Origin of the sequence: Castellaniella daejeonensis (genome assembly GCF_039523555.1) — a bacterium.
Lineage (GTDB): Bacteria > Pseudomonadota > Gammaproteobacteria > Burkholderiales > Burkholderiaceae_B > Castellaniella > Castellaniella daejeonensis.
On sequence record NZ_BAAAFN010000011.1, the window covers coordinates 154,573 to 269,915 of the forward strand.

Consider the following 115,343-nt stretch of genomic DNA (forward strand, 5'->3'; position numbering starts at 1 on the left):
TCAGATCGACGATGCTCATCTCGTCCCCCTTACAGGATGATGCGGCGGAAATCCGCCAGCAGGCCAGCCAGGTAGGCATTGAAGCGCGCCGCGGCGGCCCCGTCGATCACGCGGTGATCGTAGGACAGCGACAGCGGCAGCATCAGGCGGGGCTGGAAGGCCTTGCCGTCCCAGACCGGCTGCATGGCCGAACGCGACACGCCGAGGATGGCGACTTCGGGCGCATTGATGATGGGCGTGAAGTCCGTGCCGCCGATCCCGCCCAGGGACGAGATCGAGAAGCAGCCGCCCTGCATCTGGGAAGGCGAGAGCTTGCCTTCGCGGGCCAGGCCGGCGAGTTCGGCCGTTTCCGCCGCCAGTTCCAGCACGCCCTTCTTGTCGGCGTCCCGGATCACCGGAACCACCAGGCCGTTGGGCGTGTCGGCTGCGAAGCCGATGTGGAAGTAGTGCTTGAGCACCAGGTTGTCGCCGTCCAGCGAGGCGTTGAATTCAGGGTACTTCTTCAGGGCTGCGACCACGGCCTTGATCAGGAAGGCCAGCATGGTGACCTTGACGCCGGACTTCTTGTTTTCCGCGTTCAGCTGCTGGCGCAGGGCTTCCAGTTCGGTGATGTCGGCCACGTCATTGTTGGTGACGTGCGGAATCATGACCCAGTTGCGATGCAGGTTCGCGCCCGATATCTTCTTGATGCGCGACAGGGGCTTCGTCTGGATCTCGCCGAACTTGGCGAAGTCGACCTTGGGCCAGCCCAGCACGCTGAAGCCACCTTCCGCCGACACGGTCGAGCCCACGGGGCTCGCGCCGCCGGTAGCCAGGGCCTGCTTCACGTAGGCACGCACGTCGTCGACCGTGATGCGGTTCTTGGGGCCGCTGCCGCTGACCTGGGCCAGGTTCACGCCCAGTTCGCGGGCGAACTTGCGCACCGAGGGCGAGGCGTGCGGCAGATTGCGCAGGGGCACCTCGGCCTCGGCGAAGGATGCCGTCGGAGACGTGCGCTCAGGGGCGACGGACGCCATGGAAGACGGCGCCGAAGCCGGGGCCGGTGCGGCAGCGGCCTTGGGCGCCGCTTCGGCCGGGGCAGGCGCCGGGGTGGGGGCCGGTGCTGCAGCAGCAGGAGCCGCCGCCTGGGGTGCACCGCCGGTCGCTTCCACGACCAGGATTTCCGCGCCCTGGGAGACCTTGTCGCCCAGCTTGACCTTGATTTCCTTGACCACCCCGCCCACCGAGGCCGGGATTTCCATGGAGGCCTTGTCGGATTCCACGGTGATCAGGCTTTGCTCGGCCTGGATGGTATCGCCCACATTGACCAGGATCTCGATGACTTCGACCGCGTCGAAATCGCCGATGTCGGGCACGACCACGGGCTGCAGCCCGCCCGAGGTGGCCGGCGCCGCAGCTGCCGCGGACGCAGGCGCCGGAGCCGGCGCAGCGGTCGGAGCCGGGGCCGGCGTGGCAGCGGCCGCCGGGGCGGACGCAGCCTGCCCGGTCGCCGCACCCGAAGCCTCGACTTCCAGGATGACCGAGCCTTCCTTGACCTTGTCGCCCAGCTTGACCTTGACCGCCTTGACCACCCCGCCCTGCGAGGCCGGGATTTCCATGGAGGCTTTGTCGGACTCGACCGTGATCAGGCTCTGCTCGGCCTCGATCTTGTCGCCTGCGGCCACCAGGATCTCGATCACTTCAACCGCGTCGAAATCGCCGATGTCGGGGACCTTGATTTCCACGATATTGCTCATGTTGTGCGTCCTCCTCAGGCGTAGTGCGGGTTGGCCTTTTCGGGGTCGATGCCGTACTTGGCGATCGCCTCGGCGCATTTCTTGATGTCGATGGCGCCTTCATCGGCCAGGCTGCGCAGGGCGGCCAGGACCACGAAATGGCGGTCGATCTCGAAGTGCTTGCGCAGTTCGGAACGGAAGTCCGAACGGCCGAAGCCGTCGGTCCCCAGGACCTTGAGGGTGCGTCCTTGCGGCACGAAGGGGCGGATCATGTCGCCATAGGCCTTGATGTAGTCGGTGGAAACGACGATGGGCCCCTTGGTGTCCTTGAGCTGGCGGGTCACGTAGGATTCCTGGGCAGGCTCGGTCGGATGCAGCAGGTTGTGGCGTTCGGCATCCAGGCCGTCGCGGCGCAGTTCCGTGAAGCTGGTGACGCTCCAGACGTCCGAAGTCACGCCCCAGTCCTTTTCCAGCAATTCCTGGGCCGCCAGCACTTCGCGCAGGATCGTGCCCGAGCCCATCAGCTGGACATGCTGCTTGGCGGGCTTGGCGCTGGACTGGAGCTTGTACATCCCCTTCAGGATGCCTTCCTCGTCTCCGGCCTTCAGGCCCGGCTGGGCGTAGTTCTCGTTCATAACCGTGATGTAGAAGAACACATCTTCCTGGTCATGCATCATGCGCTGCAGGCCGCTGCGGATGATGACGGCGACTTCGTGCGCGAAGGCCGGGTCGTAGGCCACGCAGTTGGGGATCAGGGAAGCCTGGATGTGGCTGTGGCCGTCCTCGTGCTGCAGGCCCTCGCCGTTCAGCGTGGTGCGGCCTGCCGTGCCGCCCAGCACGAAACCGCGCGCCAGCATGTCGCCCGCGGCCCAGGCGTGGTCGCCGAACCGCTGGAACCCGAACATCGAGTAATAGATGAAGAACGGGATCATGATGCAGTTGCTGACGGAATACGACGTCGCCGCCGCGATCCACGAGCTGAAGCCGCCGGCCTCGTTGATGCCTTCCTGCAGCAGCTGGCCGTTCTCGGCTTCGCGGTAGTACATCACCTGGCCCTTGTCCACCGGCACGTACTTCTGGCCTTCGGGGGCGTAGATGCCGATCTGGCGGAACAGGCCTTCCATGCCGAAGGTGCGGGACTCGTCCACCAGGATGGGCACGACGCGCGGCGCCAGGTCCTTGTCGCGCAGGATCTGGTTCAGCACCCGCACGAATGCCTGGGTGGTGGAAATCTCGCGGCCCTCGGCGGTGGGCTCGAGCACGGCCTTGAAGGCATCCAGGGGCGGCACCGGCAGCGACTGGTCGGCCTTGCGGCGGCGGTGCGGCAGGTAGCCGCCGAGCGCCTTGCGATGCTCGTGCAGGTACTTCATTTCCGGAGAGTCTTCCGCCGGCTTGAAGAAGGGGATCTCTTCGAGCTTGTCGTCCGGGATGGGGATGTTGAAGCGGTCGCGGAATTCGCGCACCGAATCGATGTCCAGCTTCTTTTGCTGGTGGGTGGGGTTCTTGGCCTGACCGACGTGGCCCATGCCGTAGCCCTTGATGGTCTTGGCCAGGATGACCGAAGGCTGGCCCTTGTGCCCGGCGGCGGCGGCGAAGGCCGCGTAGACCTTGTGCGGGTCGTGCCCGCCCCGGTTCAGGCGCCAGATGTCCTCGTCGCTCATGCGGCTGACCATTTCCAGCAGCTTGGGATGCTTGCCGAAGAACTTTTCACGCACGAACTTGCCGTCATTGGCCTTGTAGGCCTGGTATTCGCCGTCCACGGTCTCTTCCATGATGCGGCGCAGGATGCCTTCCTTGTCGCGGGCGAACAGCGGATCCCAGTAGCCGCCCCAGATCAGCTTGAGCACATTCCAGCCGTTGCCGCGGAAGGCGCCTTCGAGTTCCTGGATGATCTTGCCGTTGCCACGCACCGGGCCGTCCAGGCGCTGCAGGTTGCAGTTGACGACGAAAATCAGGTTGTCGAGCTTTTCACGCGCGGCCAGGCCGATGGCAGCGAGGGTTTCGGGTTCGTCGATCTCGCCGTCGCCCACGAAGACCCAGACCTTGCGTTCGGCCGTGTTGGCCAGCCCGCGGGCATGCAGGTATTTCAGGAAACGGGCCTGATAGATGGCCATCATCGGCCCCAGGCCCATCGACACCGTGGAGAACTGCCAGAAATCGGGCATCAGCTTCGGGTGCGGATAGGAAGACAGCCCCTTGCCCTTGCCGCCGACTTCCTGGCGGAAATAATTCAGGTTCTCTTCCGTCAGGCGGCCTTCGAGGTAGGCGCGTGCGTACATGCCGGGCGACGAATGGCCCTGGAAGTAGATCAGGTCGCCGCCGTGGTCGGGCGACTCGGCGTGCCAGAAGTGGTTCTGGCCGCACTCGATCATGGTCGCCAGCGAGGCGAAGGACGCAATGTGGCCGCCCAGGCTGCCGCCATCAGGCGGTTCGACCTTGTTGGCCTTGACCACCATGGCCATGGCGTTCCAGCGGATATAGGAACGGATGCGCTCTTCGAGCACCATGTTGCCCGGATGCGGAGGCTCCAGCCCCGGGGGAATGGTGTTGACGTAGGCCGTGTTCAGCGAATAGGGGATGTGGGCGCCACTGCGGCGGGCCAGGTCGATCAGGCGCTCGATCAGGTAGTGGGCGCGTTCCGCGCCCTCACGATCGAGGACGGCTTCCAGCGCGTCGATCCATTCCTGGGTTTCCTGCTGATCGACGTCCACCGTCGCCACGTCGTGGACTTGTTCGAGAGAGGACATGGTGTGTGTCTCCTGTGGTGTGGTTCGATGACGCGACCACACATCGCGCCAGCCCGGTGAAGAGAGAGGGGAAACATGCGCCGGCGGCACCGCAACGGAGACCCGGGGCACGAACGTACCCCGGTTGCCGACACTTGCAGCCATTCTAGGAAAGAGCCCGCGTCAGCACAAGCAAAATTTCATCAGATGATATGTATTTTTATTATGTGAAAAATTGAATGCGGCTTTCATGTCTAAAATGATGCAATCGCGATATTCTCACGTCCATGGCTTCCTCGAATCGCAAGTCCCTGATTCCGACGACGTTTTACGAGCATGCTCGGCACAGTCGCCGCCTGTACTGGCTGACGCCGGCGATCGTGCTCGTGCTCTATCTCTGCGTCATGGGCGCCTTCATCTGGCTGCAGCGCCTGCAAAGCGACAGCGTGATGTTCGTCACCATCGATCAGGAAACCCGCCAGCAGCGCCTGATGATGGTGGTGTTCGCCCTGTCGCTGGTGATCGTATTCAGCCTGCTGGCGCTGTGGCGCTACACGCGCTTCCGCACCCAGGCCGAGGCCGCCCTGATCGCCGAGACCGGCTTCCGGCGCGCCATGGAAAATTCCATGTCCACCGGCATGCGCGTGTTCGACATGCAGGGCCGCATCGCCTATGTGAACCCGGCGTTCTGCCGCATGATCGGCTGGAACGAGGCCGACCTGATCGGGCGCACGGCCCCCTTCCCCTACTGGCTGCCGGGGCGCCACGACCATCACCGCGAGACCCTGGCCCAGCTGCTGTCGGGCCGCACTCCCAGCAGCGGCCTGGAAATCGAGGCCCAGCGGCGCGACGGCTCGCGCTTCACCGCGCGCATGTACGTCTCGCCCCTGCGCGACCCCAAGGGCGAGCAGATCGGCTGGATGACATCCATGACCGACATCACGGAGCCCAAGCGCATCCGCGAAGCCCTGACCGCCGCGCACGAGCGCTTCATGACCGTGCTCGAAGGCCTGGACGATGCGATCTCCGTCGTGGCCGATACGCCCGAGGGCCTGGAACTGCTGTTTGCCAACCGCACCTACCGGCGCCTGTTCGGCGCCCAGACCGGCGGCCACTCGGAACTGCTGGGCGGCCGCCTGGGCCGGTTCACCGACGAGACCATGGAGCTGTTCTCGCCCACGGCCCAGCGCTGGTTCGAGGTCCACCACCGGATGCTGGCCTGGACCGATTCCCGCCGCGTGCGCCTGCAGGTGGCGCGCGACATCACCGAACGCCGCAAGCACGAGGAAGAATCCCGCATCCAGCAGGAAAAGGCCCAGCTCACCAGCCGCCTGACCACGATGGGCGAAATGGCCTCGTCCCTGGCGCACGAACTGAACCAGCCGCTGACGGCCATCAGTAACTACAATATGGCGGCCGTGGCGATGCTCAAGTCGGGCAAGGCCTCCACCGAATCGCTGATCCAGGCCCTGGAAAAGGCCTCCCAGCAGGCCGAGCGTGCCGGCAAGATCATCAGCCGCATCCGCGAATTCGTGAAGCGCAGCGAGCCGCGGCGCCAGGCCGTGGGCCTGGGCCGGATCGTGGAGAACGCCGTCGGATTCGCCGATATCGACGCCCGCAAGCGCAGCATCGAGATCGTCCAGAACCTGCCCGATCCCATGCCCGAAGTCCTGGCTGACCCCATCCTCATCGAGCAGGTCCTGCTGAACCTGCTGAAGAACGGCGTCGAGGCCATGGAACACAGCGAATGCCGCAGCCTGCACTTGCGGATCACCGATCAGCCCCCCCTGGTCGAAATCGCCGTCATCGATCACGGCCATGGCCTGCGCAATCCGGAACGGCTTTTCGAGCCCTTCTACAGCACCAAGTCCGAAGGCCTGGGCATGGGTCTGAACATTTGCCGTACCATCATCGAATCGCATCACGGGCGCCTGTGGGCCAGTCCCAATCCGGAAGGCGGGACCATATTCCGCTTCACCCTGCCCAAGGCCCCGCCCCGCTCCCAGACCACGGACATCACGGAGGAACAGCACGCATGAGCGACACCCAACTCTCCAGCACCATCTACATCGTCGATGACGACGAAGCGGTTCGCGATTCCCTGCGCTGGCTGCTCGAAGCCAACGGCTACAACGTACGCAGCTTCGCGGGGGCCGAAGAATTCCTCGCCGCCTACGATCCCGAGCAGGTCGGCGTGCTGATCGCCGACATCCGCATGCCCGGCATGAGCGGGCTGGAACTGCAGGAAACCCTGATCGCCCGCAAGGCGCCGCTGCCCATCGTGTTCATCACGGGGCACGGCGACGTGCCGATGGCGGTCTCCACCATGAAAAAGGGCGCCGTGGACTTCCTGGAAAAGCCCTTCAACGAAGCCGACCTGCGCGCCCTGGTGGCCAGCATGCTGGAACAGGCCCGCGAACGCGTGCGCGAAGCCCACGCCCAGCGCGACCAGCAGGCCGTGCTCAGCCGGCTCACGGCCCGCGAACAGCAGGTGCTGGAACGCATCGTGGCCGGCCGCCTGAACAAGCAGATCGCCGGCGACCTGAACATCAGCATCAAGACCGTCGAAGCGCACCGCGCCAACATCATGGAAAAGCTCGAGGTCACCACCGTTGCAGATCTGATGAAGATCGCCCTGGCCCGCGCCGAGGAAGCCTGACATGAGCGCTCGCATCATCGACGGCAAGGCCCTGTCCGCCCGGGTGCGCGGCGAGGTGGCAGAACGCGTGCGCGCACTCAAGGCCCAGGGCATCACGCCGGGGCTGGCGGTCGTGCTGGTCGGCGAGGATCCCGCCTCCCAGGTCTACGTGCGCAACAAGGCCGCCGCCTGCACGGCGGCCGGCATGCATTCGCGCGTCATCCCGCTGGCCGCCGACACGCCCGAAGGCGAACTGCTGGACGTCATCGAGGCGCTCAACGCCGATCCGGCCATTCACGGCATCCTGGTCCAGCTGCCCCTGCCGGGGCACATCGACACCGGCCTGGTGATCGAGACCATCAGCGCGGCCAAGGACGTGGACGGATTCCATGTCAGCAATGCCGGCCTGCTGATGACCGGCCGTCCCCTGTTCCGCCCCTGCACGCCCTACGGCGTGATGAAGATGCTGGAATCGGAAAACGTCTCCCTGCGTGGCGCCGAGGCCGTGATCGTGGGGGCCAGCAACATCGTCGGCAAACCCATGGCCATGCTGCTGCTGGCGGCCGGCGCCACCGTGACGCTGTGCAATTCCAAGACCCGCGACCTGGGCGCGCAGACCCGCCGGGCCGACGTGCTGGTGGTCGCCACGGGCAAGCCGGGCATCGTCACGGGGGACATGATCAAGCCGGGCGCGGTCGTGATCGACGTGGGCATCAACCGGCTGGAGTCGGGCAAGCTGGTCGGCGACGTGGACTTCGATTCGGCAGCGGCGGTCGCCTCTGCCATCACGCCCGTGCCCGGAGGCGTGGGCCCCATGACCATCGCCATGCTGCTGGTCAACACCATCGAGGCTGCCGAACGCACTCAGCGGGGAAGCGCCGAATAAACCGGGCGGCAGGCGGGCTTCGCAGCCCGGGACGGCATGCCGTCAGCGCCGCCGCCCGTCCCGATTCCGGGGAGCGGGCCGGCGCCCCACCCGGCGGTTCCCGCTCTTGAAAAACAGGGGTGCAATCCCCATCTTGGCTCGCATGAACAGCACCCGCACTGCCGGCAACCCTCTCCTCGTCCCGGCCGAGGCATTCGTGGACTACGCCGCCGTCAGGCCCGAGCATATCGAACCCGCCGTACGCGAGCTGATCGAAGCCTCGCGCGCTGCGATCGAGACTGCCGCCGCCTGCACCGAACCGCCAGACTGGAACAATCTGGTCGAAGCCGTCGAAACGCCTTCCGAGCGCCTGCACCGCGCCTGGGCCATCGCCGGGCACCTGAACAGCGTGGTCAACACGCCCGAGCTGCGGGCCGCCTACAACGCCTGCCTGCCGCTGATGAGCGAATTCTCCACCTGGGTGGGGCTGCATCGCGGCCTGTACGAACGTTATCGCGCACTGAAGGCAAGCCCTGCGTTTGCCGGGCTGACTCCGGCCCGCCGCCGCATCGTCGAACTGGCGCTGCGCGATTTCCGCCTGAGCGGGGTCGAACTGGAAGGCGCCGCACGCGAGACCTACGCCCGCAATGCCGAACTGCAGGCGCAAGTGTCCCAGAAGTTTTCCGAAAACGTGCTCGACGCCACCGACGGCTGGTCCCTGCTGATCACCGACGAAACCTGCCTGGACGGCCTGCCCGCCGACGTCATCGCCGCCGCGGCCCAGGCCGCCAGGACGGCAGGCGAAACCGGCTGGAAACTGACGCTGCACATGCCCTGCTACCTGCCGGTCATGCTGCACGCCCGGGATCGCGAGCTGCGCCAGACGCTGTACCGCGCGCATGCCACCCGGGCCTCGGACCAGGGCGATCCGGCCTTCGACAACTCCGAATCCATCGAGTCGCTGCTGGCCCTGAGGGCCGAGGAAGCCGCCCTACTGGGCCACACGGATTTCGCCAGCCTGCGCCTGGAAACCCGCATGGCCGACAGCGCCGGCCAGGTGCTGGACTTCCTGCGCGAGCTTGCCACCCGCGCCCGGCCCAGCGCCCAGCGCGATCTGGACGAATTACGTGCCTTCGCTGCGCGCGAACTCGGAATCGAGCCCCTGGAACCCTGGGATATCGCCTACGCTTCGGAACGCCTGCGTGAAAGCCGCTACGCCTATTCCGACGAGGAACTGCGTCCCTACTTCACCGAGTCCCAGGTGCTGAACGGGCTGTTCCGGGTCATCCATACCCTGTTCGGCGCGCGCCTGGAAGTCTCAGACGTGCCGGCCTGGCACGCCGATGCCCGCATCTACCGCGTGCTGGATGCCGAAGGCCGGGAGCTCGGCCGCCTGGGCGTGGACCTGTACGCCCGTCCCGGCAAGCAGGGTGGCGCCTGGGTGGACAGCGAGCGCAGCCGCCGCGTGCACGGCGAGTGCCTGCACACGCCCCTGGCATGGCTGACCTGCAATTTCCCCTCGCCTCAGGACGGCCGCGAAGCCCTGCTGTCCCATGACGATGTGATCACCCTGTTCCACGAAAGCGGCCACGCCATGCATACGCTGCTGTCGCGCGTGGACGATCCCGGTGCAGCGGCCTTTGCCGCCGTCGAATGGGACGCCATCGAGCTGCCTTCGCAGTTCATGGAAAATTTCTGCTGGGAATGGGATGTGCTGCAGTCCCTTACCCGCCACGTGGATACCGGCGCCCCCCTGCCCCGAGACCTGTACGACAGGATGATCGCCGCCCGCAACTTCCAGAGCGGCCTGCAGACCCTGCGCCAGGTTGAATTCGCGCTGTTCGACATGCTGATCCACACCCGGACCAGCGGCCTGTCGATCAGCGAAGTGCTGGACACCCTGGACCAGGTCCGCCAGGAAGTGGCGCTGCTGATTCCTCCCGCCTGGCACCGTTTCCCGCACGCCTTCTCGCACCTGTTCGCGGGCGGCTACGGCGCCGGCTACTACAGTTACAAGTGGGCCGAAGTCCTCTCGGCGGACGCCTTCGCCGCCTTCGAGGAAGCCGCCAGGCCAGGGCCGGATGGCACGCGCGACGTGTTCGACCCGGCCACCAGCCGCCGTTATCTGGACGAGATCATCGCCGTCGGCGGTTCACGCCCGGCTGCCGAATCCTTCAGGGCCTTCCGCGGCCGTGATCCCAGCATCGACGCGCTGCTGCGACATAGCGGCCTGGTGGAGACGTGACATGCGCCAGCCATCCACCCACGCTGCAACCCGGTCCGGCGGCAACAAAAGCCGCCTCGCACGGCATTTTCTGGCAGGCCTGGCCTTGTGGGCGGGCAGCCTGGGGCTGTCCCTGGCCGCCGTCCATCCGGTGCGCGGCTTCCTGCCCGATCTGAAATTCTCGCTCCAGGGCGCGGGCGGCACGACCGTCACCCAGCAGGCATTTGCCGACAAGGTGGTGCTGATGTTCTTCGGCTACGCCAGTTGCCCCGACATCTGCCCGACGACCATGGCCCAGCTGGCCCAGGTGACCGAAGCCCTGGGCCCCCAGGCCGACCAGGTGCGCATCCTGTTCGTCAGCGTCGATCCTCACCGCGACACGCCCGACATCCTGCAGGCCTACGTGGATCAGTTCGATCCCCATGCGATCGGCCTGACGGGCGACGAAAAGGCCATTGCGGCGCTCGCCCGCCGCTACCGGGTCGCCTACCAGATCCAAAGCCCCGATCCCGAGCACCCGGACGCACCCTACGCAGTCGCCCACAGCCGGGGCATCTACGCCTTCGACCAGAAGGGCAAGGCCGTATGGCTGGCCGCCGACGGCGAGTCCCAGGAAGAGCTGCTCGCCGCCCTGAAGCCGCTGCTGCACTAGGCCGCAGACTGCCGCACGGCGTCGCGCAGCGCCGTGCGGATGCCCTCTTCGATGGTCGGATGATAGAACGGCAGGTTCAGCATGTCCGGTACCGTCAGCTTCATCTGCAGGGCCCAGGCCAGCAGGTGGGCGACGTGCTCGGCATCCGGCCCCACCATTTCCGCTCCCAGGAAGCCCTGGTCGGATTTCCGCATGTAGACGCGCAGCAGGCCCCGATTGCGCAGCATGACCCGTGAACGGCCCTGGCGCGTCCAGTCGACTTCGCCGATGGCAACCGCATCGGGATCGTCCAGCGCGGCATGGCCGCCACCCACCTGCATGATCTGCGGATCGCTGAACACCACCGCCATGGGGGCGCGGCGCGGCAACGCGCGCACGTCGGGCCAGGCTGCGGCATTGCGGCCTGCCACCCGGCCATCGTCGGATGCCTCGTGCTGGATGGCATGGCGGCCGGTGACGTCACCCGCCATGAACACCGGCTGTCCGTGGACCTGCAGCGTGGCCGGATCGAAGCGCGGCCGGCCGCGTTCGTCCAGCGGCATCGTGGTGCGTTCCAGGTGAAGCGCATCCAGGGCCGGGCTGCGGCCGGCCGTCAACAGCACGCGGTCGAAGCGCTCGACCGTCTCGGGGCCGCCGTCCGCCGACCAGCCCACCACGGCCTGGTCGCCTTCACGGCGCACAGTGACGACCCGGGCGCGCTGCACCAGCGACAGTTCGGGTGCCAGCAGATCGACCGCAACGGCCCGCACCCGGGGATCGGACAAATGGGCAAAGCTGTCGGAACGGTTCAGCACCCGCACCCGTACGCCCAGGCGCGCCAGCGCCAGGCCCAGCTCCACCCCGATCACTCCGGAGCCGACGACCAGCACGCTGCGCGGCAGGTCGTGCCAGTCGAACACGTCGTCGTTCACGATCGCCAGATCGCCCAACGGCTGGTACAGGTCCGGCACGTTCGGCCGCGTGCCGGTCGCCAGGATGATGCGCCGGGCATGCACCTCGCGGCCATCGCCGGCCCGCAGCACGCCATCGCGCAGGAACTCCACGGGGGAATCGAGCCGATGATCGGCCGGCATGGCCTGGACGTCATCCACCACGAACCCCACGAAACGGTCGCGCTCGCGCCGCACGCGATCCATCACGGCCGCGCCGTCCACACGCGGCGGAGCATCCATGCGGATGCCGAAACCGTCGGCATGACGCATGTCGGCCACCGCCTGGGCCGCTGCGATCAGCAGCTTCGACGGCATGCAGCCCACCCGGGCGCACATGGTGCCGTGCGGCCCGCCCTCGATCAGCAGAGGCCTGAGGCCGGCCCTGAGGACTTCGCGGTAGGCCGGCAAACCGGCCGAGCCGGCGCCGATGATCGCGACATCGCAGTCGATCACTGAGTCATTCACCTTTCATTCCTTGCTGGAAGAGATATTCATGCCGCCGGGCTCGGCCCGGGACGCGCCGGGGATGCGCAACACGGGTTTCAACCCGGCTGGACGTCGTAGCCTTCCTCCGCGATCGCGGCACGCAAGACCGCCGCGTCTGCGGACGATTCGATCGCGACGCGATGCGCCGCCAGATCGATCTGCACGGCCGCATCCGGGGCGACATCCCGCACGGCCCGGGTGATGGTCTGCACGCAATGATTGCAGGTCATGTCTGAAACGATGAATTCGGTCTTCATGAAAAGGGCTCCTGGAAAAGGGATGATCGGCATCTTGTGCCTTGACATGGAGGGAAGCTCAAGCGCTGCCGCGCCGCGGCTGGCGGCCCACCGGCTCGGGCCAGGCCCGCATCGCGGCTTCGGCCACGGCGGCGAGCACGCTGGAGGGTGCACCATCCTTCACCTGGATGGCGATCCCGTTCAGGACGGTGGCATAAAAGCAGGCCAGGGCACGCGTGTCTGTTTCGGCGGACAGTTCGCCATCGGCCTGGGCCTGGACGAGCCGCCGATGGATGGTCTCGACAGTCGCCAGCCGGTAGCTCTTGAGGAAATCGTCCATGCGCTGGTTTTCTTCGCCGCAATTCGCGGCACCCAGCACCACCAGGCATCCACGGCCCTCTCCGCACCCCGACCGTCTCGTGGCGGCCTGCAGCATGGCTCCGACCGCTTCCCTGGCACTGCCCGGGTGCTGGCGCAATGCACGCAGCGAGGCACCGCCATCGTGCGCGACATAGTGCTCGACCGCTTCCTTGAACAGGCTTTCCTTGTCGCCGAACGCATTGTAGAGACTGGGCGCGGAAATGCCGATCGCACGGGTGAGATCCGCGATCGAGGTGCCTTCGTACCCATGCCGCTGGAACAGGTCCATGGCGGTCAGCAACGCGGCATTCCGGTCGAAGGAAAGAGGTCGTCCACGAGGGGCCATGATAATTGTATCGATCAATAAAAAATTCATTGACACTGGCAAGGATGTCAATTTAGCATTTTATATCGATCACTATACATATAGTTGGACAAGATGACCACGACAGACAGAAACATATCGGTGACGGGCGGATCCGCAGGCATCGGAACCGCCATCGCCCAGAAGGCGGACAGCCTGGATGCGGAAGCGGCTGGGGGGCCCACCGGCCGGACTGTGGCGTACTGGGGCGCCGTCGTTTCCATGATGCTGGGCGTCTTCGGGCTGGTGACGGCGGAATTCCTGCCGATCAGCCTGCTCACGCCCATGGCGGCCGACCTGGGTATCACGGAAAGCCTGGCCGGCCAGGCCATTTCCACCACGGCCATCCTGGCCTTCGCAGCCAGCCTGCTGGTGTCATCCTTCACCCGCGCCTTGAACCGCCGCCACGTGATGATGGGGCTTTCCGCGCTGCTGGTCGTCTCCAACCTGCTGGTCGCCTATGCGCCCGGCTACCTTGCCCTCCTGCTGGGGCGGATGCTGCTGGGTGCGGCCCTGGGTGGCTTCTGGGCCATGTCCACGGCCATCGTCATGCGCCTGGTGCCCGAGCCCCTCGTTCCCAGGGGCCTGTCCATCATGGTCAGCGGCGTGGCCGCGGCAACGATCTTCGCCGCGCCAGTGGGCAGCTACCTGGGCGCGGTGATCGGCTGGCGCCCGGTGTTCCTGCTGGCGGCAGGACTCGGCGTGCTGGCTCTGGCCGTCCAGTTCTTCACCTTGCCGAGCCTGGAGCCGCGTGGCCACGGCAGCCTGTCGACCCTGCTGCGGGTGGCACGCAGACCGCGCGTCGCGGCGGGCCTGCTCGCCGTCCTGCTGGTATTCAGCGGCCACTTCGCCCTGTTCACCTATGTGCGGCCTTTTCTGGAAAACGTGACCGGGGTGGCAATCGCCTCCGTCTCGGCCATGCTGCTGGGATTCGGCGTGGCCAACTATGCCGGCACGTACTTCGGCGGCTTCATGCTGGAGCGCAATATGCGGCTGACCATGGCGTTGCCCCCCCTGGCGATCGGTGCGATCGGCATCGTGCTGAGCAGCACGACCGGAGCCCCCTGGTTGGTCGGCGCCCTGATCGCCGTCTGGGGTTTCGCATTCGGCACGGTGCCGGTCGCCTGGTCAAACTGGGTCGCCCAGACGATACCCGACGAGCCCGAAAGCGGCGGCGGATTGCTGGTCGCCGCCATCCAGGTCGCGATCGCCCTGGGCGCGGGAGGCGGCGGCATGGTCCTGAGTCTGGGAGGCGCGTCAGGGGTGTTCGGCCTGGGCGGCATGACGCTGATCACGGCGGCCCTGCTGATTTCCCTGCGCGTACGGCAGCAGCCCGAGCCGGCGGCCAGCTGCCAGGCCTAGGCCCTGGTCGGCCGGTGACGGCTGCCGACTCCGGACAACACTGTGGCGCACCCGGCAGCATGGATGGGGCTTGACCTTACCATAAGGTCAAGCCCCATCCTACAATCAGCCTGATGAACCGGAGCCCATCCATGTCCACCCTGCCCACTCCACCCACGCTCGACCTGGAAGTCGAGGGCATGACCTGCGCGTCCTGCGTGCGCAGGGTCGAAACGGCCCTGGGCAAGGTTCCCGGCGTGGCCCAGGCCAGCGTCAACCTGGCGACGCGCCGTGCCCACGTCACCCTGTCGGCCGAGGGCGCCGATCCCGGCGCACTGGTCGCCGCCGTCGAAAAGCGCGGCTACCAGGCGCGCCTGATCAGCCGCGAAAGCCCTGCGGCGGGCGGCGAAGCGGAAGAAGATGCCGTTGCCGGACGGCGCTTCCTGCTGGCCCTGGCCTTGACGCTGCCGGTGTTCCTGATCGAAATGGGTGGACACCTGATTCCCGCCCTGCATCACGCGATCCATTCCCGGATCGATCCGCAATGGCTGGCCTGGGCCGAGTTCGCGCTCGCCACCGCAGTGCTGGCCGGGCCGGGCCGCACTTTCTTCACACGCGGTTTCAGGGCATTGAGGCACCTGGGACCGGACATGAACACGCTGGTCGCACTGGGTGCGGGCAGCGCCTGGCTGTATTCCACGCTGGTCACGGTGGCACCCGCCCTTTTCCCGGACACGGCCCGCCATCTGTATTTCGAGGCTGCCGCCGTCGTCGCCACACTGATCCTGCTGGGCCGCTGGCTGGAAGCCCGTGCCCGGGGCCGCGCGGGCTCGGCCATCCGTCACCTGATCGGCCTGCAGCCGCGCACGGCCTGGGCACGGCGCGACGGCGACTGGATCGAACTGCAGATCGATGCACTGGCCGTCGGCGACGAAGTGCGGGTGCGGCCCGGCGAGAAGATCCCGGTCGACGGTGCGGTGCTCGAGGGCGAGTCCTGGGTGGATGAATCCATGATCACGGGCGAACCCATGCCCGTGGCACGCCGCGCGGGCGACCGCCTGATCGGCGGCACGCTGAACACCCAGGGCAGCCTGGTGATGCGCGCCACGCAGGTCGGGGCCGACACGGTGCTGGCCCACATCATCCGTCTGGTCGAACAGACGCAGGGTGCCAAGCTGCCCATCCAGCGTCTGGTGGACCGGGTCACCGGCTGGTTCGTGCCGGCCGTCATGGTGCTGGCCGTGCTGGCCTTCCTGGGCTGGCTGCTCTGGGGGCCCGAGCCCCGCCTGACGCACGCCCTGATCGCCGGCGTGGCGGTGCTGATCATCGCCTGCCCCTGCGCCATGGGGCTGGCCACGCCGATTTCGATCATGGTGGCCACGGGGCGCGCGGCGGGCCTGGGCATCGTGTTCCGCCAGGGCGATGCCCTGCAGCGCCTGCGCAATGTCCGCGTGGCGGCCTTCGACAAGACAGGCACACTGACCGTGGGCCGCCCGGCGCTCAGCGATGCGCAGCCCCTGGACGGCAGCCTGGACTGCCCCACCCTGCTCGCGGCGGTAGCCTCGGTGCAAAGCGCATCCGAACACCCCATCGCGCATGCGCTGCTGGATGCTGCCAGGACGGAGTCGCTGCCCCTGTCGCCCGTGGAAGGATTCGAGGCACTGACCGGCGCCGGCGTACGCGGCCGGGTCGATGGCCACGACTGGCTGCTGGGCAATGAACCCCTGATGCGCAACAGCGGCGTGCCGGTCGAGGCCGGCGTCACGGCACGGATCCAGGCACTGGCGGGCCAGGGAAAGACGGTCTTCCTGGCGGCAAGAGATGGCCGGCTGGCGGGGATACTGGGGGTGGCCGACAGCCTGCGGCCAGGGGCCCGCGAGGCCATCGACCGCCTGCATGCCCTGGGACTGAAGACCGCGCTGATCACCGGCGACCACACAGCCGCTGCCCAGGCCGTGGCCGGCGAGCTGGGCATCGACATCGTCCATGCCCAGACCCTGCCCGAACACAAGGCTGAAATCCTGCGCGGGCTGCAGCGCGACGCCGGTACCCTGGCCTTCGTGGGCGATGGCATCAATGACGCACCCGCCCTGGCGACCGCCGATGTCGGCATCGCAATCGGCCAGGGCACCGATGTGGCCATCGAATCGGCCGACGTGGTACTGATGAACGAGGATCTGAACTCGGTGGCCCGCGCCATCGCGCTGTCGCGGCTGACCTTGCGCAACATCGGCCAGAACCTGTTCTGGGCCTTTGCCTACAATGCCGCGCTGATTCCGGTGGCGGCCGGCGCCCTGTACCCCTTCACCGGGCTGCAGCTCTCTCCCATGCTGGGCGCCGCCGCCATGGCCCTGTCCAGCGTCTTCGTCGTCATCAATGCCCTGCGCCTGAAATGGCTGCCCCTGGAGAACCAGCATGGCTGAATCCCGCTCACGCCGCGCCAGCGCTCGCGCCCAAGGACCGCTCACGATCGGCGAGGCCTCTGCCCGCACCGGGCTGAGCCCCAAGATGATCCGCTACTATGAGCAGGAAGGGCTGTTCGTCCCACAGGCCCGCAGCGCGGCCGGGTATCGGCAATACGGCGAAGCCGACCTGCATGCGCTGCGTTTCATCCGCAGCGCCCGCGACCTGGGGTTTTCGCTGAAGCAGATCGCGGAACTGACAGGACTGTGGCGCGACCGAGGCCGCGCCAGCGCGGAAGTCAAGCACCTGGCCCTGGCACATATCGATGCACTGGAAGCCAAGGCCGCCCTGCTGCGCAGCATGGCGGCAACCCTGCGCGAACTGGCGCAGCGCTGCCACGGCGACGACCGGCCCGAATGCCCGATACTCGACGGCATTGAGGACGGCGCGCGGGCTCAGGCCGGTGCCGGAGCGTGCCACTCCGACACGTGATCCCGCCAGTCGGGCCGCTGGACCGGATCGGGCGTGTCGATGGGCGTTCCAATGGCCAGGTAGCCCATGAAGCGCTCGTCCAGGGCATCGAAACCCAGGGCTTCGCCGACGCCGTCCAGGTAGACGCCGATGCCGGTGCTCCAGAAAGCGCCCAGGCCAAGGGCATGGGCGGCATTGAGCATGTTCATCGCCGCCGCGCCGACGGCCAGCAGGCTTTCGTGTTCGGGAATGCGGCCGGAAGGATCCGGACGGCAGCCCAGGGCGATGACCAACGGCACCTTGGACAGCCACTTGCGGGCATTGTCCACCTTGGGTTGCGGCAGGGGCGTGCCCGCGGCAATACCGGCCCGCACCCCCACGTCGACCAGGGCAGGCACGTCGGCGCCACGCACCAGGACGAAGCGCCAGGGCCTGACGGCGCCATGATCGGGCGCGCGCAGGGCCGCCTGCAGGATCAGGTCCAGTTGCTCGTCGGTCGGACCGGGCGCCTGGACGAACTTGACCGACTGCCGGCCAAGAAGCACATCAAAGAAAGCAGACATGGAAAAGGCTCCTGGCTATCCACGATACATTAAGGACAGGACGCCCTGACCATCAGGGCCTTCATGCGCCGGATTGCGGGTTCCCAGCCATCGAACACGGCCTGGGCCACAATGGCGTGGCCGATGTTCAGCTCGGAAATCCCCGGCATGGCGGCGATGGGCTCGACATTGTCGTAATGCAGACCATGACCCGCATTGACCCGGAGGCCTTCGCCCACGCCAACGGCGATGGCGGCACGCAGGCGTTCCAGCTGCGCGGCGCGCAGCCCGGCGTCGGGAGCGTCGGCATAGGCGCCGGTATGCAGCTCGATCACCCGGGCTCCGGTGCGCGCAGCGGCAGCGATCTGCTCTGCCTCGGGATCGATGAACAGGGACACGCGGATGCCGGCATCATGCAGACGCGCTACGGCGGCCGCGACTTCATCATAGCGGCCGACCACGTCCAGGCCACCCTCGGTTGTCAATTCGCGACGGTTTTCCGGCACCAGGCAGACGTCCTGGGGACGGATGTCGCAGGCGATCGCCAGCATGTCCGGCGTGATGGCGCATTCCAGGTTCATGCGCGTGCGCAGGGCCGGCCGTATGGCACGCACGTCGGCATCCTGGATGTGGCGCCGGTCTTCCCGCAGGTGCAGGGTGATCAGGTCGGCGCCGGCATCCTCGGCGCGCAGCGCGGCCTGCAGAGGATCGGGATACGTCGTCAGGCGCTGCTGGCGCAAGGTGGCGACGTGATCGATGTTGACGCCCAGTTCCATCAGGATGCCTCCGGCAGGTCGTCGACCGACCAGCCCCCGCCCAGCGCCTTGTAGAGTTCCACGCGGTTGAACAGCGCGTCGGTGCCCAGCTGGATGAACTGCTGCTGCACCCCGTACAGGGCGATCTGGGCGGATTGCACCTGCAGGAAGCTGTCCACACCGGTCTCGTAGCGGATCTGGGCCAGATTGAGCGCCTTGAGCGCGGATTCTTCGGTGGCGCGCAGTGCATCCAGCTGACGGCTGTAGGTGGCCTCGCCCGCCAGCCCGTCGGCAACCTCGCGGAAGGCCGTCTGGATGGTTTTCTCGTAGGCCGACACGGCGATGTTGCTGCGCGCCTTGGCCAGATCCAGGTTGCCCTTGACCCCGCCCGAGAACAGCGGTATCTGGATCTGCGGTGAAAACTGCCAGTAGCGATGACTGCCGCCGAACAGGGCGTCGAGTTCGGGACTGGCGAAACCGAGCAGCCCGGTCAGGGTGATGCGCGGGAAGAAGGCGGCGCGGGCGGCCCCGATCTGGGCATTGGCCGCCATCAGGTCGTGCTCGGCCCCGACGATGTCGGGACGGCGTTCCAGCAATTGCGAAGGCAGCCCCGCCGGCAGCGATTGCAGCAGTTGCCCGCGCCCGAACGGCAGGGGCTCCGGCAGGCCGTCGGGAACCGGCGTGCCCAGGATCAGCTGCAGGGCGTTGCCCGCTTGCGCCATGGCGCGCTCGGTGGCAATGCGATCGGCGCGCACCGTGTCGTACTGGGCCTGGGCCTGGGCCAGATCCAGGTCGGAGGCCACTCCCACGTCGAAGCGGGACTGGACCAGTTCCAGAGTCCCCTTGCGGGCTTCCAGGGTCTTGTCCATCAGCTCGAGCAGGGCCTGGGCCGAGCGCAGACGGAAGTAGGCTTCCGCGGTCTGGGCGATCAGGCCCAACTGGACCGTGCGGCGTGCCTGGTCGGTGGACAGGTAGGACTGGTAGGCGGCCTCGCTGAGATTGCGCACACGGCCGAAGAAGTCCAGTTCGAAGGCCGTCATGCCCACGCCCGCGACATAGCTGCGGTTGACCGACTTGGAGTCGGCCCCGCCATTGCGCATGTCGGCCGGGGTGCGGGTGACCTGCCCTGTGCCCTGTGCGCCGATGGTCGGCAGCCGGTCGCTCTGGACGATGCCGAACTGGGCGCGGGCCTCTTCGACACGATCCACGGCAATGCGCAGATCGCGATTGTTCTTCAGGGCCAGATCGATCAGCGCCTGCAGCCTGGGATCCTGGAAGAAATCCCGCCAGGCCGGCAGCGCGGCCTGGCCGGCATCGCCCGCCGTCACTGGAAAGCTGTCGGGCACCGGCGCAGCCGGCCGGTGATAGGTGGGTGCCAGAGAGCAGGCGCCCAGGGCAAGGCCCAGCACGGAAACGGTCAGGACGCGCATGGGGAGTCGTCGAGTCATCATGCCTGGTCTCCCGAACCGGATTCGCCTGCGGCGGGGATGTGCGGCGCCTGGTGGCCCAGCAGTTTCGGCTTGGTCTTGAACAATTTCAGAATCACCACGAAGAAAGTCGGCACGAAGAGCACGGCCAGCGGCGTGGCCGCCAGCATGCCGCCCAGCACCCCCAGGCCAACCGCATTCTGGCTGGCGGCGCCCGCGCCGTTGGCCATCACCAGGGGCACCACACCCAGGATGAAGGCGAACGAGGTCATCAGGATCGGGCGGAAGCGCAGCCGCGCGGCCTCGATGGCCGATTCGGCCAGGCCGGCGCCGCTGGCGTACAGGTCCTTGGCGAACTCCACGATCAGGATGGCGTTCTTTGCCGCCAGGCCGATCACGGTCACCATCCCGACCATGAAGTACACATCGTTGTCCTTGCCCATCAAGCTGCTGAGCAGCACGGCGCCCAGCATGCCCAGCGGCACGGCCAGCATCACCGACAGCGGGATGGCCCAGCTTTCGTACAGGGCGGCCAGCACCATGAAGACCACCAGGATCGACAGGCCCATGAGAATCGCGGACTGGCTGCCCGCCTGGATTTCCTGGTAGGACAGGCCGGTCCATTCATATCCCAGGCCCGGCGGCAACTGGGCAATCAGGCGCTCCATTTCGGCCATGGCCTGACCGGTGGAATAGCCCGGCGCGGCCGAACCGCCGATGCGGATGGATTCATACCCGTTGTAGCGCACCACCTGGACGGGGCCGCGCGTCCACTCCAGGGACACGAACGAAGACAGCGGCACCATCTCGCCGTTGGCATTGCGGGCGTTGAGCCTCAGGATGTCATCCGGGTTCATGCGGGCGTTCTGATCCGCCTGGACCCAGACATTCTGCACCCAGCCCTGGTTGGTGAACTTGCCGACGTAGGACGAGCCGATCGCAGTGGAAATCAGGTTCGCGGCCTCGGAGAAATCCACCCCCAGGGCGGCGGCCTTGGTACGGTCGATTTCCACTTTCAGCTGCGGTCCCGGCCCCAGGCCGGTGATGCGCGTGCCGGTGAGGATGGGGCTTTGCGAGGCGAGCTGCAGCAGCTGCTGGGAAGCCGCCTGCAGGGCATCGCTGCCCACGCCGCTGCGGTCTTCCAGGCGCAGATCGAAGCCCGAGGCATTGCCCAGCGAGGAGATGGCCGGCGGCGTGATGGAGATCACCATGGAGTCCGGCAGGCCGAACAGCAGCCTGCCCATGGCGGTGCCGGAGATCGCCTGCGCGGAATCGCCCGGCCCCTTTCGTTCGGAGAAGTCCTTCAGCGGCACGAAGGCAATGGCGGCATTCAGGCCGTTGCCGTTGAAGCTGAAACCCTGGACGGCAATGATGTTGGCCACCTGCGGCAGGGCCATGAAGTATTTCTCGACCTGCTCGATGATTTCCACCGTGCGGTTGGACGAGGCGCCCGAGGGCAGTTCGATGTTGGCGATCACGTAGCCCTGGTCTTCTTCGGGCAGGAACGACGTGGGCAGGCGCAGGTACATCCAGCCCAGCACGCCCACCAGCAGGGCGAACACCACCATCATGCGCAGGGAACGCTTCAGGCTGCGCGCCACCCAATGGGTGTAGCCCCGCGTGGTGCGATCGAAACTGCGATTGAACCAGCCGAAAAAGCCTCGCTTGGACTCATGGTGGCCCTTCGGGATCGGCTTGAGCAGCGTGGCGCACAGCGCCGGGGTGAAACTGAGCGCCAGCAGGGCCGAGAACAGGATCGACACCGCCATGGCCACGGAGAACTGCCGGTAGATCACGCCCACCGAGCCGGTCATGAAGGCCAGCGGCAGGAACACCGTGGTCAGCACCAGCGTGATGCCGACGATGGCGCCGCTGATCTGCGGCATGGCCTTTTTCGTGGCTTCCTTAGGCGACAGGCCTTCCTCGGCCATGATGCGTTCGACGTTTTCCACCACCACGATGGCGTCGTCCACCAGAATCCCGATGGCCAGCACCATGGCGAACATGGTCAGCACATTGATGGAGAAACCCAGGGCCAGCATGACGGTGAAGGCCCCCATCATGGCCACCGGCACCACCAGCGCGGGAATCAGCGTGTAGCGCACGTTCTGCAGGAACACGAACATCACCACGAACACCAGCACCATGGCCTCGAACAGGGTATGGACCACCTGCTCGATGGAAAGGTCGATGTAGGGCGAAGTATCGTAGGGAATCTGGTAGGTGATGTTGTCGGGGAAGAACTGGGCCAGCTCGGCCATCTTGGCCTTTGCCAGCTTGGCCGTTTCCAGGGCATTGGCCGAAGGCGTCAGCGACAGGGCGAAGGCCGCCGTCGGCTTGCCGTTCAGCCGGGCGCCGAACTGATAGTTGTCCGAACCGAGTTCGACCCGTGCGACGTCGCGGACGCGCACCGCCGAACCGTCCGGATTGGCCCGCAGGATGATGTCACCGAATTCTTCCGGCGTGGTGAGCTGGCCGTTCACGGTCAGGGGGGCCACCGTGCGCTGGCTGTCGGGGTTCGGCGGCGAGCCCAGAAGGCCGCCGGAAATGACGATGTTCTGCGACGCCAGGGCGCTGTTGACCTGCGACATGCTCAGCCCGTAGCCGACCAGCTTCTGCGGATCGACCCAGATCCGCATGGCGCGGCTGGCGGCAAAGAGCTGGAACTTGCCCACGCCCTTGACCCGCGACATCGGGTTCTGGATGTTGCGCGTGATGTAGTCGGCCAGCGCGTACTGGTCGATGGAGCCGTCCTTGGACGAAAGCGTGACCACCATCAGGAAGCCGGAGTTCGACTGGCTGACCTTCAGGCCTTGCTGCGTCACGGCCGCGGGCAGCTTGGCCGTCGCGTTGGACAGACGGTTCTGCACGTCGACCTGGGCCAGGTCGGCGTCCGTGCCAGGCGCGAAGGTAACGGTGATCTCGGCCTGCCCGTTGGAATCGCTGACCGATTCATAGTAGAGCAGGCCCTTGGCCCCGTTCAGCTCGTTTTCGATGACGCTGGCGACGCTGGTGGCGACCTCGGTGGCGGAAGCACCCGGGTAGGTGGCATTGATGTTCACCGTGGGCGGCGCCACGTCGGGGTACTGCGACACGGCCATGTTGGGGATGGCCATGATGCCCGCCAGGGCGATGGCCAGCGCCACCACCCAGGCGAAGATCGGTCGTTCGATGAAAAACTGTGGCATGAGAGCTCGCGTGGAATCCGGGGGATTGTCGGGCGGCCGGAGCCGGATCAGTGTGCCTGGCCTTCGGCAGGCTTGCCGCTGTCGGGCGCTTCAGCGCCGGCGGGCTTTTCAGCGCCCGGCTGGCCACCCGCGGCGGGCGGCTGCCCTGCACCCTGCCCCGCCTGGCCGCCCTGGGCCTTCCAGGGCATGGGCTGGACCGGAGCGCCCGGACGAACCTTCTGGAATCCCTCGACCATCAGCTGGTCACCCGCCTGGATGCCCTGGTAGATGATGTAGCCCTTTTCGGTGCGCGGACCGACCTGGACCGGCGTGAAGACCGCCTTGCCGTCCTTGATCAGGACGACCGTGCTGTTGCCGTCGGCAGTGCGCTGGATGGCCTGCTCGGGAATCACCAGAGCCTGCTGGTCCACACCCTGGACCAGGCGCACGCGCACGTACAGGCCGGGCAGCAGGATCTGTTCGGGATTGGGGAACAATGCCCGCAGGTTCACCTGGCCCGTGCCGGGATCGACCGCCACGCCCGAGAACAGCAACTTGCCGGAATGGCGGTAGGTATCACCGTCTTCCAGCAGGACTTCGGCCTTGGCGTCGCCGTTGGCGTCCGGCTTGACGATGCCGTCGGCCATCTGCCGGCGCAAGGTGGCGATCTGCGCCACCGGCTGGGTGATGTCGACGTAGACCTGGTCCAGGCGGTGCACGGTCGCCAGCGATGTGGCGGACGTGGCGCTGACCAGCGCCCCCACGGTCACCAGGGCCTTGCCGATGCGCCCGTCGATGGGCGAGGTCACCCGGGTGTAGTCCAGGTTGATCTGGGCCGCTTCCAGGGCGGCCTGGGCTGCGGCAACCGCCGCTTCGGCCTGACGCGCCTGGGCGACGGCATTGTCGTAATCCTGCTGGCTGACTGCGTGCTGCTTGATCAACGCGGTGTAACGCTGCGCCAGCAGGCGCGCGGTATGCGCCGACGCCTGGGCGTTCTTCAGCTGCGCAGCGGCCTGGTCACGGGCTGCCTTGTACGGAGCGGGGTCGATGGTGAACAACAGCTGGCCGGCCTTGACCGTACTGCCCTGCTCGAAGTCGATGGACTGGACGATGCCGGTGACCCGGGCGCGAATCTCGGCGTCTTCGATCGCCTGCACGCGGCCGGGGAGCTCGGTGTTGACGACCGCAGCCTGGGGCTGGACCTGGATCACGCTGACCGGGACTTTCATGCCTTCCATCCCCTGCTGAGGCTCGCCCGAGCAAGCAGCCAGGGTCAGCAGCGACACCAGCGCCAGCGGTCGCAGGACCCTGCCGGCGGACAGTCGATTAAAGGCCATAGGAAAAGCTCCGGAAACGTTGATTTTTCGATTGGGTGAAGCAAGAGATGGCCGCCCGGTCATGCCGGAACCGGGATCGCCGGCCCCGCGGGCAAGCCAAAAGTATAAGGGGAAAACCCTGCAATCCGACGACCCGGCCGACTCCATGGCTCATGGCCCGTCCGCCGTGAAATGATCCACCAGAATGTGGACCCGGTGCTCCAGCACGTCCAGGCGGGGTTTGTCCTCGAGCAGGCCCTCCAGGGCCAGCAGGAAGACCAGTGCGACCTCGGGGTCGTCGAACACCTGGTTCAGGCATTCCAGCAGACATGCGCGGTGCCGGCCGGCGACCTCAGGGCTCAGACCCTGGCAGACCTCCAGGAACTCGCTGGACATGGGCGCGGCTTCCATTTCCGACCAGGGCTCCAGCAGTACGCACCGGCAGACGGCGAACAGGCGCTCGCGCGGCGTTCCGGCCGCCCGCACCGCATCCATGGCCAGCGGCAGGCGCGAAAGCATCCAGTCGTCGAAGACCTGGATGAACAGGTCTTCCTTATCTTTGAAGCTGCGATAGAGCAGCGTGCGGGAAATGCCCGCACGCTGGGCGATATCGCTCAGGGAACTGCGGGAAAAGCCGAAATTCAGAAAGCACCAGCGCGCTGCGTCCAGTATCTTGGCGCGCCGCGCGAGCATGGTTTCGGGATTCAGCTTGGGAGACATTCGCGCATTTTGACAATCAGTGCTTTTTTTGTCAAAAAGTTTTTTGCCTAGGCAGCGATCCGATTCGGCAGGCACACAAGGGTCCGCAGGGACCCTTTCTCAGATCGCTGCAGCTCCCCCACGTCGCCGCTTGCAAGCGGCTCCGATTCGGCAGGCACACAAGGGTCCGCAGGGACCCTTTCTCAGATCGCTGCAGCTCCCCCACGTCGCCGCTTGCAAGCGGCTCCGATTCGGCAGGCACACAAGGGTCCGCAGGGACCCTTTCTTGTCCTGCCTCATCCCAACAGCAGGGAGTCGTCGGCTAGTTCTTCGCCGCGCACCTTTTCGAACATGGCGAGCAGGTCGGGGACTTCCAGCCCGCGGCGGGTATCTCCCGCGACGTCGAGCACCACCCTGCCCTGGTGCAGCATGACGGTGCGGTCGCCCACGTCCAGCGCCTGACGCATGCTGTGGGTGACCATCATCGTGGTCAGGCCGTGCTCGGCCACGATGCGGACGGTCAGGTCCAGCACGAACTGGGCGGTACGGGGATCCAGCGCCGCCGTATGCTCGTCCAGCAGCAGGATGCGGGAAGGACGCAGCGCCGCCATCAGCAGGCTGACGGCCTGGCGCTGGCCGCCCGACAACAGGCCGATGCGGTCGGTCAGGCGGTTCTCCAGCCCCAGCCCCAGCATGGCCAGGCGCTCGCGGAAAAGCACGCGCATTTCTTCGCGCACCGCCTGGCGCAGGCTGCGGAATTGCCCCCGGCCCAGGGCCAGGGACATGTTTTCTTCGATGGTCAGATTCTCGCAGGTGCCGGCCATCGGATCCTGGAAGACGCGTGCCACTTTGCGCGCGCGATCCCAGACTGGCTGTTGCGTGACGTCCTCGCCGTCGATGAGAATGACACCGCTGTCCACCGTTTGCTCGCCGGAAATGGCGTTCAGGAAGGTGGATTTTCCGGCGCCGTTGGAGCCGATCACGGTGACGAACTGCCCGGCGGGGATGTCCAGCGACATCCCGCGCAGTGCCTGGGTTTCGATCGGCGTGCCGGGATTGAAAGTCAGATGCAGGTTCTGGGCGCTCAGCATATCGGGGCCTCTTCGTGTGTACAGGCCCTAGGCCTTCTTTTTGCGCAGGCGCTGCTTGGCAAGCGGGATCACCAGGGCAACCGTGACCAGCACCGCCGTGACCAGATTCAGATCCTGGGCCTTCAGGCCCACGAAGTCCGCATTCAGCGCCAGTGCGATGAAGAACCGGTAGAGCACGGCTCCGATCACCACGGCCAGCGTCGCCACCATCAGGCGGCGGCTGGGCAGGATCGATTCCCCGATGATGACGGCGGCCAGGCCGATGACGATGGTACCGATGCCCATGGAGATGTCGGCCCCGCCCTGCGACTGGGCGAACAGCGCGCCGGCCAGGCCACACAGGGCATTGGAAATCGCCATGCCCAGCAGGACCATGTTGCCGGTGCGGATGCCCTGCGCGCGCGCCATGCGCGGGTTCGATCCGGTCGAGCGCATCGCCAGGCCCACCTGGGTGGCGAAGAACCAGTCGAGCAGCAGCTTCACGATCACCACCAGTGCCAGCAGGATCAGCGGCCGTGCGACATAATCCTCGAGGCTTGCGGGCTGCAGCAGGGTGAAGACGGTGGGATCGGTGATCAGCGGTACGTTGGGCGCATCCATGACGCGCAGATTGATCGAATACAGGGCGATCATCATCAGGATGCTGGCGAGCAGGTCCATGATCTTCAGCCGGACGTTGAGCCAGCCCGTCACCATGCCGGCGAAGCCGGCTGCCAGGGTGGCCACGCCGGTCGCCAGGAAAGGATCCGTGCCGTGGTGAATCAGGATGGCCGCCGTGGCGCCGCCCAGCGGAAAGCTGCCGTCCACCGTCAGGTCGGGGAAGTTCAGCACGCGGAATGAAATGAGGACGCCCAGCGCGACCAGGCCGAAAATCAGCCCGATCTCGAAGGCTCCCCACATGGAATAGATGGACATGGGATGGAAATCTCTGGGTGCGGCTGCGGGGAAGCCGCCATGAAGGCCGGGCCGCCCTCAGGCGGCCCGGAGATGCAGGACAGGCGGAATAATTACTTGACGACCTGGGCTGCCGACTTGATCAGGGCGTCGGACAGGGTCACGCCCTGCTTGGCCGCAGCGCCGGGATTGACATAGAGCTCGAGCTTGGAGCTGGTCTCGGAGGCGATGGCGCCGGGCTTCTCGCCCTTCAGGATGCGCACCACGAGCTTGCCGGTCTGCACGCCCAGGTCGTGATAATTCACGCCCAGGGCGGCAATGGCGCCGCGCTTGACGCTATCGGTATCGGAAGCCACCAGGGGGATCTTGGCGGAATTGCCGACCTTGACCAGGGATTCGTAGGCCGAGACCACGTTGTTGTCGGTGTTCGTGTAGATCACGTCGACCTTGCCCACCAGGCTGCGCGCGGCGGCGCCCACGTCCACGGTGCGGGCGGCGGTGGCTTCGACCAGGCTCATGCCGGATTGCGGCAGCAGTTCGCGCAGGCGCTTGACCACGACCACGGAATTGGCCTCGCCGGGGTTGTAGACCATGCCGACCTTCTTGGCGTCGGGCACGACTTTCCTGATCAGTTCGACCTGCTTTTCCAGCGACAGGGCATCGGATACGCCGGTGACGTTGGTGCCCGAGGCTTCCCAGCCGGGCACGAGCTGGGCGGCCACCGGATCAGTGACGGCGGAATAGACCACCGGGATGGTCTTGGTGGCGGCAACCACGGCCTGCGCCGACGGCGTGGCGATGGCGACGATCACGTCAGGCTTGTCGCCCACGAACTTGCGGGCGATCTGGGCGGCAATGGCGGTATTGCCCTGGGCCGTCTGGAATTGCCATTTCAGGCCCTTGGCTTCGGTGTAGCCAGCGGAAGCCAGGGCTTCATGCACGCCGTCCTTCACGGCATCGAGGGCGGGGTGCTCGACGATGGAGGTGACCGCCACGGATTGCGCCTGGGCCTGCGCCGTGGCCAGCGCGCCGGCCACGGCGGCGACGCCGGCAAGCTTGCGAAGGACGGAATGCAGCTTCATGAACGAACTCCTTTGAATGGGGGACGATTCCGGGTCGTGTCCGGATCGGGCAATGCGGCGTCCAGTCTACCCGCCAGCATCAATATTTTCTGCAAGGGATATCCCTGCGGCGGCAATTATTGTAGCTTGGGCACGGAATGTCCGGGTTGCTGAAGCATTTCATATCAAACAACAACAGCAAAACAGCATTGCATGCCAATAAACAATCCCCCAGCCATTCGAGCGCAAAAAAAAACCCTTCCGGCCCGGCGATTGATGCCATGGAATCCGGCGCGCCTCAACGCACCTGGCGCTTTTCCAGCTTGCGCGCCAGGGTGCGGCGGTGCATGCCGAGCCTGCGGGCCGTCTCCGAGATATTGAAATTGGTTGCGGCCAGCACTTCGTGGATGCGCTCCCATTCGAGCGTCTTGATCGAAGCCTGGCGCGGCGCCAGGGCAGTCTCGACATCGCCTTCGGTCCGTGCGAAGGCACGCTCGATATCGTCGGTGTTCGAAGGCTTGGCCAGGTAATGGCAGGCGCCCAGCTTCACTGCCTCGACGGCAGTGGCAATGCTGGCAAACCCGGTGAGCACCACGATCAGCATTTCGGGGCTGTGCGCATGCAGCCGCCGCACGCAGGCCAGGCCCGAGGCTTCGCCGTGCAGCTTCAGGTCGACGACGGCATGGCCGGGCGCATGCCCCTGCGCCAGCAGCGCCTCGACGGATTCCAGGCTGTCGGCGCGCAGCACGCGGTAGCCGCGGCGCTCGAACGAGCGCGCCAGCGAATGCGACAGCGACTCGTCGTCCTCGACCACGAGCAGCAGGCGTTGCGTCTCGGCATGGGTTTCATTCGGCGGGTTCATCGGCATCCTCCGGCGTCAGTGCGGACAGGGGAAAGCGGATCGTGACGCAGGCGCCGCCTTCGGGCAGATTATTCGCGCTCAGCGTGCCACTCAGGGATCGGGCCACCTTGTGCGACAGGAACAGGCCCAACCCCCTGCCCGGCTGGCCCTTGGTGGTCCGATAGGGTTTGCCCAGCGACCGCAGGACGTCCTGCACGAAACCCGGCCCCTGGTCGCGGATTTCGAGCGTGAGCTGCCCGTTTTCCAGAACGGCCGTGAACTGCTGCAAGGTGGGCGAGGCCTCGAGCGCGTTGTTCAGGACGTTGAACACTATTTGCCGCAGGCCCTGGTCGGCGATCACCACTTCGTCCGAATCGATCGTGCGGCTGTAGCGCAGGCGGGCCCCCGGGTGCGCCTGCCGCCATTGTGCCACCAGGCTGTCCAGGAACGCGGTGACGGTGGTGCGGCTCAGCGCCTCGCCGCGCATCTCGCCGGCCGACATGAGGATGCCGCCCAGGATGGTCTTGCAGCGCTGCACCTGGGCCTGCATGTCGCGCACGTCCTGCAGCAATTCGGGATCGGCGGTCACGGCGGAGGCGTGCGTCCAGTCGCCCAGAATCACATCCAGCGTGGCCAGGGGTGTGCCCAGCTCGTGGGCTGCGCCCGAAGCAAGCAGGCCCATGTGGACAATGTGCTCTTCTTCCGAGGCGCGCTGGCGCAGGGCGGCCAGCCGGGCGTCCCGCGTACGCACGTTGTGCATGATCCGGGTGATGAAGATCGCCAGCAGCGCGGCATTCAGGGCATAGCAGACCAGCATGCCGAGCACGAAGGGGCTGTCGAGCCCGCCCCCCAGGTCCAGCGGCAGGGTATAGCCGTGGTGGCGCGTCAGCACCAGGCCGGCAAACGCAGCCGAAGTGACGCCCGCCATCATCCAGGTCGTGCGCCTGCGCAGCAGGACGGCAGCCAGGGCCACCTGCAGCAGATAGAGGAAGATGAAAGGATTGGTGACACCGCCGCTCAGGTAGAGCTGGGCCGTCAGGGCCATCACGTCGACCAGCAGCGCCAGGAACAGCTCGACCTGGCTGACAGGCAGGTGCCATTTCAGACGCAGCTGGCTGAAGAAGTTGTAGACGATCAGCAGCACGACCACCGTGGCCATGTCGGACAGCGGCAGCGCCAGGGAAAATCCGGACACGGCCACAACGATGGCCAGCACCTGGCCCAGCACCGCGATCCAGCGCAGCTGGACCAGCAGCCGCAGGTTCTGCCGGCCTGCGACGTGCGAACCGTCGCCCGAAGCCTCCCGGCCCAGGAAAACCTCCGCCCCGCTCATCGCGCATCCTCCCGGTCGCCGGTGTTTCCGGCGCCGCGGCGCCGTCGCCATTCCTGGCGCGTCCCATAGGCCAGCGCCGCCGCCGTCATGGCCGCCAGCGCGTACCAGGTCAGTGCGTAGGCGAGATGCTCATCGCGGAAATGCACGACTGTCAGCCCGGGCACGGGCCAGCGCAACGGATTTTCTGTCACGGAATCTGCGGCGGCGCCATCCGCCGACTGGTCGACGAAATACGGCGCCACGGGCGACAGGCCCAGGAACCGGGCCATGGCTGCCACATCGCGGGAATACCAGCGGTTCTCGGCCGGCACATTGCTGCGCAGGAAGCCGCCGCCCGGCTGCGACAGGCGCAACAGGCCCTCGACCCTGACCCGGCCCGCGGGCGCCCCGCCCCGGCTGGCAGGATCGCGGTGCGCGGCATCCACGAAGCCGCGATTGATGAAGACATAGCCACCATCGTCGAGCCGCAGGGGCGCCATGATCCAGAACCCGGCGCCCAGGCGGGTATTGGCCTGCACCGGGATTTCCCGATCCAGCAAGATGCCCTGCAGCGTGACCCGGCGGTATTCGTCGAGCCCGGACTGCTGGCCAGTCCAGGCATTCCGTCCGGGCGCGGGCACGGGGGGCGCATGCAGGAAGCCGTCGACCCGGGCGATGAGGTCATGCTTCCAGTGCATCCGGTGAATCTGCCAGGTGCCCAGCGCGACGAAGCCGCACAGCGCCGCCATCAGGAGAACGGCCCAGAGGACGAGCCACCTCGCGGGCAGCGGACGGGAAAGATTGCGGGACACGGTGGGCGGAGGGAAGCGGTTCCGGAAGCGGCGGGCGCGGCCGGCCGGGGCGGAACCGCGTCCGCGCGGAACCTACATCGACGGCATGTCGTGCAGGTGCCCCGGCATCATGTTGACGTTCAGATGGTACATCACCCACAGCGACCCCGCCAAAGCGATGGCTACGATGATGACGGTGAAGATCAGCGCCAGCAGGGTCCAGCCGCCTTCGGAACGGGAATTCATGTGCAGGAAGTACACCATGTGCACGACCATCTGCACGGCGCCGATCACCAGGATCGTCAGGGCGGTGGCACCCGAACTGGCGAGGACGCCATCCATGACCAGCCAGAACGGGATCGCGGTCAGAATGACAGACAGGACGAAGCCGGTCATGTAGCCCCGGAACGTGCTGGGCGCGTGGCCGCCCTCTTCGGCATGGGCCGCGTCGTGCCCGGGCATGATGTGGTCCTTGCTCATGGCAGCACTCCCATCAGATAGACAAAGGTGAAGACGCCGATCCAGACCACGTCCAGGAAGTGCCAGAACATCGACAGGCACATCAGGCGGCGGCGGTTTTCGGGAATCAGGCCATGGCGGCCCAGCTGGAACAGCAGCGTGACGAGCCACACGATCCCGAAGGTCACGTGCAGGCCGTGGGTCCCGACCAGCGTGAAGAAGGACGACAGGAAGGCGCTGCGCCACGGACCGGCGCCATGTTCGACCAGGTGGTGGAATTCGTACAGCTCCAGCCCCAGGAAGGCCAGCCCGAACATCCCGGTCACGACGAGCCAGACCAGCGTTCCGGACAACCGGGCGCGCTGCGCCTCCAGCATGGCGAAGCCGTACGTGATCGACGAAAGCAGCAGCATGGCCGTATTGACCGCGACCAGTTTCAGGTCGAACAATTCTGCGCCCGTAGGCCCGCCCGCATACGCCCTGCCCTGCACGCCGTACACGGCGAACAGGCAGGCGAAGATCAGGCAGTCGCTCATCAGGTAGATCCAGAAACCGAGCAACGTGCCGTTTTCCGGATGGTGGGGTTCCCTGACGATGAAGCGGGAATCGTCGGCGGAGGCGGAGCCGCCCGCCGCGGAAGCGTGCAGGATGCGGGTATCAGACATGGCGGGCCAACTGCAGAGTACGGGCTTGTTCCACGCGCGCCACGTCCGAAGCGTGGACATGGGTGTCGCGGCGATAGTTGAAGGTATGGCGGATGGCGGCGGCGACCAGGACCACGAAGGACACGATCGTCAGCGCCCACATATGCCAGATCAGGGCGAAGCCAAGGATCGAGCTCAGCACGGCCAGCGTGAAGCCGGCGGCGGTGTTCTTCGGCATGTGGATGTCGACGAAACCGCTTTCGGGCCGGCGGTAGCCCGACTGCTTCATGTGCCACCAGGCATCGCGCTCATGGACGCGCGGCGTGAAGGCGAAGTTGTAGTCAGGCGGGGGCGACGAAGTCGACCATTCCAGCGTGCGGCCGTCCCAGGGATCGCCCGTGACGTCGCGCAACGCCTCGCGGTCGCGCCAGCTGACGTAGATCTGCACCAGGAAGAAGGCAATGCCCAGCGCAATCAGGAAGGCCCCCACCGCGGCGACCTGGAACCAGATCTGCAGCGAGGGATCCGCGAAGTGGCTCAGGCGGCGGGTGACGCCCATCAGGCCGAGGATGTAGAGCGGCATGAAGGCGACCCAGAAGCCCACCACCCAGCACCAGAACGAGCACTTGCCCCAGAACGCGTTCAGGCGGAAGCCGAAGGCCTTCGGGAACCAGTAGTTGATCGCGGCGAACACGCCGAACACCACCCCGCCGATGATGACGTTGTGGAAGTGGGCGATCAGGAACAGGCTGTTGTGCAGCACGAAGTCGGCCGGCGGCACGGCCAGCAGCACGCCCGTCATCCCGCCGATCACGAAAGTGATCATGAAGGCCACCGTCCACATCATGGGCAGTTCGAAACGGATGCGGCCCCGGTACATGGTGAACAGCCAGTTGAAGATCTTCGCTCCCGTGGGGATCGAAATGATCATCGTCGTGATGCCGAAGAAGGAATTGACGCTGGCACCCGCCCCCATGGTGAAGAAATGGTGCAGCCAGACCAGGTAGGACAGGACCGTGATCACGATGGTCGCATACACCATCGAGGTGTAGCCGAACAGGCGCTTGCCGCAGTACGTGGAGGTGATCTCGGAGAACGCACCGAACAGCGGCAGGATCAGGATGTAGACTTCGGGATGGCCCCAGATCCAGATCAGGTTCACGTACATCATCGGATTGCCGCCCAGGTCATTGGTGAAGAACTGGGTGCCCAGGTAACGGTCCATGCCCAGCAATGCCAGCGTCGCCGTCAGCACCGGGAAGGTGATGATGATCAGGATGTTGGTGCACAGCGCGGTCCAGGTGAAGACCGGCATTTTCATGAGTTTCATGCCCGGCGCGCGCATCTTGATGATGGTGACCGCCAGGTTGATCCCCGACAGCAGCGTGCCCACGCCCGCCACCTGCAGGGCCCAGATGTAGTAATCCACCCCCACGTCGGGACTGAACTCCAGGCCCGAGAGCGGCGGATAGGCCAGCCAGCCGGTGCGGGCGAATTCGCCCACGAACAGCGACATCATCACCAGGATGGCGCCGCCCGTGGTCATCCAGAAGCTGAAGTTGTTCAGGAACGGGAAGGCCACGTCGCGCGCGCCGATCTGCAGCGGCACGACGTAGTTCATCAGGCCCGTGATGAACGGCATGGCCACGAAGAAGATCATGATCACGCCGTGCGCGGTGAAGATCTGGTCGTAATGATGCGGCGGCAGGTAGCCCAGCGCATCGCCGAACGAGATGGCCTGCTGCAGGCGCATCATCCCCGCGTCGGCAAAGCCGCGCAGCAGCATCACCACCCCCAGCACCATGTACATGATGCCGATCTTCTTGTGGTCGATGCTCACGATCCAATCGCGCCACAGCGGCCCCCAGAGGCGGTAGCGCGTCATGAGGGCCAGAATGGCCAGTCCGATCACGGCCACGCCGGCAAAGGTGGCCACCAGGATCGGCTCGTGATAGGGAATGGCTTCCAGGCTGAGCCGGCCCAGGATCCAGGTTCGCAAATCCATCTTTACTTCTCCATAGGCTGCATGAGATCGCTCATGCAGGTCGAACCGGGCCGCACGCAGCGATTCAGGATCAGGCGGTACAGGTCGGGATCGACGGCCGCCCAGCGGCGCACCGGCTCGTTCTCGCTGGGGCGCTCCAGGCCCAGGTAGCCCGCGCGATCCAGAACGCCGCCCGCGGCGCGGTTTTTCTGCACCCAGGCATCGAACCCGGCCTGGTCCAGACCGTGAAACAGAAAATGCATGCCGGAAAAACCCGCGCCGCTGTAGTTCGCGGACATGCCTTCATATTCCCCGGGGGCGTTGATCACGGCATGCAGCATCGTCTGCATGCCCGGCATGGCGTAGACCTGACCGGCCAGCGCGGGGATGAAGAAGGAATTCATCACCGAGGAAGCCGTGATCTTGAAGCGGATCGGCCGGTCCACCGGCGCCGCCAGCTCGTTCACCGTGGCGAAGCCGTATTCCGGGTAGATGAACAGCCACTTCCAGTCCAGGGCGACGACCTCCACGGTCAGGGGCTCGACATGGGCGGCCACGGGCTTATCCGCCGAGATCCGGCTCAGCGGGCGGTAGGGGTCGAGCAGATGGGTGCTGACCCAGGTGACGCTGCCCAGCGCGATGATGATCATCAGCGGAACCGACCAGATCACCAGTTCCAGGCGGGTGGAGTGATCCCAGTCCGGGTCATGGCGCGCCTTGCGGTTGGCCGCCCGGTAGCGCCAGGCGAACAGGACCGTGGCGAGGATCACCGGAAGGATCACGATCAGCATCAGTCCGGTCGCCAGATAGATCAGGTCGCGTTGCTGCAGGGCCACGTCGCCCGATGGGTTCAGCAGTACGGCATCGCAGCCGCCCAGCAGCAGGGCCGGGCCCAGGCCCAGCGATAGTTTCAGAATCTTGTCGTGCCTCATTGCCTTGCGTGCCGATTCCAGGAGTCTTCAAGCGGAGGCCGGTACTATAGATTTGAAATGTCGAAGTGGAAATTGGACATTTTGACTCATGCCCCTTCAGACGAAAGGGTTACTGCGGGTAATGTCCAATGGCGAAACGGACTGCGGGCGTGGGATTCTATGCGCAAGGCCGCCTGCGCGCGGCGGCCAGCACCGCAGATCAGGAGGACCCGATGACCGACCACATTCTGAGCACCCCCCTGCCCGGCCCGCGCGCACGCGAAGACGATCGCGCCAGGGCTGCCCGTCACGCCGAGGGCCATCCTGCCGTCTCTCCAGGCGACATTGCCGTCGGCGTCATCATCGGCCGCACGTCGGAATATTTCGATTTCTTCACCTACGGGATCGCATCGGTGATCGTGTTTCCCCAGGTGTTCTTCCCGTTCGCGGATCCCCTGACCGGCACGCTGTATGCCTTTGCCGTCTTCGCCCTGGCCTTCATCGCCCGGCCATTCGGCACGACGCTTTTCATGCACGTGCAGAAGCACTGGGGCCGCGGCGTGAAGCTGACGGCCGCACTGTTCCTACTGGGCACGGCCACGGCCGGAATCGCCTTCCTGCCCGTGCACGAGACCCTGGGTGTGCACGCCATCGTCCTGCTGGCCATCTTTCGCTCCCTGCAGGGGATCGCCTGGGGCGGCTCATGGGACGGCCTGCCCTCGCTGCTGGCCCTGAATGCACCCGCCCGGCAGCGCGGCTGGTACGCCATGCTCGGGCAATTGTCGGCTCCCATCGGGTTCCTTGTGGCCGGCGCCCTCTTCCTCTACCTGCACACTCGCCTGGACCCGGCGGATTTCATCGGCTGGGGCTGGCGTTTCCCGTTCTTCGTGGCCTTCGCCATCAACGTCGTGGGCCTGTTCGCCCGGCTGCGGCTCGTCATGGACAATGATTTCTCGCGCCTGCTCGAAGAACGCGAACTGCGTCCGATCGGCACGCTGGAAATGGTCCGCACCCAGGGCCGGCACATCGTCACCGGCGCTTTCGCCACACTGGCAAGCTACGCCCTGTTCCACCTGGTCACGCTGTTTCCGCTGTCCTGGCTGGTGCTGCAGCACCAGCGGACCATACCCGAGGTGCTGTCGATCGAGCTCGCGGGCGCGGCGATCGCCCTGGTGGCCATGCTGTACTCAGGGCATCTGGCCAACCGCATCGGCCGGCGTCATACGCTGGGACTGGTCGCCGTGCTGATCGGTGTCTTCGCCCTTGCCTCGCCCTGGCTGCTGGGCGGCGGCGCGGCGCCGCAGGATGCCTTCATCCTGATCGGTTTCGCCCTGCTGGGCCTGTCCTATGGGCAATCCTCTGGCACGGCCACAGCCCATTTCCTGCCGGCATGCCGCTACACGGGCGCCGCGCTGACTGCCGACCTGGCCTGGCTGGTGGGCGCGGCCTTCGCGCCGCTGGTTGCCCTGGGGGTCTCGGACCGCTATGGCCTGGGCGGGATCAGCCTGTACCTGCTGTCGGGTGCGGTCTGCACACTGGCGGCGCTGGCTGCCAACCGCTCGGCCCGCCGCAGCGCCTGACGGCGGCGCCCGCCCGGGCCACGCTACCGGCGCGGCTCAGGCGTAGTGCCAGCCATCGGCGGCCTGCACTGCCCGCATGAACGCCCGGATGCGCTCGGGATCCTTGATTCCGGGTGCCGATTCCACCCCGCTGCTGACATCCACTGCAAATGGCGCCAGGGCGGCGATCTGGCCACCCACTGTTTCCGCCTTCAGCCCCCCCGACAGGATCAGGGCCGGCATGCCTGCATCCCTGGGCACCTTGGCCAGCAAGGCGGTATCGAAGCTGCTGCCACTGCCGCCATAGCCGGCGCTGTAGCTGTCGAACAGCCAGCCAGCAGCCTGGTCGTGAGCCAGGCAGGCCCGTGCCAGGCCGTCTGCAGTGTCCATTCCGGGCGATCCTGCCCGGAATGCCTTCAGGTGGCGCACACCGAAACCGGCGCAGAAATCGGGTGATTCCTCGCCGTGGAACTGCAGCAGGTCGGGTCCGACCGCCTCGATCACCCGGTCCACCGTCTCGGCATCGGGGTTGACGAACAGGGCCGTCACAGCGACGAAGGCCGGTACCCGGGCGCGCAAGGCGGCAGCCTGGTCCAGCGTCAGGCAGCGGCGGCTGGGCGGATAGAAGACCAGGCCGATGGCATCGGCGCCGGCCTGCACGGCCGCGTCCAGATCCTGCGGGCGGGTCAGCCCGCAGATCTTGACGCGCGTACGCCGCGGCCCCGCCGTGACATGACTGGCGGCAGCCTGCGTGCTCATTGGAAGGCAGCCCCTGCGTCGCCCGAACCGTAGCTGTCCAGACCGTAGGCGCTATCCTGGCCGAAGGTGACGCTGGCTGGATCGACGGTGGGCGCATCGCTCTTGTAGTGGGTGACCATGCCGGGGAAGGCCAGCACTGCCACCACCATCAATATCTGGATGATGATGAAGGGAATGGATCCCCAGTAGATCTGGGCCGTGGTGACCTTCGGGATCAGGGCGCCGGTGACGCGATCGCGATAGTCTTCCTTGGGCGCGACGGAGCGCAGATAGAACAGCGCGAAACCGAAAGGCGGATGGATGAAGGAAGTCTGCATGTTCACCGCCAGCAGCACGCCGAACCAGATCAGGTCGATGCCCATCTTGTCGGCCACCGGCCCGAGCAGGGGCACGATGATGAAGGCCAGCTCGAAGAAATCCAGGAAGAAGGCCAGGAAGAAGGTCATCACGCTGACCACGACCAGGAAACCGATCTCGCCGCCCGGCACATGGAGCAGCAGTTGTTCGACCCAGACGTCGCCGTTGATGCCCCGGAAGCTGAGGCTGAAGATGGTCGATCCCACCAGGATGAACACCACGAAGCAGGACAGACGGGCCGTGCTTTCCATGGCCTGGCGCAACTGCTTCATCGAGAAGCGGCCGCGCGACACCGCCATGATCAGGGCCCCGATGGCGCCCATGGCGCCGCCCTCGGTGGGCGTGGCCACGCCGATGAAGATCGTGCCCAGCACCAGGAAGATCAGCGCCAGCGGCGGGATCATGACGAACACGACCCGCTCGGCCAGGGCCGACAGCAGTTTCAGGCGCAGGAAGCGGTTGGCCAGCGCCATCGCCAGGGCGACGGCCCCCCAGATCAGCAGGACGATGACGACACGCTCATCGACCGGGACGTCGGTGTGGGCGCGGAAATAGTAAGCGGAACCCCAGTAGGCGGCCGCGGCCGCGATCACGGTCAGGAAGGTCAGCGATCGGAGGCCACGCCGGCCGTGCTCGTCGACAAACCCCCGCGCTTCCGGCGGCAAGGCTGGAGCATGGCCGGGCCGCACAATGGCCACCAGGAAGACATACGCCATGTAGGACCCGGCCAGCAGCAGGCCCGGCAGCATGGCGCCCCGGTACATGTCGCCGATGGAGCGTCCGAGCTGATCGGCCAGGATGATCAGCACCAGCGAAGGCGGAATGATCTGCGACAAGGTCCCGGACGCGGCGATGACGCCGGATGCCAGGCGCCTGTCGTAACCGTAGCGCAGCATGATGGGCAAGGAGATCAGGCCCATGGAGATGACCGAGGCCGACACCACGCCGGTGGTGGCCGCCAGCAGTGCGCCGACGAACACCACCGCGATCGCCAGCCCTCCGCGCAACGGGCCGAAGAGCTGGCCGACCGTATCGAGCAGGTCCTCGGCCATGCCGGAGCGCTCGAGGATCAGCCCCATGAACGTGAAGAAGGGAACGGCCAGCAATGTGTCGTTGCCGACGATGCCGAAGACACGCTGGGGCAGCGCCTGGAACAGCAGAGGGCTCATCAGGTTCAGGTCGATGGCCACCAGGCCGTAGAGCACGCCCGTCGCAGCCAGGGAGAAGGCAACGGGAAAACCCAGCAGCAGGAACACGATCAGGTTGAAGAACATGATCGGTGCGAGATTGTCGACGAGAAATTCCATGCTCAGCGTTCCTGTGCCGGTTGTTCGAGATCGGCCTGCCGCTGGGCCAGGATGTCTTCCACCAGGGCTTCCTCGTCGCTCTTGCCGCTGGAGACCTGCATCGGATTGGGGCACAGGCCTTGCAGGAAGCCGACGCACTTGACCAGGTGCGACAGCCCCGCCAGGATCAGCAAGGCGAAGCCGACCGGGATCAGGAGTTTCGCCGGCCAGCGGATCAGGCCTTCGGTATTCGAGGACAGCTCATGGGTGATCCAGGATTCCCAGAAGAACGGGATCGACAGCCAGAACACCAGGCAGGCCGCCGGCAACAGGAAGAACAGCACGCCGAAGATCTCGATCCCGACCTGCGCGCGCTCGGGCAGCTTCTGCGACAGAACGTCCACCCGCACATGCTCGTTGCGCAGGAAGGTGTAGCCCGCCGCCAGCAGGAAGATGGCCCCGAACAGATACCACTGCAATTCCAGCCAGGCGTTGGACCCGAGGCTGAACAACTTGCGCATCACCGCATTGCCGGCGCTGACCACGGCCACCACCAGTACGAGCCAGGTGACGGCCCGGCCGACGAGCGTGTTCAACGCGTCGATCCAGCGGGATATTGTCAGGAGAGGTTTCATCGTGCTTCCGTGAAACAGGGACGGGAACGGCGCAGGCTTGCGCCGTCCGCAATCAAATCGCTCAATTCTATACGAAGCGCCCAGCGGATCGCCTCGGGAATCGCCCGGATATGCGCTGCCATGGGTTCAAAGATTTCCCAGGTGATGACGCAAGGCATCCCGGGCCGTGCGCTGCGGCAGCGCCGCATCCGGATATTCGGCATGGGCCAGGTACAGGCCGTCGGGCATGAAGGTTGGGGCGGCCCTGCGCCGGTCGCGGTCGCGCAGCAGTTCCGCGGCCCATTCGGGCGGCCGGCGGCCCCGCCCCACCATCACCAGCACGCCCATCAGGTTGCGTACCATGTGGTGCAAGAAGGCATTGGCCCGGAATTCGAACACCAGGAAATCCCCGCTGCGGCGGATATCCAGCGCCTGCAGCGTCCGCACCGGGCTGGCCGCCTGGCACTCGGACGAGCGAAAGGCGCTGAAATCGTGTTCCCCCACCAGCAGGGCGGCAGCGGCGCGCATGGCGTCGTCGTCAAGCCGGTCATGCACCCACCCGACCCGGCCGTGCAAGACCGGGGAACGGACCGGGGCGCTGCGCAGCACGTAGAAATAGGTGCGGGCACGCGCATCGAAGCGGGCGTGGAAATCGTCGGGAACGGCGCAGGCCCACTGCACGGCCATGGTATCCGGCAACAGGGCGTTCAGCCCGCGCACCCAGGACTCGTCGCGCCGGACGGCCTCGGTGTCCAGGTGCACCACCTGCTGCAGCGCATGGACGCCCGCGTCGGTACGGCCGGCGCAGATGGTCGGCACCCCGGGTGCCGCCAGGAACCGGCACAGCGCCGATTCCAGGGCATCCTGCAAAGTCCGGCCGCCAGGCTGGGTCTGCCAGCCTTGCCAGCCCCGGCCGTCATAGCTCAGCCCGAGCGCGATGCGTCCCATGAAGATTGGTTTCCGATGTGTGCTGCGTCAGCGGTGCGTGCGGACGGCGGGCATGGCCGCTGTCCGCCTGAACCCGGTCAGCGCTGCTGCGGGCGGGTTTCGCCCGGTTCGAGATCCAGGTCGATGTCCTGGATTCGCTCACGGACCATGGCTTCCGTCACCCGGGGTTGGGCATCGGCCTCGTCCCGGGCGGCATTGGCCCTGCGCAGCAGCCAGGCGATGATGAGCACGATCAGGGCCAGCAGGCCCGTCATCACGCCCAGCAGATGATCCTGGATCCAGGATGCCCGGTGCTGGGCGCGCTCGGAAGGCTGCAGTTCGGCTGCTTCGGTAGCCCGGCTGGCAGTCTGGCCGGCCGCGCTGCCCGCCCCCGAGGCAATGGCGTTGGCCGCGGTAGCGCCGGACGCCCCGGCGGAAGCCGTGCCGCCGGCAGCCGACGCTGTATTCGCGGAAGATCCGCCCGGCGATGCGCCATTGGTGCCGGAAGCCCCCCCTGCCCCGGAAGCAGCCTGGAAGCCAGCGCTACCGCCTGTGGCAGCGCCTGGCGCCGAAGCCGCTGCGTCGTTTTCACCCGCCGCTGCGGCAGCGTCGTCGGCCTGGGCGGCGGCTTCCTGGCTGGCTTCGCTGATCGCGCTGGCGATTTCCTGGATCGAATGGCCGATGGCAGCAGCCCCCTGGGCGGCAGCCTTGCGTGCGGCCTCGCCCTGGGATTGCAGGGCCTGATTCAGGTTCTGGACATTGCCTTCGAGCTGATCGACCCGGGATTCGGCATCTTTCAGGGCATGCCCCCGTGCCGTGCGGGCATCCGCGGACGCATCGGCGCCATCACGGCCGGATTCGCTGAGCCGCAGGCGGTCGCCTGCCGCGTCGGCGGGCTTGGCAGCGGCCCGGGATTCGTCTTGCGAGACTGTGCCTGCCGCGGCCTGGCCCGCGCCCGCCTGGGCGGCCGAGCCGGCCAGACGTCCGCGCATCCGGGCGAAGGCTGCCGCCTGGGCCTGGAACTGGCGCCGCGCCTCGGCGTCGGAAATCGACAGCATGTCGTTGATGTCCGGCACCGTCAGCGTCGCGCCTGCGCGCACCAGGTTGACGTTGTCATGGATGAAGGCCTGCGGATTGGCGCGCTGCAGCGCCATCATCAGCTGATAGATGGAAACCCCGTCGACCGCATGACGGCGGCTGATGGCGAACATCGTGTCGCCACGGCGCACGGCAATGGTGCCGACAGGCACCCGCCGGGTGCTGGTATGCGGTGCAGCCGCCCCGACCGCGGTCGCCGGCGATCCGCTCTGCACCGCCGGCTGCGCGGCGCCCGTCGCGGCGGCATTGCGAGCCGGCCCAGGCGCCACCAGGGACACCTGGTAGCGCTGTTCGCCGGTGGCCGTGCGTACGTCCAGCAGCAGATCGGCCAGGTTGCCGGAGAAAGCCTGGCTGGAACCGACACGCAGGATGCGCCGGCCGCCGGGCCGGACGTCGGGACCAACCGAAACGGACAGGCTGTCGAGCGGGACCGGTGGGGTGAGCCCGGCCTGGGCCCAATCCGGGGCCGGCGCAGGCCGTGCGGACAGGGCCTGCAGGTCGGCATCCGTCAGGCCGGATATCGGCACCAGGATCAGCAAAGGCTCGCCAGACCCCGAGACAAGGCGCGCATGGCCAAAGCTGGAAGCCTGGGCAACCCCACCCGCCATGAAGGCCAGCGCCAGGGCGCCCGCCGCCAACCGGCCGGCAGGAATCAGGCGCCTTCCGCGCGTCGGATTCAGGAGGTTTCGGATCGGAGACGCGGCGTGGGGGTTTTTTTCCATTCTTCTATCGTTCAGAGTTCGCCCAGAGCGATACGCAGCATGCGACGCAAGGGTTCGGCAGCGCCCCACAGCAGTTGGTCGCCGACCGTGAAGGCACTGAGGTATTGGGGGCCCATCGACATCTTGCGCAGGCGTCCCACGGGGATGTCTAGCGTGCCGGTCACTGCCACGGGAGTCAAGTCCCGCATGGAAGATTCACGATCGTTGGGCACCAGGCGGGCCCATTCGGTGCCGGTACGCACGGCGTCGTTGATCTCGTCCATGGGGATGTCGCGCCGCAGCTTGATCGTCAGCGCCTGGCTGTGGCAGCGCATGGCGCCGATCCGCACGCACAGACCGTCGACCGGCACCGGCTCGGTGCCGAAGCCCGGGCCGCGCCCGAGAATCTTGTTGGTTTCCGCGCCCCCCTTCCACTCTTCGCGCGACACGCCGTCGCCCAGATCCTTGTCGATCCAGGGAATCAGGCTGCCGCCCAGGGGCACGCCGAAGTTCTCGCGCGGCAGGTCGGCGGCTTTCTGGGCCTGCAGAACACCACGGTCGATGTCCAGGATGGCAGATGCCGGGTCGGCGAGCTGATCGGCCACGGCCTGGTTGAGCAGACCGAACTGGACCAGCAGTTCGCGCATGTGGCGCGCGCCGCCGCCCGAGGCAGCCTGATAGGTCATGGAAGTCATCCATTCGACCATGTCGGCCTTGAAGAGCCCGGCCAGGCCCATCAGCATGCAGCTGACGGTGCAGTTGCCGCCGATGAAGTCGCGCACGCCGCGCTGCAGGGCGGCGTCGATCACCGGCCGATTGACCGGATCGAGAACGATGATGGCGTCGTCCTTCATGCGCAAGGTGCTGGCCGCGTCGATCCACAGGCCCTTCCAGCCGACCGCACGCAGCTTGGGATAAACCTCGGTCGTGTAGTCGCCGCCCTGGGCGGTGACGATGATCGGCAGCTTGCGCAGGGCCTCGATGTCGTGCGCGTCCTGCAGCGGACCCGCGCCTTGCGCCCAGGCTGGTGCCGCGCCGCCCGCGTTGCTGGTGGAAAAGAAAACCGGCTCGAACAAGTCGAAGTCTTTTTCGTCCCGCATGCGCTGCATGAGCACCGAGCCGACCATTCCGCGCCAACCGACCAAACCGACTGCCTGAGCCATAAATCCCTGCCTGAACCGTGAAAAGTGAATGTGAGTGGTTAATTAGTGTAATGCTTCAGTTTAATGCCTTCAGCACGGCATCGCCCATTTCGGATGTCGAGACCCGCGTGGTGCCGTTCTCGTGGATGTCGGCCGTCCGCAGGCCCTGCGCCAGCACCGCCTGGACGGCGGCCTCGATCCGGTCGGCGGCGGGGGCCGCATTCAGCGAATAGCGCAGCATCATGGCCGCCGACAGAATGGTCGCCAGGGGATTGGCGATGTTCTGACCGGCGATGTCCGGCGCCGAGCCGTGACTGGGCTCGTACAGCCCCTGCCGGCTGGCATTCAGCGAGGCGGAAGGCAGCATGCCGATCGAACCCGTCAGCATGGCGGCCTCGTCCGACAGGATGTCGCCGAACAGGTTGCCGGTCACCACCACGTCGAAGGCCTTGGGCGCACGCACCAGCTGCATTGCGGCATTGTCCACGTACATGTGGGACAGCTCCACCTGCGGGTATTCGCGTGCGACGTCGATCATGATGTCGCGCCAGAACTGCGAGGTTTCCAGGACATTGGCCTTGTCCACGCTGCACAGCCTGCCCTGGCGCCGCGCCGCGGCCTGGAAAGCCACGTGGGCGATGCGGCGGACTTCCGTTTCGGCGTAATGCATGGTGTCGTAGCCCTGGCGATCACCCGCGAACGGGCCGTCTTCCAGCGTGCGCACACCGCGGGGCTGGCCGAAATAGATGTCGCCCGTGAGTTCGCGCACGATCAGGATGTCCAGTCCGGCGACCACCTCGGGCTTGAGCGACGAGGCGTTGGCCAGTTCCGGGTACAGGATCGCCGGGCGCAGGTTGGCGAACAGCCCCAGGGCCTTGCGCAGGCCCAGCACTGCCTGTTCCGGGCGCAGCGCGCGCTCGAGATGGTCGTATTTCCAATCGCCCACGGCGCCGAACAGCACGGCGTCGGATTGCCTGGCCAGGGCCAGGGTGTCCTCGGGCAGGGGGTGTCCCTTGGCCGCATAGGCGGCGCCACCCACGGGCGCTTCGGTCAATTCCAGGTCCAGGTCCAGCGCGCGCAGCACGCGCACCGCCTGCTCGACGATTTCAGGGCCGATGCCGTCGCCCGGCAGGACTGCGATGCGAGAAGTCATGGAGGATTCCGATTCGTGAAGGCCCGGTCCGCGGGATGCGAAGGGATTCGCACCTGGCGCGAGCCGGGCCGGCGGGCGTGGCTTGCGCGCAACGCCCGGTGTTGGGAAAAGAATGAAAGATCAAAGACCGCCGGGGTTCTGCCGCGCCAGCCAGGGGTGCTGCGCCAGGCGCTGGGCCTCGAAGGCACGGATCGCGTCGGCATGCAACAGGGTCTGGCCGATCTCGTCCAGGCCCTTCAGCAGGGATTCCTTGCGATAGGCGTCGACCTCGAAAGACCAGGATTCGCCGTCGGGCGCCACCACCCGCTGTGCGGCCAGATCCACGGTGAGCTCGTATCCCGGGGAAGACTCGACGGCCTGGAACAGGCGCGCCACGACAGGCTCGGGCAGGACGATGGGCAGCAGGCCGTTCTTGAAGCTGTTGTTGAAGAAGATATCGGCATAGGACGGCGCGATCAGCGCCCGGAAGCCGTATTGCTGCAAGGCCCAGGGAGCGTGTTCGCGGCTGGAGCCGCAACCGAAGTTCTTGCGGCACAACAGGATCGAGGCGCCCTGGTAGCGCGGCTGGTTCAGCACGAAATCCGGGTTCAGCGGCCGGCGACTGTTGTCCATGCCGGGTTCGCCGTGATCCAGGTAGCGCAGTTCGTCGAACAGGTTGGGCCCGAAGCCTGTCCGCTTGATGGACTTCAGGAACTGTTTGGGAATGATCAGGTCGGTATCGACGTTTTCCCGGTCCAGCGGAGCCACCAGACCCCGGTGCGTGGTAAAGGCTTGCATGCTTGGGCTCCTATTGGAAAGTGCGCACGTCGACGAAATGGCCGGCCACGGCGGCAGCCGCAGCCATGGCGGGGCTGACCAGATGGGTGCGTCCCCCCTGCCCCTGGCGCCCCTCGAAGTTGCGGTTCGAAGTCGAGGCACAGCGCTCGCCCGGCTCCAGCCGGTCGGCGTTCATGGCCAGGCACATCGAGCAGCCCGGTTCCCGCCACTCGAAGCCTGCCTCCAGGAAGATGCGGTCCAGGCCTTCCTGTTCGGCCTGCTCCTTGACCAGCCCGGATCCCGGCACGACCATGGCCAGGCGTACGTTGGATGCCACGCGGCGGCCCCTGGCCACAGCGGCTGCGGCACGCAGGTCTTCGATGCGTGCGTTGGTGCAGGAACCGATGAAGACCTTGTCGATGGCGATCTCGGACAGCGGCGTGCCGGCCTTCAGGTCCATGTACTGCAGTGCGCGCTCCATGCCCTTGCGGCGCACGTCATCGGCCTCGGCGGCCGGATCCGGCACCCGGGCGCCGACGGCAGCCACCATTTCCGGCGACGTGCCCCAGCTGACCTGGGGTTCGATATCGGCCGCGTCGATCTCGACCACCCGGTCGAAGACCGCATCCGGATCGGAATGCAGCGTGCGCCAGTATTCCACGGCCTGGTCCCACAAGGCGCCTTCGGGCGCATAGGGGCGGCCCCTGAAGTAATCGATGGTGGTCTGGTCCACGGCCACCATGCCCGAGCGGGCGCCGGCCTCGATGGCCATGTTGCAGACCGTCATGCGGCCTTCCATGGACAAGGCACGCACGGCGCTGCCGCCGAACTCGATGGCGTAGCCGGTACCCCCCGCCGTGCCGATGCGCCCGATCACATACAGGATCAGGTCCTTGGCCGTACAGCCGAAGGGAAGCTCGCCTTCCACGCGCACCAGCATGCTGCGGCTCTTTTTCATCAGCAGCGTCTGCGTGGCGAGAACGTGCTCGACTTCGGAAGTGCCGATGCCGAAGGCCAGCGCCCCCATGGCACCGTGCGTGCTGGTGTGCGAATCGCCGCAGACCACGGTCATGCCCGGCAAGGTGGCGCCCTGCTCGGGCCCGATGACGTGCACGATGCCCTGGCGGCGGTCATTCATGCGGAATTCGGTGATGCCCCAGGTGTCGCAGTTCTTGTCCAGGGTATCGACCTGCAGGCGCGAGACGGGATCCTGGATGCCTTCGCTGCGGGCCGTGGTGGGCACATTGTGGTCGGCCACCGCCAGATTGGCCGAGATCCGCCATGGCTTGCGGCCGGCGAGTTCCAGGCCCTCGAAGGCCTGCGGACTCGTGACTTCGTGGACGAGATGGCGATCGATGTACAGCAGACAGGTGCCGTCCGGCCCTTGATGCACCACATGGGCATCCCAGAGCTTGTCGTACAGGGTTTGGGGCATGGTCGTGGCCTCGGAAATCGGAAAAATGGATGCCGTCCGCGCACGGCGCGGATGCGATAAGCCCATTATGCCAGCGTGATTTTCCCGGACAAGGCCAGCAGTTATCCTAGTACTGGATGTAATAGATACCAGCTTGAGCTAGCTCTTCCTGCCCTGGTAGAGCGGCAGCACGATCTCGGAAGCCTGCTTCAGATCCGCGATCCGGCTCTGCGAAGAAGGATGCGTGGAGAGGATTTCGGGCTGCCCGCCGCCTCCGGCGCGTTCCATCTTCTGCCACAGGGTGATGGCGGCGCGCGGATCATAGCCGGCACGGGCGGCCAGTTCCACCCCCATGCGATCGGCCTCGGTCTCGTTGGAACGACTGTTGGGCAAAGTGAACATGACCTGCGTCAGCGAGGAGCCCAGGTCGGCCACGGCCTGGCTGCCGGTGACCGCAGACAGAATCGACAGGCCGACATTGGCGGCCATCTGGCGCGAAACCTGCTCGCGGGCATGTTCGCGCAAGGCATGCGAAATCTCATGTCCCAGCACCGCGGCCAATTCGGCGTCCGAGGGCTTGATCTTGTCGAGCAGGCCGGTATAGACGGCGATCTTGCCGCCCGGCATGCACCAGGCATTGACCTCATTGGACTTCAGCAGGTGGACTTCCCAGGTCCAGTTGCGTGCATCGGGACGGAAGACGCCAACCTGGGCGATCAGCTTGCGGGCGATCGCCTGGACCCGCCGGGTCTGCGCCGCCGGCGTATCCAGGGCGCCCTGCGCCTTGGCCTGGGACAGGATCTGGCGGTACTGGGCTGCCGCCTGCTGGTTCAGTTCGGCCTCGGACACCAGTGTGGACATGGTCTGCGTCCGGTTCACACCCACCAGGCCCGACTGGGTCGTCTGCACCTGGGCGCAAGCGGCCAGCAGGATGGCCAGACCGATCATGGAGAAGCTTCGGAAGGAGGCACGAATCATGATCATCTCCTTGCTGTACCGGCAGATTCGGTCTAGACGGCCCTGTTCACATGCCCGCGGTGGCGCAGCGCGTGATCCATCAGCACGATGGCCAGCAGGGCCTCGGCAATGGGCGTGGCCCGGATTCCCACGCAGGGATCGTGGCGGCCCAGCGTCTGCACCATGACCGGCTCATTGGCCCGGTTCACGGAGCGGCGTTCGATCCGGATGCTGGACGTGGGTTTGATCGCCAGCGACACGCGCAGCGGCTGCCCGGAGGAAATCCCCCCCAGGACACCGCCCGCGTGATTGCCCATGAAGCCGTCGGGCCCGATTTCGTCTCCGTGCTCGGAACCGCGCATCGCGACACAATCGAAGCCAGAGCCGATCGACACGCCCTTGACGGCATTCAGCCCCATCATGGCGTGGGCGATATCCGCATCCAGGCGATCGTAGATGGGCTCCCCCCAGCCCGCGGGAAGGCCTTCGGCCGTGACTTCGATGCGGGCGCCGATCGAATCACCGTCATGGCGTAGCTGGTCCATGAAGGCTTCGAGTTCGGGGACGATGCCGGCATTGGGCGCATAGAAGGGATTGCCCTGCACGTCGTCCCAGGACACGAAGGGGATCGGGATCGGCCCGAGCTGGCTCATGTAGCCGCGGATGCGCACGCCGTACTCCTGCATCAGCCACTTGCGCGCCACGGCTCCGGCCGCCACGGTGGGCGCCGTCAGGCGCGCCGAGGAACGACCTCCCCCGCGGGGATCGCGCACACCGTATTTCTTCCAGTAGGTGTAGTCGGCATGGCCGGGGCGGAAGGTATCGACGAGGTTGCCGTAGTCCTTGCTGCGCGCATCGGTGTTGCGGATCAGCAGGCCGATGGGCGTGCCGGTGGTCGCGCCCTCGAAGACGCCCGACAGGATCTCCACCGTATCCGGCTCGCGGCGCTGCGTGACGTGACGCGAGGTGCCGGGCCGGCGCCTGTCCAGCTCGGCCTGGATGTCGGCCTCGGACAGCGCCAGGCCCGGCGGGCAGCCATCGATCACGGCGCCAATGGCCGGACCATGCGATTCGCCGAAATTGGTGACACGAAAAAGAGTACCCAGGGTATTGCCGGACATGGATCGTGATTCTCTCAGGGGGCGACGAAGCCTTGGACAGGCGGCAGGCATGCCCGAAGAGCGCATGCCGTTTGACCATTCGATTATCGCATCTTTGACGTCCAGGCACCGTGGGGCGCAATCCTGGGATGCCCACCGGCCAGTCTACGGAATCGCAGTCATCCGCCGCGGCATGGCCTGCACGGAACGGCTCTTGACTCCGTAGCCGGGTACGGAGCATAGACTGCCGCGCGAATGGCCCTTTCCAGAAATCCCACGACAAACAAAGGACCCACCATGCCAAAGCGTCGCCCCATGCGCGTATCCACCCGGCTCATCTTCGGTTTCCTCATCGTCTGCGGCATGGCCGGCCTGATCGGAGTCTTGGGCCTGTATGCGACCCGCACGGTCAACCAGATGGCCGAAACGATGTATCACCGCGACACCGTCGGCCTGCGCGACACCGCGCAGGCCAACCAGCAGCTTCTCATGAACGCACGCGCCATCCGGATCGCCGCACTGGCGCCCACGGCGGAAATCCGGAATGCCCAGATCCAGGCCGTCCGACAGCACCTCGACAACCTGGACGACAATCTGGGACGCGCGGCGCGATCGTTCACCACGCCCGCGGAACTGGATCTGCTGGAGGAAGCGCGGGAGGCATCCCGCGAATACCGGAAACTCATCATGCAAGTAGCCGACATCCTGCCCACGGAACCGCTCCAGCAGGCACGCAAATCGGTCGGCATCCTGTACAACCAGGTCGTCCCGACGGCCAACCGCCTGGATACGCTGATGGCCCGGCTCATCCAGCACCGCCTCGACCGGGCCGAAGCCTTGAGCAGGGATACGGCTTCGATATATGCGCGCATGGTCTGGCTGATCACGGGCCTGACGCTGGGCGGCGTGATCCTGGGGCTGCTGATCGGGTTGACGCTTACCCGCAATCTGACGCGATCGCTGGGAGGCGAGCCTTCGGACGTGGCGCAGGTGGCCAGGAACGTGGCTGATGGCGATCTGGGCACGGCCGTGGATATTTCGCGCGCGCACCGCGACAGCGTGATGCAGGCCATGCTGCACATGCAGGAATCCCTGCGCAGGATCGTCGGAACGGTGCGAAAGGGCAGCGACCACATCGCCAGCGGTTCGGAACAGATCCGGTTGGGCAACACCGACCTGGCGCAACGCACCGAACGCCAGGCAGCCGACATCACCGAAACCGCTGCCGCCATGAACCAGATCTCCAGTACCATCGCCACGACGGCGCAGGCCATGCGCCAGGCAGCCCAGTTTTCGGCGGATGCCAGGCTGGCGGCGGAACAAGGCGGCCAGCGCATCGCTTCCATCGTCCAGACCATGCAGGGCATCCAGGAAGTCTCGCGCGAGGTGGCGGGCATCGTACAAGTGATCGACAGCATCGCCTTCCAGACCAATATCCTGGCGCTGAACGCCGCCGTCGAAGCAGCCCGCGCGGGCGAACAAGGCAGGGGTTTCGCGGTCGTCGCCGGCGAGGTCCGCGCCCTGGCCCAGAAAAGCGCGCAGGCCGCCCGGGAAATCACCGCGCTGATCACCAGAAGCACCGAGCGCACCGATGCCGGCGCCCAGGCCATTGAACAGGCGGGCACCGAGATCCGGTCCCTGGTGGAAAAAATACGGCAGGTCGCCCAGTTGATCGACTCGGTGAATGCCGCCACCGCGGAGCAGACATCCGGACTGAACCAGATCAATGCCGCCGTCAGCCAGATCAACGACATCACCCAGCAGAATGCGGCCCTGGTCGAGGAATCGGCAGCGGCCGCGGCCAGCCTCAGCGAACAGGCAAGGCACTTGCTGGATGTCGTGCGTCAGTTCCGCTCCGAAAAAGACATGGGCCCCGCATCGATCGCCACGCGCACAGCCCGGTACGGCACCGCAGGCGCGCAGTTGCCGGAGCCGGGCATGCCCGCCTGCGAGTTCGGATCCTGAGCCCCGGCCATGCGGGATGCAGCAGCGGCCTCAGGATGGCGACGTCAGGACACCTGCCTGCCAGCAAGGCATCTGGCCGTTTCCCGGCCGGCAAGGGCTCTGACGGCCGCCTCTCAGCGGGCACAGCGCGCAATCCTGCTGCTGCTGGCATTGCGCCAGCAAGGATTCCAATCCCTTGACCGTCTTGCCCAGATTCCGCATCAGGGTATTGAGGGAGTGGATTTTTTCCTGGACGAGATTCTGTACTTGTACGCAGCCCACTTCCGAGAGCGGTTTGGACAGTATGGCAATTTCGTCAAGCGAAAACCCCCAGGACTGTGCCCGCTTGATGAAGCGGATGCGATCGACGATGTCCTGCGAATAACGCCGATGAGACCCGAGAGGTTTTGCCGGCACGGCAATGAGACCACGGCGCTGGTAATAGCGGATGGTCTCTATGCTCACGCCAGCCTGCTTTGCGACACGACTGATGTTCAATGCATCACCTCATGAATTCCTTGATTCCGTACCTGGGTACGGACGTTAGATTGCCTAAGGCAATCAGGAACTCATGAAAGCCGCGAACCGGCACGCCAGGCATGCATGCCGATCGCTACACCGCCGCTATTCCGACAAAAGACTATGTTATCCGTAACAAAACCATTTGACTAGAAACAAATCACCGCACACAACCAAGGACGTGCTGCATGGAAGGAATCGCACAAGTGCAGGATGCGGAAGGTTTCACAGCCGCCACACGGACCAGCCACGGCATGGACACCGCCCGCAAGGAAACCGGCCCACTGGCATCCCTGAGGCAGGCATTGGAACAGCAGGAATTCCGCCTTGCGTACCAGCCGATCATCGATCTGCGCAATCGGGCACCGATCGGTTTCGAGGCGCTGATCCGCTGGCCCCGGGCCAACATCGGCCCGGATGTCTTCATCCCGGTCGCCGAGCACGGTGGCCTGATTCGCGAGATCACCAGGTCCGTCTGCCGCCAGGCGGCCCAGGACCGGGTGACCCGGTGCGCCTCAGGCCAGGTCAGGCTATCGATCAATCTCTCGGCCGCGGACGCCGAATCCATGGAAACCGTTGCACTGCTGGCCACCCTGGCCGAGACCCTGGGCGGCGGCACTGCGCTGTGCATCGAACTGACCGAACGATCCCTGCTGGCCCCCGGACGCTGCGGGCCAGTGCTGCAGGCGATCCGGGCGCTTGGCATCCAGGTGCATCTGGATGACTTCGGCATCGGTTATGCCAATTTCCAATCCCTGATCGAATTGCCACTGGACGGCATCAAGATCGACCACAGCCTGATACGGCGTATCGACACATCCACCACGGCCCGGCTGGTCATCCGGCACCTCGCCAAGCTGACCGGCGCCCTGGGGCTCGCCGTGACGGCAGAAGGCGTCGAGACGGAATCCCAGGCCCGGATACTCAAGTCGCTGGGCATCCGCCAGGCGCAAGGCTGGCTGTTCGGCCTGCCCAAATACATCGAGGACTATCCGGCCCATCCCATGACCCGCCGATCCTGACCCCTACCCTTTGCGGCAGAAGGGCCTTTGCGGCCCCTTCGCCCAAACCGTCAGGCAGACCAGGCCGCAGCATCGGCGGTCCTTCTCGCAAGGAATCTCCTTCAAGGCCCTTTGCAGGCACCCCAGGCGCCAGGTCAGTTCCTTCAGCTTGCGGCCTGTCGAACCGATATGCCGTTCGATGGAGACTCGCACGTCGCGGCAGGCCTCGGCCTGGCCCTGGAGCAACATCCGGATTTCTTCCAGGCTGAACCCAAGCGTCCGCAATTTCCGGATCTGCACGATGGTGTCCACCATGTCCCGGGAATAGCGGCGGTACGACCCTGGCGGCCGAGGCGGGATGCGCAGCAGGCCGCGTCGCTGGTAATAGCGGATGGTTTCAACCCCCACACCGGCCTGACGGGCCAATTCGCCGATCTTCATGGGCATCTCGATCATCCGGCTTTCCAGGGAGCCGGCCGAGATCATGATACGGCCCGGCCGGCACCGCCGGCTTGAGCCACATCATCATGAAGAACAGCTGACCGCCACTGCCGGCTCGCCGGCGGCGGGCGGACAGGCATAGGACTCGAATCCGGGCCGTTCGGTGTACGGATCCCGCAGCAGAACGAGCAGGCGATCGATCTCCGAAGCATCGCCCCGCTGTGCGGCCTCGATGGCACGCTGCGCCAGGTGATTGCGCAACACATACAGGGGATTGACCCGAAGCATGGCGGCACGGCGCGCCGCTGCATCCCCGCCCTGCTCCGACAGACGGGCCAGGTAGCGGTCCAGCCAGGCGCGTGCCGGTGCCCGATCGGCGAACAGGGCCAGCCAGGGATCGGCATCGAGGTCGGCCCCGGCCAGCAGACGGAAGGCCTGGGTGAAGTCGGCCTGCTGCGCATGCAGCAGGTTCCACCAGTCGTCTTCCAGCGCGGCGTCTGCCGGCCGCCAGGCGTTCAGGCCCAGCTTGCGCGCCAGACCGGCGCGATACGCCGCCAGGAACTCTGCCTCGAAAGGCGCCAGGCTTGCTTCCAGCGCGGGCGCATCGCAACCCAGCACCAGCAGGCTGCCCGCAAGGCGGTACAGGTTCCAGCGGGCCACGGCCGGCTGGGCATTCCAGGCGTAGCGTCCAGCCGTATCGCTATGGTTGCAGACATGATTTGCCTGGAAGGCATCCATGAAACCGAACGGACCGTAATCCAGCGTCAACCCCAGGATGGACATATTGTCGGTGTTCATCACCCCGTGGCAGAAACCGACCAGCTGCCATTGTGCGATCAGGCGCGCCGTACGCCGCACGACTTCGGCCAGCAAGCGGCAGGCCGTGGCAGGCGTATCCGTTTCGCTGCCGGCCATGACCCGGCATCCGGGGTACCAATGCCCGACGACGTAGTCCAGCAGGGCCTTCTGCTCGTGATGCGAATGCCCCCAGTGCTCGAAGTGCCCGAAGCGCACGAAGCTGGGCGCCAGGCGGGTGACGATGGCCGCGGTCTCGACGGTTTCACGCACGACCGGATCATCCGAAGCCGCCAGAGCCAGCGCCCGGGTCGTGGGAATGCCCAGGCCGGCCATGGCCTCGCTGGCCAGGTATTCACGCACGCTGGAACGCAGTACGGCCCAGCCGTCTCCCATGCGGGAATAGGGTGTGCGGCCGGAACCCTTCAGCTGGATTTCCCAGGAGCCGCCAGGCGTCTGGACATCGCCCAGCAGGTGCGCGCGGCCGTCGCCCAATTGACCGGCCCAGACCCCGAACTGATGGCCGCTGTAGGCAGTGGCCACCGGCGGGACGTCTGCCAGCCGCCCGCCGCCCGCACACAGGGCCAGGAAGCCAGGCGTACGCAGGACCCCGGCATCCAGGCCGATCAGGGCCGCCGCATCGGGATTGGCATGCAGCAGGCGCGGTTCCCGCAGCGGCCTGGGATCGACCTGGGAGTAGAAGCCGCGCGGCAGGGTTGCAAAGGAGCAGCCCGTGCGCAGGCCGGCCAGGAATGGATCAGCCATGACGCGCCGCCCGCTTGGCGGGACGCACGTACAGGATGGCTCCCAGGTAAAGCCCCAGCGCCAGGATGGCTTCCAGCCCGGCCAGCGCCGCCGACACCGGCGAGACGTCCGACCAGGCGCGCACCACGCCTTCCATCAGGTAGAGCAGGCTGAGCATGGACACCCACTGCAGCGTATAGAGCCTGCGCCGCAGCACGCCGCTGACTGCAAACAACAGAGGCACAGCCTTCAGGGCCATCAGGGTGCCGCCTGCCCGCAAGGGCGCCCACCACAATTCCCACCCCACGCACAGTACGATCAGGCCGAACAGGCAGGCGCACGCCAGGATGTGCAGGCCCGGGCTGAATTTGATTTCCACGCTTTCCATGCTGGTATTATGACCCGAAACCCAGTGCCAGCCTCATGACGACACCGCAACCGCCAGCCCCGTCTCCCACCGAGCGCCGCAGCCGCGCGCTGGACATCCTGCGCTTCACGCTGGATTTCGCCGCGCACCGCAAATTGACCCGGGTGGCCTCCAGCCTCACCTTCACCACGGTGCTGGCGATCGTGCCGATGCTGGCCGTGGTGCTGGCGCTGTTCACAGCCTTCCCGCTGTTCGCCGAATTCCGCCTGGCCCTGGAAACCTTCCTGGGCGAAAGCCTGCTGCCGCCTTCAGTGTCCGACACCATCATGCGCTACCTGAACCAGTTCGCGGCGCAGGCATCCGGGTTGACGGCCGTGGGCGGCGCCTTCCTGGTCGTGACATCGATCCTGCTGATCATGACGATCGACGAGGCTTTCAACGAAATCTGGAACGTGGCCCGCCAGCGCCCCATGCGCCAGCGGCTGCTGGTGTACTGGGCGATCATTTCCCTGGGGCCGATCCTGACGGGCGCCAGCCTGTGGGCCAGCTCGGTGCTGGCCCGGGAATCCCTGGGCTATATCGGCAACCTGCCCGAAGGCATCGGCCTGCTGCTCAACCTGGTGCCCCTGCTGATGTCGGTCCTGGGCTTCACGGCCCTGTTCGTGTTCGTGCCCAACTGCCGCGTGCTGTGGCGCGACGCCGCGCTGGGCGGGCTGGGTACCACGGCAGTCCTGGCCATCATGAAGGCGGGGTTCACCGCCTACCTGACGCGCTTTCCTTCATACACCGTCATCTACGGGGCGTTCGCCACGCTGCCGATCTTCCTGCTGTGGATCTACCTGTCCTGGCTGGTGGTGCTGATGGGCGCCACGGTGGCCTCGTTGCTGCCGGCGCTGCGGCTGCACCGCTGGGCGCTGCAGCGCCAGGTCGGCGCCCAGGCTGCCGACGCACTGGGCATCCTGCGCATCCTGTGGCAGGCGCGGGGCACGCTGCCACCGGGGCGCAGCATGGCCTACCTTGAAAAACACCTGCGCGTCCATCCCGACGCCCTGCGCGACATGCTCGGCGCCCTGCGTGAACTGGGCTACGCCGTGCCTGTCGCCGACGGCGACCAGTGGGTACTGGCCTGCGATCCGGCTCGGGCCGATATCGGCCCGCTGGTGGACCGGCTGCTGATCGACCGGGCCCAGCCGGGGCTGCAGGCCGGCATGCTCGACGCCCTGTCGCGCACCTTGCTGGGCGATCCTCCGGTCCTGGACGCGCTTTTCGGCGGCGACGCTACCGAAAACCGGGATGATGATGCACAATAATGAACAAACGGCCGGACCACGGCGCCACTGGGAATCGACATGCTGAAAGTCAATGAAATCCTGCGCGTGAAGGGGCACACGCTGTACACAGGGACGCCCGACATGCCGGTGCGCGAGGCCATCGCCACCATGAGCCAGCTCGACATCGGCTCGCTGGTCATCATGGACCACGGCCAGCTCGCCGGCATGCTCACCTTCCGTGAAATCATCAACCACCTGAATGCACACGACGGCCAGGCCGGCGACTACACGGTGCGCAGCATCATGGACGACGCTCCGGTCAGCGTCACGCCCAACACCGACGCCGACGAAGTCCAGCGCCTGATGCTCGACAAGCACGCCCGCTATATTCCCGTCATGGATGGCCCCACCCTCATGGGCGTGATTTCGTTCTACGACATGGCGCGCGCCATCGTCGAGGCCCAGCAGTTCGAAAACGACATGCTCAAGGCCTATATCCGCGACTGGCCCGCCGACACCACATCGGAACCCCCTGCCCGCAAGGCCTGAGGCCAGCCGGGCGCCGGCTCGGCCGGCCCCGCCTCAGGCCAGCGCCTGCCAGGCGCGGCGCAACGCCTGCGGGCCTTCCGCCCGCAGCAATGCGGGATCCGAGAGCATCCGCCGCCACTGTCGCGCGCCGGGACGGCCCGTGCGCCAGCCCAGCACTCCCCGCACCAGAATGTGCAGGGGCACGCCGCGCGCATGCTGGACGGACACATATTCCATCCAGGCGTCCAGGATCTCCCCGGGCGCCGGCCGCGTTCCGCCCGGCGCCATCCGCTCGTCCAGTTCGGCCAGAATGTCGGGATGGTGCCAGGCCGCCCGGCCCAGCATCACGCCATCCAGGCGTTCCATCCAGTCCATGCAGGTCTCGACGTCGGTCAGGCCGCCGTTCAGCACAAACGTGGCATCCGGAAAATCCTGCTTCAGGCGCACCGCATCGGCATGGCGCAATGGCGGTTTTTCCCGGTTGTCCTTGGGCGACAACCCCTTCAGGACGGCATTGCGCGCATGGACGATGAACACCCGGCAGCCGGCGTCGTGCAGGATACCGACGAAATCGCGCACGAAATCATAGGACTCGTCGTAGTCCAGGCCCAGGCGGTGCTTCACCGTCACCGGCACCGAAACCGCGTCCTGCATGGCACGGACGCAATCGGCGACCAGCTGCGGCTCGGCCATCAGGCAGGCGCCGAAGGCTCCGCGCTGGACCCGTTCGGACGGGCAGCCGCAGTTCAGGTTGATCTCATCGTAGCCCCATCGTTCACCCAGCCGGGCGGCCTGTGCAAGCGCCTCGGGTTCGCTGCCGCCCAGTTGCAGAGCCACCGGATGCTCCGCCGGATCGAAATCCAGATGCCGGCCGACATCGCCGTGCAGCAGGGCGCCGGTGGTGATCATCTCGGTATACAGGCGGGCACGGGGCGAGAGCAGGCGATGGAAATAACGGCAATGCCGGTCGGTGACATCGATCATCGGCGCCACGCACAGGCGCCAGGCCCCGGGTTCCGGACCAGCGTGCAGAACGGACGGCGCAGCGGGATCGGCATCGATCGGCATGCCGGGCAAGGTCTCTGACATACGGATTGTTCTCAGGCAATCTTTCATTTTAGCCGGGCAGCGTGCCCCGGCCAGCCGGCGCGGCGGCAGGTGCCGGCTTTTCGTCTAAAATCCCCGCTGACCGATTCCGACTCGAACTCCGGCCTTTCGCGGCCGCATGCGTACCTCAATGGCCGTATTCACCCCCGTCACCGAAGACGACGCCCGCGCGCTGCTGCAGCGCTACCGCCTGGGCGAACTCATCGCCCTGCGCGGCATCACCGCCGGCATCGAGAACACCAACTACTTCCTCGACACCACGCAGGGGGCCTACGTCCTGACCCTGTTCGAAGTCCTGACCGCCGAGCAGTTGCCGTTCTATATCGAACTGATGCACCACCTGGCCAGGCGCGGGGTGCCCGTGCCCGAACCCCAGACCCTGCTCGACGGCACTCGCCTGACCTCCCTGAACGGCAAACCGGCCGCCATCGTCACACGGTTGTCGGGCGGCTACGAGCCCGAACCCAGCCCGGCCCACTGCGCCCTGGCTGGCCGGACCCTGGCGCAGGCCCACCTGGCCGCGCAGGACTTTCCCATTCACCAGCCCAACCTGCGCGGACTGGACTGGTGGAAAGCCACCGCACCGGCCCTGGCGCCGTTCCTGGATGACAGCCAGGCCGCGCTGCTGCGAAGCGCGCTGGATGAACAAATCGCCTTCGCCGCCGCGCGCACGCCCGCGCGGCTGCCCTACGGCCCTGCGCACTGCGACCTGTTCCGGGACAACGTGCTGTTCGACGGCACATTCGAATCGCCCCACATGGGGGGCTTCATCGATTTCTATTTCGCCGGCTGCGACACCTGGCTGTTCGATGTGGCGGTCAGCGTCAATGACTGGTGCATCCAGCGGGCGACCGGCGCCTTCGTGCGCCGCCGCCTGGAAGCCTGGCTGCAGGCCTACCACGCAGTGCGCCCCTTCACCGATGAGGAACGCGCGGCCTGGCCCGTGATGCTGCGCGCAGCGGCCTTGCGCTTCTGGATTTCGCGCCTGTACGACTTCCACCTGCCCAGGCCGGCCCAGACGCTCAAGCCCCACGACCCGCGCCACTTTGAACGCATCCTGCGGCTGCGCACCGAGCAACCCGCGCCCGCCCTGCCACGACCATGACTCCCCTGCAAGCCGCCATCCTGCCTCCAAGCGCCGGCTGGTCCTGGATTGCCCAGGGCATCCTGCTGTTCCGACGCCAACCCATGGCCATGCTTTTCTGGAGCATCGCCACCAGCTTCTTCATCAACGTTGGCGCCATCATCCCGGTACTGGGCCAGACCGCGCTGGTGTTGCTGACCCCGCTGCTCACCTTCCTGACGCTGTGTGCCTGCCGCAACCTGGACCAGGGCGTACGCATGGCGCCCGGCCTGTGGCTGCAGCCGCTGCAGACGCCCGGTGTCACGGGCGCCTTGCTGAAACTGGGCCTGGCCTACCTGGGCTGCTCCTTCCTGGCAGCACTGGCTGCGGTGCTGCCGTTCCTGTCCTCGATGCTCGCGGCCCTGGGGACCGCCGAACAGCCCGATTTCGCCGCCCTGGCCCAGGCCATGCAGGGCCCGCTGATGGTGTTCGGCCTGTTCTACGTGCTGCTGTCGGCCCTGTTCTGGCACACGCCGGCCCTGGTGGGCTGGCACGCCCTGCCCCTGCGCCGGGCGCTGTTCTATTCCATGGTCGCCTGCTGGCGCAACAAATACCCCATCGTCGTATATGTGGCGACCTGGGCGGCCGTGTTCTTCGGCCTGCATGGGTTGCTGGACGGACTGGCTGCCGCAGGGGTATCGGCCGGCCTGCTGGCCTGGCTCGCATTGCCGCTGGACATCGTGATCACAGCCCTGCTCTACTGCAGCTTCTACCCCATCTACACGACGATCTTTCGTCCCAGCCAGGCGGCCTCGACCTGAGTCCGCCAATCCTGACGGGCGCAGTAGCCGGCGGGCAATTCCACGACCGCCCGGGCATGTCGGCGGATTGCACAGCGCCAGGGGACGAGCCGGACCGGCCCTGCCAGGATTCTGCCGCCGACATCCAGAAACACCAGATCCAGGGGCTGGGCGAGGCCCATTGCATGCACGGCGCGGCATCGGGGCAGCAACAGCCCCCGGGGCCGTACGCCCCAGCCGGGCCACAGGCGCAGGCCCAGCAGTCGGGCGGTGAAGGATCGCGCGCAATACAGGCGCAGGGGCTGCTCCGAACCCAGCCAGGACGCCGTTTCCAGAGGGCCGCGCCAGGCAAGCTGCCGATAGGGTCGGGCCCGGTGGCCCCCACGATTCCGAAACCCACCGTCCGTCATCAGAATCCTGCGTCCAGCAGCTTTACCGCCACCGGAAAGCCGATGACCAGGAAAGTGCAGGGAAAGATGCACAGCACCATGGGAAACAGCATGCGTACAGGCGCCTCCAGCGCCAGTTTCTCGGCGCGCAGAAAGCGCTCGCTGCGTTGACGTTCGGCCTGGGCCCGCAACAAGGGGCCCAGACTCATGCCCAGCCTGTCGGCCTGGGCCAGAGCCGAGACCAGGCTGCGCACTCCGGCCACGTCCGTCTGCTCTGCCCAGTGCAGCAGCCAGCGCGAACGTTCCATGCCGGTCCGTTCCAGCGCAGCCGCATCCCGGAGGCTCTGGCGCAAGGGACCGTCCGGCGCGTGGCCGGCCACCTGTTGCAGGGCCGCCGGCAGGCTCAGCCCCGCCTCCACGCACAAGTTCAGCAGATCCAGCATGAAGGGCAGCTCCCGCATCATCTGGAAGCGTCTTGCGGCAGCGCGGCGCCGCAGGGCCTGGCCGGGCCACACGAAACCCAGGCCGGCGCCCGCCAGCGCCGCCAGGAAGCCGAACCTGGCCGGTGCCGAAACCATCAGGGCCGCCGCCCCGGCCAGCAGGGCGCCACAACCGGCCGCCAGCACGCATGCGGCCAGCCAGCGATCGGCCTGCCAATGCGATGCAAGGCCGGCGCGCGACCCCCAGCGCCGCAATTCCCGGCGCATGCGCCAAGTGACGAAGGGCGCGCACCAGGGTGCCAGCGCCAGCACCCAGGGCCACCAGAAAGCGGGCGGGCGAACCCTGGCCTCGTCGCGCGCGGCGGCCCAGGGTCCGCCCAGTGCCCATAGGCCCAGGCAGGCTGCCACCGCCGCCAGGCACACACCGATCCAGAACCACGCCATGCCAATGCCTCCATCGAACATGCATCGATCGCCTGCCCCGGCCGGTTCAGTCCGCTACACCTCGATCGAGGACACCCGACGGATCCAGACGATGCCCACGCCTTCCAGCACCAGGATCGCCGACAGCACCAGCCAGCCGTACCATGTCTGCCACATCAGCGCCATGGCCTCGGGCTCCAGGCGGACGAGAACCAGGGCCAGGGCCGCCGGCAGGCCGGCCATGATGCGGCTCTGCATGCGACCCTGCGCCGTCAGCGCCTCGACCCGGCCCAGCCAGTGTTGCCGCGCCCGCAGCGTCTGGGCGATGCCTTCCAGCGTGTCGGCCAGCCCGCCGCCCGTGCGGGCGGCGATGCCCAGCGCCGACACCACCAGACCGCAGGATTCGGTCGGCATGCGGATGCGCAATTGCTGCAGGGCGTCCTGGAAGCCCAGACCCAGACGCTGTTCGCGCAGCAGCAGGCCGAATTCCTGGGACAACGGCGGGCTGGACTGGGCCACGAGATGCCGCAGAGCGGGCTGGACCCCAGCCCCGGCGCGCAATGCCCCCGCCAGAGCCTGGACCAGGTCGGGCAACTGGGCATCGAACCGCTGCGCACGGCGCTGGCGCATGTGGCGCAGGATCAGCGGGGGAGCGCACAGCAAGCCGGCCAGCACGGGCAGCACGCCCCACCAGCGGCCCGCCATCCAGGCGACCGTCAGCATCAGGGCCAGGCCCAGAGCGGCTGCGGCCGGCCGCAACTGGGCCATGTCCAGGAACAGGAAAGATGCATCCAGCGTGCGCCGGGTTTCATCCCGCATGCGCGCTTCATAGCGCGCCCAGGCGCGCTCCGTCCATCCCAGCAGCCACCAGACGGCCAACGCGATGCTGCCCGAGAATCCCGCGAAGATCAGGATGTCCATGGTGCGTCCCCTGCGGACCGGTCATCCCGCACGGCCACGCCGGATTCCAGTGCATCCGCCGAAGGAGCGCCGGAAAGCGGCCCAACGCCAGGCCGGCCGCCGGATCGAGCCGCGGAGTCCAGCGCCGCCCGTCCCTGGCAGACGGTGCGGCCCGAGAACAGCGAGGCATCCAATGCCGCGGCGCCCTCGAAGCCATCGGGCGGCAGGCCGCAGCCCGCGAACACTGCGGGCGGCCCGGGATGCCCGAGGAAGAGGTCCTGCAACTGGATCCGGCCGCCCTCCTGACCTGTCACCTGCACGATGGCGCTCACCAGGCGCCGGCCATCCGCAGCGCGCACCAGCTGAATGATGAAGTCGATGCTGGAAGCGACATGCTCGCGGATCGCGGCCAGCGGAAGGTCCATGCCTGCCATCAGGATCATGGTTTCCAGGCGCCCCAGCGCATCGCGCGGGCTGTTGGCATGCAGTGTGGTCAGCGATCCCTCATGCCCGGTATTCATGGCGGCCAGCATGTCGAAAGCTTCGCCGCCCCGGCACTCCCCCACTACGATGCGGTCGGGCCGCATCCGCAAGGCATTGCGCACCAGGTCGCGGATTTCCACGCGGCCCCGGCCCTCGGCATTCGGTGGCCGGGCCTCCAGGCTGACCAGATGAGCGTGATTCAGGCGCAGTTCGGCCGCATCCTCGATCGTGATGACGCGCTCGCCTGCCGGAATGGCGTTGGACAGGACATTCAGCAGGCTCGTCTTGCCCGATCCCGTGCCGCCGGAGACGACCAGGTTCTTGCGATGGCGCACGCAATGCGTCAGGAACCGCGCCATGGCATCATCGAGAGCACCGACGGCCAGCAGATCAGCCATGTCCAGCCGCCGGGCAGGGAACTTGCGGATCGTCAGGCTGGCGCCGCGCAGGGCGATGGGCGCGATCACGGCATTGACTCGCGATCCATCGCGCAAGCGAGCATCGACCATGGGGGCACTTTCATCGATCCGCCGCCCCAGAGGGGCCACGATGCGGTCGATGATTCCCAACACCGCCTGCTCTCCGCTGAAGCTGGCGGCGGCCCGCACCAGGCGCCCGCTTCGCTCGACGTAGATCTCGTCATGACGGTTGACCATGATTTCCGTGATGCCCGGATCGGCCAGCAGGGGTTCCAGCGGCCCCAGGCCCACGGCCTCGTCCACCAGTTCCCGGACCAGCGCTTCGCGGTCCAGTTCCGCGGGCAGGGATCCATCGGCGGCAATCAGGCCGGACAGCACGGCGGTGGCCTCCGCCCGCAGCGCGGCATCGCTCATTCCGCCGATATCCCGCCGGCGCAGCTGCAACGCAGCAATCAAGTCCTGGTGCAGACGGCGCCGATGGGTTTCCGCGCCCGTCCCGACGCCATCGACCCTCAACGCGCTTTCCCCTGCCCCGGGAACCCCGTCCGCCTTTTCCCCGGTGGCTATACCGGTGTCAGACGGGACAGCCGGCCGGCACTCATCGCCGGTCTCTGCCGTCACCACGGGATCGGCCGCAACACTGCCCGCTGCCGTGACGGCCGTTCCCGCCGATCCGGCATCCTGTGCCGCGGCGGTACCCGCCGGCAGGACGCGCAGCAGGCATGGACCGATCACCACCTCGTCGCACTCCTGCAGCGGACCGTAGGCAGCAATCCGATCCCCGTTGACGACAGTGCCGAACAGAGAACCCAGGTCTTCAACCCAGAGTTCATCCTGGCGCCGCAACAGGCGCGCATGCCGACGGCCCACCCGCCAGGCGCGCAAGGCGAGGCCGCAGGCCGCGTCGCGGCCGATCAGCAGAGGCAAGGCATGCCGCTCGCGCCGGCGGCTGCCATCCTCGAAGCACAGGTCGAGATCGATGGTGCTCATGACGCCTCCCCGGCAATGCGAGTCTTTTGCCGGAAGGGGAATCCGGATGCCGCGGATGCGCCGCCCTCCGGGGCGCTGCCCCCTGGCATGCCGGCGGCCCCCAGCCACTGGGAATCCGGCCCGATCGCACGCGGATTCCAGCCCGAACCGGGCACCCGTACGGAAACCGGGGTTGCCGGGCGCATGGGCGCAAGCAGCACGGGTTCGGCTGGGAACGCCCGATCCAGGATTGCATCCGCTCGCCGGACACGCAGATCCATGCGCGGGTGATCCGCAGTCACCAACTGCGGCGTGACCAGGATTGCCAGCTCTGTTTCATTACGCTGGAAACGCACGGAACGAAACAGCGCCCCCAGAACGGGCAGCTCGCCCAGGCCCGGCACGCGATCCACATTACGCGCCGTGTCCCGCGACAGAAAACCGGCCAGCACCAGTGTCTGTCCGGAACGGACGTTGAATTCGGTGGCTGTGCGCCGGGTCTTCAGGGAAGGACCTCCCGGCACGGAAAGCGATGGGTCGATGGCACTGACTTCGACTTCCAGGCGCGAACGCACGGCGCCGCTGCGCTCGATGGATGGAGTGATGCGCAGCGACACGCCATAGGGCTTGAAGGCCGTCTGTGTATTGCCATTGCCGTCCACCGTGCTGTAGGGCACTTCTCCACCCGCCAGGAATTCGGCCGTCGCGCCGCTGCGGGCCAGGAGCTGGGGCTGGGCCAGTACCACTGCCCTGCCGTCCTGGGCCAGCAGGTCGATGCGCGCCGACAGCAGCGCATTGATGCCGAAATAGCCGGCTGCACGAGGAGACGGGAAGGCCAGGGGCAGCACGGTTTCGCCCGGGCGATCGGCATAGCGGCGGGAACCCCCGTCCCAGCCCAGGCCGGCATTCACGCCGCCTGCGCTTTGGCCGCCCCAGCGCAAGCCGACTTCACGCAGCAGGGAACGCGGCACCTCGACCACGCGCACATCCAGCAGCACCATCTGGTCCCATCCGACCGTGCCGGTGAAATCCAGCAACTGCGGATAACGGCGCCCCAGCTCCGCCAGGCGCTGGCGGTCGCCATCGGACAAATCGTCTCCCTCGACCAGCAATTTATCGCCCAGGGACGTCACGCGGGCGCCCGGAATGCGTTCCAGCAGCGTGCGCAACTCGTCCTGAAGCTGGCGGGCACCCTCGGGCGCCACCTCGACGGCATAGCGATAGGCCTGACCATCGGCCGTCCAGGCATGCAGCGTACTGAAACCGGGCTTACGGGCGAACACGATGACTTCACGGTCGTCGGTGCTGACGGCATTCAGGATCTTGCCATCGCCCACCGCCACCCGCGCCACACCGGGAATACCCAGCACGCGGACCTCGCCCGCCTGGAGTGCCAGGGACGTCTCGTTCACTGCGGCCGGCGTGCCGGCGGACGCGGCGGCTGCTGCGGCCTGAATGGCCGGCATCCAGGACAGGCAAAAGACCGTGCAGAGGCGGCATGCGGCGGACAGGCATGTCTTCATGGGAGCGCCTCGTCCCCGGAACGCCCGGCATCCATCATGGGATTCTCGCCATCTTCCACGGCCGGATCGGTCCAGGTGGTCTGGACCGAAGGCACAACCACGGCACCAGCGGCCGTGCCTTCGCCGGTCAGCGGCAAGGGCGCCGCCGCCTGTTCCGCAAGAACGCGCATCCAGGCGCTGGCCAGCGCCTGGCCCGCAGGCAGGTCGAACCAGCCATTGCCCGGCCGCGCGGCCTGACCATCGGGATCGGCCCAGCCCGGCAAGGCTCGCGCCCCTGATGCGCCATACAGAATGACGGCGCGCCGCGCGGGGATGCGGGGCGGATCGCTCACGCCCAGCAAGGACGCCAGATCGCCCCGGGCCGCCCGGCGGTCGGCACGCGCGTCGCCGGGATGACGCAGGATTGCGGTCAGCGTGCCTGCCTGGCGGGCGGCGACCAGTTTCACCACGTCCTCGGGTGCCGCATCGAGCGTCACCGTGGAATAAGAGGATTCTTCGGATCCGACCCCTGAAGTCCGGGTCTCGCGGCCCGTCGCCAGCACCAGCACGCCCTGGAGCAACGGCGCCGTCAAGCGCCTGCGCCTATGATCGAAGGAGACGTACAGATCGATCAGATCGCCGGGCTGCAGCAGTCCGGACAGGGAGTTGACCTGATCGACCGGCAGCGTGATGGCCCTTCTTCCGGGCGCCAGATGTTCCGAGAAGGCGGTCTGCGGCTGCATGGCATGCGCGGGCACCAGGGCATCGCCGGCCCGCACGGCCGCCGTCAGGATCCTGCCTTCGAGTTCGCCCAGCCTGGCAAGCGGCAGGGTATCGCTGCCCACCCAGCGCGCGGGAAAGCTGCGCACGGCCAGATCATCGGGCGCCAGCCGCGTGCCGGCCGCAAGATCCCGGGCGGCCACGATGCGTTCGACCATGTCCAGGCGGGCACGAGCTTCGATCTGCCGTTCGCGTTCGCGTACATGCAGGGCCAGCGCGCCCGCCGCCAGCAGGCCGGTGCCCAGGGCCAGCGCCCCCAGGATGGCAGACCGGGGAATGCGCAAAGAAGGCAATGTCATGAAGACTCCTTGGGACGATGCCAGAACGTCAGGACGACGGCATCGGCCCGGGGATGCAGATGAACCGTCAGGCGCGCGCCGTCTGGCCGCACCCATTCGCCGGCTGCCGATCGTGCCCGGCCTGGGGCGTCCCCCGCCGCTGCAGTAGCCTGCATTGCAGCCGGCTGCCAATGCCGGCCCTGCAGGGCGTCCCGCACAGCCGCGTCGACGCGTCGATATGGGCCCGGGCACAGGTAGCTGGCCAGGAGTCCGGCCGCGCGGCCCATGCGGCTGGAAGCGCGCAGCACGGGGCGTGCGTCTGGCGGCACGAGTGCCACCGGATCGAAACCTGCGTCGATCCGGCGCCCGGGCTCCAGGCTGGACAACAGGCCGGTCGTCTCCCCGCTGCCTGCTTCGGCCGGCTGCAACTGCGCCAGCCAGTGCCGACCATCCTGAACGCCCGACAGCAAAAGCCCCGCACCGGAGAACTGCAATTGCCCGAACCTGGCCCGGCCGGCATGCGCCAGGCGCCGCGCCGCGTCCACCGGCGCCACCGGCGCCCGGAAACGCCGCACCAGCATGCGGCCGCCCGGGAGATCGAAAGCCAGGGGTGCTGCCCAGCGCCATCCGGCCAGGCTCTCGATCCTTCCAGGATCCCAGGGCTCTGCAGCACCCGCACCGGCACACAGCATCAGTGCAGCCGCCAGCGAAATCAATCCTCGCGCTCCCGCAATGCACAGGCTCATGGCTGCCTCCAGGGTTGCAGATGCAGGCGCGGCACGGCGGTGGTCCAGGGACCGACCCAGTCCCAGTCGGGCAAGGCGCGGCCCCAGGCAGAATCCACCCGGCCGATGCGGCCCAGGGCTCCCTGTCCGGCCGCCCGGGATGCCGCGGCCGCATCGCTCCAGGCACGTGGACTGCCTGCGAGAGTCGATTGGGCGCCGGCATCGTCGGCCGCCGCGCCATCGCCGCGCAGAATCGCAGTGTGGCGGCGCAGGTCAAGACCCAGATGATCGAAATCCGACAGGGCTCCCGTCGTCCCGTCTTCTCCGGCGCTCTGGACCCGGGCGACGGCACGCCAGACGGTCGAATCGCCCAACCGCAGCTCCCGGCGCAGATCCGCCGCCCCGGCCACGGCATCGCCAGGCTGTCGGCCGGCGGCGGCGCCGCCTGGCTCAAGCGCCAGGTGCACATCTTCCGCCAGAAGATTCGACCCCCGCCGTGTTCTCCAGCGATGCCCGGTGGCATCCAGGTAGCCGTCCCCGCCGGATCCCAGCGCTTCCGGTGCAAGGCCCTGGTGTGCATGCGCGAAAGCTGCGCGGCGGCTGGCATGGGCCAGTTGCAGGGCGGCATCCTGGAGGCGCCCCAGCCAGGCGATGCCCAGCCAAAGGCTGCCCAGAACGGCCAGCACGGCCAGTGTCTCGACAAGGGCCTGCCCGGCCTGGTGCGGGTGCTGATGCGCAGGCATGTCAGTCTCCCGGGGCATCCGCCAGCGCGGCCGCCAGGCGTGCATGCCAGTAGGGATGAAACAGATTCGGGGACTCGTCCAACCCATCCGGGCGCCGTTCCGGCCGAGAAAACAGGCTTTCCGCCGCGCTCAGAGCGTGGATCGGACGGCCCCGGGCGTCCGGCAGGACCATGCGCACGACGAACCCCGCCGCAGCGCTCTGCCCTGCTCCGGAGGCGACATCCAGGTAGTTTCCCAGTCCTCGGGAAGACCAGGACAGCCGATCACGCAAGGCATAGGAATTGGCCAGGGGATTGTCCCGGCCATCCACCAGGTCCCATTGCGCCACCGAGCGCACCCAGCGCCAGAAATCCTGGTCGGAGAAATCTTCCGGCGGCACATCGACGTGTTCGGCATCCATGGCCTGCCCGGGCTGCGCCGGCATCCAGGCCCAGCCCATGGCGTATTCTCGGTAGTAGCAACCGATCCAGCGATTGGAGCGCACGGCGTGGAAGGATTGCGTGTCTCCTGCCCGCCAACGGCCTGAATCGTCCAGTGCCGTGCCGCCGCGGCGCCGCAATTCGTGGCGCAGATGCGGACATCGCCCGCTGACCGGCCAGGGATTGCGCGCCGTATGATTCCGCGGCGCCAGGAAGGGATACAGGCCGGCCAGATGGCGCACCAGATCGAACAGAGGCCCATCCGGGGCATGGTGGCGCAGCAAACCGGTCCAGGCGTCATCCACGACCTCGGGTTTCAGGTCGCCGGGGTCATATTCTGGATAGTGACTGGCCAGCACGGCCCGCATCGCATCCAGGCGCACCTGGGGCAAGTCGCGCACCAGGGCACGGGTCAGATCCGCCGACAACTCATGCACGAAGCGCTCGTGTGCGGTATGGGCCCTGCCCAGCGACCCCGAGGCACGCGCCCGGGCTTCCAGTCCGGTGGCCGCTGCGGCTGCCAGATAGGCGCGGCCATGATCGGCGCCGAACATCAGGCCGATCAGATGGGCAGGCGGATTGCCCTGCGCCAGGCGGCGCGCTTCCATGCCGGCGAACTGCGCCCAGCTGCCCAGGGTGACCAGGTGGGCCATGGCCACCTGATGCGCCAGGCGGGCACGGTTCAGGTAGGACAGGAAATTGAGGGTTCGGGCCTGGACCAGGGCACCGCTATAGGCAGCGGCATCAAGCCCATGGACCAGCCGGGTCTTGGCCGCCAACACCTGGCCGGTGGCGAAATAGCGCATCCAGGCCAGGCCCAGCAGGGCGGCAAGCAGCATGCCGAGCACCAGGACCTGGCCCTGCTGGCTACGGGACGAATGGGGGCGGCCCGACATCTCACTGCCCCGCTGCCGCATTGCCGGTGAAGGACTTCAACGATTTGGCGGCCGCCTGGGCAGCGGCGGACTCGGCCGCCGTCTGGGCGATGCGAGATTGCTCGGAGCCGTCTTCGCCAGCGATCTCGCGCGCCATGGCCGCTGTCTGCGCGCGGATCACCTGGCCGAACAGCTGGTAGACCGCGATGGCGGCCACGGCGACGAGCGCAACGACCACGACGTACTCCACCATGGCCTGCCCGCGCTGCGCAGCCCGGTTCGACGCGTCGGACCGGCGCGCCAGGAGCAGCGGCGCGTTCAGCGAGCCCGGCCTTGACGGCGCATGCAGTGCAGCGGCGGACGCCGCACCGGGAAGAATACGGCGGATGCGGTGGACATGCGCGCGGGGACGGACGCGGCACGGCAGACGAGAAGAGGCGGACATGGCGGGCTCCGGTAAGGGAATGGGGCCCAGTGTGCCCCGCCCTCGCCTGCTCGCCTATTCGCACTTCCCGTCCTGGCCGAAAGCATCCCGCCATCAGCCCGCAACGGACGGGCGGTGGGTCTCGGCCGGGCACCGGGATCCCGGGCCGGTCGAAGACCCGGCCGATGGCGGGCACGCCGAAAACGGCGTGCCCACCGGATCAGCCGATGCGCACGCGCAGGGTGCCGAGCCCTTCGATGGCGCCCTCGAGCCGATCGCCGGACACGACGGCGCCGACCCCGGCCGGGGTGCCGGTGTAGATCAGATCGCCCGCCCGCAACTCGAACAAGGTGGACAGGTAGGCGATGGCTTCAGGCACCGACCAGATCATGTCCGACAGGTCACCCGACTGACGCGGCAGCCCGTTGACCGACAGGGTGATCGCCCCCTTGGCCAGGGCTCCGGTCGATGCCGCCGGGTGCAGCGGCCCGATGGGCGCGCTGTAATCGAAAGCCTTGCCGGTTTCCCAGGGGCGGCCGGCTTTCTTGGCGGCAGCCTGCAGGTCGCGGCGCGTCATGTCCAGGCCGATGGCATAGCCCCAGACGCAGGCAGCCGCCTGCTCGGGCGTCAGGTCGCGGCCGCCGGAACCCAGCGCGGCGACGAGTTCGACTTCATGGTGCAGATCCTGGGTAAGCGGGGGATACGGCAGCACGCCTTCGGCGCCTTCGGCAACGCTCAGGACGGCGTCGGCGGGCTTGGAAAAGAAGAACGGCGGCTCGCGCCCCGAGTCGCCCATTTCACGCGCGTGCTCCGCGTAATTGCGGCCGACGCAGTAGATGCGCCGCACGGGAAAGCGGGCCGACGTGCCCTGCACGGCTACGGAAGGCACCTCGGGACGGGGAATCACGGTTTCATCCATCATGGACTCCGGAAAAAGGCCTCCGCGCCGCGTCTTCGGCTTGCCGCCCTGCAAACGGGCACATCTTGCCTGGGACCGGCCTGGAGGCCAAAAAACCAACCCGGCACACAGGCCGGGCGGCAGAACACCGATGGGTCGCCTCAGGCGGCCTTGGCTTGCGAATAGCGCTCGACGGAGGAGCGGATTTCCTGCTTGGCGGCATCCACGCCGGACCAGCCCTGGACCTTGACCCATTTGCCCTTTTCCAGGTCCTTGTAGTGCTCGAAGAAATGCTGGATGCGCTGCAGTTCCTCGGCCGGCAGGTCGGACGTCGATTCGATCTGGCGGTACGGCGGATAGAGCTTGTCGACGGGCCGGGCCAGCAGCTTGGCATCCTTGCCGGCCTCGTCTTCCATGTTCATCACACCCAGGGCACGGCAGCGGATCACCGAACCGACCTGCACGGGGAACGGCGCGATCACCAGCACGTCCACGGGATCGCCGTCTTCAGACAGCGTCTGGGGGATGTAGCCGTAGTTGCAGGGATAGTGCATGGCTGTCAGCATGAAGCGGTCGACAAACACGGCGCCGCTGGCCTTGTCGACTTCGTACTTGACCGGATCCGCGTTCATCGGGATCTCGATCACGACATTGAATTCCTCGGGCAGCTTGTCGCCGGCCGGCACACGATCTAGGCTCATGGGGTTCCTTGATAGGTCAGACAGAAAAATCTCAGCGCGCGCCGCCGTCCGAAGTCTGGGACATGTCCACCCCGGGAATGGGCGCGGTATCGAAGTATTCGTCCTCGGAGGACGCGGATCCGGATACGGCCGGCGCAGCGGGAGGCTCGGGCGCCGGTGCCGCGACGGGAATCGCGTCCGCATCGGTCTCGTCCTGGACATAGACACCGCTGGCCGCATAGGGAGCGGAAGGAGCCGGCTCCACCGGCGTCGTGTCGTCCACCGCGTCGAAATGCGGGTCGCCGCGCGTATCGGCAGCCGGCAGCAGGCGGTCGACGACGGGAATCTCGGCATCCGCCGCCTGGCAGGCCAGCCGCCAGTTGCGCAAGGCCTGGTCTGGGTGGCCCAGCGCATCGTGCAAGTTGCCCAGCAGAGCGTGGATGTGGGTGTCGGCGCGCAGCGCCAGGCTGCGCTCGAGATAGTGCTCGCCCTGGCCCCAGAGCTGCGCTGCCAGGCAGATCTGCCCCAGCGCCGCCAGCAGGCCCGGATGATCGGGATGGGATTTCAGCCAGAGCTCGGCGTGCCCGAGGCGCTGGCGGGCCTGGGCCGCATCGCAGCGCGAATAGAGACGCAGCAGGCGGTCGTCCAGCTGGCGGCCCAGCGAGGCTTCCAGGATGCGGGCCGCTTCGGCCGGATGGCCCAGGTGGATCTGGGCCTGGGCACCAGCCAGCGCCACATCGGGATCCAGCCGCTCGTCGGCGCTCAGGTCGCCCCAGACCGCATTCCAGCCGGACTCATCGACCCGCGCCAGGCGTTGCGCGGTCGATTCGCGGATGAACTGGCGCGCCTGGGTTTCGTCGATGGCGCCCCGGCGCAGCAGCAGGCGTGTGAGTTCGTACACGCGTTCGGCATGGCCCAGCTGGCGATGGGCACGCAGCAGCAGGCGGGTGCCGTGCAGGAAGCGCGAAGAGGCATCCTGCAGGGGTTCGAGCAGGTCCAGGGCTTCCTCGGCCCGGTTCTGATCCAGGTACATTTCCGCAGTCACGGTATCCACGGCCTGGCGCAGGCGGGAATCCTGGCCGGCACCCTCCTGGGCAAGCCGCAGGACCTGATCGCGCCGTGCGGTCTCGCCCAGCAGGTGCAGGGCGCGCGCCGCGCTGAGCCCGGCCAGCACCTTGCGGTCGGCCGAGCGCGTGCGCGACAGCAGGTTGGACAGGTCCTTCTCGGCCTGGACATAGCGGCCTTCCAGGACATTGATCCAGCCCCGCTCGAGCAGTTCGAGGTCGCGCTTCTGGGCGCGGCGGCCGCGCCAGGCACGCAGCCGGCTCGGGCTGGATCCGACCCAGTTCAGTACGCGCAACAGCCAGTGAAGTGCCAGGAAAACCGCGAGCGCAAGCACGACTGCCAGAGACAGCGACAACTCGATGCGCCACGGCTGCGCAATGATGAGGACGTTGCCGCCGTGTTCGCGCAGCACCAGGGCCAATGCCACTGCAGCAGCGAACAGAATCAGGGTCCAGATCCAGGATCGCATCGCGCCGTCTCCTCAGATCGCACCGGCGCCGGCAGGCGCCGCGACGGGCGACAGCACCGCCGGTGCGGCATCCTGCCCGGAATCATCGTCGGGGGCGTCCTGGTCCTGCTCTTCTTCCGCTGCCGCGGCGTCCCGGGCGGCCGCGATGGCGGCCAGGCTGTTGTCCACCGTCGGCAAGGCGATCACGATCGGCGTGTCATGCAGTTCGCGGGCGATCTTCAAGGCCTCGCGGGAAGACTCGGCGCGCATGTCGTAGCGCTGGTCGATGGCCCTGGACAACTGCTCGAGCTCGGTCTGCCAGATGCGCGTCTGATGCATCATCAACGCCAGCTGGGCCGTCACGGCGCGCTGCTTCAGGACTTCGCGGAAGCGCAGCGCCTGGTCGGGCGACATCAGCAATGCGGCGGCATCGTCAACCCTGCGCACGTCGAACAGGCTGCGCAGATCCTGCGACACCAGGCTGGCCGCATCGCGCGTCCATTGCCAGGCTTCGGCGGCTACGGCACGCCAGCCTTCGGGGGCAGGCTCGGCCGGTGACGCGGGTGCGGCGGCCGGCGTCGGGTCCGACGCCACCGCAGCGGTCTGGCCGGCCGCGGAAGCAGCGGTGTCGGGAACCAGCAGGGGTGCGATGCCCAGCAGGTCGGACAGGCGGTCGATCCGCGCGCTCAGGGTCGGCAGGTCGATGGTCGCCACGGCGCGCAGGCGGTCCAGATCGCCATTGATCGACTGCTGGAGCGCCGCCAGCCCGGGGCGATTGGCCCTGGCCAGCTGGGCCTGCGCGGCTTCGAGGGAGATGATCGCATTGGCGACGTTGCCGCCCAGGGAAAGCTGCTGCTGGGCGATGGTGACCAGGTGGTCGATGTCATTGAGCAGCAGCAGGTCGGAGCCACTGTCCGTCATCATCCGCAGGGCCTGATCGAGTTCCCGGACCTGGCCCGAGGTTGCGTCCAGTGCGCTGTGCAAGTCTGCGATCCTGGCGGCCTGCTCCTTGACCAGGGTCAGTGCCTGGTCGGCCTGCGCATGGGTTTCCTGCACCAGCTGGACGCTTTGCTCGTGCTGGCGCTGCAAGTCGGCGCGCAGATCGCGGTACTGCCGGTTCTGGTAGTACAGCGCGCCGCCCAGAATCAAAGCGAGCAGGACCAGCAGGACCACCGCCAGGACGATCCCCGCCGACTGCGTCCGCCTTGTTCCGGCCTGGGCCGTTGCCAGCGCCGAGGCGGGCGTCGCCGATTCGGAAGTCGGGGCGGACGAGCTGTTGTCGGTATCGGTCATGGCGGCGTAGGTGTCCTTCTTGGCTGATCACGCAGATGCCAATATAGCCTGAAACAGGGCGGCCTCATCGGGCGCGCTCAGGTGCACGCTCAGTGCCCCCGCAGGCCGTTCGGCATAGATGCATTGTAAACGCCGCGCGATCCGCTCGTGCAGCGTGATGACCCTCAGAACGGGCGGCCAGTCCATGCCCTGGCGGCGCAGGCTGTCGGCCACGGCATCGACGGCCTCGAGGCTGGTCAGCAGCAGCGTACAGGAAGCCGATTCCGCCAGCGCCGAACATGTGGCACGGTCCCAGACCACGGGACTGCGCCGGTACAGCGCATGACATTCGACCTTCCAGCCACGCGCCTGGAGCTGCCGTGCGAGCCAGTCGCGGCCCCGCTGGGCCCGAAAAATGTGGGCGCGGCCCGGCACAAGGCACGCAGCCTCGATGACGGCCAGCAGCGACTCCGAATCCGGCGGGACATCCGTGGCGGGCGCCAGAATCCTGTCCTGGGGTACGTGTGCCCGCAGTGCGCAGGCGGTAGCCGAGCCCACGGCCGACGCCCAGGCGCCATCTGGCCAGGGCGCGGCGGCACGGCTGCCGAAATAGGCGTCCACCGACTGGCGGCTGACGAACACGCAGAGATCGCCCGGCTGGAACTGCGGCACGATGGCGTCCAGCCGTTCGATCGCCAGGGCCGGCGCCTCGATCACGGTCAGGCCGGCCGCGCGCAGCGCCCGGGCCAGCGCATCATTGCGCCCCGCGGGGCGCGTGAGCACAACCGGAGCGGACGAGACCATCCGGGCCCCGTGTCAAAGTGCGGACGGCTCGGACAGGCGCGCCAGGATCGCATCCGCGCCCTGGGCGAGCAGGTCGCGGGCAACAGCGCCCCCCAGTGTCTCGGCATCCTCGGGAGCACCTTCGGTTTCGGCACTCAGGATGCGGCTGCCATCGGGTTCCGCGACCAATGCCCGCAGGTGCAGGCGGCCATTCCGCAGCACCGCATGCGCCGCCAGAGGCACCTGGCAGGATCCCCCCAGGGCGCGCGACACCGCGCGTTCGGCCAGGGTGCAGGCCGTTGTCAGGCCGCACGCCAGCGGTGCGAGCCAGTCGCGCAGATCGGCACGATCCGCCAGGGTCTCGATGCCCAATGCCCCCTGCCCCGCTGCAGGCAGGCTGAGTCCGGCGGGCAGAACGGCGCGAATCCGTTCTGCCAGGCCCAGGCGCTTCAACCCGGCTGCGGCCAGCACGATGGCGGCGTAGTCACCCCGGTCGAGCTTGGCCAGGCGGGTATCCAGATTGCCGCGCAGGGGCTTGATCGCCAGGTGGGGATAGCGGGCACGCAACTGGGCCTCGCGGCGCAGGCTGGAGGTGCCGATGACGGCGCCCGGCGGCAGTTCATCCAGGGATCCCGCTACATTGGACACCAGGGCATCGCAGGGATCGGCGCGTTCCAGGATGGCGGCCAGGGAGAAGGGGGCCGTGAGGTCGACCGGCACGTCCTTAAGCGAATGCACGGCCAGATCGGCGCGGCCGTCCAGCAGCGCGGTCTCGAGCTCCTTGACGAACAGGCCCTTGCCACCGACCTTGGACAAGGTCCTGTCCAGGATCTGGTCGCCGCGCGTGGTCATTTCCAGCAGATCGACGCGACAGCCGGGATACAGATCCTGAAGGCGCGCCTGAACGTGGCGGGCCTGCCAGAGCGCCAGGCGGCTGGCCCGGGTGGCGATGACGAGGGTCCGGGGAGTCGATGCGGCGGTCATGCGGTGTACCTCGAGAGCAGCAGGCGAAGCAGCAGGCCCAGAGCGGCCAGGATGGCCAGGCCTTGAAGCAGGGTGGGACGTTTCAGTTTCATCGGAGCAATCCATGCGGCAGCCGCTGTGCGGCGCAAGCGAAAAAAAGGCCCCGCCATGCGGCGCGGCCCGTTACCCGCCTCGCGGCTGGCGGGAAGCCCGGATCGACCGAAGGACGGCCGATCCATGCGGATCGATCGTCCGGGAGCTTCCCGCGTGCCGGTTCTTGATTACAGCACGGTTTTGAGGAGCTTGCCCATTTCCGAAGGATTGCGCGTGGTGCGGATCCCGCAGGCTTCCATGATTTCCAGCTTTGCGTCCGCGGTATCGGCGCCGCCGGAGATCAGGGCACCCGCATGGCCCATGCGCTTGCCCGCCGGAGCGGTGACGCCGGCGATGAAGCCGACCACGGGCTTCTTCATGTTGTCCTTGGCCCACTGCGCGGCGTTGACCTCGTCCGGGCCGCCGATCTCGCCGATCATGATGACGGCATCCGTATCCGGATCGTCATTGAACATCTTCAGCACGTCGATGTGCTTCAGACCGTTGATCGGGTCGCCGCCGATACCCACGGCGCTGGACTGGCCCAGGCCCAGTTCCGTGACTTGCGCCACGGCTTCGTAGGTCAGGGTGCCGGAGCGGCTGACCACGCCGATGCGGCCCTTGCGATGGATGTGGCCCGGCATGATGCCGATCTTGATTTCGTCGGGGGTGATCAGACCCGGGCAGTTGGGGCCCAGCAGCAGGGTCTTGCGGTTTTCGGCGCGCATGCGGTTGCGCACTTCCAGCATGTCGCGCACGGGGATGCCTTCGGTGATGCAGATGGCCAGGTCCAGATCGGCCTCGACGGCTTCCCAGATGGCGGCGGCGGCGCCCGCGGGCGGCACATAGATGACCGATACGGTCGCGCCGGTCGCTTGCTTGGCGTCCTTCACGGAGGCGTAGATGGGGATGCCCTCGAAGTCCTCGCCCGCCTTCTTCGGGTGCACGCCGGCCACGAAGGCGGCGCGGCCGTTGGCGTAGTCGCGGCACATGCGGGTGTGGAACTGGCCGGTCTTGCCGGTGATCCCCTGGGTGATGACCTTGGTGTCCTTGTTGATCAGAATCGACATGTTGTATTCCCTACGATGCTTATTTCGCGGCGGCGACGACGGCGGTCGCGGCTTCGGCCATGGTGTCGGCGCTGATGATGGGCAGGCCCGAGGCCGCCAGCATCTGCTTGCCCTTTTCTTCGTTGGTGCCCTTCATGCGCACGACCAGCGGCACGCTGAGGTTCACGGCCTTGCAGGCGGCGATGACGCCTTCGGCGATCACGTCGCAGCGCATGATGCCGCCGAAGATGTTGACCAGGATGGCCTTGACGCCGTCGTTCCTGAGCATGATCTTGAAGGCTTCGGTGACCTTTTCGGCCGTGGCGCCACCGCCGACGTCCAGGAAGTTGGCCGGCTCGCCGCCGAACAGCTTGATGGTATCCATGGTGGCCATGGCCAGGCCGGCGCCGTTGACCAGGCAGCCGATGTTGCCGTCGAGCTGGATGTACGCCAGATCGAACTTGCTGGCCTCGACTTCGGCGGGATCCTCTTCATCCAGGTCGCGGTAGACAACGACTTCGGGATGGCGGAACAGCGCATTGGAATCGAAGTTGAACTTCGCGTCCAGGGCAACGATGTTGCCCTTGCCGTCGCGGTTCAGGGGGTTGATTTCAACCAGCGAGGCATCGGTTTCCATGTAGCACGTATAGAGCTTCTGGCATACGTCGACGAACTGCGCCACGGAGTCGGCCGGCATGGCGACGCCCTTGGCCAGCGTGTCGCCGTCGGCCTGGGTGAAGCCCTTCAGGGGGTCGATCTGCACGGTGACGATCTTCTCGGGAGAAGAATGCGCGACTTCCTCGATGTCCATGCCGCCTTCACTGGAGGCGATGAAGGCCACTTTCTGCGTGGCGCGATCGGTCACGACGGACAGGTAGTATTCCTTCTGGATATCGGCGCCTTCCTCGATGTACAGGCGGCGAACCTTCTGGCCTTCGGGGCCGGTCTGGTGCGTGACCAGCTGCATGCCCAGAATCTGGCCGGCCAGGGTCCTGACTTCGTCGAGGGACTTGGCGACCTTCACGCCGCCGCCCTTGCCCCGCCCGCCGGCGTGGATCTGCGCCTTGACGACCCAGACAGGACCACCCAGTTTTTCGGCTGCCGCCACGGCCTCTTCGACCGAGAACGCGGGAATGCCGCGCGGGACAGTCACGCCAAACTTCTTCAGCAATTCCTTGCCTTGATATTCGTGAATTTTCATGAGTTACCTGTCAGTGGAGAAAAAAGAAAGCCACCGGCCCGCCGCTTCGGCGGGTCGGTCCAGGGGCGCAATCCTGCCAGCTGCCCGGAGGTTGCTAGCGTTCATCGGCGTGCGCCTCGGCGGGGACATACCAGGGAGAATAATGTGCGCGTACAACAGGACCATCGACCCGCAGCGCATGGCAGCCGTCCAGCTGGAACGGCCGCTCGCCGGTGTCGGCCAATTGCTGGCGGCCGGCCATGGTCTGCACCGCCACGGTGGGCAGCACATTGGTGAGTTCCGTGACGTGGGTGCAGCCGGCCGTGCGGCCGAAGCGCTCGCGCACGTGCTTGCGGAACTGGTTGAGCAGGTTCAGGCCGACCAGGCGGCGGTATTCCGGCGCGATGGCGCTGCAGAATTCGCCATAGGGGGCGGCTTCGTAGGCGGCTTCCGACGCCGTGATGTTGAAGCGGTCGTCGATGGTGATGCGCAGGCGCATGTGGTGCACCGGCGCTCCCGCGGGATGGACGCCACCCCCACGGATCGGGAAATCATAGGCCTTGGTGTCGACGAGTTCGGCTTCGAGGTCCCATAGCCCGTCATCCCGGGCATAGGATTCGACTCGAATGGAGCGCGTGTGGACGGGACGGCGCGGGCACGCCGGATCGGACAAGGGCATGAGGGAAGGAAAGGCTGGAATTCGTAAAACCTTTCAATTATATACCGTGTATAAGCCCCCGATTATATCGGGGGCCCCATGCCGTGCCGCATGCGCCCTGCCCCCGGTCGCGATACGCCCCGACTCAGGCCGCTTCGCGCAGCATGCGGGCCGCCTGCACCATGGCCTGCAGCGCCGCGCGGGTTTCCGGCCATCCACGCGTCTTCAGGCCACAATCCGGATTCACCCAGAGCCGTTCGGCAGGCAGGCGCCGGGCGGCATGCCGTACCAGATCCACCATCCACTCCTCGCGCGGGACATTCGGCGAATGAATGTCATAGACCCCGGGTCCGATGTCGTTCGGGTAGGCGAAGGCCTCGAACGCGCCCAGCAGATCCATGTTCGAGCGCGAGGTCTCGATGGTGATCACGTCCGCATCCATCGCCGCGATCGATTCGATGATGTCGTTGAACTCCGAATAGCACATGTGCGTGTGGATCTGCGTGTCGTCGCGCACCCCGCTGGTCGTCAAGCGGAAGCAGTCCACCGCCCAGTCCAGGTAGGCTGCCCAGTCGCCGCGCCGCAGCGGCAGGCCTTCGCGGAAGGCCGGCTCGTCGATCTGGATCACGGTCACACCGGCCTGCTCCAGGTCCTGGACCTCGTCGCGCAGGGCCAGTGCGATCTGGCGGCAGGTCTGCTCGCGCGGCTGATCGTCACGCACGAAGGACCATTGCAGGATCGTCACGGGACCGGTGAGCATGCCCTTGACCGGCTTGTCCGTCAGGGACTGCGCGTAGGCCGACCAGCCCACCGTCATGGGCGCCAGGCGGGCCACGTCGCCGTAGATCAGGGGCGGCTTGACGCAACGCGAACCGTAGCTCTGCACCCAGCCATAGGCTGTGAAGGCAAAGCCGGCCAGCAGTTCGCCGAAGTATTCCACCATGTCGTTGCGCTCGGGTTCGCCGTGAACCAGCACATCCAGTCCGATTTCCTCCTGGAAGCGGACCACGCGCTCGATTTCCTCCCGGATCGCTTTTTCATAGGCGGCATCCCCCAGCGCTCCGGCACGCCAGTCGCGGCGCAATGCACGGATTTCCGGCGTCTGGGGAAAAGAGCCGATGGTGGTCGTGGGATAGCGCGGCAGGCCCAGGCGTGCCTGCTGATCGGCAATGCGCTGGGCGAACGGCGCGCGGTCGCGGCGCACCGACACCGAGGCGGCCAGGCGTTCGGCCACGTCCCGGCGATGGATCCGGCTGGAGGCGGCACGATCGAGCACTGCCCGGCGGGCGGCCGCCAGGGCCTGCAGGTCGGCGCCATCAGCCTCGCCATCCACCAAGACCCGCAACAGGCGCAACTCGTCGAGTTTCTGCACGGCAAAGGACAGCCAGCTGCGCAATTCGTTGTCCAGGCCGGATTCCAGACCCAGGTCGATGGGCACGTGCAGAAGCGAACACGAAGGTGCCAGCCACAGACGGTCGCCCAGGCGCGCCGCCGCCTCGCGGACCTGCTCATGGATACGATCCAGATCGGCACGCCAGACGTTGCGCCCGTCGATCACGCCCAGGGAAAGCGCCTGGCCATCACGCAGCGTGGCCAGCACCGATGCCAGCTGATCCGGTGCGCGCACCAGATCCACGTGCAGGCCCTGCACCGGCAAGGCACCGACGACGTCCAGATTGTGCCCGACGCCGCCGAAGTACGTCGCCAGCAATACGTTCGGGCCCTGCGACGCCAGGCGGCCATAGACACCTGCCAGCGCTTCGCGCCAGGCCTGGGGCAGATCCAGCACCAGGATGGGCTCGTCGATCTGCACCCAGTCCACGCCCTGGGAGGCCAGCCTCCGCAGCACCTGCTCGTAGACATCCAGCAGGCCGGGCAGCAAGTCTAGCTTGGCCGTGTCTCCGGCTCCGGCGGTGTAGGCATCGCCTTTGCCCAGCCAGAGCCAGGTCAGCGGCCCCGGCACCACGGGGCGGGCACGGTGACCGAGCGCCTGGGCCTCGGCCACCTGCTCGAACAGGGATTCGCGGGCGATGCGGTAGGTCTGGCCAGGGTGGAGTTCGGGAACGATATAGTGGTAGTTGGTATCGAACCACTTGGTCATTTCGCAGGCAGCCGCCGGCGTGCCCGACGGCGCGCGGCCGCGCGCCATGCGAAACAGCGTGTCCAGGCCGACCGGGGCGTCGTCCGCCTGCCCGAAACGCGCCGGCACGGCCCCCAGCAACGTGGTCCATTCCAGAATATGGTCGTACCAGGCAAAATCGCCGACCGGCACCCATTGCGCTCCGGCCCGGGCCTGGATGTTCCAGTGGCGGGCCCGCAGGTCGCGGCCCGTGGCCAGCAGGTCATCCAGGCCAGTCTTGCCCGCCCAATAGGATTCCTGGGCCCGCTTCAGTTCGCGGGCGGCGCCGATCCGGGGAAAGCCCAAATTATGAATGGTCTTCATGAATTAATCCAGGTAACATTAAAATTATTCAATGAACGATATTCTGCCTGACAGGAATCAAAATAAAAAATCAAATACGACACCCATAACATGAGGGAAATTCATGATAGAGCTGCGCCATCTGGAAACCCTGCTGGCCATCCGTGACGGCGGCAGCCTGCAGGAAGCCGCCGAGCGCCTGCACCTGACCCAGTCGGCCCTGTCGCACCAGTTGCGCGATCTGGAAGTCCGCCTGAAGACGGCACTGTTGAACCGGCGGACCCGCCCCGCCCGCCTGACGACGGCGGGCCTGCGGCTGGTGGCGCTGGCCGAGGACGTGCTGCCCCGCGTACGCGCCGCGGAACAGGAACTGCGCCGCCTGGCGGCGGGCCGGGCCGGCCGCCTGCACGTGGCCATCGACTGCCATTCCTGCTTCCAATGGCTGATGCCGACGCTGGATGCATTTCGCAAGGACTGGCCGGAAGTCTCGCTGGACCTGACGGCAGCGTTTTCCTTCGCCCCCCTGCCCGCCCTGGCGCGCGGCGACCTGGATGTGGTGATCACTTCCGACCCCGAGCCGCTGGAAGCAGTGGACTATGCGTCCCTGTTCTCCTACGAGCTGGTGCTGGCGGTTTCAAGCCATGGCCCACTGGGCCTGACCGGCCGGATCCTGCCGGAGGATCTGGCCGACCAGATCCTGATCACTTATCCGGTCGATCGGGCCCGGCTGGACATCTATACGGCTTTCCTGGATCCCGCCGGCGTGGAACCGGCGGCCGTGCGCACGGCCGAGCTGACTCCCATGATCGTGCAGCTGGTCGCCAGCGGCCGAGGCGTGGCAGCCCTGCCCAGCTGGGCACTGGACGAATACAAGAACCTGCCGGGATTGCGGATCTGCCGGCTGGGCACCGGAATCTGGCGCACGCTGCAAGCCGGCGTCCGTGCCGAGGACGCGGATACTGCCTATATACGGGCTTTCCTGGACCAGGCCCGGCGCACCAGCTTCGAGACCCTGCCCGGCATCCGGGCTGCGGATTCGGACTGATCAACCAAGGCCGTCATCTGCCCGCGCGCCCAGCAGGCGCCGGATGCAATCGGCGGAAAAACCCCGCCCTGCCATGAAGCGGTATTGCCGTGCGTATTCGCGGGGATCGGCGGGCGGCTGGCCGAACTTGCGCTGCCAGACGGCCCGCGCGCGATCCATCTCGGTGGCGCGCAGGGTGTCGCGCAATTCGGCCAGGTCGCCATCGGCCAGCCCCTGCTGGCGCAAGGCGCCAAGGATGCGCTGGGTGCCCTGGCGGGCGGCCGCCCGGTGGGCGTAGGACTGGGCATAGCGCTGATCGGACTGCCAGTGCTCGCGCGCCAGTTCATCGAGCACGGCCTCGATGGCATCGGGATCGTCGCACCAGTTGGAAAGCTTGCGGCGCAGTTCCTGGCGGGAGTGTTCCCGCCGGGAAAGGTAGGCCACGGCCCGGGCCTTCAGGCTGGGGCCGTTTCCACGCCTGGATGAATCACCGCCGCCGGGCGGCGAATCGAACCCGTCGGGGTCATTCCCCATCGGCGGCGGCGGCCGTGGGCATTGCCCGGGGTGCGATTCCCAGATGCTCGCGAACCCGATTCTCGATCTCGAAGGCCATGTCCGGGTGTTCCTTGAGGTAGTCGCGGACGTTGTCCTTGCCCTGGCCGATGCGCTCGCCGTTGTAGCTGTACCAGGCGCCGGACTTGTCGATCAGGCCTGCCTGGACACCCAGGTCGATGATCTCGCCCTCGCGGGAAATGCCTGCACCGTACATGATGTCGAACTCTACCTGCTTGAACGGCGGGGCGACCTTGTTCTTGACGATCTTGACGCGGGTCTCGTTGCCGACGACCTCGTCGCCCTTCTTGATCGAACCGATGCGGCGGATGTCGAGGCGTACCGAGGAATAGAACTTGAGTGCGTTGCCGCCCGTGGTGGTCTCGGGGTTGCCGAACATGACCCCGATCTTCATGCGGATCTGGTTGATGAAGATCACCATGCAGTTGGCACGCTTGATCGTGGCGGTGAGCTTGCGCAGCGCCTGGCTCATCAGGCGGGCCTGCAGGCCGGGCAGGGAATCGCCCATGTCGCCTTCGATTTCGGCCTTGGGCACCAGCGCGGCGACCGAGTCGATGACGATCAGGTCGACCGACCCCGAACGCACCAGGGCATCGGTGATTTCCAGGGCCTGCTCGCCGGTATCGGGCTGCGAGATCAGCAGGTCTTCGAGATTGACGCCCAGGCGCGCGGCGTACTGGACGTCCAGTGCGTGCTCGGCATCGACGAAGGCGCAGGTGCCGCCGATCTTCTGCATTTCGGCGATGACCTGCAGGGTGAGCGTGGTCTTGCCGGAGGATTCGGGGCCATAGACTTCGATCACGCGTCCGCGCGGCAGCCCCCCGACACCCAGGGCGATGTCCAGCCCCAGGGAACCGGTGGACACGACCTGGATGTCGTGTTCGACCTGGTTGTCGCCGTAGCGCATGATGGAGCCCTTGCCGAACTGCTTTTCGATCTGCGACAGCGCGGCGGCCAGCGCCTTGGCGCGTTCGGGGTTGGCCTTGCCGGAGCGTTCATCCATGAGGGAATTCCTATCTTGAGTGACAAGCCGCAGGAACCGCGGCCTGGGGGGGGCCGGGTCCGCCTGCGGCGGGGTTCGGGAAATTATGGCATTAAATTATACTGTATGAAAATACAGATATGGCAATTCGATCCCGGGCAAAACGATGGAACCGGGCGCCGGGGGCCGCCGCCGTGCCGCAAGCCCCATCGTTTACCCTAATGACCCGGCGCAGCCGCGCGTGCCAAAATGAATGCACCCTGGGCCATTTCAGCGCCCGCCTCCCCCTGGATGTCATTTCCGCCATGCGTATCCTGATTGCCGAGGACGACAGCATTCTCGCGGACGGGTTGTCCCGATCGCTGCGCTACGAAGGCTATGCCGTGGACGTCGTCAACGATGGATCCAGCGCCGATTCCGCGCTGCAGTTGCAGGCCTTCGATCTGCTGATCCTCGATCTGGGCCTGCCGCGCCTGGACGGCCTGTCCGTGCTGCGCAAGCTGCGCCAGCGAGGCACGCCCCTGCCGGTCCTGATCCTGACGGCGGCCGACTCCGTCGAGCAGCGCGTCGAAGGCCTGGACCTGGGCGCCGACGACTACATGTCCAAACCCTTCGCCCTCAGCGAACTCGAAGCCCGCGTGCGCGCACTGATCCGCCGCCACGGCGGCGCACGCGCATCCGTCCTGCGCCACGGGCGCCTCGCCTTCGACCTGAACGGGCGCGTGGCCACCATCGACGACGCCGCCGTCGAACTGTCCGCCCGCGAGACCAGCCTGCTGGAAATCTTCCTGTCGCGCAGCGGCCGCATGATCAGCAAGCACCAGCTCGTCGACCTGCTGTGCGAATGGGGCGAAGAAGTCACCACCAATGCCATCGAGGTCTACATCCACCGGCTGCGCAAGAAGATCGAACCGGCCGGCGTCCACATCCTGACCGTACGCGGCCTGGGGTACTGCCTGGAGCCCGACAACCGCGCCGTGCCGGCGGACACGGCGGCCGTCGACTGACGGCGCGCCCCGACATGTTCGCCGACTCGGTACCGCGCAGACCCCGCCGGCATGCGACCCTCCTGGGCCGCATCCTCCTGTGGATGATCGTGCCGCTGTTCGTCCTGTGGTCGATCGGCATCGTCATCACCTATTTCATTTCCCTGAACATCGCCAACTCGCCCTACGACCGGACGCTGTCGAGCCATCTGCGCCTGCTGCGTCACGAAATCGAGCAGCAGCGCCTGGCCACCGGAGTGGCCCTGTCCGAGTCGGCCCGCACGGTGCTGGCAGGCAGCGCGGACGAATCAGCCACCAGCTGGCAGATCCTGGACGCCAACGGCCACCTGCTGGCGGGAGATCCCAGCATACCCATACCGGAAAACTGGGGCTACGACATCGACCAGATCCGCTTCCGCAATGCATCCCTGAACCACCAGCCCATCCGCATTGCCTATGTCTGGGGCGGGCGCGACCGGGACGGCACCGGCTTCCTCACCGTAGTGGCCGAACCGGCCGAAGCGCGCGCCACCCTGCAACAGGAAATCCTGACCGGCATGCTGACGCCGCAGCTCATCATCCTGCCGCTGGCTGCCATGCTGGCCGGACTGGGCCTGACCCAGGGCCTGGAGCCCCTCAGCATGCTCCAGGAGCACATGCGGCGGCGCAAGCCCAACGACCTGTCGCCCCTGCGCGACGACCTGGCGCCGGCGGAAATCGTGCCGCTGATCGCCTCGATGAACAACGTGCTGCAGCGCCTGTCCGACTCCATCGAATTCCAGCGGCGCTTCGTCGCAAATGCGGCCCACCAGCTGAAGACCCCGCTGGCAGGCATCCGCACGCAATGCGAACTCGCGCTGCGAGAGCAGGAGCCTGCACGCATGCGCGCCAGCCTGCAGCAACTGATCACCGGATCCCAGCGAGCCACCCGGCTGGTGAACCAGCTGCTGCTGCTGGCACGGGCCGAATCCATCGACCCGACCCAGCCGCGCACCACCGAACTGCTGGACCTGCTGCCCCTGGCGGAGACCTGCACCCTGGAATGGGTGGAGACTGCCCTGGAACGCCGCATCGACCTGGGTTTCGAATCGCCCGGCGAACCCTTGCCGGTCTTCGGCAACGCGGTCATGATCCGCGAGCTGCTGAACAACCTGATCGACAATGCCCTGCTCTACACGCCCCAGGGCGGCCGTGTCACGGTGCGCGCCATGCCCGAGGGCGACCGGGTCTGCCTCGAGGTCCAGGACTCCGGTCCCGGCATCCCGCCCGAAGAGCAATCCCGGGTCTTCGACCGTTTCTACCGGATCCTCGGCCATGGCGCCGAAGGCAGCGGCCTGGGCCTGGCGATCGTGCGCGAGGTCGCCGAGCACCACCATGCCACCATCGCTTTCCTGCCGCCCGGCAATCACCGCGACCCGCTCAGCGCCGGCACCCGGCTGCGTGTTTCATTTCCCCGCGACGACATGCCCAGGACCCGCACATGAACCGAGCCCGACCCATGCCGCACGATGCCATGCACGAAGCGAACCGCCCCATGACCCACGAGGAACGCCGCGTCATCCTGGCGTCCTCGATGGGAACCGTCTTCGAATGGTACGACTTCTACGTCTACGGTTCCCTGGCGGCTGTCATCGCCCAGCATTTCTTTTCCGGCCTGAATCCCACGGCAGGCTTCATCTTCGCCCTGCTGACCTTTGCGGCCGGCTTTGCCGTGCGTCCCTTTGGCGCCCTGGTGTTCGGCCGTCTGGGCGACATGGTCGGGCGCAAGTACGCCTTCGTGGTCTCGATCCTGATCATGGGCCTGTCCACCTTCCTGGTGGGCGTGCTGCCCTCGTCGGCCTCGATCGGCACGGCAGCCCCCATGATCCTGCTGGTGCTGCGCCTGCTGCAGGGCCTGGCCCTGGGCGGCGAATACGGCGGCGCGGCGGTCTACGTGGCCGAACACGCTCCGCCAGGCCGGCGCGGTTTCTTCACCAGCTGGATCCAGACCACGGCCACCACCGGCATGTTCCTGTCGCTGGTCGTGGTCCTGGGGACCCGCGCCACGCTGGGCCAGGAAGCCTTCGACGCCTGGGGCTGGCGGGTGCCTTTCCTGATTTCCGTGCTGCTGCTGGTGATCTCGGTCTGGATCCGCCTGCGCCTGCACGAATCCCCCGCCTTCACACGCATGAAGAGCGAAGGCCTGGTCTCACGCGCACCCATCAAGGAAGCATTCGGACAGTGGCGCAACCTGCGCCTGATCCTGCTGGCCCTGATCGGCCTGACGGCCGGCCAGGCCGTGGTCTGGTACACAGGCCAGTTCTACGCCCTGTATTTCCTGACTGAAACGCTGGGCGTGGACGCCAACATCGCCAACATCCTGGTGGCGCTGGCCCTGCTGCTGGCCTGCCCCTTTTTCCTGGTGTTCGGCGCCCTGTCGGACCGGATCGGACGCAAACCCATCATCATGGCGGGCTGCCTGATCGCCGCCCTGACCTATTTCCCCGTATTCAAGGGCCTGACCCACTACGCCAATCCGGCCCTGGAACGCGCCCAGAGCCAGGCGCCCGTCTACGTCGTGGCCGACCCAGCCGACTGTTCGCTGCAATTCAATCCGGTGGGCATCGCCTCCTTCACCAGCGCCTGCGACCTGCTCAAGGCCTTCATGGCCAGTCATTCGGTCCATTACATCAACCAGCCTGCCCCAAAAGGCACCACGGCCTATGCCCTGGTGGGCGACCAGCGCATCGATTCCTTCGACGGCACTGCGCTGCCGCGCGCCGAATTCGCCAGCCGCAATGCCTCGCTGCAGGAAGAACTGCGCCAGGCGGTGCGCAGCCACGGCTATCCCGCCTATGCCGATCCATCCCAGATCAACTTCACCATGGTGCTGTTGCTGCTGTTCTTCCTGGTGCTGCAGGTCACCATGGTCTACGGGCCGATCGCCGCCATGCTGGTGGAGATGTTCCCCACGCGCATCCGTTACACGTCCATGAGCGTGCCCTACCACATCGGCAACGGCTGGTTCGGCGGCTTCCTTCCCCCCGTGGCCTTTGCAACGGTGGCCACGACCGGCAACATGTACGACGGCCTGTGGTATCCGATCCTGGTGTGCGCGATGACGCTGATCGTGGGCATGCTTTTCGTCAAGGAAACCCGGCACAACGACCTGAACGAGTCCTAGGGCTTTTCAGAGTACCGTCAGGCACCCCACTTTAGAATGGCAATGCACGCCGATGGTCGTCCGGGCGCCTCGTTCCCCCCTTGTCCGCCCGGACGCTCCCACCAACGGCTGCCGTCGTCCGTGCCCCCCGCGAGCTCCTTTTCGTGTGCACGGGCGGTCGCCCCTCCCGGCCCGGCCTCGTCCGGGCCGTTTTTTTGCCCGGAAGCTCCGGAACGGGCATTCCCGGCCGTCGGCATCCCGGCCTATCGGCTTTCCGGTTGTTTCTCGAGCCAGGCCTGGAACATCAGCACGCCCCACAGGGGGTATTGCGCATTGCGGCGTCCGGACAGGTGTTCCGCCCAGGTCCGCCGGATCGGCGCCGGGTCGAAGAAGCCTTCCCGGCGTAGACGCGATTCGTCCAGCAGGCTCTCGGCCCAATCCTGCAACGGGCCGCGCAGCCAGTGGCCGACGGGCACGCTGAACCCTTTTTTGGGACGTTCGATCAGCTCGCGGGGTACATGCCGGTACAGCACCTGCCGCAGGATCCACTTGGTGGCGCCGTCGCGCAATTTCATGGACTGCGGAATCCGCCAGGCGAATTCCACCACGCGGTGATCCAGGAACGGCACCCGGCTTTCCAGGGACACCCCCATGGCGGCCCGGTCGACCTTCACCAGGATGTCGTCAGGCAGATAGACGAGGGCATCCAGGACCATCAGGCGCTGCACATCATCCAGCCCTTCGAGCGGCAGCGGCCGGCCGCGCAGGCAGGTCTGAGGCTCGCGTCCGCCGATCACCAGGCCTTCCGGCTCCCAGCGGGAAATCGATTGCAGGTAGAGGTCGTCGATGCGCCTGGCGGACAGCTTGCGGGCGCCCTGATGCAGCTTCTCGCCGACGGGCGCCGCGCCCAACGAGCCGGGCAGCACGGGGCTCAGCGGCCCGAGCATGGTATTCCAGGCCCCGGGCGGCAGCGCACGGATGCCGCCAGCAGCCAGCTTGCGCAGACCGAGCGGCACGCGGGCGATCCGGTCCCAGTGCCGGCTGTTGCGCAGATAGCGGCCGTAGCCGGCGAACAGCTCATCGCCCGCATCGCCCGACAGAGAAACGGTGACGTGCCGGCGCGCCAGCTGCGACACCAGGAAGGTCGGGATCTGCGAGGCATCGGCAAAGGGTTCGCTGTACAGGTCAGGCAGCAGGGGAATCACATCCTGCGCTTCCTGTGGCGTGACATACAGTTCGGTATGGTCGGCGCCCAGGTGCCGGGCGACCGCCAGGGCGTGTTCGGCCTCGTTGTAGCCCGGCTCGTGGAACCCGATGGAAAAGGTCTTGACCGGCCGCTCGGACTGGGCCTGCATCAACGCCACCACGGCCGAAGAATCGATGCCCCCGGACAAGAAGGCGCCCAGCGGCACGTCGGCCAGCATCTGCTGGCGCACAGCGGACTTCAGCAGGTCTTCCAGCGCATCGATGGCTTCCGGATCGGAACCGGTGAACGGTTCGCGGACACCGGACACGGCGGTCTCGGCCAGCGACCAGTAGGCATCCACCCGTGGCGCGCGCTGTTCCAGGGACACGGTCAGCAGGCAGCCCGCAGGCAGTTTGGAGATGCCGCAGTAGATGGAATGAGGCGCCGGGATGTAGTTGTGCCGCATCAGCAGGCACAGGGCATCGCGATCGACTTCCGCCGCGCAAAGCGGATGGGCCCGCAGCGCCTTGAGATCGGAACCGAACAGGAAACAGGCCGCGTCGCCGGCGCCCTGCCAGCCGTAGTACAGGGGCTTCTCGCCCAGGCGGTCCCGACCCAGAGTCAGGACGCGCGCCTGGGTATCCCAGACGGCGAAGGCGAACATGCCGATGCAGCGCTGCACCGTGGCCCGGATGCCCCACGCCGCGAAACCCGCCAGCAGCGTCTCGGTATCCGAATGCCCGCGCCAGCCCTGGCCGCCGCCCGGTGCCAGGCCGGACTGCTCGAGTTCGCGGCGCAGGTCCAGATGGTTGTAGATTTCACCATTGAAGACGATGACGTGACGCCCCGATGGCCCTGCCATGGGCTGGTGGCCCGCCGCCGACAGGTCGAGGATGGACAGGCGCCGATGGGCCAGCCCGATGGCTGCCGCACCGTCGGACCAGATGCCGGCGTCGTCCGGCCCCCGCGACACGATGGCGTCGGCCATGCGCTCCAGGATGGCTGCGGTTTCACGCGCGTCCCGCCCGCGGCCGCCCCCCAGAAACCCCACCAAACCGCACATTGCGTCTTCCTTTCGATCTTTGCCCGGCTGCCGGCCAGCACGGCGCGTCCTGCATTTTACCCGGGCGATCCGCCCGGAAATCGACGTCAAATCCCCGCATCGCCACACGCCGTTCCCCGCTACACTGGCGGCTGGTCCAGTTCTCTCCAGACGCCCCATGAAAGGCATCATTCTCGCCGGCGGCTCCGGCACCCGGCTGCATCCCATCACGCGCGGCGTGTCCAAGCAGATGCTGCCCATCTACGACAAGCCCATGATCTACTACCCGCTGTCGGTGCTGATGCTGGCCGGCATCCGCGACGTGCTGGTGATCTCGACGCCCGACGACCTGCCGGGATTCCGGCGCCTGCTGGGCGATGGCTCGGATTTCGGCATCGACCTGTCCTATGCCGAACAGCCCTCGCCCGATGGCCTGGCGCAGGCCTTCCTGATCGGCGCGGATTTCATCGGCAGCGACCGGGTCTGTCTGGTGCTGGGAGACAATATCTTCTACGGCTACGGATTCAGCGGCATGCTGCGCGAAGCCGCTCAGCGGGTCTCCGGAGCCACTCTTTTCGGCTACCGGGTCGCGGACCCGCAACGCTTCGGCGTGGTGGAATTCGACACAACCGGCCGCGCCGTATCGATCGAGGAAAAACCCGCCAGGCCCAAGTCTTCCTATGCCGTCACCGGCCTGTACTTCTACGACAATGACGTGGTGGACATCGCACGCGGGGTGCGGCCCTCGGCACGCGGCGAACTGGAAATCACCGATGTGAACAACGCCTACCTGCGGCGCGGCGATCTGCACGTCAGGATCCTGGGTCGGGGGTTTGCCTGGCTGGACACCGGCACGCACGAAAGCCTGCTGGACGCCGGCACCTACGTGCAGACCATCGAGCGCCGCCAGGGGCAGAAAGTTGCCTGCCTGGAAGAAATCGCCTTTCACAACGGCTGGCTGGACCGCGCCGGGCTGGAAGAACGCGGCATGCGACTGGCCAAGACGGACTACGGGCAATACCTGCTGGCCCTGGCCCACGAGGACAGCGGACGATGAAAGTCATCGACACCGCCCTGCCCGGCGTGCGCCTGATCGAGCCCCGGGTCTTCAGTGACGCGCGCGGTTTCTTCCTGGAATCGTTCAGCGCCCGCCGCTACCGCGAGGAAGCCGGGATCGAGCCGATCTTTGTCCAGGACAACGTCTCTCGCTCCGCGTGCGGCGTGCTGCGCGGGCTGCACTTCCAGCGTACCCGGCCCCAGGGCAAGCTGGTGCAGGTGATCGAAGGCACCGTTTTCGATGTAGCCGTGGATATCGATCCCCATTCCGCCACGTTCGGCCGGCATGTGGCGGTCGAGCTGTCGGCCGACAACCACCGCCAGATCTGGATTCCGCCCGGCTACGCTCACGGATTCTGCGTTCTCAGCGACACCGCGCTCTTCCAGTACAAGTGCACGGAATACTACGATCCGGCCGACGAGGACGGCCTGGCCTGGGACTGCCCGGATCTGGCGATCCCCTGGCCGATCCGCGATCCCATCCTGTCGGACAAGGACCGCCGCCATCCGGGGCTGAAGGAGTGGGCACGGGCGCTGAAGCCATAGGCCCCCCTTCGGAACCGGCTGCGTCCGGCGCGGCCGCGCCGATTTTTACCGCGTACAATCAAGGCCCGTTTTCACCGCCGCCCGCCGGCCCGCCGTAAAGACCATGTGGTTCAAGAATCTCAAAATCTATCGCCTCGCCCCCAACGCCTCCCTGAACCCCGCCGACCTCGAAGCGGCCCTGGAGCCGCTCGCCTTCCAGCCCGGCGGCAGCCAGGACAGCCAGGTATCGGGATGGATGCCCCCGCGCGAGGACAGCGGCCTGGTCTACGGGCAGCACGGCCAGCTCCTGCTGCGCCTGCAGACGGAAAAGAAGCTGCTGCCGGCCACGGTCGTCAACCAGGCCAGCCGCGCACGCGCGCTGCAGATCGAAGAGCAGCAAGGCTACAAGCCCGGCCGCAAGCAGATGAAGGAAATCAAGGAACAGATGACGATGGAGCTGCTGCCTCGCGCCTTCGTCATCGCCCATGACACCCGAGTCTGGATCGACACCGTGAACCGCTGGGTGGCCATCGATGCCGCCGCCACCGCGCGCAGCGACGAAGTGCTGGGCCTGCTGGCCAAGACGCTGACGCCCTTCCCCATCGTGCCGCTGCACGTGGAAATGTCGCCGGCCGCCGCCATGACGCTGTGGCTGTCCGAGGACGAAGCGCCCGCCGGCTTCACCATCGACCAGGACACGGAGCTGCGCTCCACCGGCGAATCGCGCGCCACCGTGCGCTATGTGCGCCAGACGGTCGAATTGGACGAGGTCCGCCGCCACATCCAGGCCGGCAAGCAATGCACGCGCCTGGCCATGACATGGAACGACCGGGTTTCCTTCGTGCTGACCGACAACCTGGACATCAAGCGCGTCGCGCCCCTGGACGTGCTGAAGGAACACCAGGATGCCCAGGCCGCCAACGAGGCCGAGCAGTTCGAGGCCGACTTTGCCCTGATGACGGGCGAACTGGCGCGCATGCTGGACGACCTGGTCGCGGCGCTGGGGGGCATGCGCGCGGACGGCGCCGGGCGCTGAATACCTCTTGCGGGGCCACCCGGCCCCTGCCGCACGGGGGCGCCTCGCTGGCCGCGAGGCGAAAGAACATCCCCTTCAATCGATCCCGTGAAAGACGCTGTCGTCCGGGCCGATATGGGACGGCGGCGTCCAGGTCACGTCACGCAGCGAATGCTGCACCAGCCCCTCGACGCCCAGCAGCACGGCGAAGATCGCCATGCGCACCGGGATGCCATTGTCCGTCTGGCGGAAGATCGCCAGACGCGGATCGTGGTTCAGGTCGGTGCTGAGATCGTTGGCGCCCTCGCGGCTGTCGCGCGGCAAGGGGTGCATGACAATGGTGTCCGGGCCGCAGCAGGCGTCCACGATGGTGCGGTTGACCTGGAAGTCGGCCGAATAGCCTTCCAGGTTTTCACCCGAGAAGCGTTCCTTCTGTACCCGCGTGGCATAGACCACGTCCGCACCCTTCAGGCCGGCGGCCAGATCGTGGGTCTGCTCGATGACGTGGCCATTGCGGCTGGCCTGGTCCAGCAGGTGTTCCGGCATCTCCAGACCCGGTGGAGACACCAGGGTGAACTTCATGCCGCGGTACAGCGCCAGCAGCTTGATCAGCGAATGCACCGTGCGCCCGTATTTCAGGTCGCCGGCCATGACGATGTGCGCGCCGTCGAGCAGTTTTCCCAGCCGTGAGAATTCCGTGAGGATGGTGTAGAGGTCCAGCAGCGCCTGGCTGGGATGCTCGCCCGCGCCATCGCCGCCGTTGACCACCGGGATATTGGTCGCGGCGGCGAACTCGGCCACGGAACCCTGTTCGGGGTGCCGGATCACCATGGCATCCACATAGCCGCTCATCACGCGGCTGGTGTCGTAGATGGACTCCCCCTTGGCCATGGACGAGAAGGTGAAGCCGGTGGTGTCGCACACCGAGCCGCCCAGGCGGCAGAAAGCCGCGCCGAAGCTGACCCGCGTACGGGTACTGGCCTCGAAGAACAGATTGCCCAGCACCGCGCCCTCTAGAACGCGGGAGACCTTGCGCCGCCGGGCGATGGGCTGCATCAGGTCGGCCACGCGAAACAGTTCCTCGACCGACTCGCGTGTGAACTGATCCACGGACAGGAGCTGATGCTTGTTGTCGATGGCGATGCGGTCGCGCAACGGACCGGATTGTGCGCTTTGCGCATATTTTTGCATCAGCGCAGCGTTTTCCACGATCTCGGTGACGAAACGCGAGACGACCTCCGGCATGGTGCGCGCTTCCTGGGAGCCTTCCGGCAGCAGCCACGTGTCCAGGGCGCGGCGCTTGACGCCGATGCGAGCCGCGAATACATCGCGGGTCAGGTTCAGGCGGCGCATCGCGTCGCGCAGGAAGACTTGCTGGGAAATCGCCATCTTCGGCTCCTATATACGCAATGCGTAGATTTTCACCGATCAGACATCATCGCTGCAAGAAAAAAACGCGGCCTCCCGCAGCGCGCGTCGAAAAAACAACGCGCAGCAACGATGCCCTGCGTGCTTCAGAATCCTCCGGCGGATGGCGCGGATTCCACACCGGCGACCGAGCGGGCAGCGAGTTCGGCATTGCGCGCCGAACCCACGGCGAAAGCGAGCTGCTGCTGGCTGACCGGCGCGGCATAGCCCGGCGCGGCCAGCATGGTGTGCCCCACGACCAGGGCCAGGCGCAGGCCGGGATTCGCCGCCGTGGCTTCATGCATCTTGCGCAGGCCCTCGTCGCTGAGGATCAGGACCAGGATGCCTTCGCCCTTCTGATCGGTCGCCGACTGGATGCCGATCAGGTCGTCGCGCCCGATGATGGCCGTCGGGCGCACATACAGCACACCGGACGGCTTGAGGGCGACCGGTGTCCAGTCCGGCCGTGACCGGGTGTCGGCCAGGAACACGCGCAGATCCATGGCCTGGCGGTTTTCGGTGATGGCGTGCCGTGGGCCGGCCGTCTGCGCCGGCGCCGCAGTTGCTGCCGCGGAAGGGGCCGCCGCCTTGTTCGCAGGGCCCTGGGGGCCTGGCACGGCCTGGCAGCCGGCCAGGACTGCCAGCACTGCTCCCGCCAGCAACTTCACCCCCGGCCCGCCGTCCGAATGCCAATTGCGCATACCCAAGCTCCTTTTCGTCCTTTCAGGATTCAATGATGGCATATTTTGCCGTGATCAATGTTTACCCTGCGCATCAGGATGGTTCCCCGTCCCTGGCCCGCCGGGCCTGCCGGCGCCCACGTCCCAGACGGCCTCCCCGACAGCGAAGCGCCCTCCACGGACGAAGACCCGGGATCGGTCCAGCACCGTGCCCTGCGGGCTGCGCAGTTCGAACACATGGGTGCCGGGGCTGGGCGCCCAGTCCGGCACCATGCCCGGCCCCTGCCCATAGGGCTGGCCGTCCAGGAACCAGCGCGCGTCCGTCACGGACCGCGAACGAGCGTCGACCGCCCGCAGGCGCAGGCGCTGGCGATCCCATGGAATGTCCGGATCCAGGGCCAGGATCGTGCCATCCACGGGCTCGGCGATCCGCGGCCTGCCGTGGTCGGCGGCCAGGTCCGGAGGCACGAAACGGGCCTGGGCCGTATCTCCCAGGAAATACTCGATGCGTTCAGGCTCCAGCCCCGCGAAAGACACAGCCTGGCCAGTGACCCCCGGCGGACGGGCCGGCTGCGGCGGGGCATGGCGGCGGTAGAGCCAGTCGAACACATCGTGCCAGATGGGACCGGCGCCGCTGACGCCCGAAACATCGCGCATGCTGGCCCCGGCGCTGTTGCCCACCCACACACCCACCGTGTAGTCGATCGACCAGCCCACGCACCAGTTATCGCGCATGTCGCGGCTGGTGCCGGTCTTCACTGCCGTCCAGAACCGCGTGGTCAGCGGACTGTCCAGGCCGAAGGTCCTGGCGCGCGCGGCGCGGTCGGCCAGCATGTCGCCCACGATCCAGGCGGCCTCGGGGGAATACAGCCGGATTCCCCCCTGCGCTTCCGACCCGGGGCGCGCGCTCAGGTTCACCGGTGCGTAATCACCGCCGCGCGCCAGTGCCCGGTAGGCGTTGCTCAGGGACAGCAGCGTCACGTCCGCCGATCCCAGCGCCAGACTGTAGCCGTAATAGTCTCCCCCGCGGTCAAGCGGCAGGCCCAGGGCCGACAGGCGGGCCGCCAGCGCATCGGGCCCCACCAGCATCAGGGTGCGCACGGCCGGCACGTTCAGGGAAGACGCCAGTGCCGTGCGCGCGCTGACCCAGCCGCCGAATCGGTGGTCGTAGTTGTCCGGCACGTAGAGCCCTCCGCCGCCATCCAGACCGACCGGGCTGTCGTCCAGCAGGGACGCGGCCGTCAGGCGCTGCTGATCCAGGGCCATGGCATACAGGAAAGGCTTCAGGGTCGAACCCGCCTGGCGGACGGCGCGCGCATGATCGACCTGGGCAGCCTCGGACAGCACGCCCGACGATCCCACATAGGCCAGCACGGCACCGCTGCGGTTATCGAGCACCACCACGGCGGCGTCGGTGACCCCCGTGCCGCGCAATTCGCCCAGGCGCCGGCGCACTGAGCGTACTGCCGCCTCCTGCAGGCCGCGATCCAGCGTGGAATGGATCTCGCCCCGGGCATCCGCCAGTCCGACATCCCGCAGCAGCCGTGTCCAGTGCGGCGCCAGCGCCGGCGCATCGAAACGCGCCTCGCCGGCGCGCGACAGGGCGGCCTGAACGAAGCCCCGCAATCCGTGGCATGCGTCCGGCCGGCCCAACTCGCGCATCAGGGCGCAACTGCGCTGGACCAGCAGCGGCACCGGCGCATTCGGACCGCGCAAGAGCACGGCGGCCAGGGCTGCCTCGCGCAGATTCAACCCCGAGGCGTGCTTCTGGAACAGGACCCGGGACAGCGCATCGACTCCGACCAGCTCGCCACGCCAGGCCGCCAGGTTCAGGTAGGCCTCCAAAATCTCGGATTTGGTCCAGCGGGATTCGAGCGCCATGGCCGCCTGCATCTGGTCGAGCTTCTGCAGGATGCCGCGCCCTGCGGGGCCGCGCCGCAGCGTGGGATCCAGGAAGGCCGCCAGCTGCATGCTCAGGGTCGATGCGCCGCGCCGGGCTCCGATGCCCCAGGCGGACGACCAGGCTGCCGAGGCGCTCGCCAGCCAATCCACGCCACCATGCGTGTAGAAACGCCTGTCTTCGGAAGCCACCACGGCCCGCAGCAAGGCTGCCGACACATCTGCCAGGGGCAACCAGTCGCCGCGCCGGCTGGAAAAATCCGTACGCAGCCGCTGCAGTTCCTTTCCGTCCGAAGCCAGCAGGCGCACGTCCGACGGACGCCAGGCCGCCCGGACCGCTGCATGGTCCGGCGGAAAAGCGGCCTGCGGTCCCTGCGCCCAGGCCCGGGGCAGCGGCGCCCCCAGGATCAGCGCCAAGACCAAGACCCGCAGGCACTGGCTCGCAACGGCCACCGGATCCATCAGGGAAGAGGCTCCACGCTCAAGGGCGCGTTGGGTACGCTGCCGAAGACATCCGGCTGATACAGGGCCTCGGCGCGCGTCGGCGGCAGCCGGTATTCCCCCGGCACGTTCAACCGTACCGTGTATTCCAGCGTCCGCTCGCCCGGTTCCATGACCTCGTAGTAAGCCCGGAAGACGCCGGCATCCCGTTCGACGAAACTGGGCTGGTTCCACCAGTCCTCCTGACGCTCGCCCGCCATCGCCAGGCTGGAATCCCGGCCCAGGCCGCCGCCCAGAATGGATGCTCCCGCTGGCACCGGATCGCTGACCACGGACCAGGCCAGGGTTTCCCGGGCCCGGATCCACAGGCGCACGCGATAGACATCGCCCACCGACCAGCGGTCCGGCCGCGCCCTGGACACCGGCACCACCGCACGATCGACCTGCAGCCCGGCGTCCTCGGCCAGGGTCTGGGGAACTGCCGCACGCGCCGCGACCGTGGCCCAGCCGCTGCCCTGGCCCTGCTGGACGATTTCCAGGATGCCCCGGCCCTGCTGCGGCCAGGGCAAGTCCAGGGACTGACGGCGTACGCCATCCCCCCCAGGCATGTCGGCCCAGGGCAGCACAGCCAGCGCCCCCGGAGACAGGGTCACGCGCACTTCGCCTGCACCCGCATGCGTTTCCATCTTGCGGGCAAACTGATCGACGGCCAGGGTGCCCAGCGCATTGGCCGCGGTCGTGGACCAGGCCCCATCGCGCTGCATCGACAGCAGACCGGTCAGCAGGCGCGGCAGATCCGCGCGCCAGCCGGGCCGGTCCAGCACGGTCATGAGAAGGCGCGCCTGCGCGGTGGCGGCATTGCTCATCAGCCACCAACCCGAATCCACCGTGTCGTCGGCCAGCACCAGCGAGGCGCCATGCCGCGACAGCCGCGCGCGCAACACGGCCTCGGCCCGTGCCGACAGGGACTCGCGGTCATCCAACTCGGGCACATGCCGCAGGATCGACAGCCAGGTCACCACGGCAGCCGTCGGCCAATCGTCGACTTCCTGCGCAAAGCTGTCGAGCATGCCGGGCTGCCAGGCACCGGCCAGCGCCAGCGCATCGGCGGCGATCAGCTTGCGCCAGAAATCATCCCGCACGGGTGCCCAGCTGTCCTCGGTCAGACGCCCGGACACATAATCCTGCAGGGCGGCCAGCATGCTCTCGCGCACGCCGTTCGGCAAGGCATAGGTCCGATCCTGCGCCCGCTCGGCGAGTTCCAGCAGGTGCGCCGTCAGCACGACGCTGCCCCGGCCGCCAGGAAAATACGACAGCAGCCCCGACTCGGTCCGGTAGTCGGGCAGGCGCTCCATCAATGCCCGCCATGCCACGGGATCATGGCGCCCGAGCGCCTTGGCACTGAGCTGCTCGACACAGGCATAAGGGTAGGCATCCAGCCAGGCGCGCACCCCCGGCAGGGTCCCCGCCAGGCTGGACTGCAGGGCGACCAGGACACCGCCGCGCGGCACACCGCCTGCACCCGCCAGCGCTTGCACCGGCGCTTCCACCGGCACCCGCTGCGGCACCCCATCCTGTACCTGCAGCAAGGTGGCCTGGCGCACCGTGACCGGGACGGCAGGCAGCAGCGTCTGCTCGACCGCGATCCGGTCGGAAACTGCCTCGCCAGTGGTCGTCCTCGCCTCGAAACGCCACTTCAACGTTCCAGTCGCGGCCTGGCCGGACAGCACCGGCGCCGTCACCGGCCAACCCACCGTCTGGGCGGCCCCGGGTTCGAGCCGCAGCACCTGCCCGGGCAGGGCCCGTTCAGCCCCGTCGTCTCCCGCCACGTCGGCCGACAACGACAGCGCCATGGGCAGCGCCGTCCGGTTGCGCACGGTCGCGCGCGCCTCATAGCGGTCGCCCTCGCGCACCACCAGGGGCAGGCCCGACACCACCTGCAGGTCCTGGGTGCTGATGATGCCGGTGGACCCCGTACCGAACATCCCCTGGCCATAATCGACCACGGCCACCAGCCGGAAACGCGTCAGGGAGTCATTCAGCGGCACTTCCAGTTCGGCCCGGCCCTGGTCATCCAGGGTCAGGTCGCCGCGCCAAAGCAGGCGCGTATCGAACAATTCCCGCGTGGCATTGAAACCACCGCCCCCGCCCGCCGGCACCGCCTTGCGGCCATAGTGACGGCGCCCGACGACCTCACCCTGGGCCGTCGCGGTCTCCACGCCATAGTCTCGCTCCACGCGCATGGCATCCAGCAGATCCCAGCTGGCGTTGCCGCGCAGTTCCAGCAAGGCCTCGTCCACGGCCGCAAAGGCCACGCCGGCCCCCGCTGCCGGCGCACCATCGGGCAGGGTCGCCTGGATACGCACCCGGGCATGCTGGCGCACCTGGTACGTGTCGCGGTCGGCTTCGACCTTGACCCGCAGGCGATCGGCTTCGCTCTGGACGCGGATGCCCGCCAGGCCGAAGCGGAACGACGGCTTGGCCAGATCCACCAGGCCCGTGGGCTCGGGAGCATCCGCGGCCTGGGCCAACCGCGCCGCCATCCAGTCCAGCGGATGCCGCCAGCCCCAATCGAAGAACGACGCCCAGGGCACCCGGCGGATGCGGCCGCGCACGGCCAGTACCGAGACATAGACATTCGGCCCCCAGCTTTCCCGCACAGGCAGCCGCACGACGGGCTCGTCGCCGTCCAGTTCGACCACGTGCGTTTCCAGCACCCCCTCGCGCTCCACGGCCACCAGCGCGCGAGCCTGGCGAAACGGCATGCGCACGGTGAACTCCGCGGTTTCACCAGGCTTGTAGTCGGTCTTGGCGGGAATCACGTCGATCCGGTCGTCGTTCCCCTCGCCGAACCAGGCTTCGTCTCCCCACACCCAGATCGAGGTCGAGGCCCGTGACACGCGCGACTGCGCGTCCGAGGCCTGGGCGAGCAGCTCGATCCGCCCGTCCCGATCCAGGCTGATCGGGCATTCCAACTGGCCTTTCGCATCGGTGCTTCCCTGGCACAGCGTCCCCAGGGAGGCAAGCTGCTCGTGGGAATCGTAGGCATAGAAGCCCCCCACCAGGCGCTTGCGGACGCTGTAGGTCGTGCGCACGCGCCCATCCAGCTGGACCGGGACGCCGGCCAGTGGCCACCCGGCAGTGTCCAGCGCCAGCAGCGTGACGCCGGACTTTTCACCACGCGACATCCAGCGGCCCGTCCGCAGGCCGACCACCGCCGCCGATGGCCAGACCTGCGCAGTCTGGGCCAGCGTCTGGATTTCGCCAGCGGGATCGGTGAAAGACGCCTCGAACAGCCAGGACTGGGGTTCGGACGGGGGCGGCAAGCCTGGCAGATCCACCCGCGCCCCGCCCTGCGCGTCCAGGTGCAGCGGTTTCCTGTCCAGGATCAGCCGCCTCATTCCCGAAGCCCCGGCATCGGCACCGGCGGAGTCCGGCGCCCCGGCTTCCGGGTTCCAATCCCCTGCGGATGCCTCCATGCCGAAGATGAAATCGTCGTACCCCGCAAACGCTGGCGCCAGGGGGCGCGCCACCGCCGAGAGGGTAACGGGCAGATCACGCGCGGGACCGCCGGAAATCCAGGCCAGCTGCAGGTCGGCCCGTACGGATTGCGGTGCGACCAGCGGCCCGGCTGCCTGTGCGCCATCACCCGCGATCTTCAGCGATCCCGTCAACAGGGGCAGCTTGAAGGTCTCGACCCTGAAATCGCCCGCATGCAGCCAGGGGATCCAGTCGTCGGGCGTGTCTGCCAGGGGCTGCAGTTCGATCGAATACGTGCCCAGGTGGGCATTGCGCGGGATCGTGTAGTCGAGCAAGGCGTACTGGCCACCGCTGGGACTGGTCTTCCAGTCCAGCGGCAGGGTGACGGTGTCCCCCGAACCGTCATGCGTCAGGCGGACCTGCGCAGACAGGCCGCCGGCGGGCGGATTCTTCACGCCATCGCGATCCAGCCGGCGCAAGAACAGCTTCATGGAAACCGTTTCACCCACCCGCAACAGCGTGCGGTCCAGTACCGCATGGGCCACCAGATCGGGATCCCGGGACCGGCTGGCAGGCACATTGAAACGCCAGGGCTCGATTCCACGGTCCCAGCCCGACCAGGCAAAGGAAAAATCCGCCTGTCCATGAGCCTGCGGGTGATCGCCGGCAATGCGCGCAGTGACAAACACTCCCGATTGCTCCGTGCCTTCGCAATACCGGTCCGTGGGCACGGGGGCACCCGCGTGCCATAGCCCCTGCGCATCGGTTTCTCCGCCCAGCAGGCGCCGGCCGTCGCAATCGAGCACCGTTACGAGCGCGCCGGAAACCGGCTCGCCTTTGTCCAGCGTTGTCACCCAGACCAGGATATCGTCGCGCCCCGCCTTCAGGTGGACCGCCAGGTTCGTCACCAGCACGGCTGAACGCACATGCATGACCTGCTCGGCCGCCACGGCGCCCTTGCGTTTCAGCAGTGCTGCCCCAAGGCTGGGCGAGGCGACTTCCAGCACGTGCAGGCCAGGTTCCTCCAGGGGAATGCCGACCATCTCGATATCCTGGCCTTCCGCATCCCGGACACCGGGCAGCGTCAGCGTCCGGACCTCATCATCGGGGGCGAACACAGAGCGCGAGCGCACGTCGATGCGGGGTTCGCCCTCGCGGGCCTCGCGCGGGGCGCGCAACGCAAGCCGATCCGCCCATTGCCCCACCGTCAGCGAGCCTTCCTGGAGATTCCTGACCCGGGCATACCACTGCAGGGCCTGGACGTCATCCGTGATCACGCGATCACGCGCCCGTCCGGCGGACAGGATGAGATCGCGGGTCTGCAGCTGGGGCTCCACGCGCCGCAGGGCCAGTGGCGCCAGGGCGGGCCGGCCCTGGCCCGGCGCACCTTCTGCGAAGCGCTCCACAATGCCGAACGCACCGGAGGCAAACTTCGCCAGCGGCGGCATGGCGTCCATTTCGATCGTCAGGGGAAAGCGGCCGGCGTTGGCCAGCGGCAGCCCCATATCGTCGCGCAATGCATCGGGCAAGGTCAGCGTGAGCGTGGATCGTTCCTCGAAGGGAGGATCGAATTGCAGGGTCTCGACCGCGTCGCCCGACGGCTCATTGTCATCGGGGCCGAACTGCCGCGCCGCGCGCGGCCCCTGCGGGGTGTCCAACACGACGCGCGCCGCCAGTTCCCGGGGCACGGGCCTGGAGAAGGCCACGAGAATGGGAAACAGCGGCGAACACGGCGCCTGCGCGTTCGTGCGCGTGCAGCTCATGACCGCGTTGAACGCGGTACGGACCTGGAAATCCTCCGCCAGCCCGACCGTGGACGGCACGCCTGGCTGCCCCACGGAGCGCACGCCGGCCTCCACCACCAGCCGCACCTGCGCCTTCGGCGGCAACAGGCGCTTGCACTGCAGCAGGCGGGCGTCGTCCCAGGCATCCGCCTCGTCGGACCCCGTGACCGCCTTCAGGATCCGTGCGCGGTCCACACCGGTCACCAGACGCGTCGGCACGGCCTCGCCCAGGCCCTCGACCTCGCAATAGGCATGCTCCAGCAGGGATCGCGTGTCCGGCGCGGCGTTGAAGCGCAGCACGAAGACCTGGTCCTCCGAGATCGTGCGGCTCCAGGGCCGCACCAGGCGGGCGCGCGGCCCGCCGGTGGCGAAGCGGCGCGCATCGCCGGCCAGCGGCTGGCCCTGCAGGTCGCGGAAATCCGGATTGGGCTTCGCCTGGCACGACACCGCTCCCGCCAGGGGCTTGTCGAAGGCATAGACCCAATGCCGCGGATCGGTCCAGCGCCCCGAGCCCCTGACCGCATCGTCGTCGCAGTCGACCAGGAACGGATCGGCCGCCCCGTCGTCGCCCAGCGCCACGGCGGGCGCGTCGAAATCCGCCTGCACCCGGGCGATCCGGGCCATCATGCCCTCGGGGGAAAACCGCGTCACCGACAGGGCCGAGACGGAGGCCGAACCGCACAGGATCAGCGCCGCCAGCGCGACGCGCGAAAGAAGATGCCGCATGGATGACCCTCCCGGGCCGTTGCTGTTTTTATGTCCGGGAACCAGATTACCATCCGCGCGGGGACGCGGCCATCGCGCCGCCAGGCGACGGGCCGCCGCCCGCGCCCAGGCGGGACGCGCTGTGCGATAATCCCGGACTCCCGGCCCGGGGCGCGCCATGCGCCAGGCGGGAACGGGCCTCTAGCTCATGCCTGGTTAGAGCAGCGGACTCATAATCCGTTGGTGCCGAGTTCGACTCTCGGGGGGCCCACCAGAAAACACAGGGGGAATCAATCGGCCGGACGATTGATCCCCTTTTTACTTTCTCCGCCACGCAGCACTGTCAACAAGGTGTCAACCGGGCAAGGGCCACCATGATCCGACACTTCACGCACGTGTTCTCCGATCTCGACGCCTTGCGCGCCGATGTGGCGCATGGCGAGATGGCCCGCGCCGCGGAAAGCAGCCGCTCGATCCTGGTCCAGGTGTACAGCGCCAGCGGGGCTCCCGCGCATCTTCTCGGCATCGCCGGACTGCTGGAAGAATTACTGCCCGCCGCGACGGTGGTTGGCGCGACCACCGTCGGCGAAATCGCCGCCGGGCGCCTGCTGACCAACCAGACCGTCATCGGCTTCAGCTTTTTCGAGTCCTCGCGGTTGCAAGCCATCGCCATGCCTTGCACGCGGGGCGAGGAATCCCGAACGGGCGCCGAACTGGGGCGAAGCATCCGCGCGAGCGCGGACGATATCGCCGGCGTACTGCTGCTGGCCACGCCGCTGAGCGTCGAGCTTGGCCCGCTGTTCGCCGCCCTGGAGCCGGAAATCGGGGACTTCCCCCTGTTCGGCGGAGGCGCCGGCGACTACACCAGGATGCGGAACACCTTCGTGTTCGCGGGTGGCGAGCTGTTGGACGCCGGCATCGTCGCGGTAATCTTCACAGGCACGCAACTCGCCTTGCAGTGCGAGGCCTATCTCGGCTGGATACCGGTCAGCCACCCGATGACGGTCACGCGAACCGACGGCCCGCTCGTCAAGGAAATCGACGGCCGGCCCGCTTTCGAGATCTACCAGCGCTACCTCGGCGCACGCAAGGACGAAAGCTTCTACATGGCCGCCCTGGAGTTTCCGCTGCTCATCGAGCGCGAAGGCCAGTGGGTGGCACGGGTTCCCGTGGCCGCCGGCGAGGACGACTCCCTGCGGTTTCTCGGCGACATCCGCGAAGGCGAGATCGTGCACATCGGCTATGGCGATGCCGGCACGATCATCGAACACGCGCGGGAAATACAGGCGGCCAGCGCGGATTTCGCACCCGACGCCGTATTCATGTACAGCTGCGGCTGCCGTCGATTCCTGCTCCAGGAAGACGTCGAGCGCGAATCGCGCCCTTTCGAGGCCCACGCGCCGACTTTCGGGTTCTTCACCTATGGGGAATTCTTCGGCACCGGACGCCTGCAACTGCTCAATTCCGCCATGGTGGCCGTAGGGCTGCGCGAAGGCGGGCCCCGCAAGGCATCGAGACCCGCGGCGGCCACGGCGAACGGCGGCACCCGCCCACCGCCGGACGACCCCTACGACAGCCAGCACACGCGCGTCATCTCCAAGCTGCTGCATTTCATCAAGGCCGTCACGACGGAACTCGAAGCCACCAATCGCGAGCTCGAGAAGCGCTCCATGACCGACACCCTGACCCAGCTCGCCAATCGCATCCGCCTCGACGAGTCGCTCGAGGCGCAGCTGAATTCGACCATCCGCGGCGGCATTCCCTTCAGCGTCATCCTGCTCGACATCGATCATTTCAAACGCGTCAACGATACCCATGGACACCTGGCGGGCGACAGCGTGCTGGTTGCCATCGCGCAGGCGCTGAGAACCCATATCCGCGCAACGGATCGGGTGGGACGCTGGGGAGGCGAAGAGTTCCTGGTGATCTGCCCCGATACCGATGCCGCGCAGGCCACCCTGCTGGCGGAGCGGCTGCGACAAGCCATCGAGCGCCAGGCCATCCCCGGGGTCGGACACAGCACGGCAAGCCTGGGGGTCGCGGCATACCGCCCGGGCGACGATGCCTCGGGCCTGATCGCCCGCGCCGACCAGGCGCTCTACCAGGCCAAGCACGCCGGCCGCAACCGGGTCGAACAGGCGTGACCGCCCCCGTCGCCGCCGCGCCACATCGCCCGTGATCCAGATGTGACCAATCATGGCGGCGACAGCCCGAATGGGGAGAAATCCGGCAGTTGTGTAAGCGCCGGCAAATCCTGGGATCCCCCCGCCAGCGCCAGGCTCATAATCCTCATCATGAAGACCCCGATCACCCGCCGCGCCGGCCGGCTCGTCCTCGCGCTGGCCGTGGCATCCGCCCTGGGCGGATGCGCCGTCTACGAACCCGCGCCCGCCTACTACGACGGCGGCGGAGTCGTCTATGCCGGCCCGTCCGTCTATGTCGCGCCGCCCGTCTACGTGGCGCCGCCGACCTACTACTTCGGCTTCAGGTCGTGGGGCGGGCATCGGGGCCACGGCTGGCACGCAGGTCCCGGCTGGCATGGGGGTCACGGCTGGCGCCGCTGACCCGGCGCGGCGGCCGGTTCGTCCGGGGCGGCGAACCGGAGCGGATCGCGCAGCCGCCACAGGCGCAAGGCCACGTGGATTTCCAGCGCGCGGCCCGCGTCGCGCCAGCCCTCCAGCAGCCCATCGATCGCCTCCAGGCGCTGGCGCAGCGTGTTGATGTGCAGGGACAGGCTCCTCGCCGCCTCGGCGGCGTTGTAGCCACAGTCCAGGTAGGCCAGCAGCGTGCCGGCCAGCACGGTGCGGCGCGCCTCGTGCGCGGCGGCGCCGGCATACAGCCTGCCCAGCGTGGCCGTGAAGAACCCGTCGATGGCGGCTGCGTCCGCGCGGTTGAAGAGCGGCACGTACAGCGCGAGCCGGCTCTCGTCGAAAAGCTCGCCCTGCCGGCCCAGCGCGTCGAGCAGGTCCAGGCAGCGCCCGGCCCGCTCGAACGACGCCGACAGCCCGTTGGGGTGATCGACGACGCCGCTCACGACACCCGAGAACGCGCCACGATGGCGGCGCAGGCAGGCCTGGACCGCCGCGCGCGCCTGCTCCATCCGCGCCGCGTTGGCCAGCACGACCAGGGAATCCCCGACGTCGTCGAACAGGGCGCCCGATGCCCCCAGGCGGTCCCTCAATTGCCGGCATAGATAGGCGCAGCCGTCCCGCCCGGCCCTGACCACCAGCAGCCGCATGGGGCGATGGATGTCGACGCCGTACTTTTCCGCCTGCTGCGCGAAGCGCTCGGACCGGCCGCCCGGCCCATGGACGAGGCCGTGCAGCACGGCCGGCGCGTCGGACACCAGGGACAGGGTCCGCTGCGCCTGGAGCAGCAGCACGACGCCCGTCACCATGGCGCCGCGCTCGAAGATGCGGGCGGCCACCTCGCCCAAGGGCTCGGCGGTCTGCAGGACCAGCCCCCCCAGCGGTCCCTCGCCGCCGACGACGGCGCAGACGGTACGGGATTTCCGATAGGCGACGGAACGGCCGGTCCGCCGGCTTTCCGCCAGGGCGGCGTAGGCCGCGTCCTCGATCCAGCGCCCTTCCTCCACCGGCTCCTCGACGCCCCGCTCCCCGTTGGCGGCGGCGATCTCCCTGCCCCCCTCGTCGCAGACGGCCACCCGCCCGCCCAGGCGGCGCGCCAGCATCGCGCACACATCCGGCAGGTCGCCGCCGCGCGCCACCAGGGCGGTCAGCTGCTCGTGCGCCTCGGCCGCCGCGCGGGTGTCCGCCGTCTGGCGCGACAGCAGCTCGTTGGTCGCCCCCGCCCGCGCCAGCGCGTCGCGCGCCTGCTCGAACAGGCGCGCATTGCCGATGGCGACCGAAGCCTGCGCGCCCAGCGTGGACAGGATCGAGATTTCCCAGGCGGTGTACGCGCGCACGTAGCGATCGCCCACGAAAAGCACGCCGGAGACCTCGTCGGCGCTCAGCAACGGCACGCCCAGGATCGAGGCGATGTGTTCGCCGCGCATGGCGTCGTCGATGAAGCGCGAATGATGGAAGCGGCCGTCGCCCGAATAGTCCGACGAGGAATAGGGGCTGCGGTGCCGCGCCACGTACCCGCACACCCCGGTGTCCAGGCCGACGCGGATCCGGCAGAAACGCTCGGAAAAGGCGCCGTCCGTCGCCCGCACATAGAAATCGCGGCGCTCCGGATCGTAGACGGACAGGTAGCCGACATCGCAACCCAGCAACGCCCGGGCCCGCCGGACGATGAGCCGCAGCACTTCGTCGATGTCGACGATCCGGGTCAGGTCCTGGGCGGTCTCGATCACCGCCATCAGGCCGCGCTCGCGCTGCTGGTGCTGTTCGAGACGGTCCTTGACGGTCAGCCCCATGGATAAGGTCTCCAGCGCGCGCGCCTTGTCCTCCCCGTCCGGCAGCCGGGCGAGCCGGTCGCGCAGGGCCTCCAGTTCCCGGCGCCCGGCGTCCCGATGCAGGAGGCGGACGACTTCGCCTTCGACCGCCCTATCCATGATGAGAGGACATGGATGAATAAAACATAAATCAATCCTGCAAATGTTTTGTTCGACTATATATCGGCCACCGGACGATCTCTACACTTCTTTCATCGTCCCGGCCGCCCTTCCATGGCCGGTGTTCATCGACCCACCCCAGGACACAGCGGCATGGATTCCCAGACTCCCGATTTCCGTTCCTTCACCCCGGCGCAACGCCTGGAGGCCGTCGCCCTGAAGGCGGGGCTGGACGCCGAGGACGTCCGGCGCCTGTCCCGGCCCGGCGCCCTGCCCCTCGAAACCGCCGACGGCATGATCGAGAACGTGCTCGGGACCTTCGAGCTGCCCTACGCGGTGGCGGGCTATTTCCGGATCAACGGGGCCGACGTGCTGGTCCCCATGGCGGTCGAGGAACCATCCGTCGTCGCGGCCGCCTCCCACATGGCGAAGATCGCCCGCGGACACGGTGGGTTCCTGACCTCCAGCACGGGCCCCATCATGCGGGCGCAGATCCAGGTCCTGGACATCTCCGACCCCTTCGGCGCGCGCCACGCCATCCTGCGGCACCGCCAGGAAATCATCGACCACGCCAACAGCCGCGACCGCGTGCTGAACGAATTGGGTGGCGGCTGCAAGGACATCGAAGTGCATGTGTTCCCAGGCACCGCGCGCGGCGCCATGGTCATCGTCCACCTGCTGGTGGACGTGCGCGATGCGATGGGCGCCAACACCGTCAACACCATGGCAGAGGCCGTCGCCGGCCGCATCGAGCAGATCAGCGCGGGCCAGGTGCGACTGAGGATCCTGTCCAACCTGGCGGACCTGCGCCTGTCCCGCGCGAGAGTGCGCATTCCGGCCACCGCGCTGGGCAGCACGGGCTACCCGGGGCAGGACGTGGCCGAGGGCATCGTCGACGCCTATGAATTCGCATCCGTCGATCCATACCGTGCCGCGACGCACAACAAGGGCATCATGAACGGCATCGACCCCATCGTCGTGGCCACCGGCAACGACTGGCGCGCCGTCGAGGCCGGGGCCCATGCCTATGCCTGCCGCCAGGGCCGCTACACTTCGCTGTCGGCATGGGAAATCGCCGCCAACGGCGATCTCGTCGGCACGCTCGAAATGCCCATGTCCGTCGGCCTGGTCGGCGGTGCCACCAAGACCCACCCCCTGGCGCAGCTGTCGCTCAAGATCCTGGGGGTGCGAACAGCCCAGGAACTGGGAGAGATCATCGTCGCGGTGGGGCTGGCGCAGAATATGGCCGCGCTGCGTGCGCTGGCGACCGAAGGCATCCAGCGCGGCCACATGACGCTGCACGCCCGCAACATTGCCCTGGCCGCCGGTGCGCAAGGCGACGAGATCGGCTGGGTGGCCGCCCGAATGGCGGAAGCGCGCGACGTGCGCGCGGATTTTGCCCGCGAACTGCTGCAGCAGCGGCGTGGCGCCACCAGCCCGAACTGACTTTATCCCACGACGCACCCGGCCGGCGAGCCGGGGCGAATACAACCAGGAGACACCCCATGAAGACCCGACTTCCCCGCCATACCCTGATTGCTGCAGCCCTGACCGGCCTGGTCGCCGCAGGCGCGGTCCAGGCCGCGTCCGATACGGACGTCATCCGCATCGGCTTCATCACCGACATGTCCGGCCCCTACGCAGATACCGACGGCCCGGGAGGCCTCGAAGCCATTCGCATGGCCGTCCAGGATGCCGGCGGCTCCGTGCTTGGCAAGAAGATCGAGATTCTTTCGGCCGACCACCAGAACAAGCCCGAGATCGCCTCCGCACGCGCCCGGGAATGGATCGACCAGCAAGGGCTGTCGATGCTGATCGGCGGCGTCAATTCGGCCGCGGGCCTGGCCATGAACGGCATCATCAAAGAAAAGCATGTGCCCTACATCAACATCGGCGCGGCCACGGCCCGCCTGACGAACGAGGACTGCACACCCTACACCGTCCACTACGAATACGACACGGTCGCCCTGGCCAAGGGCACCGGCTCCGCCGTGATCAAGCAGGGAGGCAAATCCTGGTACTTCCTGGTCGCGGACTACGCCTTCGGCCATTCCCTCGAAGCGGACACCAGCGCCGTCATCAAGGCCAACGGCGGTACCGTGGTCGGATCAGTCAAGCACCCGCCCACCTCGCCCGACATGTCCTCCTACATCCTGCAGGCCGCGTCCTCCGGCGCCCAGGTGCTGGGGCTGGCCAACGCGGGCGCCGACACCATCAATTCGATCAAGGCGGCCAATGATTTCGGCCTCGTGGACAAGATGAAGCTGGTCGGCCTGCTGATGACCATCAACGACATCCACGGCCTGGGCCTGCCCGTCGCCCAGAAGCTGCTGATGACCGACAGCTGGTACTGGGACAAGGACGATGCGTCCCGCGCCTTCGCCAGGCGCTTCGACAAGACCATGCACAAGATGCCGAGCACGCACCAGGCCGCCGCCTATTCGGCCACGGCCACCTACCTGAAGGCCGTCAAGGCGGCCGGGACGACCGACGCCGACAAGGTCATGGCGCAGCTGAAAAGCATGAAGCTCGACGACATGTACAGCAAGGGCTATATCCGCGCGGACGGCCGCTACGTGCACGACATGTACCTGATGCAGGTGAAGACGCCCGAGGAATCCAAGGGTCCGTGGGACTACATGAAAACGGTCGCCACGATCCCCGGCGACGAAGCCTTCACCAGCCCGAAGGACTCGACCTGCCCGCTGATGAAGCAGGCCGGCTGAGCGCCGTCCCGGAGCCGCGCTGCGAGGCGGCTCCGACGCTTCCTGGGCACCCGGCGGCCAGGACGTTCCGGCGCCGCCGGAGCATTCAGCCCTCCTGCGCCTTGCGCGCGGCGCGCTCCCTTTCCACCCGCTCCGTCACGTCGCGCGCCATGGCGACCGAGCCGATCGCCGCGCCGGCGGCGTCCCTGACCAGCGCGAAAGTCATCTCCACATAGCACTTGCCGCCGTCCTTTCGCAGGCCCCGCGTCAGGGTCGGACGGCCCTCGAGCTTCATCCGGCCGCTGGCCAGCGCCGCGTCGTAGCCGGCCCAGTGGGCGGCGCGCAGGTGTTCCGGGATGATCAGGTCCAGGCTGGCGCCCAGCGCCTCTTCCGGCGGAAAGCCGAACAGCCGGCCAGCCGCCTCGTTCCAGCGCACGATCCGGCCCTGGCGGTCGGCGCAGATCAGGGCGTCGGTCGTCTGCGCCACGATGCGTTCGTCCAGATCCCCGGGTTCCGCCTCGGCATCGCGGATGTCGCTCAGGATGCGGCAGAACAGGGCCGCCGGCAGCGAGGTCCGCTCCGGCTCCGGCCCTTCGCCGGTCTGGTGCAGGATCTCCAGTCCCCGGGTCGACGCCAGCAGGCGGCGCAGGCCCTCGTTCTGGGCGAAACGCGCACGCAGCGCCCGCTCGACCAGCCGATGATGTTCGCCGGATCCGAATTCGATTCGCGCCTCGCCCCAATAGGCGAACCGCTTGTCCGCCCCCTTGCCGCATGCCTTGGCGTCCCAGGCCGACGATATGAAGGCCTGTGCCCGCGACGGATGCCCCGGGGGAAACTTGATGCCCTGGATGAAGCCTTCCACGGACGCCAGCGGCACGCCATCCAGTTCGAACGGCGACAGGCTGAAATTGGACAGCGCGACGCCACGCCAGTCGTCGGACGTGAACGCGACATTGATCGTCTTGCGGGTCATGCGGGATCTCCCATCATCAACAACAGACTGAAATCACTTGCGCCGGCTGCCGGCTCAGGCTGACGTAGACATGGCCGACGCCGCTGTCGAAATAGGCGGCCTCATGGCGGCCGAGTTCGACCGTCTCGCCGTTCTCGAACAGGATCCGCACCCGGCCGGACAGCACCATCACGAATTCCTGGCCCGGATGCCGGATGGTCTCCGAGAAATCCCGAGCCTCACGCGCATTGATCACCGCCATCAGCGGCTGCATCTTCTTGCCCGGAAACGCGCCGCACAGCACGCTGTATTCGTACTGGTCGGTCTCGTAGCGCTGCACGTCGGCGAACCGGTCCTTGACGACCGTCGGGCTTGCGACCGCCTCGGGATCGAGCCCAGCGTCCGCCGACATGAACAGACGCGTCATGTCGATGTCCAGCGCGCGGCCGAGCAGCAGCACCTTTTCGTAGCTGAGCGCGATCTGTCCGCGCTCGGCCTTGGAGACGGTGGACACCGCCAGACCGCTGCGCCGCGCCACCTGCTGCAGCGTCAGTTGCCGCTCCTTGCGCGCCGCGCGGATCCGGGCGCCCACCTCGTGCCGGCCCGCCAGTTCCGGATCGGCCGCCGGGGCACTGGCGCCCGGAAGCACCGTGGCAAGGACCTGGACTGCGCGCGTTTTCTTGTTCGTCGGGCCGGGCATGATGGCGAAGGTTGCGATGCGCCCGGATCGGGCGCTTGCGACATTCTATGTCGATCCTGCATCCGGCACCGGCCAAGGCGGCCTCAGGCGCGGGACGCGGCGCCGTCCGGACGTCGCGCCACGCGCAGCCACCCCACGAACGCCAGCGCCATCAGCACGAAGCCGATGTAGCCATAGATCGGGTACACGATCCCCACCAGCTTGATGAAGCCGACGAAGCTGCCAGCCAGCGCCAGTACGCCCGCCACGACGGTGCCGGCGCGGAATTTCCCCGTCCCCGCAGGCACGATGCGCGCCATGAAGGCGTAAAGCATGCCGACCGCCGTGTTGAGGATCATGCCGAAGATCACCAGGGACATCAGGTGGCCCAGCCAGGGGGAGATCTGCGCGGCGATCGAGAGCATCGGCATGGGCAGCCCGCCGATCGTGTCCATGCGCAGATACATGGCCACGGCGATCAGCAGGATCAGGACGCCCAGCAGCAGGCCGCCCAGGACGCCGCCCCAGAGCGCGGTCGCCCGCGACCTGGCCTGTCCACCCATGATCACCAGGAACGGCATCCCCGCCACGATGTTGTAGGACACGTACAGCAGGGCCGCGACCAGCCACTGGCCGGCCCCCCTGGGCTGGGCCTGCGCGGCCACCGCGAGCGCCTCATGATCGGCGTGGGGCGATATCAGCACGTAGCCGGCCACCACGACGGTCATGAACATCAAGAACGGCGTGACGGCGCCGATGAAGGCGATCACGCTGCGGATGTCCAGGCACACGATCAGAATGGTGGCGACGGTCGCCAGCACGCTCCCCCAGACCTCGGGAATGCCCAGCCATTGATTCAGCAGCGAGCCGGCGCCGGCCAGCATCACCACGGTGATCGCGAACAGGAAGAACGTGATCAGCGCGTCGAACACCAGCCCCAGATGGCGGCCCAGCATGGCGTTGACGACTTCCTTGTGGGAATGCGCCGCCAGGCGCTGCCCCATCGTGGAAAACGCCATCGACAGCAAGGCGAACAGCACGCCCGAAACCACGCAACCGATCAGGCCGATGGCGCCGAAGCCGGCGAAGAACTGCAGGATTTCCTGCCCTGACGCGAATCCCGCGCCGACGATGACGCCGACGAACGCGCCTGCGATCTTGCAGACATTCTTGAACGAATCCATGCTTCTGTCTCCGATGGAATTGTGATGATGGAACGAATCGAGGCGCGCGGCGCTTGCGGCGCCCGCGCGCCCCTCAAGCCGCGGACGGGCCAAAGCGGCGCGGACTCAGGCGGTCGGCGTCGACACCCTGCCGCGCCAGGAATTCCGGCAGCGCGCGGCCCAGTAGCAGCGCACAGGCGGCCGCCGAAGCGCCCGCCGAGGTCTGGATGCCGTAGCCGCCCTGCCCCGCCAGCCAGAAGAACCCCTGGCGCCGCGGATCCCAGCCGATGACGAAATCGCCGTCGGGGGCGAAACTGCGCAACCCCGCCCAGACGTGCCGGGGCCGGCGGATGCGCAGGCTGGTCAAGGCTTCGATGTGATGGATGCCCAGGGCGATGTCGATTTCCTCGGGCACGACATCGTGCGGGGCAACCGGGTCCGCGTTGGCCGGCGATCCCAGCAGCTGGCCCGCGTCGGGCTTGAAGTAGAAACTTTCATCGACGCCGATGACGGCCGGCCAGGGACCGACGTCCGTCCCCTCCGGCGCGGCGAACGTGAACGCGGAACGGCGCCTGGGCTCGATCCCCAGCGCATGCGCGCCGCACAGCGCCGCCACCGGATCGGCCCATGCGCCGGCGGCATTCACCACGGCGAGCGCCCGCACGGCATCGCCGCCACCCAGCGTCAGCGTCCACACGCCATCGCGTTCGTCGCGCGCGGCGGCGGCCAGTTCGGCATCGCAGCGCAGGCGGGCCCCCAGCTTCGCCATGCCGCGCAGAAAGCCCTGGTGCAATTCGGCCACGTCGATATCGGTGGCATCCACGTCGTACACCGCGCCGATGAGCCGGTCTTCTTCCAGGCACGGCACCATGGCCTTGGCCTGGACGGCGTCCAGCATGTCCGCCCGCAGGCCTTCGCGCCGGTACTGCGCCAGGGCGTCTTCCAGCAGGGATTCCTGCCCCGCCGTCCCGACATACAGCACGCCGCGCGGATGCAGCAGGGGGTGCGCGCAGAAGCCTTCCGGCGGCCGTTCGAAGAACTCGCGGCTGGCGCGCGTCAAGGCGCGGATCTGTTCCGTGCCATAGCTTTCCATGAACATGGCGGCCGAGCGGCCCGTGGAGTGGTAGCCGGGCTGAGATTCGCGCTCCAGCACCGCCACGGACGCCCCTTCCCTGGCCAGCCGATAGGCGACGGACGCCCCCGCCATGCCCGCGCCGATCACCGCGAAGTCGAACACCCGATCATTCATTACCTGCATCCAATTTTTTTCCAATAGGAAAATTATCATATAGGAAAAAAATTCCAAATACCCTGGTTTACCCCCATCCTTCTCCCCACGGCCCCTCTCCCGCCGGCCGGCACGCCATCGTTCCGGCGCGTGCTACCGTATCCGCTCCATCCGACCAGCAAGGCCTCGCATGCGCGCCCATACCGCCCGACTCATCGACGACCGCATCCGGATCGAACCCCGGGACGTTCCCACGCCCGAACCCGGACCGCGGCAGTTGCTGGTCCGCGTGCGCGCGGCCGGCCTGAATCGCGGGGAACTCCTGGCGTTGCGCAAGCAGGCTCCGGACGCCCCGACCGTCCTGGGCATCGAGGCGGCCGGCGAAGTCGTCCAGGCTGGCGCCGACACGCCGCCCTTCAGGGCCGGCGACCGCGTCATGGGGCGCTGCCGCGCCGCCTTCGCCGACTACGCGCTGCTGGACGCGCACGACGCCATGGCCGTGCCCGAGGGCCTGTCCTGGGCCCAGGCCGCCGCCACCCCCATCGCCGCCATGGTCGTCTACGACATGCTGATCGCCCAGGGCCGTCTCGCCGAGGACGAATGGCTGCTGGTCACCGGGGCCTCCTCGGGCGTCGGCGTCGCCGCCCTGCAACTGGCCAAGGCGCTGGGCGCGCGGGTCGTCGGCACCTCGGGCTCGGCCGAAAAGCTGGCGGCGCTGGAACGCCTGGGCCTGGACGTGGGGCTTCGCACCCGCGCGCCCGATTTCCACGACGCCGTGATGGCCGCCACCGGCGGCAAGGGCGTCGACCTGGCCGTCAACATCGCCGGCGGCTCCGTCTTCGCCGAATGCGTCCGCTGCCTGGCCTTCGAGGGCCGGCTGGCCACGGTCGGCTACATGGACGGCGTGCTGGAGGGCCGGCTAGACCTCGCCGCCCTGCACGCCAGGCGCCTGACGATCTTCGGCGTGTCCAGCAAGGGCTACGGTCCCGAACAGCGCCGGCGCATCGTCCAGGGGGTCGCCGACCGCATCCTGCCGCTGGTCGCCGACGGCCGGCTCGCGCCCGCCATTGACCGGACGTTCTCCTTCGACGCACTGGAGGCGGCCATCGCCCGCATGGAATCCAACGAACAACTGGGCAAGATCGTGGTCGGCGAGGCATGAAGACCTTCCTGCTCTACC

The 115,343-nt window shown here is 67.3% G+C and carries 98 protein-coding genes and 1 tRNA gene (2 of these 99 only partly in view); 29 read left to right on the plus strand and 70 right to left on the minus strand.

All coding sequences use genetic code 11. The features are described 5' to 3' along the window. The 3 genes in view from lpdA to aceE are tightly spaced (at most 14 nt apart) and all read right to left on the minus strand, a layout consistent with a single transcriptional unit that may run on beyond the window. Window positions 1-19, minus strand: partial view of a dihydrolipoyl dehydrogenase gene (lpdA, locus tag ABD022_RS07880; protein WP_343820789.1) — the 5' end (the start) only. Its footprint begins 1,757 nt before the window's first position; 19 of the gene's 1,776 nt are visible here — the first part of the coding sequence; it begins with the start codon at window positions 17-19; its stop codon lies beyond the left edge, outside the window. 10 nt (window positions 20-29) lie between these two features. Continuing rightward, the gene (gene aceF, locus ABD022_RS07885) at window positions 30-1,736 is read right to left on the minus strand and encodes a dihydrolipoyllysine-residue acetyltransferase (protein WP_343820790.1); all 1,707 of its coding nucleotides are present in this window, start codon (window positions 1,734-1,736) and stop codon (window positions 30-32) included. A gap of 14 nt (window positions 1,737-1,750) precedes the next feature. Next, entirely contained in the window at window positions 1,751-4,462 is a 2,712-nt protein-coding gene (aceE, locus tag ABD022_RS07890; RefSeq protein ID WP_343820791.1) for a pyruvate dehydrogenase (acetyl-transferring), homodimeric type, read from the minus strand. Window positions 4,463-4,728: 266 nt separating this feature from the next. Between aceE and ABD022_RS07895 the strand changes: the two genes are divergently transcribed. The 5 genes from ABD022_RS07895 to ABD022_RS07915 all read left to right on the plus strand — a co-directional run bounded on the left by ABD022_RS07895 (window position 4,729) and on the right by ABD022_RS07915 (window position 10,820). Next, a complete protein-coding gene (locus tag ABD022_RS07895; RefSeq protein WP_325124783.1) occupies window positions 4,729-6,480 on the plus strand; it encodes a PAS domain-containing sensor histidine kinase in 1,752 nt (583 codons plus the stop codon). Further along, window positions 6,477-7,100: a response regulator transcription factor gene (locus tag ABD022_RS07900; RefSeq protein WP_325124785.1), complete on the plus strand. Its 624-nt coding sequence runs from the start codon at window positions 6,477-6,479 to the stop codon at window positions 7,098-7,100. The genes ABD022_RS07895 and ABD022_RS07900 overlap by 4 nt, the downstream gene beginning before the upstream one ends. 1 nt (window position 7,101) lies before the next feature. Then, on the plus strand, window positions 7,102-7,965 hold the full coding sequence (gene folD, locus ABD022_RS07905; protein WP_325124788.1) for a bifunctional methylenetetrahydrofolate dehydrogenase/methenyltetrahydrofolate cyclohydrolase FolD: 864 nt from the start codon (window positions 7,102-7,104) through the stop codon (window positions 7,963-7,965). Between the two features lie 142 nt (window positions 7,966-8,107). Next, window positions 8,108-10,189, plus strand: coding sequence for a M3 family metallopeptidase (locus ABD022_RS07910; protein WP_343820792.1), 2,082 nt, complete (start codon window positions 8,108-8,110; stop codon window positions 10,187-10,189). A gap of 1 nt (window position 10,190) precedes the next feature. Then, window positions 10,191-10,820 (plus strand): SCO family protein, encoded by a 630-nt coding sequence (locus ABD022_RS07915; protein ID WP_343820793.1) that lies wholly within the window; start codon window positions 10,191-10,193, stop codon window positions 10,818-10,820. Here the strand turns inward: ABD022_RS07915 and ABD022_RS07920 are convergent. From ABD022_RS07920 to ABD022_RS07930, 3 genes are all read right to left on the minus strand, one after another. Beyond that, the gene (locus ABD022_RS07920) at window positions 10,817-12,217 is read right to left on the minus strand and encodes a dihydrolipoyl dehydrogenase (protein ID WP_325124794.1); all 1,401 of its coding nucleotides are present in this window, start codon (window positions 12,215-12,217) and stop codon (window positions 10,817-10,819) included. The two genes, ABD022_RS07915 and ABD022_RS07920, sit on opposite strands and share 4 nt — an antisense overlap. 77 nt (window positions 12,218-12,294) lie before the next feature. Then, window positions 12,295-12,495, minus strand: coding sequence for a heavy-metal-associated domain-containing protein (locus ABD022_RS07925; RefSeq protein ID WP_325124796.1), 201 nt, complete (start codon window positions 12,493-12,495; stop codon window positions 12,295-12,297). Window positions 12,496-12,553: 58 nt separating this feature from the next. Next, entirely contained in the window at window positions 12,554-13,180 is a 627-nt protein-coding gene (locus ABD022_RS07930) for a TetR/AcrR family transcriptional regulator (protein WP_325124798.1), read from the minus strand. A gap of 174 nt (window positions 13,181-13,354) precedes the next feature. Between ABD022_RS07930 and ABD022_RS07935 the strand changes: the two genes are divergently transcribed. From ABD022_RS07935 to ABD022_RS07945, 3 genes are all read left to right on the plus strand, one after another. After that, window positions 13,355-14,560: an MFS transporter gene (locus ABD022_RS07935; protein ID WP_425545212.1), complete on the plus strand. Its 1,206-nt coding sequence runs from the start codon at window positions 13,355-13,357 to the stop codon at window positions 14,558-14,560. A 131-nt stretch (window positions 14,561-14,691) separates the two neighbouring features. Further along, the gene (locus ABD022_RS07940) at window positions 14,692-16,962 is read left to right on the plus strand and encodes a heavy metal translocating P-type ATPase (RefSeq protein WP_343820797.1); all 2,271 of its coding nucleotides are present in this window, start codon (window positions 14,692-14,694) and stop codon (window positions 16,960-16,962) included. After that, window positions 16,955-17,434, plus strand: a complete 480-nt coding sequence (locus tag ABD022_RS07945) for a MerR family transcriptional regulator (protein ID WP_325124805.1) — start codon at window positions 16,955-16,957, stop codon at window positions 17,432-17,434. Before ABD022_RS07940 ends, ABD022_RS07945 begins: the two co-directional genes overlap by 8 nt. Here ABD022_RS07945 and ABD022_RS07950 read toward each other — a convergent pair. The 16 genes from ABD022_RS07950 to cyoA form a co-directional block, all read right to left on the minus strand. Then, window positions 17,398-17,976 carry a nitroreductase family protein gene (locus ABD022_RS07950; RefSeq protein WP_325124807.1) on the minus strand — a complete coding sequence of 193 codons (579 nt, stop codon included), beginning with the start codon at window positions 17,974-17,976 and terminating at the stop codon, window positions 17,398-17,400. The two genes, ABD022_RS07945 and ABD022_RS07950, sit on opposite strands and share 37 nt — an antisense overlap. A 29-nt stretch (window positions 17,977-18,005) precedes the next feature. Then, the gene (gene pdxJ / locus ABD022_RS07955; RefSeq protein WP_325124927.1) at window positions 18,006-18,734 is read right to left on the minus strand and encodes a pyridoxine 5'-phosphate synthase; all 729 of its coding nucleotides are present in this window, start codon (window positions 18,732-18,734) and stop codon (window positions 18,006-18,008) included. Beyond that, a complete protein-coding gene (locus ABD022_RS07960) occupies window positions 18,731-20,161 on the minus strand; it encodes an efflux transporter outer membrane subunit (protein WP_343820799.1) in 1,431 nt (476 codons plus the stop codon). The genes pdxJ and ABD022_RS07960 overlap by 4 nt, the downstream gene beginning before the upstream one ends. Beyond that, a complete protein-coding gene (locus ABD022_RS07965; RefSeq protein WP_325124812.1) occupies window positions 20,158-23,325 on the minus strand; it encodes an efflux RND transporter permease subunit in 3,168 nt (1,055 codons plus the stop codon). The genes ABD022_RS07960 and ABD022_RS07965 overlap by 4 nt, the downstream gene beginning before the upstream one ends. Before the next feature lie 47 nt (window positions 23,326-23,372). Further along, window positions 23,373-24,641, minus strand: a complete 1,269-nt coding sequence (locus tag ABD022_RS07970; RefSeq protein WP_414647430.1) for an efflux RND transporter periplasmic adaptor subunit — start codon at window positions 24,639-24,641, stop codon at window positions 23,373-23,375. A 150-nt stretch (window positions 24,642-24,791) separates the two neighbouring features. Then, window positions 24,792-25,340 (minus strand): TetR/AcrR family transcriptional regulator, encoded by a 549-nt coding sequence (locus ABD022_RS07975; protein ID WP_325124814.1) that lies wholly within the window; start codon window positions 25,338-25,340, stop codon window positions 24,792-24,794. A 275-nt stretch (window positions 25,341-25,615) separates the two neighbouring features. Continuing rightward, window positions 25,616-26,410, minus strand: a complete 795-nt coding sequence (locus ABD022_RS07980; RefSeq protein ID WP_343820801.1) for an ABC transporter ATP-binding protein — start codon at window positions 26,408-26,410, stop codon at window positions 25,616-25,618. A 27-nt stretch (window positions 26,411-26,437) separates the two neighbouring features. Next, complete coding sequence (locus ABD022_RS07985; RefSeq protein WP_343820802.1) at window positions 26,438-27,325, minus strand: ABC transporter permease; 888 nt, start codon at window positions 27,323-27,325, stop codon at window positions 26,438-26,440. A 92-nt stretch (window positions 27,326-27,417) separates the two neighbouring features. After that, a complete protein-coding gene (locus ABD022_RS07990) occupies window positions 27,418-28,386 on the minus strand; it encodes an ABC transporter substrate-binding protein (RefSeq protein ID WP_325124820.1) in 969 nt (322 codons plus the stop codon). Between the two features lie 277 nt (window positions 28,387-28,663). Further along, window positions 28,664-29,227: a response regulator transcription factor gene (locus ABD022_RS07995; protein ID WP_325124822.1), complete on the minus strand. Its 564-nt coding sequence runs from the start codon at window positions 29,225-29,227 to the stop codon at window positions 28,664-28,666. Next, on the minus strand, window positions 29,211-30,539 hold the full coding sequence (locus tag ABD022_RS08000; RefSeq protein ID WP_343820803.1) for an ATP-binding protein: 1,329 nt from the start codon (window positions 30,537-30,539) through the stop codon (window positions 29,211-29,213). The genes ABD022_RS07995 and ABD022_RS08000 overlap by 17 nt, the downstream gene beginning before the upstream one ends. Beyond that, window positions 30,536-31,330 (minus strand): SURF1 family protein, encoded by a 795-nt coding sequence (locus ABD022_RS08005; RefSeq protein WP_343820804.1) that lies wholly within the window; start codon window positions 31,328-31,330, stop codon window positions 30,536-30,538. The genes ABD022_RS08000 and ABD022_RS08005 overlap by 4 nt, the downstream gene beginning before the upstream one ends. Window positions 31,331-31,402: 72 nt before the next feature. Further along, on the minus strand, window positions 31,403-31,789 hold the full coding sequence (cyoD, locus tag ABD022_RS08010; protein ID WP_325124828.1) for a cytochrome o ubiquinol oxidase subunit IV: 387 nt from the start codon (window positions 31,787-31,789) through the stop codon (window positions 31,403-31,405). After that, complete coding sequence (gene cyoC / locus ABD022_RS08015; protein ID WP_325124830.1) at window positions 31,786-32,433, minus strand: cytochrome o ubiquinol oxidase subunit III; 648 nt, start codon at window positions 32,431-32,433, stop codon at window positions 31,786-31,788. Before cyoC ends, cyoD begins: the two co-directional genes overlap by 4 nt. Continuing rightward, window positions 32,426-34,417 carry a cytochrome o ubiquinol oxidase subunit I gene (gene cyoB, locus ABD022_RS08020; protein ID WP_343820806.1) on the minus strand — a complete coding sequence of 664 codons (1,992 nt, stop codon included), beginning with the start codon at window positions 34,415-34,417 and terminating at the stop codon, window positions 32,426-32,428. Before cyoB ends, cyoC begins: the two co-directional genes overlap by 8 nt. Before the next feature lie 2 nt (window positions 34,418-34,419). Then, window positions 34,420-35,328: a ubiquinol oxidase subunit II gene (gene cyoA / locus ABD022_RS08025; RefSeq protein WP_325124833.1), complete on the minus strand. Its 909-nt coding sequence runs from the start codon at window positions 35,326-35,328 to the stop codon at window positions 34,420-34,422. 212 nt (window positions 35,329-35,540) lie between these two features. Here cyoA and ABD022_RS08030 point away from each other — a divergent pair, with 212 nt between their 5' ends. Next, on the plus strand, window positions 35,541-36,887 hold the full coding sequence (locus ABD022_RS08030) for an MFS transporter (RefSeq protein WP_325124835.1): 1,347 nt from the start codon (window positions 35,541-35,543) through the stop codon (window positions 36,885-36,887). 36 nt (window positions 36,888-36,923) lie between these two features. Here the strand turns inward: ABD022_RS08030 and ABD022_RS08035 are convergent, their stop codons facing one another. The 11 genes from ABD022_RS08035 to aroC all read right to left on the minus strand — a co-directional run bounded on the left by ABD022_RS08035 (window position 36,924) and on the right by aroC (window position 49,151). Then, on the minus strand, window positions 36,924-37,625 hold the full coding sequence (locus ABD022_RS08035; RefSeq protein WP_343820808.1) for a phosphoribosylanthranilate isomerase: 702 nt from the start codon (window positions 37,623-37,625) through the stop codon (window positions 36,924-36,926). Then, window positions 37,622-39,289 carry a TRAP transporter large permease gene (locus ABD022_RS08040; RefSeq protein WP_343820810.1) on the minus strand — a complete coding sequence of 556 codons (1,668 nt, stop codon included), beginning with the start codon at window positions 39,287-39,289 and terminating at the stop codon, window positions 37,622-37,624. The genes ABD022_RS08035 and ABD022_RS08040 overlap by 4 nt, the downstream gene beginning before the upstream one ends. A gap of 2 nt (window positions 39,290-39,291) precedes the next feature. Continuing rightward, window positions 39,292-39,903 carry a TRAP transporter small permease subunit gene (locus tag ABD022_RS08045; protein ID WP_325124841.1) on the minus strand — a complete coding sequence of 204 codons (612 nt, stop codon included), beginning with the start codon at window positions 39,901-39,903 and terminating at the stop codon, window positions 39,292-39,294. A gap of 126 nt (window positions 39,904-40,029) precedes the next feature. Then, window positions 40,030-40,830 (minus strand): tRNA pseudouridine(38-40) synthase TruA, encoded by an 801-nt coding sequence (truA, locus tag ABD022_RS08050; RefSeq protein WP_325124843.1) that lies wholly within the window; start codon window positions 40,828-40,830, stop codon window positions 40,030-40,032. Window positions 40,831-40,907: 77 nt separating this feature from the next. After that, entirely contained in the window at window positions 40,908-42,629 is a 1,722-nt protein-coding gene (locus ABD022_RS08055; RefSeq protein ID WP_325124845.1) for a type IV pilus assembly protein FimV, read from the minus strand. A gap of 11 nt (window positions 42,630-42,640) precedes the next feature. Beyond that, on the minus strand, window positions 42,641-43,771 hold the full coding sequence (asd, locus tag ABD022_RS08060; RefSeq protein WP_343820812.1) for an aspartate-semialdehyde dehydrogenase: 1,131 nt from the start codon (window positions 43,769-43,771) through the stop codon (window positions 42,641-42,643). A gap of 55 nt (window positions 43,772-43,826) precedes the next feature. Beyond that, on the minus strand, window positions 43,827-44,903 hold the full coding sequence (gene leuB, locus ABD022_RS08065) for a 3-isopropylmalate dehydrogenase (RefSeq protein ID WP_343820814.1): 1,077 nt from the start codon (window positions 44,901-44,903) through the stop codon (window positions 43,827-43,829). Window positions 44,904-45,023: 120 nt separating this feature from the next. Then, window positions 45,024-45,680 (minus strand): 3-isopropylmalate dehydratase small subunit, encoded by a 657-nt coding sequence (gene leuD, locus ABD022_RS08070; RefSeq protein WP_325124851.1) that lies wholly within the window; start codon window positions 45,678-45,680, stop codon window positions 45,024-45,026. Window positions 45,681-45,690: 10 nt separating this feature from the next. After that, on the minus strand, window positions 45,691-47,094 hold the full coding sequence (gene leuC / locus ABD022_RS08075) for a 3-isopropylmalate dehydratase large subunit (RefSeq protein WP_325124853.1): 1,404 nt from the start codon (window positions 47,092-47,094) through the stop codon (window positions 45,691-45,693). Between the two features lie 138 nt (window positions 47,095-47,232). Beyond that, window positions 47,233-48,051, minus strand: a complete 819-nt coding sequence (locus tag ABD022_RS08080; protein ID WP_325124855.1) for a M48 family metallopeptidase — start codon at window positions 48,049-48,051, stop codon at window positions 47,233-47,235. A 32-nt stretch (window positions 48,052-48,083) separates the two neighbouring features. Next, window positions 48,084-49,151: a chorismate synthase gene (aroC, locus tag ABD022_RS08085; protein WP_325124857.1), complete on the minus strand. Its 1,068-nt coding sequence runs from the start codon at window positions 49,149-49,151 to the stop codon at window positions 48,084-48,086. Window positions 49,152-49,427: 276 nt separating this feature from the next. Here aroC and ABD022_RS08090 point away from each other — a divergent pair, with 276 nt between their 5' ends. Beyond that, a complete protein-coding gene (locus ABD022_RS08090; RefSeq protein ID WP_343820817.1) occupies window positions 49,428-51,095 on the plus strand; it encodes a methyl-accepting chemotaxis protein in 1,668 nt (555 codons plus the stop codon). Window positions 51,096-51,125: 30 nt separating this feature from the next. Here ABD022_RS08090 and ABD022_RS08095 read toward each other — a convergent pair whose 3' ends face one another. Beyond that, window positions 51,126-51,572: a MerR family transcriptional regulator gene (locus ABD022_RS08095; RefSeq protein ID WP_325124861.1), complete on the minus strand. Its 447-nt coding sequence runs from the start codon at window positions 51,570-51,572 to the stop codon at window positions 51,126-51,128. Between the two features lie 209 nt (window positions 51,573-51,781). Here ABD022_RS08095 and ABD022_RS08100 point away from each other — a divergent pair, with 209 nt between their 5' ends. Continuing rightward, window positions 51,782-52,615, plus strand: coding sequence for an EAL domain-containing protein (locus tag ABD022_RS08100; protein WP_325124863.1), 834 nt, complete (start codon window positions 51,782-51,784; stop codon window positions 52,613-52,615). 3 nt (window positions 52,616-52,618) lie between these two features. Here the strand turns inward: ABD022_RS08100 and ABD022_RS08105 are convergent, their stop codons facing one another. From ABD022_RS08105 to ABD022_RS08115, 3 genes are all read right to left on the minus strand, one after another. Beyond that, window positions 52,619-53,050 (minus strand): MerR family transcriptional regulator, encoded by a 432-nt coding sequence (locus ABD022_RS08105; RefSeq protein ID WP_343820819.1) that lies wholly within the window; start codon window positions 53,048-53,050, stop codon window positions 52,619-52,621. A gap of 69 nt (window positions 53,051-53,119) precedes the next feature. After that, complete coding sequence (locus ABD022_RS08110; protein ID WP_325124867.1) at window positions 53,120-54,595, minus strand: protein adenylyltransferase SelO; 1,476 nt, start codon at window positions 54,593-54,595, stop codon at window positions 53,120-53,122. Next, complete coding sequence (locus ABD022_RS08115) at window positions 54,588-54,953, minus strand: DUF2069 domain-containing protein (protein WP_343820821.1); 366 nt, start codon at window positions 54,951-54,953, stop codon at window positions 54,588-54,590. Before ABD022_RS08115 ends, ABD022_RS08110 begins: the two co-directional genes overlap by 8 nt. Window positions 54,954-54,997: 44 nt before the next feature. On the opposite strand from ABD022_RS08115, the gene ABD022_RS08120 reads away from it, so the two are divergent. Both ABD022_RS08120 and ABD022_RS08125 read left to right on the plus strand, forming a co-directional pair. Further along, window positions 54,998-56,251, plus strand: a complete 1,254-nt coding sequence (locus ABD022_RS08120) for a YihY family inner membrane protein (protein ID WP_325124871.1) — start codon at window positions 54,998-55,000, stop codon at window positions 56,249-56,251. Between the two features lie 39 nt (window positions 56,252-56,290). Further along, window positions 56,291-56,761 carry a CBS domain-containing protein gene (locus ABD022_RS08125; protein ID WP_325124873.1) on the plus strand — a complete coding sequence of 157 codons (471 nt, stop codon included), beginning with the start codon at window positions 56,291-56,293 and terminating at the stop codon, window positions 56,759-56,761. Window positions 56,762-56,794: 33 nt separating this feature from the next. Here the strand turns inward: ABD022_RS08125 and dusA are convergent, their stop codons facing one another. Continuing rightward, window positions 56,795-57,829 (minus strand): tRNA dihydrouridine(20/20a) synthase DusA, encoded by a 1,035-nt coding sequence (gene dusA, locus ABD022_RS08130; protein ID WP_343820823.1) that lies wholly within the window; start codon window positions 57,827-57,829, stop codon window positions 56,795-56,797. A 148-nt stretch (window positions 57,830-57,977) separates the two neighbouring features. On the opposite strand from dusA, the gene ABD022_RS08135 reads away from it, so the two are divergent. Both ABD022_RS08135 and ABD022_RS08140 read left to right on the plus strand, forming a co-directional pair. Beyond that, on the plus strand, window positions 57,978-58,952 hold the full coding sequence (locus tag ABD022_RS08135) for a homoserine kinase (RefSeq protein WP_325124877.1): 975 nt from the start codon (window positions 57,978-57,980) through the stop codon (window positions 58,950-58,952). Beyond that, complete coding sequence (locus tag ABD022_RS08140) at window positions 58,949-59,731, plus strand: BPSS1780 family membrane protein (RefSeq protein ID WP_325124879.1); 783 nt, start codon at window positions 58,949-58,951, stop codon at window positions 59,729-59,731. The genes ABD022_RS08135 and ABD022_RS08140 overlap by 4 nt, the downstream gene beginning before the upstream one ends. Here the strand turns inward: ABD022_RS08140 and ABD022_RS08145 are convergent. The 20 genes from ABD022_RS08145 to metE form a co-directional block, all read right to left on the minus strand. Further along, on the minus strand, window positions 59,689-60,120 hold the full coding sequence (locus tag ABD022_RS08145) for a DUF192 domain-containing protein (protein ID WP_325124881.1): 432 nt from the start codon (window positions 60,118-60,120) through the stop codon (window positions 59,689-59,691). The two genes, ABD022_RS08140 and ABD022_RS08145, sit on opposite strands and share 43 nt — an antisense overlap. Next, the gene (locus ABD022_RS08150; RefSeq protein WP_325124883.1) at window positions 60,120-60,983 is read right to left on the minus strand and encodes a type II secretion system F family protein; all 864 of its coding nucleotides are present in this window, start codon (window positions 60,981-60,983) and stop codon (window positions 60,120-60,122) included. The genes ABD022_RS08145 and ABD022_RS08150 overlap by 1 nt, the downstream gene beginning before the upstream one ends. A 54-nt stretch (window positions 60,984-61,037) precedes the next feature. After that, window positions 61,038-61,883, minus strand: a complete 846-nt coding sequence (locus tag ABD022_RS08155) for a type II secretion system F family protein (protein ID WP_325124885.1) — start codon at window positions 61,881-61,883, stop codon at window positions 61,038-61,040. Beyond that, on the minus strand, window positions 61,871-63,754 hold the full coding sequence (locus ABD022_RS08160; protein ID WP_325124887.1) for a TadA family conjugal transfer-associated ATPase: 1,884 nt from the start codon (window positions 63,752-63,754) through the stop codon (window positions 61,871-61,873). Before ABD022_RS08160 ends, ABD022_RS08155 begins: the two co-directional genes overlap by 13 nt. Then, window positions 63,751-65,256 (minus strand): type II and III secretion system protein family protein, encoded by a 1,506-nt coding sequence (locus tag ABD022_RS08165; RefSeq protein ID WP_325124889.1) that lies wholly within the window; start codon window positions 65,254-65,256, stop codon window positions 63,751-63,753. The genes ABD022_RS08160 and ABD022_RS08165 overlap by 4 nt, the downstream gene beginning before the upstream one ends. Beyond that, a complete protein-coding gene (gene cpaB, locus ABD022_RS08170) occupies window positions 65,253-66,314 on the minus strand; it encodes a Flp pilus assembly protein CpaB (protein WP_325124891.1) in 1,062 nt (353 codons plus the stop codon). The genes ABD022_RS08165 and cpaB overlap by 4 nt, the downstream gene beginning before the upstream one ends. After that, window positions 66,311-67,039, minus strand: a complete 729-nt coding sequence (locus ABD022_RS08175) for a hypothetical protein (protein ID WP_325124893.1) — start codon at window positions 67,037-67,039, stop codon at window positions 66,311-66,313. The genes cpaB and ABD022_RS08175 overlap by 4 nt, the downstream gene beginning before the upstream one ends. Continuing rightward, on the minus strand, window positions 67,036-67,761 hold the full coding sequence (locus ABD022_RS08180) for a TadE family protein (RefSeq protein WP_325124895.1): 726 nt from the start codon (window positions 67,759-67,761) through the stop codon (window positions 67,036-67,038). The genes ABD022_RS08175 and ABD022_RS08180 overlap by 4 nt, the downstream gene beginning before the upstream one ends. Before the next feature lies 1 nt (window position 67,762). Continuing rightward, window positions 67,763-69,076 (minus strand): hypothetical protein, encoded by a 1,314-nt coding sequence (locus ABD022_RS08185; protein WP_343820827.1) that lies wholly within the window; start codon window positions 69,074-69,076, stop codon window positions 67,763-67,765. A 1-nt stretch (window position 69,077) separates the two neighbouring features. Continuing rightward, the gene (locus ABD022_RS08190) at window positions 69,078-69,308 is read right to left on the minus strand and encodes a hypothetical protein (RefSeq protein WP_323024361.1); all 231 of its coding nucleotides are present in this window, start codon (window positions 69,306-69,308) and stop codon (window positions 69,078-69,080) included. A 391-nt stretch (window positions 69,309-69,699) separates the two neighbouring features. Further along, complete coding sequence (locus ABD022_RS08195) at window positions 69,700-70,398, minus strand: fumarylacetoacetate hydrolase family protein (RefSeq protein ID WP_325124935.1); 699 nt, start codon at window positions 70,396-70,398, stop codon at window positions 69,700-69,702. A gap of 140 nt (window positions 70,399-70,538) precedes the next feature. Further along, window positions 70,539-71,078, minus strand: a complete 540-nt coding sequence (gene ppa, locus ABD022_RS08200; RefSeq protein ID WP_325124899.1) for an inorganic diphosphatase — start codon at window positions 71,076-71,078, stop codon at window positions 70,539-70,541. A 31-nt stretch (window positions 71,079-71,109) separates the two neighbouring features. Further along, window positions 71,110-72,591 (minus strand): heme biosynthesis HemY N-terminal domain-containing protein, encoded by a 1,482-nt coding sequence (locus ABD022_RS08205; RefSeq protein ID WP_343820829.1) that lies wholly within the window; start codon window positions 72,589-72,591, stop codon window positions 71,110-71,112. Between the two features lie 12 nt (window positions 72,592-72,603). Then, the gene (locus ABD022_RS08210) at window positions 72,604-73,863 is read right to left on the minus strand and encodes a uroporphyrinogen-III C-methyltransferase (protein ID WP_325124903.1); all 1,260 of its coding nucleotides are present in this window, start codon (window positions 73,861-73,863) and stop codon (window positions 72,604-72,606) included. A 27-nt stretch (window positions 73,864-73,890) separates the two neighbouring features. Next, window positions 73,891-74,625, minus strand: coding sequence for a uroporphyrinogen-III synthase (locus ABD022_RS08215; protein WP_325124905.1), 735 nt, complete (start codon window positions 74,623-74,625; stop codon window positions 73,891-73,893). Between the two features lie 33 nt (window positions 74,626-74,658). Further along, complete coding sequence (gene hemC, locus ABD022_RS08220; RefSeq protein WP_343820831.1) at window positions 74,659-75,609, minus strand: hydroxymethylbilane synthase; 951 nt, start codon at window positions 75,607-75,609, stop codon at window positions 74,659-74,661. 260 nt (window positions 75,610-75,869) lie between these two features. Next, window positions 75,870-76,751: a succinate--CoA ligase subunit alpha gene (sucD, locus tag ABD022_RS08225; RefSeq protein ID WP_343820833.1), complete on the minus strand. Its 882-nt coding sequence runs from the start codon at window positions 76,749-76,751 to the stop codon at window positions 75,870-75,872. Between the two features lie 19 nt (window positions 76,752-76,770). Then, complete coding sequence (gene sucC / locus ABD022_RS08230; RefSeq protein ID WP_343820834.1) at window positions 76,771-77,931, minus strand: ADP-forming succinate--CoA ligase subunit beta; 1,161 nt, start codon at window positions 77,929-77,931, stop codon at window positions 76,771-76,773. Window positions 77,932-78,025: 94 nt separating this feature from the next. Next, window positions 78,026-78,589, minus strand: coding sequence for a DUF2889 domain-containing protein (locus ABD022_RS08235; protein ID WP_325124913.1), 564 nt, complete (start codon window positions 78,587-78,589; stop codon window positions 78,026-78,028). A gap of 124 nt (window positions 78,590-78,713) precedes the next feature. After that, entirely contained in the window at window positions 78,714-81,011 is a 2,298-nt protein-coding gene (gene metE / locus ABD022_RS08240) for a 5-methyltetrahydropteroyltriglutamate--homocysteine S-methyltransferase (protein WP_325124915.1), read from the minus strand. Between the two features lie 103 nt (window positions 81,012-81,114). Between metE and ABD022_RS08245 the strand changes: the two genes are divergently transcribed. After that, entirely contained in the window at window positions 81,115-82,035 is a 921-nt protein-coding gene (locus tag ABD022_RS08245) for a LysR family transcriptional regulator (protein ID WP_325124917.1), read from the plus strand. Here the strand turns inward: ABD022_RS08245 and recX are convergent, their stop codons facing one another. Both recX and recA read right to left on the minus strand, forming a co-directional pair. After that, complete coding sequence (gene recX, locus ABD022_RS08250; RefSeq protein WP_414647433.1) at window positions 82,036-82,458, minus strand: recombination regulator RecX; 423 nt, start codon at window positions 82,456-82,458, stop codon at window positions 82,036-82,038. 79 nt (window positions 82,459-82,537) lie between these two features. Further along, window positions 82,538-83,590 (minus strand): recombinase RecA, encoded by a 1,053-nt coding sequence (gene recA, locus ABD022_RS08255; RefSeq protein WP_325124921.1) that lies wholly within the window; start codon window positions 83,588-83,590, stop codon window positions 82,538-82,540. A gap of 284 nt (window positions 83,591-83,874) precedes the next feature. On the opposite strand from recA, the gene ABD022_RS08260 reads away from it, so the two are divergent. Genes ABD022_RS08260 through ABD022_RS08270 form a run of 3 tightly spaced genes read left to right on the plus strand, consistent with a single transcriptional unit; the run spans window position 83,875 to window position 87,718 of the window. Then, window positions 83,875-84,576, plus strand: a complete 702-nt coding sequence (locus ABD022_RS08260; protein WP_343820837.1) for a response regulator — start codon at window positions 83,875-83,877, stop codon at window positions 84,574-84,576. A 14-nt stretch (window positions 84,577-84,590) separates the two neighbouring features. Then, window positions 84,591-86,039 carry a sensor histidine kinase gene (locus ABD022_RS08265; protein ID WP_343820839.1) on the plus strand — a complete coding sequence of 483 codons (1,449 nt, stop codon included), beginning with the start codon at window positions 84,591-84,593 and terminating at the stop codon, window positions 86,037-86,039. 50 nt (window positions 86,040-86,089) lie between these two features. After that, the gene (locus tag ABD022_RS08270) at window positions 86,090-87,718 is read left to right on the plus strand and encodes an MFS transporter (protein ID WP_343820931.1); all 1,629 of its coding nucleotides are present in this window, start codon (window positions 86,090-86,092) and stop codon (window positions 87,716-87,718) included. Between the two features lie 242 nt (window positions 87,719-87,960). Here ABD022_RS08270 and asnB read toward each other — a convergent pair whose 3' ends face one another. Beyond that, window positions 87,961-89,946, minus strand: a complete 1,986-nt coding sequence (gene asnB / locus ABD022_RS08275; protein WP_343820840.1) for an asparagine synthase (glutamine-hydrolyzing) — start codon at window positions 89,944-89,946, stop codon at window positions 87,961-87,963. 157 nt (window positions 89,947-90,103) lie between these two features. Between asnB and rfbA the strand changes: the two genes are divergently transcribed. From rfbA to ABD022_RS08290, 3 genes are all read left to right on the plus strand, one after another. Next, window positions 90,104-90,982: a glucose-1-phosphate thymidylyltransferase RfbA gene (gene rfbA / locus ABD022_RS08280; protein ID WP_325123917.1), complete on the plus strand. Its 879-nt coding sequence runs from the start codon at window positions 90,104-90,106 to the stop codon at window positions 90,980-90,982. Further along, window positions 90,979-91,527: a dTDP-4-dehydrorhamnose 3,5-epimerase gene (gene rfbC, locus ABD022_RS08285; protein ID WP_343820842.1), complete on the plus strand. Its 549-nt coding sequence runs from the start codon at window positions 90,979-90,981 to the stop codon at window positions 91,525-91,527. Before rfbA ends, rfbC begins: the two co-directional genes overlap by 4 nt. A 103-nt stretch (window positions 91,528-91,630) precedes the next feature. Further along, window positions 91,631-92,542: a recombination-associated protein RdgC gene (locus tag ABD022_RS08290; protein ID WP_325123915.1), complete on the plus strand. Its 912-nt coding sequence runs from the start codon at window positions 91,631-91,633 to the stop codon at window positions 92,540-92,542. A 75-nt stretch (window positions 92,543-92,617) separates the two neighbouring features. On the opposite strand, the gene ABD022_RS08295 is transcribed toward ABD022_RS08290, so the two are convergent. From ABD022_RS08295 to ABD022_RS08310, 4 genes are all read right to left on the minus strand, one after another. Continuing rightward, a complete protein-coding gene (locus tag ABD022_RS08295) occupies window positions 92,618-93,910 on the minus strand; it encodes an aspartate carbamoyltransferase (protein WP_343820843.1) in 1,293 nt (430 codons plus the stop codon). A 125-nt stretch (window positions 93,911-94,035) separates the two neighbouring features. After that, window positions 94,036-94,629, minus strand: a complete 594-nt coding sequence (locus ABD022_RS08300; protein WP_325123913.1) for a hypothetical protein — start codon at window positions 94,627-94,629, stop codon at window positions 94,036-94,038. A gap of 54 nt (window positions 94,630-94,683) precedes the next feature. Then, window positions 94,684-96,969: a penicillin-binding protein 1C gene (gene pbpC, locus ABD022_RS08305; RefSeq protein ID WP_343820844.1), complete on the minus strand. Its 2,286-nt coding sequence runs from the start codon at window positions 96,967-96,969 to the stop codon at window positions 94,684-94,686. Then, window positions 96,969-102,938, minus strand: coding sequence for an alpha-2-macroglobulin family protein (locus tag ABD022_RS08310; protein ID WP_343820846.1), 5,970 nt, complete (start codon window positions 102,936-102,938; stop codon window positions 96,969-96,971). Before ABD022_RS08310 ends, pbpC begins: the two co-directional genes overlap by 1 nt. Before the next feature lie 174 nt (window positions 102,939-103,112). Between ABD022_RS08310 and ABD022_RS08315 the strand changes: the two genes are divergently transcribed. The 3 genes from ABD022_RS08315 to ABD022_RS08325 all read left to right on the plus strand — a co-directional run bounded on the left by ABD022_RS08315 (window position 103,113) and on the right by ABD022_RS08325 (window position 105,481). Beyond that, window positions 103,113-103,191: transfer RNA gene (locus ABD022_RS08315), tRNA-Ile, on the plus strand. 100 nt (window positions 103,192-103,291) lie between these two features. Further along, a complete protein-coding gene (locus ABD022_RS08320) occupies window positions 103,292-105,061 on the plus strand; it encodes a sensor domain-containing diguanylate cyclase (protein ID WP_343820847.1) in 1,770 nt (589 codons plus the stop codon). A 150-nt stretch (window positions 105,062-105,211) separates the two neighbouring features. Further along, window positions 105,212-105,481 carry a hypothetical protein gene (locus tag ABD022_RS08325; protein WP_343820849.1) on the plus strand — a complete coding sequence of 90 codons (270 nt, stop codon included), beginning with the start codon at window positions 105,212-105,214 and terminating at the stop codon, window positions 105,479-105,481. Here the strand turns inward: ABD022_RS08325 and ABD022_RS08330 are convergent. Beyond that, window positions 105,463-107,436 (minus strand): helix-turn-helix domain-containing protein, encoded by a 1,974-nt coding sequence (locus tag ABD022_RS08330; RefSeq protein ID WP_343820850.1) that lies wholly within the window; start codon window positions 107,434-107,436, stop codon window positions 105,463-105,465. The genes ABD022_RS08325 and ABD022_RS08330 overlap by 19 nt on opposite strands. Before the next feature lie 153 nt (window positions 107,437-107,589). Here ABD022_RS08330 and ABD022_RS08335 point away from each other — a divergent pair, with 153 nt between their 5' ends. Then, window positions 107,590-108,882, plus strand: a complete 1,293-nt coding sequence (locus ABD022_RS08335) for a hydroxymethylglutaryl-CoA reductase, degradative (protein ID WP_343820851.1) — start codon at window positions 107,590-107,592, stop codon at window positions 108,880-108,882. Between the two features lie 59 nt (window positions 108,883-108,941). Then, on the plus strand, window positions 108,942-110,162 hold the full coding sequence (locus ABD022_RS08340) for an ABC transporter substrate-binding protein (protein WP_343820852.1): 1,221 nt from the start codon (window positions 108,942-108,944) through the stop codon (window positions 110,160-110,162). 85 nt (window positions 110,163-110,247) lie between these two features. Here the strand turns inward: ABD022_RS08340 and ABD022_RS08345 are convergent, their stop codons facing one another. The 4 genes from ABD022_RS08345 to ABD022_RS08360 all read right to left on the minus strand — a co-directional run bounded on the left by ABD022_RS08345 (window position 110,248) and on the right by ABD022_RS08360 (window position 114,184). After that, window positions 110,248-111,114 carry a PAS domain S-box protein gene (locus ABD022_RS08345; RefSeq protein ID WP_343820853.1) on the minus strand — a complete coding sequence of 289 codons (867 nt, stop codon included), beginning with the start codon at window positions 111,112-111,114 and terminating at the stop codon, window positions 110,248-110,250. A 16-nt stretch (window positions 111,115-111,130) separates the two neighbouring features. Continuing rightward, complete coding sequence (locus tag ABD022_RS08350; protein WP_343820854.1) at window positions 111,131-111,793, minus strand: helix-turn-helix domain-containing protein; 663 nt, start codon at window positions 111,791-111,793, stop codon at window positions 111,131-111,133. Window positions 111,794-111,876: 83 nt separating this feature from the next. Next, on the minus strand, window positions 111,877-112,956 hold the full coding sequence (locus tag ABD022_RS08355; RefSeq protein ID WP_343820855.1) for a YkvI family membrane protein: 1,080 nt from the start codon (window positions 112,954-112,956) through the stop codon (window positions 111,877-111,879). A gap of 73 nt (window positions 112,957-113,029) precedes the next feature. Continuing rightward, on the minus strand, window positions 113,030-114,184 hold the full coding sequence (locus tag ABD022_RS08360) for an NAD(P)/FAD-dependent oxidoreductase (RefSeq protein ID WP_343820933.1): 1,155 nt from the start codon (window positions 114,182-114,184) through the stop codon (window positions 113,030-113,032). A 169-nt stretch (window positions 114,185-114,353) separates the two neighbouring features. On the opposite strand from ABD022_RS08360, the gene ABD022_RS08365 reads away from it, so the two are divergent. Beyond that, window positions 114,354-115,325: a quinone oxidoreductase family protein gene (locus ABD022_RS08365; protein ID WP_343820856.1), complete on the plus strand. Its 972-nt coding sequence runs from the start codon at window positions 114,354-114,356 to the stop codon at window positions 115,323-115,325. Continuing rightward, window positions 115,322-115,343, plus strand: partial view of a YnfA family protein gene (locus ABD022_RS08370; protein WP_343820857.1) — the 5' portion only. 296 nt of this gene lie beyond the right edge of the window; 22 of the gene's 318 nt are visible here — the first part of the coding sequence; its start codon is at window positions 115,322-115,324; the stop codon falls past the right edge of the window. Before ABD022_RS08365 ends, ABD022_RS08370 begins: the two co-directional genes overlap by 4 nt.

Bases quoted from the DNA above. Each gene is read 5' to 3' on its own strand.
- ABD022_RS07930 (WP_325124798.1), bottom strand. From the start codon at position 13,180: ATGGCCCCTCGTGGACGACCTCTTTCCTTCGACCGGAATGCCGCGTTG.
- ABD022_RS08035 (WP_343820808.1), bottom strand. From the start codon at position 37,625: ATGAGCACGCAGGCTGCCGCCAGTCATGTCACGGCGGGGCCGCGGCGT.
- ABD022_RS07945 (WP_325124805.1), top strand. From the start codon at position 16,955: ATGGCTGAATCCCGCTCACGCCGCGCCAGCGCTCGCGCCCAAGGACCG.
- cyoD (WP_325124828.1), bottom strand. From the start codon at position 31,789: ATGAGCAAGGACCACATCATGCCCGGGCACGACGCGGCCCATGCCGAA.
- ABD022_RS07925 (WP_325124796.1), bottom strand. From the start codon at position 12,495: ATGAAGACCGAATTCATCGTTTCAGACATGACCTGCAATCATTGCGTG.
- ABD022_RS08260 (WP_343820837.1), top strand. From the start codon at position 83,875: ATGCGTATCCTGATTGCCGAGGACGACAGCATTCTCGCGGACGGGTTG.
- ABD022_RS08365 (WP_343820856.1), top strand. From the start codon at position 114,354: ATGCGCGCCCATACCGCCCGACTCATCGACGACCGCATCCGGATCGAA.
- ABD022_RS08210 (WP_325124903.1), bottom strand. From the start codon at position 73,863: ATGACCGATACCGACAACAGCTCGTCCGCCCCGACTTCCGAATCGGCG.
- rfbA (WP_325123917.1), top strand. From the start codon at position 90,104: ATGAAAGGCATCATTCTCGCCGGCGGCTCCGGCACCCGGCTGCATCCC.
- ABD022_RS08300 (WP_325123913.1), bottom strand. From the start codon at position 94,629: ATGCGCAATTGGCATTCGGACGGCGGGCCGGGGGTGAAGTTGCTGGCG.
- ABD022_RS08000 (WP_343820803.1), bottom strand. From the start codon at position 30,539: ATGAGCGGGGCGGAGGTTTTCCTGGGCCGGGAGGCTTCGGGCGACGGT.
- ABD022_RS08205 (WP_343820829.1), bottom strand. From the start codon at position 72,591: ATGCGATCCTGGATCTGGACCCTGATTCTGTTCGCTGCTGCAGTGGCA.
- ABD022_RS08160 (WP_325124887.1), bottom strand. From the start codon at position 63,754: ATGAGCACCATCGATCTCGACCTGTGCTTCGAGGATGGCAGCCGCCGG.
- ABD022_RS08105 (WP_343820819.1), bottom strand. From the start codon at position 53,050: ATGATCGAGATGCCCATGAAGATCGGCGAATTGGCCCGTCAGGCCGGT.
- ABD022_RS08330 (WP_343820850.1), bottom strand. From the start codon at position 107,436: ATGGATAGGGCGGTCGAAGGCGAAGTCGTCCGCCTCCTGCATCGGGAC.
- ABD022_RS07900 (WP_325124785.1), top strand. From the start codon at position 6,477: ATGAGCGACACCCAACTCTCCAGCACCATCTACATCGTCGATGACGAC.
- ABD022_RS07980 (WP_343820801.1), bottom strand. From the start codon at position 26,410: ATGCTGAGCGCCCAGAACCTGCATCTGACTTTCAATCCCGGCACGCCG.
- ppa (WP_325124899.1), bottom strand. From the start codon at position 71,078: ATGAGCCTAGATCGTGTGCCGGCCGGCGACAAGCTGCCCGAGGAATTC.
- ABD022_RS08265 (WP_343820839.1), top strand. From the start codon at position 84,591: ATGTTCGCCGACTCGGTACCGCGCAGACCCCGCCGGCATGCGACCCTC.
- ABD022_RS08245 (WP_325124917.1), top strand. From the start codon at position 81,115: ATGATAGAGCTGCGCCATCTGGAAACCCTGCTGGCCATCCGTGACGGC.
- ABD022_RS07975 (WP_325124814.1), bottom strand. From the start codon at position 25,340: ATGTCTCCCAAGCTGAATCCCGAAACCATGCTCGCGCGGCGCGCCAAG.
- ABD022_RS07950 (WP_325124807.1), bottom strand. From the start codon at position 17,976: ATGTCTGCTTTCTTTGATGTGCTTCTTGGCCGGCAGTCGGTCAAGTTC.
- hemC (WP_343820831.1), bottom strand. From the start codon at position 75,609: ATGACCGCCGCATCGACTCCCCGGACCCTCGTCATCGCCACCCGGGCC.
- aceF (WP_343820790.1), bottom strand. From the start codon at position 1,736: ATGAGCAATATCGTGGAAATCAAGGTCCCCGACATCGGCGATTTCGAC.
- leuC (WP_325124853.1), bottom strand. From the start codon at position 47,094: ATGCCCCAAACCCTGTACGACAAGCTCTGGGATGCCCATGTGGTGCAT.
- ABD022_RS08360 (WP_343820933.1), bottom strand. From the start codon at position 114,184: ATGAATGATCGGGTGTTCGACTTCGCGGTGATCGGCGCGGGCATGGCG.
- dusA (WP_343820823.1), bottom strand. From the start codon at position 57,829: ATGTCAGAGACCTTGCCCGGCATGCCGATCGATGCCGATCCCGCTGCG.
- ABD022_RS08150 (WP_325124883.1), bottom strand. From the start codon at position 60,983: ATGGCGTGGTTCTGGATCGGTGTGTGCCTGGCGGCGGTGGCAGCCTGC.
- cpaB (WP_325124891.1), bottom strand. From the start codon at position 66,314: ATGACATTGCCTTCTTTGCGCATTCCCCGGTCTGCCATCCTGGGGGCG.
- ABD022_RS08355 (WP_343820855.1), bottom strand. From the start codon at position 112,956: ATGGATTCGTTCAAGAATGTCTGCAAGATCGCAGGCGCGTTCGTCGGC.
- ABD022_RS08310 (WP_343820846.1), bottom strand. From the start codon at position 102,938: ATGCGGCATCTTCTTTCGCGCGTCGCGCTGGCGGCGCTGATCCTGTGC.
- asd (WP_343820812.1), bottom strand. From the start codon at position 43,771: ATGGCTCAGGCAGTCGGTTTGGTCGGTTGGCGCGGAATGGTCGGCTCG.
- recA (WP_325124921.1), bottom strand. From the start codon at position 83,590: ATGGATGAACGCTCCGGCAAGGCCAACCCCGAACGCGCCAAGGCGCTG.
- ABD022_RS08155 (WP_325124885.1), bottom strand. From the start codon at position 61,883: ATGGACATCCTGATCTTCGCGGGATTCTCGGGCAGCATCGCGTTGGCC.
- ABD022_RS08145 (WP_325124881.1), bottom strand. From the start codon at position 60,120: ATGACGGACGGTGGGTTTCGGAATCGTGGGGGCCACCGGGCCCGACCC.
- ABD022_RS07915 (WP_343820793.1), top strand. From the start codon at position 10,191: ATGCGCCAGCCATCCACCCACGCTGCAACCCGGTCCGGCGGCAACAAA.
- ABD022_RS08030 (WP_325124835.1), top strand. From the start codon at position 35,541: ATGACCGACCACATTCTGAGCACCCCCCTGCCCGGCCCGCGCGCACGC.
- leuB (WP_343820814.1), bottom strand. From the start codon at position 44,903: ATGACTTCTCGCATCGCAGTCCTGCCGGGCGACGGCATCGGCCCTGAA.
- ABD022_RS08080 (WP_325124855.1), bottom strand. From the start codon at position 48,051: ATGATTCGTGCCTCCTTCCGAAGCTTCTCCATGATCGGTCTGGCCATC.
- ABD022_RS08175 (WP_325124893.1), bottom strand. From the start codon at position 67,039: ATGAGCCTGTGCATTGCGGGAGCGCGAGGATTGATTTCGCTGGCGGCT.
- ABD022_RS07965 (WP_325124812.1), bottom strand. From the start codon at position 23,325: ATGCCACAGTTTTTCATCGAACGACCGATCTTCGCCTGGGTGGTGGCG.
- ABD022_RS08120 (WP_325124871.1), top strand. From the start codon at position 54,998: ATGACGACACCGCAACCGCCAGCCCCGTCTCCCACCGAGCGCCGCAGC.
- ABD022_RS08290 (WP_325123915.1), top strand. From the start codon at position 91,631: ATGTGGTTCAAGAATCTCAAAATCTATCGCCTCGCCCCCAACGCCTCC.
- ABD022_RS07895 (WP_325124783.1), top strand. From the start codon at position 4,729: ATGGCTTCCTCGAATCGCAAGTCCCTGATTCCGACGACGTTTTACGAG.
- ABD022_RS08040 (WP_343820810.1), bottom strand. From the start codon at position 39,289: ATGGAATTTCTCGTCGACAATCTCGCACCGATCATGTTCTTCAACCTG.
- ABD022_RS08135 (WP_325124877.1), top strand. From the start codon at position 57,978: ATGGCCGTATTCACCCCCGTCACCGAAGACGACGCCCGCGCGCTGCTG.
- ABD022_RS08295 (WP_343820843.1), bottom strand. From the start codon at position 93,910: ATGGCGATTTCCCAGCAAGTCTTCCTGCGCGACGCGATGCGCCGCCTG.
- ABD022_RS08190 (WP_323024361.1), bottom strand. From the start codon at position 69,308: ATGGTGGAGTACGTCGTGGTCGTTGCGCTCGTCGCCGTGGCCGCCATC.
- aceE (WP_343820791.1), bottom strand. From the start codon at position 4,462: ATGTCCTCTCTCGAACAAGTCCACGACGTGGCGACGGTGGACGTCGAT.
- cyoA (WP_325124833.1), bottom strand. From the start codon at position 35,328: ATGAGGCACGACAAGATTCTGAAACTATCGCTGGGCCTGGGCCCGGCC.
- sucD (WP_343820833.1), bottom strand. From the start codon at position 76,751: ATGTCGATTCTGATCAACAAGGACACCAAGGTCATCACCCAGGGGATC.
- ABD022_RS08055 (WP_325124845.1), bottom strand. From the start codon at position 42,629: ATGGAAAAAAACCCCCACGCCGCGTCTCCGATCCGAAACCTCCTGAAT.
- ABD022_RS08100 (WP_325124863.1), top strand. From the start codon at position 51,782: ATGGAAGGAATCGCACAAGTGCAGGATGCGGAAGGTTTCACAGCCGCC.
- ABD022_RS08165 (WP_325124889.1), bottom strand. From the start codon at position 65,256: ATGAAGACATGCCTGTCCGCCGCATGCCGCCTCTGCACGGTCTTTTGC.
- ABD022_RS07990 (WP_325124820.1), bottom strand. From the start codon at position 28,386: ATGAAGCTGCATTCCGTCCTTCGCAAGCTTGCCGGCGTCGCCGCCGTG.
- ABD022_RS08195 (WP_325124935.1), bottom strand. From the start codon at position 70,398: ATGGATGAAACCGTGATTCCCCGTCCCGAGGTGCCTTCCGTAGCCGTG.
- metE (WP_325124915.1), bottom strand. From the start codon at position 81,011: ATGAAGACCATTCATAATTTGGGCTTTCCCCGGATCGGCGCCGCCCGC.
- ABD022_RS08125 (WP_325124873.1), top strand. From the start codon at position 56,291: ATGCTGAAAGTCAATGAAATCCTGCGCGTGAAGGGGCACACGCTGTAC.
- ABD022_RS08090 (WP_343820817.1), top strand. From the start codon at position 49,428: ATGCCAAAGCGTCGCCCCATGCGCGTATCCACCCGGCTCATCTTCGGT.
- ABD022_RS08350 (WP_343820854.1), bottom strand. From the start codon at position 111,793: ATGCCCGGCCCGACGAACAAGAAAACGCGCGCAGTCCAGGTCCTTGCC.
- cyoC (WP_325124830.1), bottom strand. From the start codon at position 32,433: ATGTCTGATACCCGCATCCTGCACGCTTCCGCGGCGGGCGGCTCCGCC.
- aroC (WP_325124857.1), bottom strand. From the start codon at position 49,151: ATGTCCGGCAATACCCTGGGTACTCTTTTTCGTGTCACCAATTTCGGC.
- folD (WP_325124788.1), top strand. From the start codon at position 7,102: ATGAGCGCTCGCATCATCGACGGCAAGGCCCTGTCCGCCCGGGTGCGC.
- ABD022_RS08320 (WP_343820847.1), top strand. From the start codon at position 103,292: ATGATCCGACACTTCACGCACGTGTTCTCCGATCTCGACGCCTTGCGC.
- ABD022_RS08270 (WP_343820931.1), top strand. From the start codon at position 86,090: ATGACCCACGAGGAACGCCGCGTCATCCTGGCGTCCTCGATGGGAACC.
- ABD022_RS08110 (WP_325124867.1), bottom strand. From the start codon at position 54,595: ATGGCTGATCCATTCCTGGCCGGCCTGCGCACGGGCTGCTCCTTTGCA.
- ABD022_RS08325 (WP_343820849.1), top strand. From the start codon at position 105,212: ATGAAGACCCCGATCACCCGCCGCGCCGGCCGGCTCGTCCTCGCGCTG.
- asnB (WP_343820840.1), bottom strand. From the start codon at position 89,946: ATGTGCGGTTTGGTGGGGTTTCTGGGGGGCGGCCGCGGGCGGGACGCG.
- ABD022_RS07940 (WP_343820797.1), top strand. From the start codon at position 14,692: ATGTCCACCCTGCCCACTCCACCCACGCTCGACCTGGAAGTCGAGGGC.
- cyoB (WP_343820806.1), bottom strand. From the start codon at position 34,417: ATGGATTTGCGAACCTGGATCCTGGGCCGGCTCAGCCTGGAAGCCATT.
- ABD022_RS08235 (WP_325124913.1), bottom strand. From the start codon at position 78,589: ATGCCCTTGTCCGATCCGGCGTGCCCGCGCCGTCCCGTCCACACGCGC.
- ABD022_RS07985 (WP_343820802.1), bottom strand. From the start codon at position 27,325: ATGTCCATCTATTCCATGTGGGGAGCCTTCGAGATCGGGCTGATTTTC.
- ABD022_RS07970 (WP_414647430.1), bottom strand. From the start codon at position 24,641: ATGGCCTTTAATCGACTGTCCGCCGGCAGGGTCCTGCGACCGCTGGCG.
- truA (WP_325124843.1), bottom strand. From the start codon at position 40,830: ATGGGACGCATCGCGCTCGGGCTGAGCTATGACGGCCGGGGCTGGCAA.
- ABD022_RS07960 (WP_343820799.1), bottom strand. From the start codon at position 20,161: ATGATGACTCGACGACTCCCCATGCGCGTCCTGACCGTTTCCGTGCTG.
- sucC (WP_343820834.1), bottom strand. From the start codon at position 77,931: ATGAAAATTCACGAATATCAAGGCAAGGAATTGCTGAAGAAGTTTGGC.
- ABD022_RS08140 (WP_325124879.1), top strand. From the start codon at position 58,949: ATGACTCCCCTGCAAGCCGCCATCCTGCCTCCAAGCGCCGGCTGGTCC.
- pbpC (WP_343820844.1), bottom strand. From the start codon at position 96,969: ATGGATCCGGTGGCCGTTGCGAGCCAGTGCCTGCGGGTCTTGGTCTTG.
- ABD022_RS08335 (WP_343820851.1), top strand. From the start codon at position 107,590: ATGGATTCCCAGACTCCCGATTTCCGTTCCTTCACCCCGGCGCAACGC.
- ABD022_RS08185 (WP_343820827.1), bottom strand. From the start codon at position 69,076: ATGTCGGGCCGCCCCCATTCGTCCCGTAGCCAGCAGGGCCAGGTCCTG.
- ABD022_RS08345 (WP_343820853.1), bottom strand. From the start codon at position 111,114: ATGACCCGCAAGACGATCAATGTCGCGTTCACGTCCGACGACTGGCGT.
- ABD022_RS08045 (WP_325124841.1), bottom strand. From the start codon at position 39,903: ATGAAACCTCTCCTGACAATATCCCGCTGGATCGACGCGTTGAACACG.
- ABD022_RS07995 (WP_325124822.1), bottom strand. From the start codon at position 29,227: ATGAACCCGCCGAATGAAACCCATGCCGAGACGCAACGCCTGCTGCTC.
- ABD022_RS07910 (WP_343820792.1), top strand. From the start codon at position 8,108: ATGAACAGCACCCGCACTGCCGGCAACCCTCTCCTCGTCCCGGCCGAG.
- leuD (WP_325124851.1), bottom strand. From the start codon at position 45,680: ATGCAAGCCTTTACCACGCACCGGGGTCTGGTGGCTCCGCTGGACCGG.
- ABD022_RS08180 (WP_325124895.1), bottom strand. From the start codon at position 67,761: ATGCCTGCGCATCAGCACCCGCACCAGGCCGGGCAGGCCCTTGTCGAG.
- rfbC (WP_343820842.1), top strand. From the start codon at position 90,979: ATGAAAGTCATCGACACCGCCCTGCCCGGCGTGCGCCTGATCGAGCCC.
- ABD022_RS08340 (WP_343820852.1), top strand. From the start codon at position 108,942: ATGAAGACCCGACTTCCCCGCCATACCCTGATTGCTGCAGCCCTGACC.